This is a genomic window from Serratia sp. X10 (genome assembly GCF_017811775.1).
GTDB lineage: Bacteria > Pseudomonadota > Gammaproteobacteria > Enterobacterales > Enterobacteriaceae > Serratia > Serratia ureilytica.
In genome coordinates this window covers 675776-788044 of sequence record NZ_JAEIOH010000001.1, presented here as the reverse complement: position 1 = coordinate 788044, position 112269 = coordinate 675776, and the positions used below count along the sequence as shown (strand labels likewise).

General features: G+C 60.7%; 107 protein-coding genes and 2 pseudogenes (2 of these 109 only partly in view). 50 read left to right on the top strand and 59 right to left on the bottom strand.

The window, feature by feature from the left end:
• A protein-coding gene (gene mrdA, locus J9788_RS04030) for a penicillin-binding protein 2 (RefSeq protein ID WP_046898398.1) crosses the window boundary here: on the bottom strand, positions 1–1848 show its 5' portion. Its footprint begins 78 nt before the window's first position; only the first 1848 of its 1926 coding nucleotides appear in the window; it begins with the start codon at positions 1846–1848; the stop codon falls past the left edge of the window.
• A gap of 295 nt (positions 1849–2143) precedes the next feature.
• On the opposite strand from mrdA, the gene J9788_RS04025 reads away from it, so the two are divergent.
• Entirely contained in the window at positions 2144–2425 is a 282-nt protein-coding gene (locus J9788_RS04025; RefSeq protein ID WP_046898399.1) for a YjcB family protein, read from the top strand.
• A 37-nt stretch (positions 2426–2462) separates the two neighbouring features.
• On the opposite strand, the gene J9788_RS04020 is transcribed toward J9788_RS04025, so the two are convergent.
• The 3 genes from J9788_RS04020 to J9788_RS04010 all read right to left on the bottom strand — a co-directional run bounded on the left by J9788_RS04020 (position 2463) and on the right by J9788_RS04010 (position 4587).
• Positions 2463–2909 carry a MarR family winged helix-turn-helix transcriptional regulator gene (locus tag J9788_RS04020; RefSeq protein WP_046898400.1) on the bottom strand — a complete coding sequence of 149 codons (447 nt, stop codon included), beginning with the start codon at positions 2907–2909 and terminating at the stop codon, positions 2463–2465.
• Positions 2910–3001: 92 nt separating this feature from the next.
• Complete coding sequence (locus tag J9788_RS04015; RefSeq protein WP_182264500.1) at positions 3002–4018, bottom strand: FUSC family protein; 1017 nt, start codon at positions 4016–4018, stop codon at positions 3002–3004.
• Positions 4015–4587, bottom strand: coding sequence for an isochorismatase family cysteine hydrolase (locus tag J9788_RS04010; protein ID WP_182264501.1), 573 nt, complete (start codon positions 4585–4587; stop codon positions 4015–4017). Before J9788_RS04010 ends, J9788_RS04015 begins: the two co-directional genes overlap by 4 nt.
• Positions 4588–4843: 256 nt before the next feature.
• Between J9788_RS04010 and J9788_RS04005 the strand changes: the two genes are divergently transcribed.
• A complete protein-coding gene (locus tag J9788_RS04005) occupies positions 4844–6043 on the top strand; it encodes a multidrug efflux MFS transporter (RefSeq protein ID WP_094142508.1) in 1200 nt (399 codons plus the stop codon).
• A gap of 172 nt (positions 6044–6215) precedes the next feature.
• Here J9788_RS04005 and J9788_RS04000 read toward each other — a convergent pair whose 3' ends face one another.
• The 4 genes from J9788_RS04000 to J9788_RS03985 form a co-directional block, all read right to left on the bottom strand.
• Positions 6216–6707 carry a nuclear transport factor 2 family protein gene (locus J9788_RS04000; RefSeq protein ID WP_033643018.1) on the bottom strand — a complete coding sequence of 164 codons (492 nt, stop codon included), beginning with the start codon at positions 6705–6707 and terminating at the stop codon, positions 6216–6218.
• A 9-nt stretch (positions 6708–6716) separates the two neighbouring features.
• Positions 6717–7169 carry a MoaF N-terminal domain-containing protein gene (locus J9788_RS03995; protein WP_182264502.1) on the bottom strand — a complete coding sequence of 151 codons (453 nt, stop codon included), beginning with the start codon at positions 7167–7169 and terminating at the stop codon, positions 6717–6719.
• Positions 7170–7479: 310 nt separating this feature from the next.
• Positions 7480–7914, bottom strand: coding sequence for a glyoxalase (locus tag J9788_RS03990; protein ID WP_182264503.1), 435 nt, complete (start codon positions 7912–7914; stop codon positions 7480–7482).
• Positions 7915–7932: 18 nt separating this feature from the next.
• On the bottom strand, positions 7933–8802 hold the full coding sequence (locus tag J9788_RS03985) for a helix-turn-helix domain-containing protein (protein WP_182264504.1): 870 nt from the start codon (positions 8800–8802) through the stop codon (positions 7933–7935).
• Between the two features lie 177 nt (positions 8803–8979).
• Here J9788_RS03985 and J9788_RS03980 point away from each other — a divergent pair, with 177 nt between their 5' ends.
• Positions 8980–9897: a DMT family transporter gene (locus J9788_RS03980; RefSeq protein ID WP_182264505.1), complete on the top strand. Its 918-nt coding sequence runs from the start codon at positions 8980–8982 to the stop codon at positions 9895–9897.
• A gap of 54 nt (positions 9898–9951) precedes the next feature.
• A complete protein-coding gene (locus J9788_RS03975) occupies positions 9952–10848 on the top strand; it encodes a PhzF family phenazine biosynthesis protein (RefSeq protein WP_182264506.1) in 897 nt (298 codons plus the stop codon).
• Between the two features lie 485 nt (positions 10849–11333).
• On the opposite strand, the gene J9788_RS03970 is transcribed toward J9788_RS03975, so the two are convergent.
• The 6 genes and pseudogenes from J9788_RS03970 to J9788_RS03945 form a co-directional block, all read right to left on the bottom strand.
• Positions 11334–11666: a barstar family protein gene (locus tag J9788_RS03970; RefSeq protein WP_182264507.1), complete on the bottom strand. Its 333-nt coding sequence runs from the start codon at positions 11664–11666 to the stop codon at positions 11334–11336.
• Between the two features lie 375 nt (positions 11667–12041).
• Positions 12042–12395 (bottom strand): hypothetical protein, encoded by a 354-nt coding sequence (locus J9788_RS03965; protein ID WP_182264508.1) that lies wholly within the window; start codon positions 12393–12395, stop codon positions 12042–12044.
• Positions 12396–12398: 3 nt separating this feature from the next.
• Positions 12399–13360: pseudogene (locus J9788_RS25200) on the bottom strand (RHS repeat domain-containing protein); the annotation flags it as partial.
• A 134-nt stretch (positions 13361–13494) separates the two neighbouring features.
• A complete protein-coding gene (locus J9788_RS03955; RefSeq protein WP_182264509.1) occupies positions 13495–13818 on the bottom strand; it encodes a hypothetical protein in 324 nt (107 codons plus the stop codon).
• An 11-nt stretch (positions 13819–13829) separates the two neighbouring features.
• Complete coding sequence (locus J9788_RS03950; RefSeq protein WP_182264510.1) at positions 13830–18092, bottom strand: EndoU domain-containing protein; 4263 nt, start codon at positions 18090–18092, stop codon at positions 13830–13832.
• Between the two features lie 31 nt (positions 18093–18123).
• Complete coding sequence (locus J9788_RS03945) at positions 18124–18555, bottom strand: DcrB-related protein (RefSeq protein WP_044031290.1); 432 nt, start codon at positions 18553–18555, stop codon at positions 18124–18126.
• A 232-nt stretch (positions 18556–18787) separates the two neighbouring features.
• Between J9788_RS03945 and J9788_RS03940 the strand changes: the two genes are divergently transcribed.
• Positions 18788–19792, top strand: a complete 1005-nt coding sequence (locus tag J9788_RS03940; protein WP_182264511.1) for an alpha/beta fold hydrolase — start codon at positions 18788–18790, stop codon at positions 19790–19792.
• 69 nt (positions 19793–19861) lie between these two features.
• Positions 19862–20509, top strand: coding sequence for a dihydrofolate reductase family protein (locus tag J9788_RS03935; RefSeq protein ID WP_182264512.1), 648 nt, complete (start codon positions 19862–19864; stop codon positions 20507–20509).
• Positions 20510–20551: 42 nt separating this feature from the next.
• Here the strand turns inward: J9788_RS03935 and J9788_RS03930 are convergent, their stop codons facing one another.
• The gene (locus J9788_RS03930) at positions 20552–22168 is read right to left on the bottom strand and encodes a serralysin family metalloprotease (RefSeq protein ID WP_046898413.1); all 1617 of its coding nucleotides are present in this window, start codon (positions 22166–22168) and stop codon (positions 20552–20554) included.
• A 411-nt stretch (positions 22169–22579) separates the two neighbouring features.
• Here J9788_RS03930 and J9788_RS03925 point away from each other — a divergent pair, with 411 nt between their 5' ends.
• A complete protein-coding gene (locus J9788_RS03925) occupies positions 22580–22933 on the top strand; it encodes a protease inhibitor Inh/omp19 family protein (RefSeq protein ID WP_046898414.1) in 354 nt (117 codons plus the stop codon).
• Positions 22934–22937: 4 nt separating this feature from the next.
• Here the strand turns inward: J9788_RS03925 and J9788_RS03920 are convergent, their stop codons facing one another.
• Complete coding sequence (locus J9788_RS03920) at positions 22938–23459, bottom strand: chromate transporter (protein ID WP_046688471.1); 522 nt, start codon at positions 23457–23459, stop codon at positions 22938–22940.
• On the bottom strand, positions 23456–24022 hold the full coding sequence (locus J9788_RS03915; protein WP_182264513.1) for a chromate transporter: 567 nt from the start codon (positions 24020–24022) through the stop codon (positions 23456–23458). The genes J9788_RS03920 and J9788_RS03915 overlap by 4 nt, the downstream gene beginning before the upstream one ends.
• Before the next feature lie 103 nt (positions 24023–24125).
• Between J9788_RS03915 and J9788_RS03910 the strand changes: the two genes are divergently transcribed.
• A complete protein-coding gene (locus J9788_RS03910; RefSeq protein WP_182264514.1) occupies positions 24126–25037 on the top strand; it encodes a LysR family transcriptional regulator in 912 nt (303 codons plus the stop codon).
• A gap of 290 nt (positions 25038–25327) precedes the next feature.
• Entirely contained in the window at positions 25328–26497 is a 1170-nt protein-coding gene (locus tag J9788_RS03905) for a cupin domain-containing protein (RefSeq protein WP_182264515.1), read from the top strand.
• 36 nt (positions 26498–26533) lie between these two features.
• Here J9788_RS03905 and J9788_RS03900 read toward each other — a convergent pair whose 3' ends face one another.
• From J9788_RS03900 to J9788_RS03855, 11 genes are all read right to left on the bottom strand, one after another.
• Positions 26534–27838: a c-type cytochrome gene (locus tag J9788_RS03900; RefSeq protein WP_182264516.1), complete on the bottom strand. Its 1305-nt coding sequence runs from the start codon at positions 27836–27838 to the stop codon at positions 26534–26536.
• An 11-nt stretch (positions 27839–27849) separates the two neighbouring features.
• Positions 27850–28308 (bottom strand): (2Fe-2S)-binding protein, encoded by a 459-nt coding sequence (locus tag J9788_RS03895; protein WP_033650458.1) that lies wholly within the window; start codon positions 28306–28308, stop codon positions 27850–27852.
• Positions 28308–30530: a molybdopterin cofactor-binding domain-containing protein gene (locus J9788_RS03890; protein WP_182264517.1), complete on the bottom strand. Its 2223-nt coding sequence runs from the start codon at positions 30528–30530 to the stop codon at positions 28308–28310. Before J9788_RS03890 ends, J9788_RS03895 begins: the two co-directional genes overlap by 1 nt.
• Before the next feature lie 201 nt (positions 30531–30731).
• A complete protein-coding gene (locus J9788_RS03885) occupies positions 30732–31556 on the bottom strand; it encodes a M55 family metallopeptidase (RefSeq protein WP_182264518.1) in 825 nt (274 codons plus the stop codon).
• Positions 31557–31572: 16 nt separating this feature from the next.
• Positions 31573–32631, bottom strand: coding sequence for a P1 family peptidase (locus J9788_RS03880; protein WP_182264519.1), 1059 nt, complete (start codon positions 32629–32631; stop codon positions 31573–31575).
• 172 nt (positions 32632–32803) lie between these two features.
• Entirely contained in the window at positions 32804–34903 is a 2100-nt protein-coding gene (locus J9788_RS03875) for a peptidase domain-containing ABC transporter (protein ID WP_182264520.1), read from the bottom strand.
• Positions 34896–36170 carry an HlyD family secretion protein gene (locus J9788_RS03870; RefSeq protein WP_182264521.1) on the bottom strand — a complete coding sequence of 425 codons (1275 nt, stop codon included), beginning with the start codon at positions 36168–36170 and terminating at the stop codon, positions 34896–34898. The genes J9788_RS03875 and J9788_RS03870 overlap by 8 nt, the downstream gene beginning before the upstream one ends.
• Positions 36171–36270: 100 nt before the next feature.
• Positions 36271–37530, bottom strand: a complete 1260-nt coding sequence (locus J9788_RS03865; protein ID WP_241427810.1) for a TcdA/TcdB catalytic glycosyltransferase domain-containing protein — start codon at positions 37528–37530, stop codon at positions 36271–36273.
• A 71-nt stretch (positions 37531–37601) separates the two neighbouring features.
• A complete protein-coding gene (locus tag J9788_RS25020; RefSeq protein WP_046898631.1) occupies positions 37602–37868 on the bottom strand; it encodes a hypothetical protein in 267 nt (88 codons plus the stop codon).
• Positions 37869–37924: 56 nt separating this feature from the next.
• A complete protein-coding gene (locus tag J9788_RS03860; RefSeq protein ID WP_161796309.1) occupies positions 37925–38209 on the bottom strand; it encodes a hypothetical protein in 285 nt (94 codons plus the stop codon).
• Positions 38210–38420: 211 nt separating this feature from the next.
• Positions 38421–39164, bottom strand: coding sequence for a sulfite exporter TauE/SafE family protein (locus tag J9788_RS03855; RefSeq protein ID WP_182264523.1), 744 nt, complete (start codon positions 39162–39164; stop codon positions 38421–38423).
• Between the two features lie 107 nt (positions 39165–39271).
• Here J9788_RS03855 and J9788_RS03850 point away from each other — a divergent pair, with 107 nt between their 5' ends.
• On the top strand, positions 39272–40177 hold the full coding sequence (locus tag J9788_RS03850; RefSeq protein WP_182264524.1) for a LysR family transcriptional regulator: 906 nt from the start codon (positions 39272–39274) through the stop codon (positions 40175–40177).
• Here J9788_RS03850 and J9788_RS03845 read toward each other — a convergent pair.
• On the bottom strand, positions 40161–41021 hold the full coding sequence (locus tag J9788_RS03845; RefSeq protein ID WP_182264525.1) for an alpha/beta hydrolase: 861 nt from the start codon (positions 41019–41021) through the stop codon (positions 40161–40163). The genes J9788_RS03850 and J9788_RS03845 overlap by 17 nt on opposite strands.
• Before the next feature lie 99 nt (positions 41022–41120).
• A pseudogene (locus tag J9788_RS25225) lies at positions 41121–41450 on the bottom strand (cytochrome c); the annotation flags it as partial.
• Between the two features lie 168 nt (positions 41451–41618).
• Between J9788_RS25225 and J9788_RS03835 the strand changes: the two are divergent.
• Positions 41619–42041 (top strand): cupin domain-containing protein, encoded by a 423-nt coding sequence (locus J9788_RS03835; RefSeq protein WP_182264526.1) that lies wholly within the window; start codon positions 41619–41621, stop codon positions 42039–42041.
• Positions 42042–42084: 43 nt separating this feature from the next.
• On the opposite strand, the gene dcp is transcribed toward J9788_RS03835, so the two are convergent.
• The 3 genes from dcp to guaD form a co-directional block, all read right to left on the bottom strand.
• Positions 42085–44286: a peptidyl-dipeptidase Dcp gene (gene dcp, locus J9788_RS03830; protein ID WP_182264527.1), complete on the bottom strand. Its 2202-nt coding sequence runs from the start codon at positions 44284–44286 to the stop codon at positions 42085–42087.
• Positions 44287–44452: 166 nt separating this feature from the next.
• On the bottom strand, positions 44453–44923 hold the full coding sequence (locus J9788_RS03825; protein WP_182264528.1) for a hypothetical protein: 471 nt from the start codon (positions 44921–44923) through the stop codon (positions 44453–44455).
• Between the two features lie 449 nt (positions 44924–45372).
• A complete protein-coding gene (gene guaD, locus J9788_RS03820) occupies positions 45373–46689 on the bottom strand; it encodes a guanine deaminase (protein WP_182264529.1) in 1317 nt (438 codons plus the stop codon).
• Between the two features lie 427 nt (positions 46690–47116).
• Here guaD and fecI point away from each other — a divergent pair, with 427 nt between their 5' ends.
• From fecI to ydfG, 5 genes are all read left to right on the top strand, one after another.
• Positions 47117–47641, top strand: coding sequence for a ferric citrate uptake sigma factor FecI (gene fecI / locus J9788_RS03815; RefSeq protein WP_182264530.1), 525 nt, complete (start codon positions 47117–47119; stop codon positions 47639–47641).
• Positions 47638–48594: a ferric citrate uptake sigma factor regulator FecR gene (gene fecR / locus J9788_RS03810; RefSeq protein WP_046898433.1), complete on the top strand. Its 957-nt coding sequence runs from the start codon at positions 47638–47640 to the stop codon at positions 48592–48594. Before fecI ends, fecR begins: the two co-directional genes overlap by 4 nt.
• 114 nt (positions 48595–48708) lie before the next feature.
• On the top strand, positions 48709–51063 hold the full coding sequence (gene fecA, locus J9788_RS03805) for a TonB-dependent Fe(3+) dicitrate receptor FecA (RefSeq protein WP_182264531.1): 2355 nt from the start codon (positions 48709–48711) through the stop codon (positions 51061–51063).
• A gap of 199 nt (positions 51064–51262) precedes the next feature.
• On the top strand, positions 51263–51784 hold the full coding sequence (locus J9788_RS03800) for a GNAT family N-acetyltransferase (RefSeq protein ID WP_182264532.1): 522 nt from the start codon (positions 51263–51265) through the stop codon (positions 51782–51784).
• A 125-nt stretch (positions 51785–51909) separates the two neighbouring features.
• Positions 51910–52659 (top strand): bifunctional NADP-dependent 3-hydroxy acid dehydrogenase/3-hydroxypropionate dehydrogenase YdfG, encoded by a 750-nt coding sequence (ydfG, locus tag J9788_RS03795; protein WP_046898435.1) that lies wholly within the window; start codon positions 51910–51912, stop codon positions 52657–52659.
• Positions 52660–52695: 36 nt separating this feature from the next.
• Here ydfG and J9788_RS03790 read toward each other — a convergent pair whose 3' ends face one another.
• Positions 52696–53022, bottom strand: coding sequence for a YnfA family protein (locus J9788_RS03790; RefSeq protein ID WP_004938563.1), 327 nt, complete (start codon positions 53020–53022; stop codon positions 52696–52698).
• A 148-nt stretch (positions 53023–53170) separates the two neighbouring features.
• Between J9788_RS03790 and J9788_RS03785 the strand changes: the two genes are divergently transcribed.
• Both J9788_RS03785 and J9788_RS03780 read left to right on the top strand, forming a co-directional pair.
• A complete protein-coding gene (locus tag J9788_RS03785; protein ID WP_033633135.1) occupies positions 53171–53539 on the top strand; it encodes a DUF1283 family protein in 369 nt (122 codons plus the stop codon).
• 89 nt (positions 53540–53628) lie between these two features.
• Entirely contained in the window at positions 53629–53928 is a 300-nt protein-coding gene (locus J9788_RS03780) for a DUF1161 domain-containing protein (protein ID WP_033642988.1), read from the top strand.
• 50 nt (positions 53929–53978) lie between these two features.
• On the opposite strand, the gene J9788_RS03775 is transcribed toward J9788_RS03780, so the two are convergent.
• Positions 53979–55466, bottom strand: a complete 1488-nt coding sequence (locus tag J9788_RS03775; protein WP_182264533.1) for an MDR family MFS transporter — start codon at positions 55464–55466, stop codon at positions 53979–53981.
• A gap of 509 nt (positions 55467–55975) precedes the next feature.
• Between J9788_RS03775 and J9788_RS03770 the strand changes: the two genes are divergently transcribed.
• From J9788_RS03770 to clcB, 5 genes are all read left to right on the top strand, one after another.
• Positions 55976–56692 carry an ABC transporter permease gene (locus J9788_RS03770; RefSeq protein WP_043143261.1) on the top strand — a complete coding sequence of 239 codons (717 nt, stop codon included), beginning with the start codon at positions 55976–55978 and terminating at the stop codon, positions 56690–56692.
• A 64-nt stretch (positions 56693–56756) separates the two neighbouring features.
• Positions 56757–57614, top strand: a complete 858-nt coding sequence (locus J9788_RS03765) for a glycine betaine ABC transporter substrate-binding protein (RefSeq protein ID WP_241427834.1) — start codon at positions 56757–56759, stop codon at positions 57612–57614.
• Positions 57615–57623: 9 nt separating this feature from the next.
• Positions 57624–58274, top strand: coding sequence for an osmoprotectant ABC transporter permease OsmW (osmW, locus tag J9788_RS03760; protein ID WP_015377782.1), 651 nt, complete (start codon positions 57624–57626; stop codon positions 58272–58274).
• Entirely contained in the window at positions 58271–59410 is a 1140-nt protein-coding gene (osmV, locus tag J9788_RS03755; RefSeq protein WP_182264535.1) for an osmoprotectant ABC transporter ATP-binding protein OsmV, read from the top strand. Before osmW ends, osmV begins: the two co-directional genes overlap by 4 nt.
• A 125-nt stretch (positions 59411–59535) precedes the next feature.
• Positions 59536–60837 (top strand): voltage-gated ClC-type chloride channel ClcB, encoded by a 1302-nt coding sequence (clcB, locus tag J9788_RS03750; RefSeq protein ID WP_182264536.1) that lies wholly within the window; start codon positions 59536–59538, stop codon positions 60835–60837.
• On the opposite strand, the gene J9788_RS03745 is transcribed toward clcB, so the two are convergent.
• Positions 60834–61226, bottom strand: a complete 393-nt coding sequence (locus tag J9788_RS03745) for a helix-turn-helix domain-containing protein (RefSeq protein WP_182265102.1) — start codon at positions 61224–61226, stop codon at positions 60834–60836. The genes clcB and J9788_RS03745 overlap by 4 nt on opposite strands.
• Positions 61227–61295: 69 nt before the next feature.
• On the opposite strand from J9788_RS03745, the gene J9788_RS03740 reads away from it, so the two are divergent.
• Positions 61296–61790, top strand: a complete 495-nt coding sequence (locus J9788_RS03740) for a DUF2938 family protein (protein WP_182264537.1) — start codon at positions 61296–61298, stop codon at positions 61788–61790.
• A 5-nt stretch (positions 61791–61795) separates the two neighbouring features.
• On the opposite strand, the gene bioD is transcribed toward J9788_RS03740, so the two are convergent.
• The 3 genes from bioD to J9788_RS03725 form a co-directional block, all read right to left on the bottom strand.
• Positions 61796–62461 carry a dethiobiotin synthase gene (bioD, locus tag J9788_RS03735; protein ID WP_033650480.1) on the bottom strand — a complete coding sequence of 222 codons (666 nt, stop codon included), beginning with the start codon at positions 62459–62461 and terminating at the stop codon, positions 61796–61798.
• Between the two features lie 144 nt (positions 62462–62605).
• On the bottom strand, positions 62606–63823 hold the full coding sequence (locus J9788_RS03730; protein WP_033642978.1) for an ROK family transcriptional regulator: 1218 nt from the start codon (positions 63821–63823) through the stop codon (positions 62606–62608).
• A gap of 159 nt (positions 63824–63982) precedes the next feature.
• Positions 63983–64873 carry a LysR substrate-binding domain-containing protein gene (locus J9788_RS03725; RefSeq protein WP_046898442.1) on the bottom strand — a complete coding sequence of 297 codons (891 nt, stop codon included), beginning with the start codon at positions 64871–64873 and terminating at the stop codon, positions 63983–63985.
• 147 nt (positions 64874–65020) lie between these two features.
• Between J9788_RS03725 and J9788_RS03720 the strand changes: the two genes are divergently transcribed.
• Positions 65021–66289 carry an MFS transporter gene (locus tag J9788_RS03720; protein WP_182265103.1) on the top strand — a complete coding sequence of 423 codons (1269 nt, stop codon included), beginning with the start codon at positions 65021–65023 and terminating at the stop codon, positions 66287–66289.
• 50 nt (positions 66290–66339) lie between these two features.
• Here J9788_RS03720 and J9788_RS03715 read toward each other — a convergent pair whose 3' ends face one another.
• Together J9788_RS03715 and J9788_RS03710 are read right to left on the bottom strand one after the other, a co-directional pair.
• Positions 66340–67626: a glycoside hydrolase family 10 protein gene (locus J9788_RS03715; protein WP_182264538.1), complete on the bottom strand. Its 1287-nt coding sequence runs from the start codon at positions 67624–67626 to the stop codon at positions 66340–66342.
• Between the two features lie 126 nt (positions 67627–67752).
• Positions 67753–69549 (bottom strand): glycoside hydrolase family 3 protein, encoded by a 1797-nt coding sequence (locus tag J9788_RS03710; protein WP_182264539.1) that lies wholly within the window; start codon positions 69547–69549, stop codon positions 67753–67755.
• A 364-nt stretch (positions 69550–69913) separates the two neighbouring features.
• Here J9788_RS03710 and tus point away from each other — a divergent pair, with 364 nt between their 5' ends.
• The gene (tus, locus tag J9788_RS03705) at positions 69914–70852 is read left to right on the top strand and encodes a DNA replication terminus site-binding protein (protein WP_046898446.1); all 939 of its coding nucleotides are present in this window, start codon (positions 69914–69916) and stop codon (positions 70850–70852) included.
• On the opposite strand, the gene J9788_RS03700 is transcribed toward tus, so the two are convergent.
• The 3 genes from J9788_RS03700 to J9788_RS03690 all read right to left on the bottom strand — a co-directional run bounded on the left by J9788_RS03700 (position 70842) and on the right by J9788_RS03690 (position 72882).
• Positions 70842–71210 (bottom strand): VOC family protein, encoded by a 369-nt coding sequence (locus J9788_RS03700; RefSeq protein WP_028128189.1) that lies wholly within the window; start codon positions 71208–71210, stop codon positions 70842–70844. The genes tus and J9788_RS03700 overlap by 11 nt on opposite strands.
• Before the next feature lie 90 nt (positions 71211–71300).
• Positions 71301–71990: a YafY family protein gene (locus tag J9788_RS03695; protein ID WP_182264540.1), complete on the bottom strand. Its 690-nt coding sequence runs from the start codon at positions 71988–71990 to the stop codon at positions 71301–71303.
• Position 71991: 1 nt separating this feature from the next.
• Positions 71992–72882 carry a LysR family transcriptional regulator gene (locus J9788_RS03690; protein ID WP_046898448.1) on the bottom strand — a complete coding sequence of 297 codons (891 nt, stop codon included), beginning with the start codon at positions 72880–72882 and terminating at the stop codon, positions 71992–71994.
• Between the two features lie 102 nt (positions 72883–72984).
• Between J9788_RS03690 and J9788_RS03685 the strand changes: the two genes are divergently transcribed.
• Positions 72985–73650, top strand: a complete 666-nt coding sequence (locus J9788_RS03685) for a peroxiredoxin-like family protein (protein WP_182264541.1) — start codon at positions 72985–72987, stop codon at positions 73648–73650.
• Positions 73651–73699: 49 nt separating this feature from the next.
• Here the strand turns inward: J9788_RS03685 and fumC are convergent, their stop codons facing one another.
• Together fumC and J9788_RS03675 are read right to left on the bottom strand one after the other, a co-directional pair.
• Complete coding sequence (fumC, locus tag J9788_RS03680; RefSeq protein ID WP_089197008.1) at positions 73700–75097, bottom strand: class II fumarate hydratase; 1398 nt, start codon at positions 75095–75097, stop codon at positions 73700–73702.
• Between the two features lie 229 nt (positions 75098–75326).
• Complete coding sequence (locus J9788_RS03675; RefSeq protein WP_227414467.1) at positions 75327–75662, bottom strand: hypothetical protein; 336 nt, start codon at positions 75660–75662, stop codon at positions 75327–75329.
• A gap of 472 nt (positions 75663–76134) precedes the next feature.
• Here J9788_RS03675 and manA point away from each other — a divergent pair, with 472 nt between their 5' ends.
• Both manA and J9788_RS03665 read left to right on the top strand, forming a co-directional pair.
• Positions 76135–77313: a mannose-6-phosphate isomerase gene (gene manA, locus J9788_RS03670; protein WP_046898452.1), complete on the top strand. Its 1179-nt coding sequence runs from the start codon at positions 76135–76137 to the stop codon at positions 77311–77313.
• Positions 77314–77454: 141 nt separating this feature from the next.
• Positions 77455–78987, top strand: coding sequence for a YdgA family protein (locus tag J9788_RS03665; RefSeq protein ID WP_072627185.1), 1533 nt, complete (start codon positions 77455–77457; stop codon positions 78985–78987).
• 44 nt (positions 78988–79031) lie between these two features.
• Here J9788_RS03665 and J9788_RS03660 read toward each other — a convergent pair whose 3' ends face one another.
• A complete protein-coding gene (locus tag J9788_RS03660) occupies positions 79032–80186 on the bottom strand; it encodes a serine hydrolase (RefSeq protein ID WP_182264542.1) in 1155 nt (384 codons plus the stop codon).
• 102 nt (positions 80187–80288) lie between these two features.
• Between J9788_RS03660 and J9788_RS03655 the strand changes: the two genes are divergently transcribed.
• On the top strand, positions 80289–81194 hold the full coding sequence (locus J9788_RS03655; protein ID WP_046898455.1) for a LysR family transcriptional regulator: 906 nt from the start codon (positions 80289–80291) through the stop codon (positions 81192–81194).
• 28 nt (positions 81195–81222) lie between these two features.
• Here the strand turns inward: J9788_RS03655 and blaSRT are convergent, their stop codons facing one another.
• The gene (gene blaSRT / locus J9788_RS03650) at positions 81223–82359 is read right to left on the bottom strand and encodes an SRT/SST family class C beta-lactamase (protein ID WP_182264543.1); all 1137 of its coding nucleotides are present in this window, start codon (positions 82357–82359) and stop codon (positions 81223–81225) included.
• Positions 82360–82565: 206 nt separating this feature from the next.
• On the opposite strand from blaSRT, the gene J9788_RS03645 reads away from it, so the two are divergent.
• Positions 82566–83447, top strand: coding sequence for a LysR family transcriptional regulator (locus J9788_RS03645; protein ID WP_033650493.1), 882 nt, complete (start codon positions 82566–82568; stop codon positions 83445–83447).
• Here the strand turns inward: J9788_RS03645 and J9788_RS03640 are convergent.
• Entirely contained in the window at positions 83444–84475 is a 1032-nt protein-coding gene (locus J9788_RS03640; RefSeq protein ID WP_033650494.1) for a Mal regulon transcriptional regulator MalI, read from the bottom strand. The two genes, J9788_RS03645 and J9788_RS03640, sit on opposite strands and share 4 nt — an antisense overlap.
• 223 nt (positions 84476–84698) lie before the next feature.
• On the opposite strand from J9788_RS03640, the gene malX reads away from it, so the two are divergent.
• Positions 84699–86318: a maltose/glucose-specific PTS transporter subunit IIBC gene (gene malX, locus J9788_RS03635; RefSeq protein WP_182264544.1), complete on the top strand. Its 1620-nt coding sequence runs from the start codon at positions 84699–84701 to the stop codon at positions 86316–86318.
• Positions 86311–87492: a MalY/PatB family protein gene (locus J9788_RS03630; protein WP_182264545.1), complete on the top strand. Its 1182-nt coding sequence runs from the start codon at positions 86311–86313 to the stop codon at positions 87490–87492. The genes malX and J9788_RS03630 overlap by 8 nt, the downstream gene beginning before the upstream one ends.
• Before the next feature lie 32 nt (positions 87493–87524).
• On the opposite strand, the gene J9788_RS03625 is transcribed toward J9788_RS03630, so the two are convergent.
• Together J9788_RS03625 and J9788_RS03620 are read right to left on the bottom strand one after the other, a co-directional pair.
• Complete coding sequence (locus J9788_RS03625; protein ID WP_182264546.1) at positions 87525–87893, bottom strand: NUDIX hydrolase; 369 nt, start codon at positions 87891–87893, stop codon at positions 87525–87527.
• Positions 87890–88486: an NUDIX domain-containing protein gene (locus tag J9788_RS03620; RefSeq protein ID WP_046686980.1), complete on the bottom strand. Its 597-nt coding sequence runs from the start codon at positions 88484–88486 to the stop codon at positions 87890–87892. The genes J9788_RS03625 and J9788_RS03620 overlap by 4 nt, the downstream gene beginning before the upstream one ends.
• A 96-nt stretch (positions 88487–88582) precedes the next feature.
• Between J9788_RS03620 and J9788_RS03615 the strand changes: the two genes are divergently transcribed.
• From J9788_RS03615 to J9788_RS03605, 3 genes are all read left to right on the top strand, one after another.
• Positions 88583–89338: a DeoR/GlpR family DNA-binding transcription regulator gene (locus tag J9788_RS03615; protein WP_046898460.1), complete on the top strand. Its 756-nt coding sequence runs from the start codon at positions 88583–88585 to the stop codon at positions 89336–89338.
• 136 nt (positions 89339–89474) lie between these two features.
• Complete coding sequence (gene add / locus J9788_RS03610) at positions 89475–90473, top strand: adenosine deaminase (RefSeq protein ID WP_016927887.1); 999 nt, start codon at positions 89475–89477, stop codon at positions 90471–90473.
• 117 nt (positions 90474–90590) lie between these two features.
• The gene (locus J9788_RS03605; RefSeq protein ID WP_182264547.1) at positions 90591–91136 is read left to right on the top strand and encodes an AAA family ATPase; all 546 of its coding nucleotides are present in this window, start codon (positions 90591–90593) and stop codon (positions 91134–91136) included.
• A gap of 11 nt (positions 91137–91147) precedes the next feature.
• Here J9788_RS03605 and J9788_RS03600 read toward each other — a convergent pair whose 3' ends face one another.
• Positions 91148–92152, bottom strand: a complete 1005-nt coding sequence (locus J9788_RS03600; RefSeq protein ID WP_004938453.1) for a bile acid:sodium symporter family protein — start codon at positions 92150–92152, stop codon at positions 91148–91150.
• Between the two features lie 73 nt (positions 92153–92225).
• Positions 92226–93266, bottom strand: coding sequence for an oxidoreductase (locus J9788_RS03595; RefSeq protein WP_182264548.1), 1041 nt, complete (start codon positions 93264–93266; stop codon positions 92226–92228).
• 224 nt (positions 93267–93490) lie between these two features.
• Here J9788_RS03595 and J9788_RS03590 point away from each other — a divergent pair, with 224 nt between their 5' ends.
• From J9788_RS03590 to rsxC, 4 genes are all read left to right on the top strand, one after another.
• Entirely contained in the window at positions 93491–93931 is a 441-nt protein-coding gene (locus tag J9788_RS03590; RefSeq protein ID WP_182264549.1) for a DUF2569 domain-containing protein, read from the top strand.
• Positions 93932–94066: 135 nt separating this feature from the next.
• On the top strand, positions 94067–94648 hold the full coding sequence (gene rsxA / locus J9788_RS03585; RefSeq protein WP_004938443.1) for an electron transport complex subunit RsxA: 582 nt from the start codon (positions 94067–94069) through the stop codon (positions 94646–94648).
• Complete coding sequence (gene rsxB / locus J9788_RS03580) at positions 94648–95220, top strand: electron transport complex subunit RsxB (protein WP_004938428.1); 573 nt, start codon at positions 94648–94650, stop codon at positions 95218–95220. The genes rsxA and rsxB overlap by 1 nt, the downstream gene beginning before the upstream one ends.
• Positions 95213–97639 (top strand): electron transport complex subunit RsxC, encoded by a 2427-nt coding sequence (rsxC, locus tag J9788_RS03575; protein WP_209333049.1) that lies wholly within the window; start codon positions 95213–95215, stop codon positions 97637–97639. The genes rsxB and rsxC overlap by 8 nt, the downstream gene beginning before the upstream one ends.
• Before the next feature lie 33 nt (positions 97640–97672).
• Here the strand turns inward: rsxC and J9788_RS03570 are convergent, their stop codons facing one another.
• Positions 97673–98566, bottom strand: a complete 894-nt coding sequence (locus J9788_RS03570) for a helix-turn-helix domain-containing protein (protein ID WP_033642950.1) — start codon at positions 98564–98566, stop codon at positions 97673–97675.
• 365 nt (positions 98567–98931) lie between these two features.
• Between J9788_RS03570 and rsxD the strand changes: the two genes are divergently transcribed.
• The 5 genes from rsxD (at position 98932) to dtpA (ending at position 104111) form a co-directional block, all read left to right on the top strand.
• Positions 98932–100017 (top strand): electron transport complex subunit RsxD, encoded by a 1086-nt coding sequence (gene rsxD / locus J9788_RS03565; RefSeq protein ID WP_033652582.1) that lies wholly within the window; start codon positions 98932–98934, stop codon positions 100015–100017.
• A 9-nt stretch (positions 100018–100026) separates the two neighbouring features.
• Positions 100027–100656, top strand: coding sequence for an electron transport complex subunit RsxG (gene rsxG / locus J9788_RS03560; protein WP_046898465.1), 630 nt, complete (start codon positions 100027–100029; stop codon positions 100654–100656).
• A complete protein-coding gene (locus J9788_RS03555; RefSeq protein WP_033642947.1) occupies positions 100653–101351 on the top strand; it encodes an electron transport complex subunit E in 699 nt (232 codons plus the stop codon). Before rsxG ends, J9788_RS03555 begins: the two co-directional genes overlap by 4 nt.
• The gene (gene nth / locus J9788_RS03550) at positions 101351–101992 is read left to right on the top strand and encodes an endonuclease III (protein WP_019455952.1); all 642 of its coding nucleotides are present in this window, start codon (positions 101351–101353) and stop codon (positions 101990–101992) included. The genes J9788_RS03555 and nth overlap by 1 nt, the downstream gene beginning before the upstream one ends.
• 604 nt (positions 101993–102596) lie before the next feature.
• Positions 102597–104111 (top strand): dipeptide/tripeptide permease DtpA, encoded by a 1515-nt coding sequence (gene dtpA, locus J9788_RS03545; protein ID WP_046898467.1) that lies wholly within the window; start codon positions 102597–102599, stop codon positions 104109–104111.
• Positions 104112–104186: 75 nt separating this feature from the next.
• Here dtpA and J9788_RS03540 read toward each other — a convergent pair whose 3' ends face one another.
• Complete coding sequence (locus J9788_RS03540) at positions 104187–106280, bottom strand: prolyl oligopeptidase family protein (protein WP_182264551.1); 2094 nt, start codon at positions 106278–106280, stop codon at positions 104187–104189.
• A gap of 194 nt (positions 106281–106474) precedes the next feature.
• On the bottom strand, positions 106475–107038 hold the full coding sequence (locus tag J9788_RS03535) for a helix-turn-helix domain-containing protein (RefSeq protein ID WP_182264552.1): 564 nt from the start codon (positions 107036–107038) through the stop codon (positions 106475–106477).
• Between the two features lie 115 nt (positions 107039–107153).
• Between J9788_RS03535 and J9788_RS03530 the strand changes: the two genes are divergently transcribed.
• Positions 107154–108341 carry a benzoate/H(+) symporter BenE family transporter gene (locus J9788_RS03530; RefSeq protein WP_182264553.1) on the top strand — a complete coding sequence of 396 codons (1188 nt, stop codon included), beginning with the start codon at positions 107154–107156 and terminating at the stop codon, positions 108339–108341.
• Between the two features lie 100 nt (positions 108342–108441).
• Positions 108442–108945, top strand: coding sequence for a cupin domain-containing protein (locus J9788_RS03525; RefSeq protein WP_033652588.1), 504 nt, complete (start codon positions 108442–108444; stop codon positions 108943–108945).
• Here J9788_RS03525 and J9788_RS03520 read toward each other — a convergent pair.
• On the bottom strand, positions 108910–109764 hold the full coding sequence (locus J9788_RS03520) for an aminoglycoside phosphotransferase family protein (protein ID WP_046898471.1): 855 nt from the start codon (positions 109762–109764) through the stop codon (positions 108910–108912). The two genes, J9788_RS03525 and J9788_RS03520, sit on opposite strands and share 36 nt — an antisense overlap.
• A 183-nt stretch (positions 109765–109947) precedes the next feature.
• Between J9788_RS03520 and J9788_RS03515 the strand changes: the two genes are divergently transcribed.
• Entirely contained in the window at positions 109948–110328 is a 381-nt protein-coding gene (locus J9788_RS03515; RefSeq protein ID WP_033644265.1) for a RidA family protein, read from the top strand.
• 7 nt (positions 110329–110335) lie between these two features.
• Here the strand turns inward: J9788_RS03515 and J9788_RS03510 are convergent, their stop codons facing one another.
• A complete protein-coding gene (locus J9788_RS03510; RefSeq protein WP_046898472.1) occupies positions 110336–110716 on the bottom strand; it encodes a nuclear transport factor 2 family protein in 381 nt (126 codons plus the stop codon).
• Between the two features lie 276 nt (positions 110717–110992).
• On the opposite strand from J9788_RS03510, the gene J9788_RS03505 reads away from it, so the two are divergent.
• A complete protein-coding gene (locus J9788_RS03505; RefSeq protein WP_004938382.1) occupies positions 110993–111262 on the top strand; it encodes a hypothetical protein in 270 nt (89 codons plus the stop codon).
• Here J9788_RS03505 and J9788_RS03500 read toward each other — a convergent pair.
• Entirely contained in the window at positions 111259–111651 is a 393-nt protein-coding gene (locus J9788_RS03500; RefSeq protein ID WP_072627681.1) for a nuclear transport factor 2 family protein, read from the bottom strand. The genes J9788_RS03505 and J9788_RS03500 overlap by 4 nt on opposite strands.
• Positions 111652–111851: 200 nt before the next feature.
• Between J9788_RS03500 and J9788_RS03495 the strand changes: the two genes are divergently transcribed.
• On the top strand, positions 111852–112269 hold the 5' portion of the coding sequence (locus J9788_RS03495) for an HD domain-containing protein (protein WP_209333048.1). Its footprint extends 278 nt past the window's final position; 418 of the gene's 696 nt are visible here — the first part of the coding sequence; it begins with the start codon at positions 111852–111854; its stop codon lies off the right edge, out of view.

The following is a 112269-nucleotide window of genomic DNA, read 5'->3' as shown; positions in this document are numbered from 1 at the left end:
ATCGAAAATGTGGTCGAGGATCGCGCGCGCGGTCGGCCCCGCCACCACGCCGTCGCCGCCGCCGTTTTCAAGGATCAGCGCCATCGCCACCCGGGGGTTTTTGTAGGGAGCGAACAGCGTATAAAAGATGTGATCGCGCAGCCGCACCGGGATCATTTTGGCGTTGTAAGTCTGGTTTTGCTTCAGGCTGAATACCTGTGAGGTGCCGGATTTAGCGGCAATCTGGTACGGCGCGGTATGGAACAGCTTGTATCCGGTGCCGTTCGGCAGGTTGGCCATGCCATACATGCCGTTGCGCACAATGCCCCAGTAAGGCGAACGGGGATCGCCAATCTGCAGCGCCTGCGTCGGCGGCTGATAACGCGTGACCCGGTTGCCCTGCTGCAGCGAATACAGCAGGTGCGGCGTTTTCACCTTACCGTTGTTGATCAGCGTAGTCAGCGCTTTCACCATCTGAATAGGCGTCGCCACCCAATATCCCTGGCCGATGCCTACCGATACCGTATCCCCCTGATACCAGACTTTTTTGTGCACCTTCAGCTTCCAGTCGCGGCTTGGCAGCACGCCGCGGTACTCTTCGTTCAGATCGATGCCGGTCGACTGGCCGTAACCGAACTGGCTCAGCCAGTGGTGAATGCGATCGATACCCATCTCATAGGCCACCTGATAAAAGAAGGTGTCGGCGGACTCCTCGATCGCTTTGGTGACGTTGAGCATGCCGTGACCGGTTTTCAGCCAGTCGCGGTAGCGGCGTTCGGTGCCGGGCAGCGTCCAGGTCGGCGCGCCGAAAAAGGTGGTGGTGGGCGTGATCACCCCGGCAAACAGCGCCGAAACCGCCATGTAGGGCTTCACCGTCGACGCCGGCGGGTACAAGCCCTGGGTGACGCGGTTGATCAGCGGCAAATCCGGGTTGCGGAGCAGCGCCTTATAGGCCTGATAGCCGATGCCTTTGACGAAGGGATTGGGATCGTAACTGGGGCTGGAGACCATCGCCAGAATGCCGCCGTCGTGCGGATCTTCCACCACCACCGCGGCGCGTTGCCCCTTCAGCACCGATTCGATGTACTGCTGCAGCGGCAGATCCAGCGTCAGATAGATGTTTTTGCCGGCCTGCGGCGGCTGCTCCTTCAGCAAGCGGATCACGCGCCCGTGGTTATCCACCTCCACCTCCTGATAGCCGGTGGTGCCGTGCAGCTCGGACTCGTAATAGGCCTCGATGCCCTGTTTGCCGATGTTGCGATCGGCGGCATAGTTCTCGCTCAACCCGGCCTTGTCCAGGCGCTTGAGATCGCTGTCGTTGATCTTCGACACGTAACCCAGCACGTGCGCCAGCTGCGCGCCGTAAGGATATTCACGCTGCTGATAGGTATCGATAGTCACCCCGTCGAAACGGTATTGATTGACGGCGAAGCGCGCCACCTCGGTGTCGTTCAGCCCGGCTTTCAGCGTTATCGGCTTGTAGCGGCTGTTGTGGTGCATGTCGTCGCGAAACGCGCTGATATCTTCCGGCGTCAGATCGACGATCGGCGTCAACGCCTGCAGCAGCGACGCCATGTCGGTGATTTTGCTGGGCGTGATCTCGATGCGATACAGTGTCACGTTTCGCACCAGCGGAATGCCGTTGCGATCGAAGATCAGCCCGCGGCTCGGGGCGATCGGCAACATCTTGATGTCATTCTGGTTGGAGCGCGTCTGGTAAAAGCCGTGCTGGCGAATTTGCAGCCGGTAGAGGTTGACGACCAGCGCGCCGAAACAGACCACCACCAGCGCCAGCGCCACGGCCGCCCGACGGATAAACAGCATCTCTTCCGCGGAGTGGTCGCGAATTTTTTCTTTTAACAGGGCCATGCGGAGCCGATACCTTTTGCGTCACATTTCCCGCAAAATCAGGGAACTGAAAAGCCGGCAAGCATAGCGTTATCGGGCGCGACGCCCCATGAAAAGGTTGCTAATGAAATGGCATAACTGTTTCAGCATATTGGAATGTTACCGACGGCGATTTTTTCACCGCGCGCCCCATTGAGCCGCCGTTCCTCTCAATGCTACAATGTGATCCATATCACACTATTACCGTTATTCTCCTCCGCATTTTCCTGTCGGCGCCCTGCCGGATGCGGCTTTTTGTTACATAGGATCGAGTTCGATGAGTACCATTGCCACCGGTTTAATCATGATGCGCTGGGAGTTGCTGAGCGCCGTGATGATGTTCTTCGCCAGCCAGTTAAACGTCGTTTGCCGTAAAACCAGCCGCAATGGCATGGCGTTCATGTTCAGCAGCCTGGGCCTGTTTACCGCCTGCTGGTTCGTGATGGGCCTGATGGGCATTCACTTCACCCTCGAAGCCTTCGCCCAATTCTGGTCATCGGCCTGGGATCGCTACGTGGACGTGGTCAGCACCATGCCGGTCGATTGGCCGATGCCGTAATCGCGCCGCAGGGGGGCAACTCAGGCCGCCCCTGCAATCAGTCTTCCGCAGAAGGCGCCGCCGCCAGCCGCGCCATCAACGCCCCCGCTTCGATCAGTTGCGCCTGTTCTTGCTCCGTTAAACAGCTTTCCATCGCCGCCAGCAACCACGCCTCGCGCCGGGTGCGGCTTTGCTGCAGCAAACCCAGCCCGGCGGGGGTCAGCCGCACCCGCACCCGGCGTTTGTCTTCGGCATCCGGCGTGCGCACCAGCAGCCCATCGGCTTCCAGCTCGCGCAACGCGGCCGCCAGATTTGAGGAGCGCATACGCTCCGACTCCGCCAGCAACGACGGCGTCGCCTCGCCGCCGTGGCGATCGATAGCTCCCAGCAGCATCAGCTGGGCCCAGGATTTTTCGTCGCTGCGCGATTCGCGCCGCAGGCGGCGCACCAGCGACATTAACTGCGTACGCAGCAGCGTCACGTCTTCAGGATGATCTTTTTTCATTGGCATCAATAGATAACGATAGATTTGTCCGTACTTTCACACCGAGACCGGGAACGGTCAACCGAAATTGGCGGACGAAATATGCCAGCTCGCTATTGGCGGGTGCCGGCGTTGAGCGGCAACACCGCGTGCACCACCAAAGCGAACAGCAGACCGACGCCACCGCCCAGCAACACATTGACCACCCTTTCTGCGGCGATCGACGGCGCTTTTCCGGCAATCACCAACGCGCAGGCGATGCAGGCGCAACGGGCACCAAACCCCAAGGTATAACGATGAAAAGACACCAAGGTGAGCATCGTCACCACGCTCAGCAGTTCATAACCCACATTGCCATGCGGCATGAGGCTGCCCAGCAAAATACCGACGGGCACCCCCAGCAATGCCCCTGACGCACGCTGGCGGAGTTTGTTGCACGTACCGGCCATATCGCCGCTGATCACGCTGACGGCCGACCAGATCACCCATTGCCCGTAATCAATGTGTTGCCACTCAACGATCGCGGCCGACAGTGCCACGGCACAACTTACGGCGAGCAAAGCCTCGCCGCAGGCCACGCGGGCGCCAAGCTCATCGCTGCGGCGCAGCTGGAGATAATGATGCAGGCTGTCACTCGTCGACAGCCGCGCTAGCCGCCGGTGCTCTGCCAGTGCAAGCATCAACACTGGCAAGGCGGCTGCCCCCAGAAAAGGGAGCAGCGCCCAGCCGCGTTGGGCTAATGGCGCGCCGGCGCCACCTTCAGCGGTTTCACACGCCAGATAAAGAGCCGGAATAAAAATAAAATTCCCCAGGGATCGCAGCTTGCCGCCGAACGCGGAGATCCCAACCGCCGCCGCCGCCGCCAACACGCACGCCAAAACGAAGATCACCGGCGAGTGCATGGCGCACAGCAGCGCCATAAAGAGCAGCAGCAATGCCGCCGCATGCAGCGCCACGCCGAGCGGCGCCAGTTCAAGGCGCTCGCAAACGACAAACAACGATATGGTGACCACCGAAGCCTTCAGCCAGTTGGCATTGCCTGTCGCCAGGCTCAGGGCCAGCAACGGCGCCAACACCCATGCTCCCCGTCGCAGCTGACGCCAGGCGATTTCTTCACGCAGCGGCTTCATAATGCGCTCAACTGTTCCAGCGTGACGATATCGGCAATAGTGGCAAGCGTTTCCATCGAGATCCGGTGCTCTTCCGCCGTGGCCGCCGCGCAAGCCTCTTCCAGTATCAGCACCTGATAATCTCGATCGTGCGCGTCGCGCGCCGTCGCCTGTACCGCCCAGGTGCTGCTGACCCCACAGATCACCAACCGTTCAATGCGGCGGGCGCGCAGCGTCGCATCCAGATTGGTGCCATAAAACGCGCTGACGCGCGGTTTTACGATGGTTAACTCTCCCAAGTCAGACGCTAAATCAGGGTGAAAATCCGTGCCCGGCTGGCCCAGTGCAATAGCGCCAAATTGATGTGCCTGCCCAAACATCCGCGAGCATTTTGGTTGATCGACATAACCGGCCGCGAAACCGACTTTAACCAATATGCGCAGCCAAGCCTTGCGCTGCGCGAGAGACAACGCGCTATTTGCCCGCGCGATGGCATCGCGCTCAATAACCTGCTGTGCCGAGCGCGCAATTTTTCCTTCCGGATGGGAGATATCCACGATGTAGTCCAGAGCGATCAGTGCGGTATTCATAGAAAGCGTCTCCTTGCCGCCGACACGGCGAAATGGATAGAGAGAGAGTGGTGCCGCCGGATTGTTGAGCGGCTTGGTGGAGTAGCTTAAAATAAATACCTATGTTAATATAGCTATTAATTTATAGCAAAATATAACAACGCCGCCGACGGGCTTTACGTTTTCTCACGCATTTCACCCCGCACCAGCCAGTTCGCGGTGTTATTATTATCTTGCTTAACAAATCCCTCCAAATTCAAAGTGGTACGACAAGTCGATGGAAGCGTGGAAAGTCAATCTGATCTCGGTCTGGCTCGGGTGTTTCTTCACCGGGCTGGCGATGAGCCAAATCCTCCCTTTTCTGCCGCTGTACGTCGAACAACTCGGCGTCAGCGATCCTCAATCCCTCAGCCTGTGGTCCGGGCTGGTATTCAGCGGCACCTTTTTGGTCTCGGCGGTGGTGTCGCCGCTGTGGGGCAGCCTGGCCGACCGTAAGGGCCGTAAGCTGATGCTGCTGCGCGCTTCGCTGGGCATGGCGATCGTCATCGCGCTGCAGGGGCTGGCCACCAACGTGTGGCAGCTGTTCGCGCTGCGCGCCCTGATGGGGCTGACGTCCGGCTATATTCCCAACGCCATGGCGCTGGTCGCCTCGCAGGCGCCGCGCGATAAAAGCGGCTGGGCGCTGGGCACGCTCTCGACCGGGCAGATCTCCGGCGTGATCGCCGGGCCGCTGCTGGGCGGGCTGATGGCCGACCATCTGGGGCTGCGGGTGGTGTTTTTCGTCACCGCCGGGCTGATGTTCGTCAGCTTCCTGGTGACGCTGTTCCTGATTAAAGAGCGGCGCATCACGGTGAAAAAAGCGGATCAGCTGAGCGGCAAGGCGGTATTCCGGTCGCTGCCCTATCCGGCGCTGATCGTCACGCTGTTCGTTTGCACCCTGATGATTCAGCTGGCCAACTCCTCCATCAGCCCGATCCTGACGCTGTTCATTCGCGAACTGTCGGGCAACGTCAGCAATATCGCCTTCGTCAGCGGCATGATCGCCGCCGTGCCCGGCATCGCGGCGCTGATCTCCGCGCCGCGCCTCGGGCGGCTCGGCGATCGCATCGGCACCGCGCGCATTCTGATCGCCGCGCTGCTGTTCACCACCGGCCTGTTCGCCGTGATGGCCTGGGTGAATACGCCGCTGCAGCTGGGCATTCTGCGTTTTCTGCTGGGCTTCGCCGATGGCGCGCTGATGCCGGCGGTGCAGGCGCTGCTGCTGAAGTATTCCTCCGATCAGGTGACCGGGCGCATCTTCGGCTATAACCAGTCATTTATGTATCTGGGCAACGTGGTCGGCCCGCTGCTGGGTTCGGGCATTTCGGCGATGATGGGGTTCCGTTGGGTGTTCGCCGTGACGGCGGTATTGGTGCTGTTCAATGCGCTGCAGCTGCGCCATCAGTTCAAAAAAGTGCAGCCTAAACGCGCGGGATAGCGGGGAATGCGAGGGAAGCGCCTCAAGCAGTGGCGGGACAATGACGCCCATCAACCGTGCCGCCACTGCCAAAGGCGGCCGTAGCCTACTCGACGCGATGAACGTTTGGTATTTATGTAAGTAAATAAAGTGTTGCAGGCGTGTAGAGGGCCGCCGCAGCGGCCCTTTTGCATCAGAACATGGTGTTGTCGTTGGCCGATTTTTCCGGCACATCCTGATTGACGTCCCAATGCTCGGTGATTTTCCCCTGATCGTTCACCCGATAAATATCCACGCTGGCGGTGCCGCGATCCTGCGGGTTATTTTGATATTTGACGTGAACGTAGACCAGATCGCCGTTGACCGCGCTGCGGTATATTTTAGCGCTGTACTGCGGGTTGTCTTTGAAGGTCTGGCTGAAGAAATCGAGGAACGGCTTGATGCCGTCGCCGACGAACGGGTTATGCTGCTTGTAGTTTTCCACAATCAGCTTCCGCGCCACGCCGATGTCATGGCGGTTGAAGAAGCCCGCGTACAGATCTTCCACCACCTTCAGCTTTTGCTGAGCATGATGATAACCGCCCTTGCCGGCCGATTTGTAAGACGCCGCCTGATCCGTTGACAGCGCCGGGTAACTCGCCAGCAGGCCGCCGACGATCGCACAGGTGATCAATGCCTTTTTCATAACTGCTCCTTAGTTTCCTGAGTGACCTACAATTTTCAGCTGCCCTTTCAGATGGGTGAAGCTGCCGTCCTTGGCGGCGATGTTGGTGTACACCTCGCCGCGCTCGAAGTCCTCGATATGCGTCACGTTGTCGCCGGACTGTGGCTCATGCCAGTAGACCATGTAGACCTTCGGCCGAATTTCCACCGCGGTGTACTGCACGGTATCGGTGATGCCCTGCGACGCCTCGCCGATGCCGGTGAAGGTCATGGTCTTGTCATCGGTAAAATCCAGCTTGAAGGCGAAATCGCCAAAGGTCACCTGCACCACTTTACCAACCGCAATAAACTGCCCGTGCTTTTCCGTCATCGTCGCCGCCTTACTGTTTGTCAGGGAGGTTTGCGCCGCCTTAGCGGCAGGCAATGCCAGGGGGAAAGTCAGGGCTATCGCCAGCGCGACGCCCGTTCGCTTCACTGTTTTCATCGTTCCTTCTCCTTTCCGTGGTTGAAAACGAGAATCATTATTATTTCTTAACGATTAGCGGAAATATAAGAATAATCTCTATTCCCATCAGGCACCTGACGACGCCAAAAGAGGGTGAAAAATCGCCGTGAAATGGCGTGGCAATAGCGCGTTCTGACCCTTGGTTTTTACGCAATGAACGGGATTACTGTTTTCAGGATGAGAGATAGCTCGGGGATTCGGTAGGTCTATAGCGCAGATAGCTTTAAGCTAATGCGAATTTGTTCTTAAGCCGCCCGCCGCAGGGAAACGGCGGCGAACGGCGCGGCGTTTAACGCAGCCAGGGCGTATAGGTGACGCCAACCAGCAATCCTTCCGGGCTGAGCAACCGGGTAACGCTTTGCCCCCACGGCTCTTCACGGTTGGCGACCAGCAGCCGATAACCGCGATCGATTAGCCCTTGGGTGGCTATCGCCATGTCGGCCACGTCAAATTCGATCCACGCCTGCGGCACCGCGAGATCCGCCGGCCAGCGATCGTCGCCAAAACAGGACTGCGCCGCCTGCGCCAGCGGCCACAGGGCGAAGTGTTTCACCCCGTCCAGCGCGCCCTGCTCGGCCAGCAGATAGCTCTCGTTGCCCGGCATCGGCTTGAGCGGCAGCCCCAGCGCCTCGACATAAAACGCCTTGCTCGCGTCGCTCTCACGCGTGATCGGCCCGAATCCGGCGACGAACAACACGCCCAGGCCCGCAAATTGTTGATCCATGCTTGCACTCCCTTCCGGTTAGCGCCCCTGCCGCACCTGCAGCGGAGCAAATCCATAGGCCGCCTTGAAGCGGTTGCTGAAATGGCTGGCGGAGCTGAAGCCGCACGCCAGCGCGATCTCGGTGATCGGCTGCTGGCTGTGCCGCAACAGCTGTTCCGCCCGTTGCAGCCGCGCGCGCATCACGAACTGATGCGGCGCCAGGCCGGTCGAATGTTTGAACATGCGGGCGAAGTGGTACTCGCTCAACCCGGCCTGCGCCGCCAGATCGGCCAGCAGCAGCGGCCGATCGAGATGGCTTGCGATATATTCCCGCACCCGCCTGGCTACCGCGGGGGCCAGGCCGCCGCGCGCCGTCGGCAGCGTCCACTGCAGCTGGCTGTAGCGTTGGATCAGGTGCGACATCAGCAGATTCGACGCGCTGCTGAGCGCCAGCAGATTGGCGCTGTCCCGCCAGTCGCAGTTAAGCAAAAACTGGCGATACAGCAGCGTAATTTGCGGATCTTCGCCGAAGCTGCGCGGCTCCACGTTGATCGCCGCCGGGCTGCGATCCCAGGTTTGCTCCGCCAGCCGACGCAAATGCCCGTCGGTGCAGTACAGATGCACGAACGACAGATCGCTGCGCACATCCCAGGTAGATGCATACTGGCGCGGCATGATGCAGAACCGATCCGGCCCGCCGCCGTTGCGCCAGCCGCCCGGCACCTGCTGGTAACACTCATAGCCGTCGGCGACGTACAGGCTCAGGGTATGGTGGTCGGCGCTTTCCTGCGTGACGCGATCGTTGCAGTTGGACCAGGCCGCCAGCTCCACGCCGGTGCCCAGCAGCACGCTGCCGTGCAACCGCGCTTTATGCTCACGCAGTGTTTCAAACGCCTGATAGTTGGACATCGCCGGCCCCGTTGTTCGACATGCCGACAGTGTAAAGAGTGGCGCCTCGGCATGCCAGCGGCCGCCCCGCGCTTTTGGCAAAAAAGCGCAAGAATATGCAACTGGGCGCAAGGCGCTGCAAGCGCCGCCGCACGCCAAAGCGGATACTGCGCCATCGGCTTTTTCGGAGTGAATAGAATGAATGCGCTGTTGTACCTCGCCGTGGTGCTGATTTGGGGCACCACCTGGATTGCGATCACCCTGCAACAGGAAGGCCCGGTGGCCATTCCTGTCTCGATAGCTTACCGCTTCGCCATTTCCGCCGCGGTGATGTTCGCCGTGCTGTTGCTAACGCGCCGCCTGCGCCGCATCGCCCCGCGCGATCATCTGTTCTGCGTGCTACAGGGCTGCTGCGTGTTCGGCTTCAACTTCTTCTGCTTTTACCACGCGGCGGCCTATATCAGCAGCGGGCTGGAATCAGTGATCTTCTCGATGGCGGTGCTGTTCAATGCCCTCAACAGCCTGCTGTTTTTCCGCCAGCGCCCCAGCCCCAACCTGCTGCCGGCGGCGCTGCTGGGGTTGACCGGCATCGTGGCGCTGTTCTGGCAAGATCTGGCCGCCACCCGCCTGGCGCCGGAGCTGCTCAAAGGCATCGGTCTGAGCGCGCTCGGCACCTACGGCTTCTCGCTGGGCAATATGATCAGCGCGCGTCATCAACGCCGCGGGCTGGATATCTTTTCCACCAACACCTACGCCATGACTTACGGTGCAATGCTGATGGCGCTGATCGCCCTGGCGCAGGGCGCATCGTTCCAGATCGAATTCAGCAGCCGCTATATCGGCTCCCTGCTGTACCTGGCTGTCTTCGGGTCGGTGATCGCCTTCGCCGCCTACTTCAGCCTGCTCGGCCGCATCGGCGCCGGCGCGGCGGCTTACAGCACTCTGCTGTTCCCGCTGGTGGCGCTGACCATCTCGACGATCTACGAAGGCTACCAGTGGCACTTCAACGCCGTGCTGGGGCTGTGCCTGATTCTGCTGGGCAACCTGGTGATGTTCGCCAAGCCGGGGCTGAGGTGGCGACGGGCAGGTATGCCAAAACAAAATTCAACCCTTTGAAGCCATTGGCGAATATCGTTATCATCAGGTTTTGTTGATAACGGATGATGGCCAATGCTCAGAAGCGATGATGTGACACCCCGCGCCTACAAACAGGTGGACGTTTTCACCGCCACGCCGCTGCTCGGCAATCCCGTGGCGGTGGTGCTGGAAGCCGAAGGGCTGAACGACGCGCAGATGCTGGCATTGGCCCGTTGGACCAACCTTTCGGAAACCACCTTTGTGCTTAAACCGACGCACCCGGCGGCGGATTATAAGGTGCGCATCTTCACTACCGAAAAAGAGCTGCCCTTCGCCGGCCACCCGACGCTGGGCACCGCACACGCCCTGCTGGAAGCCGGATTGGCGCCTAAACGCCCCGGAACGGTGATGCAGGAATGCGGCGTCGGCCTGGTGGCGATCAATATCCTGCCGGAAGGCGCATTGGCGTTCGCCGCGCCCGAAGTCAGTTTTCGCGCGATGGCGGTTGAGGAAACAGAACGGCTGATGGCCGCTTTACAGCCGGCGGTGATTGAAGCCGATACCCTGCCGGTTATTGTCGACATGGGCATCCGCTGGCTGATGATACGCCTGCCGGATGCGCAATCTTGCCTGGCGGTGATGCCGGATCAGGCTATGATCGAACAGTTGCAAACCGCCTGTGATGTGGATGGCGTAGTGATTTATGGCGCCTGTTCTGCGGCCGAACCGGCAGATTACGAAATGCGCGCATTTATGGTGGAATGCGGCGCCTTGATCGAAGATCCGGTAACGGGCAGCGCCAACGCCTGCCTGGCGCGCTTGCTGAAGGCCAACCGCTTCCCCGACGGCGACCGAACCGCGCAGGGCTACCTGGTGCGCCAGGGCACCCAACTGAAGCGAGATGGCCGCGTGAGCGTGTGCTTTATTGACGGCGAGCCCTGGATCGGCGGGCAGTGCCGCACCCTGATTAATGGCACATTGGGTATTTAGTTTGTCGGCGATCGGCGCCAGCGGCAGGTGCGCGTCGATGTCACTCTGCGGGCTGCGCTCGCCCAGCAGGTTATCCGCCACAGCCGCGCGCCCGGTTTACCTTGATTGGGTTCGCGGTGTTGCAGCAGGCTGCATGCTCTACAATAAATACTTTGAATATTAATTTTCTATGATTCTTTATTTTTAAAGAGCTGAAGATTATCTATTCACACTTTAATTTTTTCATATAAATTAGATGTTATCTGAAAGCAGACCATTATAAAATGGTTGCTCATTAGCCACCGATAGACAACACTCAGCACAAAAAACCTTGATTTAGTGAATTCATTGCTTCCAATGAAAGCCCGAAAAAATCAGTGTGCGGTTGCGGCTAAACAGAGCATCGTAATGGTCTGACATGCCAACCAATCTCTAAAAAATGCTCTATTTAAATTATTAAAAAAGCGCCCAATTAATTGAGAGTCGAGCACCTTTTAGTACATTTTTCATTTAACCAAAAGTAATAAAATCAATGCTTCGTCACCAAACGATATAGCCCCTTTATTGATAGCCTCTACCGCCAATAAAAAATTATATCTAATATCGTCAGGCAGAGAATTTATTCCATTGATTTTCACCAGCAAATACTCATCCTTATCTAAGTGTATGCTAGTCATTCCATCATCAGGAAATCTAAGGCTATTTAAACAGTCAACAAAAGCGTTGAAGTTATTCCTATAAAAATCTGGAAAACCAAAAATCCTATTCATTTCATCATGAAATTCATCATCCGTATTTATTTCTGAAAAATCAACAACTACTCGTTTAAACTTCATCATTTCCACCCTGAGAGATCTATTTCTATAAAGGAATCGTAATGATCATGACTGTAGTAAGCTTTCCCTGTCGCTTTATCAACAACAAGCGGTAGTACTGTTCGTACAGGCCGTTGCATCGGCTGATCAGGTTGGTCTGCGCTCGCCCAGCAGGTTATCCGCCAGATCGTACACCAGCCGCGCGCCCGGTTTACCCTGATTGGGTTCGCGGTGTTGCAGCAGGGGGCCTTTGATGCAACTAACAATCTAATGTTTTTACTCTTCCTTTTTTATTTTTAAAGAACCTAATATCTCCTTTTCAAGCTTTGATCTTATATCTCATATTTAATACTGCACACTAAAGAGCCCCAAAGAAAGGATCCTTTCGCAGCTTGTCGGTCACTCTTCTTCGATGCACTCATCACTTATGATCGATAATCCATCAAATTGATTAAACGCATTCTTCAAGAATTTGTACCTGCTGAGTTTTTCTGGATTCTTCCCATTAGTGAAAGACACCTTAATTATCGTGCTAAACTCTTTGTTATCTTCCTCTAACCACTCATTAGAGTGAGGAATATAATTATCAGTAATGGTTAACTTGTCCGCATAAAGGCCAGTATATGCAAAGTAAACTCCAAAATAGGAGCTGTCATACTCCGAACAAGTTATATCCCATTTATCGTCCAGTAATTTGCTCGCTTCTTTTTTTGATATAATACTACCATATTTTAAAAAATATAATTTTTTCATAATTTATCCACCACATTTACCAGGTATTCTAGTTCCCTTTCCTTTAGCCTTAACTTCAGCAGCAGACTCAAAGACCATTGCGTTCACAGGTCTACCTCCTGACATTTTGGATAATTTTTGCAATGTATCATCAATACCTAATTTCTTAGCCATTTCACTACCCATATCAATTGGTCCATTGCGCCCTCCTTTTCCTATTCCCAGCTGCTCTGCTTTTTGATATAGCTCAGGATGTGAAATAGCAACGTCAAAATCACTAACACGGCCAACATCAAATGGTTGACCTGTAGAGAAACTTACCCCCGATACGGAGCTTCCTTGCATATATGAAACTGTGCCGGGATATCCTAATTTACTCATTCCTGCCTGTAATGCTTCACCGAACTGTTTAAATTGGCCGAAACTATTAAAGCCATGTGGAACTCCTTCTACAGATAACCCCAACGGATCCACCCACATCAGCGGGTTCGGCGCATACTGATACAGGTTCAACCCGCCGCGCAGCCCTATCGGATCCTGCGTGGTGAAACGCCCCACCTCGGGTTCGTAGTAGCGGAATAGGTTGTAGTGCAGGCCGCTTTCGTCGTCCTGATATTGCCCGGCGTAGCGCAGCGGCTGCTGATATTGCGCGCCCTGCCGCTTCGCCGCGCCGGCCACCGTCTGGCCCTGCAGCTTGCCGAAGGTGTCGTATTGCCCGGACCAGCACAGGTTGCCCGCTGCGTCGGTCACTTCCAGCGGCGCGCTGTTCAGATCGGTGTGATACCAGTAAATATCCGCCGAGCGGCTGTCGCCCGCCTGCTCCAGCGCCGCCAGCGGGCTCCACGGGCTGGCCGGATCGTAGCTCCAGCTGCGGCGGCTGCCGTCGTCGCGCTGCTCCTGCAGCGGCCCAGCGCGTCATAATGGTACTGCGCCTCGAATTCGCCCTGCGGGCCGCGGAAGTGCGCCTGCACCTGCCAGTTGTCGGCGATCGGCACCGGTGGCAGGTGCGCGAGGATGTCGTTTTGCAGACTTATATAAACCAGTTCATTCTTATTTCTAAAGAACGCCTCGCTGAACCTAATTTTTTAGCGTTAAAGTATATTATTTACCTCTCTCATTCTCACAAGCCACTTTTATTTGAAATTAGATGCTTCCATTTCTCAAGATACCCCTCAAACTCATCTATACTCGAAACAATCATAGACTCCTCGGTGTACTCATTAAAAATCTCCACACCGTTAGGTTTAATAGTTATAGTATGAGAGTTCCCCGTCCCCTCCCAAAATGGCAGAGCCCCAGATCTTACAAGCTTACAGGCCTCAATAAACTCATTGACACCATAGATACTTCTTTGGATATCATCCTTTAAAAAGTCAATCAGTATCCTAAAATCACCATTGGCTTCTATAGATGGATAACCGTCATCACCAATAAAAAATCTCATCCCCACCTCCATTACATTATTGGGAAAGCTGTATTAATATTCCCACCAGAATCCAAATAGCCACCAATTTTCACGCCACTCGGAGATATACCTTCCCATTTTCCATTTGGCATGACCGAGCCATTATTATATGCCCCACGGACTTCGGACATTACTTTCTGCCTGTTCCATGATGTTGGGAAAAATGTAGATTCTGGCCCTTTTTGTACCCATTGCCCACTAGTAGAATCGAATATTTCCACTTTACCTTTATATACGCCATGAGCGTTTGGTGGTGTCGTGACTTGAGTTACTCTAGCTTTTCCTAGATGCCCAATGCTTCCTTCATGATGGAAACCAACAGCACGACCTCGGCGGTTAATCTCACCATGAAAAATATGTTTAGCGTTTACACTCTGACACCCAGCTAATCCCAAAGGATCAACCCACGTCAGTGGGTTCATGACATAAGCATATAAATTCAACCCACCTTCCAGCCCTATCGGATCCTGCGTGGTGAAACGCCCCACCTCGGGTTCGTAGTAGCGGAACAGGTTGTAGTGCAGGCCGCTTTCGTCGTCCTGATATTGCCCGGCGTAGCGCAGCGGTTGCTGATATTGCGCGCCCTGCCGCTTCGCCGCGCCGGCTACCGTCTGGCCCTGCAGCTTGCCGAAGGTGTCGTATTGCCCGGACCAGCACAGGTTGCCCGCTGCGTCGGTCACTTCCAGCGGCGCGCTGTTCAGATCGGTGTGGTACCAGTAAATATCCGCCGAGCGGCTGTCGCCCGCCTGCTCCAGCGCCGCCAGCGGGCTCCACGGGCTGGCCGGATCGTAGCTCCAGCTGCGGCGGCTGCCGTCGTCGCGCTGCTCCTGCAGCAACCGGTATCCCTGCCACAGGAAACGGGTCGTCTGTTCGGTTTTGCCCTTGTAGCGCACCGCCTTGCGGCTGCGGCGGCCCAGCGCGTCGTAATGGTACTGCGCGTCGAACTCACCCTGCGGGCCGCGGCCATGCGCCTGCACCAGCCGGTTGTCGGCGTCGTAGCGGTAGTGCTGTTCGTACAGGCCGTTGCGCCGGCTGATCAGGTTGCCCCAGGCGTCGTAACGGTAAAACAGTTTTTGCCAGTGCGTCAGGCGGTTGTCGGCGATCGGCGCCAGCGGCAGGTGCGCGTCGATGTCGCTCTGCGGGCTGCGTTCGCCCAGCAGGTTATCCGCCAGATCGTACACCAGCCGCGCGCCCGGTTTGCCCTGATTGGGTTCGCGGTGTTGCAGCAGGCGGCCTTCGGCGTCGTAACCGTAGTGCACTTCACCGCGCAGCGCGTCGCTCACCCCGGCCAGCTCGCCGCGGCCGGTGTAGCGATAGGCGCGCCACAGCACGCCGTCTTCCGGCCGGGTCAGTTTATCGTGGCCGAAGGCGCTGCTCTGCCAGCTACGGCGGCCCAGGGCATCGTAACGCCGCTGCTGCTGCAGCGCGCCCTGGCTGCGGCTGGTTTCCCGGTGCAGGCGATCGCGGGTGAATTCGCTCACCACCTGCTGGTTGAATTTGATGGCGCTGGCGTGGCCGGAGCCGTAATACAGCCACTGCAGGCGATCGCCCTGCGGCAGCGTCAGCGCCTGCAGGTTGGCCAGCGCATCCCACTGGTATTGCAGCTCGCCGTTCACGCCCTGTTCGCCGAGCAGCCGCCCGGCGGCGTCATAGCGCATCTGCACGCTGTCCGGCTCGATGCCCAGCGCCGCGCCGCTCGCCGTCGGCAGGCGGTTCAGCTCGCGCAGCCGCCCCATGGCGTCGAAACGGTAATGCCATTCCGCGCTGGCGTTGCCGCGCCAGACCAGTTGCCCGGCCTCGTCGAAGCGGAAGCGCTGTTCGCGCTGCGTCAGCTCGCCTGCGCTGCCCGGCAGGCCGACCTCGCGGTGCTCCTCCAGCAGCCCGGCCGCGCCGTAGCGATAATAGTGGCGGGTGTCGTCCGGGCGCTCTTCGGTCAGCACGCGGCCCACCGCATCGTAGCTGAAGCGGTATTCGCCGCCGTTGCCGTTCTCCAGCCGCGTCAGCCAGCCCTGCGGGCTGTAGTGATAGCGCCGGGTGCGGTTGATGCGATCGGTGATGCTGACCGGCAGCCCCAGGGCGTTGTACTGCCAGCGGGTCAGGCTGCCCAGCGCGTCCTGATGTTCGGCCAGCTGGCCGTGCGCGTTCCAGTTAAAACGCTCTTCGCCGCCGTCCGGGTGGATCAAGGTATGCAGGCGGCCACCGTTATCCCACAGGTAGCGCGTCTGGTGGCCTTCGGCATCGGTTTGCGCCGTCAGTTGCCCCAGCGCATCGTAGGTATAAGCCGTGACGCTGCCGGAACAGTCGGTGTAGCGCGTCAGCTGGCCGCGGGCGTCCCACTCCAGCTTCACTTCCCCGCCCAGCGCGTCGATCACGCCGGCCGGCAGGCTCTCTTCGTCATCCGGATAGCGGTACAGCGTGGCATTGCCCAGCGCATCGACATAGCGCGTCGGGCGCCCCAGCGTGTCCCAGTGCTGCGCTTCGCTGCTGCCGTCCGGGTATGCGACGGCGAACAGCCGGCCGCTGTTGCGCGAATATTGATAGCGCGTCACGCGGCCGAGCGGATCGGTCTCCGACAGCAGGCGGCCGTAAGGATCCCATTCGCTCTGGCGCTGCGCGCCGCCGGGCAGCAGCACGCTGCACAGCTCGCCACGTTGGTAGATAAAGCCGTAGCGGCGCTGGTCGAAATCGGTGTACTGCGCCACGTTGTCGTCGTCATCCAGCCGCCACTCCGCCCGTTTGCCGTCGCCGCGCACCGCGCTGCGGCGCCCGCCGGCGAAGTCATAGCCGAACTCAAGGGATTCTCCGGCGCTGTTGCGGTAGGCCGTCACGCGCGGCACGCCGTCGATCTCTTGCCATTGGTATTCGTTCAGCAGCCCGGCGGCGTCCTGGTGGCTGATCATCAGGCCGTCGCGCCAGCCAAAGCGGCGCGTCACCTCACCGGCGCGGTTGCTCACCGTCGTCAGTTGGCCCTGCTCATCGTAACCGTAGCGCGCCAGCGTCCGTTCGCCTTCGGCGGTTTGCAGCGCCACTTCGCGCAGGCGGCCCTGCGCATAGCGGCACATCAGGCGCTGCCCGGCGCTGTCCACCAGTTCGCTCAGCAGCCCCTCGTCGTCGTAAAACAGCGAGGTGGCGTTGCCGATGGCGTCGGTGATCATGCTGAGCCGGCTCGGCCGATCGCCCGCCAGCGGCGGATAGTGGAAAATCTGTTCGCCGACGTCAAACAGCTGCCAGCTGCCGTCGTCGTTGTGCATCAGCCAGCATTTTTCGGCTTCGCAGTAGGCTTTGTGGCCGCGCGGCACCATAGGGAAAGCGACGAAGTCGCCGGAAGGCGCACGCCACACCAGGCCGTCCTGATACGGCTGCAGGCTGCTCTCCCAAAACAGGTTCCAGCCGCGGCCCAGTACGCCGTCGCCGGGGTTGCCGCTGCGCCAATAGCGCTGCCAGGCGACCGGCAGGCGCGAAGGCAGCACGAAATCGAGATCGTCTTCGCCGTCGAGGAATTTCTGGCCGCTGACGATATCCACCGGCCGGGCGATAATGCCGACCGCGGCGGTGGCGGTCATCAGGGTGCCGGCGCGGCAGGCGATGCGCGCCAGTTTGTTGATGCCGGGCAGTTTGCCCAGCAGTTTGCCGAGCGCCCCCAGCTTGCCGGCGGCGCCGCCCACGCCGCCCACCAGGCCGGCGAACAGCAGCGTCAGATCGGAGACCTTATACAGCCAATCCGGCACTTCGGGCTTGATTGGCAAGGTGGTGACGGTGCCGCCGCCGATAAACACGTTGGGCGAACCTTCCATCACCTGCGCGTCGCAGTTGGTTTTGTCCCCCACGCGCGAGGCGGGCTGGCCGTTGATACTGACCTTGTCGGAGCCCTGCGCCATCTGCATGCTCGGGCCGTCGTCGCTGCAGGCTACCTGGCTGTTGGTGGCGAGCGCGGCGGGTTTACCGTTGATGAAGACGTTGGGAGAGCCGGTGACGATATTGCCTTTGGGGGTCAGGCTACCGGCACCGGCGTCGGCAATGCCGTCACGCGCCGCGGTGGCCGCCTCCCCGGTGAGATACCCCACCGCCAGGCTGGCGCCGATGAGCAACACGCCGACGCCGATACAGGAAGCCGCCAGGCCGGCGACGAACAGCGCCCCCGCTGCCAATGCGCCTGCGGCGGCGATCAGGCCGCCGACAATCGTGCCGGCAATCATGCCGGCCAGGGCATGGGAGTGCCCGATGGTATCGCCGACGCGGGCCGCTTCGGTCATCGTAAGGTCCTTTTACGCAAAGAGTTCATCGTTATGCCGCCCGGTAGCTGCTCAGCACCTGCTGCAGCAGCGCGTCGTCTTGCGGCGTCAGCTTGCGCGCCATCGCCAGGGTGAACACCAGCACCCGGCCTTCCGCCAGCGCAAACACCGCCTGGTTCTGCCAGATGCGTTTGCCGTCGCGCAGGTAGCTGGCGCGTACCCACTCACCGGCGGCCAGCCCATCGCCCAGCGTCGCCGGTTCGCGGCTTTTGAACGCCCAACCTTTCAGCCCCTGCGCCAGCGCATCAAGCTGGCGGGTGACGTAGCTTTCCAGGTTCTCCGCCGGCTGCAGCGCATCGCGGGAAATATTGACTGAGGGGGAAACATCATCGCCGGCCAACAGCACGTTGACGGTGCGATCGGCATAGCCTTCCGGCAAAGCGACGCTGCCTTCGCTGAAAGCGCAGCGGGATAAAGCGGACATGCGAGGATCCTTTTGCATAAATAATGCTTAAGCATCGCATAACTTAGCCTTGAAATAAAACCATCAGATACGGCGAATGTTGCACGGCGTGACCCCGTTCACTGTGAAAAAGACCGTTGTCGGAATCTTGCCGAGAATCAAACCGTAATATTACAGAATTATCTGAAACCACTGGCGCGCCGACGCGCCGATTGTGGCTATACTCGGCTATCGCCCTTTTCAGGAGATCAGGATGCTGAGATTAACCCGTAGCACGCTGCTGTGCGCCACGCTGGCCGCGTTCACCGCCGGCGCCGCCGAAACGCCGAAATTCGGCCCGGAGCTGCAGGGCTTTCACTACCCCTACCCGTTGCAACAGTTCAGCTTCACCTCGCAGGGGCAGCCGTTAAAAATGGGCTATATGGACGTGCCGCCGGAAGGCGCCGCCAACGGCCGCACCGTGCTGCTGCTGCACGGTAAAAACTTCTGCGCCGCCACCTGGCAGGACACCATCAAGGCGCTGAGCAAGGCCGGTTACCGCATCATCGCGCCGGATCAGATCGGCTTTTGCTCCTCCACCAAGCCGGCGCATTACCAGTACAGCTTTCAGCAACTGGCACAGAATACCCACGGGCTGCTGCAGAATCTTAAAATCAGCAAGGCCATCGTCATCGGCCACTCTACCGGCGGCATGCTGGCCACGCGTTACAGCCTGATGTACCCGCAGGCGGTGGAACGGCTGGTGATGGTCAACCCGATCGGGCTGGAGGACTGGAAGGCGAAAGGCGTGCCGTGGCGCAGCGTCGATCGGTGGTTCGAGCGCGAGCTGAACACCACCGCCGAGGGCATCCGCAACTATGAGCAGCGCACCTACTACGGCGGCCGCTGGAAGCCGGAATACGATCGCTGGGTGGATATGCTGGCCGGGCTGAACAACGGGCCGGGCCACAGACTGGTGGCGTGGAACTCGGCGCTGATCTACGACATGATCTTCACCCAGCCGGTGTATTACGAGTTCAAGGATCTGCAAACGCCCACCACGCTGATGATCGGCACCGCCGACACCACCACCATTGGCAGCGATATCGCCCCGCCGGCGGTCAAGGCCGCGATCGGGCATTATGACGTGTTAGGCAAACAGGCGGCGAAACTGATCCCGCACGCCACGCTGATCGAGTTCGCCGGGCTCGGCCATGCCCCGCAGATGGAGGAGCCGGAGCGTTTCCATCAGGCGCTGCTCAAGGCGCTGCAACCCTGAGCGGCCGGTTGGCGCAGCCGGCGCGCGGCGGCTAAACTTTCAGCTGGCACTCAATTGCAGGAGACAGCCATGCGACAGATTATTGCCAGCGCGTTCGTCAGCCTCGACGGCGTGATGCAGGCGCCCGGCGGGCAGGACGAAGACCGCAGCGGCGGCTTTCGCTTCGGCGGTTGGACCGCCCCCTACTGGGATGACGCCGTCGCGGAAACGATGGGCGAACTTTTCTCTGCGCCTTTCGATCTGCTGCTCGGGCGGCGCACCTACGATATCTTCGCCGGCTACTGGCCGCATATCACCGACGAGGCCGACCCGTTTTCCGCCGATATCGCCCGCACGTTCAATCAGGCGGCCAAGTACGTCGCCACCCATCGCGGCGAGACGCTGACGTGGGAGAACAGCCAGTGGCTGGGGCGGGACATCATCGCCCGGCTGCGCGAGCTGAAGCGCACCCAGGGGCCGGTGCTGCTGGTGCAGGGCAGCAGCACGCTGATGCAACAGCTGCTGGCCAACGATCTGGTGGATGAACTGCGCCTGCTCACCTACCCGGTGCTGCTCGGCGCAGGCAAGCGGCTGTTCGATGACAACGCCGCGCCGGCGGCCTTCACGCTGACCCACTCGGTGGTCTCGCCCGGCGGCGTCATTGTGGCCCACTATCGCCGCGCCGGCGAGGTGGCCATCGGCGACTTCACGGTGGAAAGCGCAGCGGCCCAGTCGTAAAAAAAGGGCCGTTCGGCCCTTTTCTCTTTTCCTTCCTCGCCCTCAGGCAAACAGAATATCGCTCTGCTCCACCTGCCCGACCACGTGGATCTTGAAGTCGGCGGCGTAGCTGTTGCTCTGGGTGTTCATCAACAGATCGGTAGTGCCGTTGAAGGCGTCGAAGTTGAGTTGGATCTCGCCTTTCTGGCCGCTGAAGGCGCTGCCGCTGTCGATAAAGCGCAGCTCGCTCAGGCTGTTGTTGAAGCGCAGGCCGGAGAGATCGATCTTGTCGATGCCGTGCTCGAAGTCTTCAATCACGTCGAACGCCGCCACCGTGGACTCTTTGGCGTTGAGATAGACGAAATAGTCGGTGAAGTTGTTGGCGTCTTTGCCGCCCCACAGATGGTCTGCCCCCCGCCCGCCGTACAGGATGTCGGAACCGGCGTTGCCCGCCAACAGGTTGTCCTGATCGTTGCCGATGATCAGATCGCGCCCGCTGCCGCCGATGGCGTTCTCGATGATCGCCCCGCGCGCGATGGCGACGTTCTGCGTGCCGCCGCCGACGCTGGAGAACGCGCCGTCGTTCAGGTTGATCATCTGCTGCTGGCTGTAGCCGGAGAAGTCCAGCGTGTCGTTGCCGCCGGCGTCCCACACCGCGAAGTTGACCGGTTTGCCGTTGTCCGCCGTGGCGGTCAGGAAATCGCGCCCGGTGTTGGAGTTGAAGCCGTACACCGTGTCGCCGGTGCGGGTGTTCATGTTGGCGCCGTACAGCTTCTGGATCGCGGCGATGTCATCCACCATCGGGCCATAGCCGTACACCCCTTTGGTGTCGGCGCCGGTGTAACCGGCGTTGAAATAGCTCATGATCGAGTATTGCAGCGAATCCTGATAATAAGCCGCGTCATTCTGGTAACTTGGGTTGCCTAACGATGCGTCATAAGATCCCGGATGCGCCAGCCCCAGGGCATGCCCTAGTTCGTGGGTGAAGGTCTGGCTGCTGAAGTCGCCGCTAACCGGCGCCTTATGGGTGGCGAAATTTTTGTTGAACCACACCGTGCCTGCAAAGGCGTTATCGCTGCCCGATTTGGAACTCGGCGGGTAATAGGCGTAAGCGTTGATGGCATTCGGGCCGCTGCCGGCGGCGGTGCTGCCGTCGGCGCGCTGCGTGAAGTAGGCGAAGGTGATGTCCGCACGGTGGTTGATATCGCTGGACGCCGCCTCGGTAAAGGTTACGTTCGCCACGTCGGCCCACGCCTGCATCGATTTCAGCGCCTGAGCCTGCGCCGCCTGGGTCAACGGCTGCAGCCCCTTGTCGCCGTCACCGGTCTGGCCGATGCGGTTCAGCGCGCTCTGCGTCAGGAAGGAATAGGTCAGCGCGACTGGCTGGTGATACACCTGGTCGCCGTTGTGCGTCAGACCCGGCCGCGTCAACTGATCGGCGGCGCGATCGAAGCTGAAGTTATCGCGGATTTTACCCAAATTATTAATCGCCGCCCCGCCGCGCTGGTTGCTGTACAGGTTAGCGTTGTCCAGCGTGAACAGCGCGCCGTAGCCCAATCCGTCATAGGGGCTGCCGGGCTGGTGATAGTAAAACTGATAGTTATGATCGTTGGGGGATGTGGCGGCCAGGCTGGTGAACTCATCATCATCTTGCAAAATGTCGTTGTGGCGACTGCTCATTGCATTCTCCTTTTACACACTAGGAATCCACTCGCTTTGTAAGACTATTCATCAGTCGTTCTTATCTAAGCCGAGGCTTAGGATTGACCAGTATAGTGACTCACCCCGGCGGCGCGAGCCCGCCCAGCCGGGCTTCGCCGCGCCGGGCGTTAAGAAGGAGATAACCATAACAATTTGTATTCTCACTATATTAATGAGAAAAATAAGCGCAATAACAGGTTAATCATTCGTCTTTTCGCGCGTTTTAGCGACGGTTAGATCAGAATAATCGAGGATTAAAAAACCTAATCCTTGCCTCATCATCCCGCCGGGAACGTGCTAAGGTGAGAACGGACAGCCGAAAGGAGTGACCCGATGCCAACCCATTTCCTTATGCGCGCCTTGCGCCGCGCCAGCCTGACAGGAGTCGTTATGAGCGTATTGTGCAGCAGTGCCCTGGGCAGTTCACTGCCGTTGCTGGAACCCGCCGCGCTGAAGGGCGACTGGCAGCTCGCCGCCATCGGCGACGGTAAAGCCGTCTGCGAGGTGCAGTTGAGCGACGAAGCGGTAGCCAACACCAACGCTTTCCGCTTCAGCGCCTCCGCCCAGTGCCTGCAGCCGCTGGCGCTGCACGCGCTGCCGGTCGCCTGGCGGCCGACGCCGGACGGCATGACGCTGACCGACGCCGAAGGGAGCATGGTGGCGTTTCTGGCCCTGACCGCGCCGAAGCGCTATGAGCTGATCGACCGCAGCGGCCCTTCACGCTTTGTGCTGATCCCGCGCTAATCCTTCAGGCGAACAGCAAGCCAAGCAGCGCGCCACCGGCCAGCACCCACAGCGGATGGAGGCGCTTGCTCATGCTCAACCCCGTCGCCAGCGCCACGATCGCCGCCAGCCGCCAATTGGGCGCGGAAGCCTCGGCGATCAAAAGGCCGCTGGCCACCACCAGCCCCACGGTCAGCGGCACCAGCCCGGCCTGCACGATGCGGCGCCACGGGCGATCCTTAAAGCGCCGCCAGGCGCCCATCACCAATAGCGTAACGATGGAAGACGGCCCGAACTTGGCGATCGAAGACACCAGCAGCCCCGCCCAGCCGGCCACGTGCCAGCCGACCAGCGGCACGATCATCATGTTCGGCCCCGGCGCGGCCTGCGCCATGGCGAACAGCGCGCTGAACTCCTGGGCGCTCATCCACTGATGCACCTCTACCACCTGCCGCTGCATCTCCGGCAGAATGGTCATGCCGCCGCCGAACGCCAATAAAGAGAGCTCGGTGAAGATCAGCGCCAACGCCATCAACACCCCGCTCATGACGGCCACCGCCACATCAGCAGAATGCTCAGCGGCGCCAGCACCAGCATGGTCGGCAACAGCGGCAGGCGCAGCCAGGCAATGGCGATCAGCGCCAGCGCCACAATCGCCAGCGCCGCCCACTTGCCGCGCAGCGGCAGCAGCATCTTAATCCCGGTCGAGAGCAGCAACCCGGCGGCGGCGGCGGCCAGACCGGCGAACACATGCTGCACATGAGGATCGTTTTGGAAGCGGGCGTACACCACGCCCAGCCCCACCACAATCGCCGTCGGCGCGCTGATGAGGCCCAGCAAGGCGCACAGCGCGCCACGCAGCCCGCGAAATTCCATCCCCACCGCCACCGACAGGTTGATCACATTGCCGCCGGGCAAAAACTGGCACAGGCCGAGCAGCTCGGTGAACTGTTCCGCGTTCAGCCAGCGCCGGCGTTCCACCAACATGCTGCGCGCCATCGGCAGTACGCCGCCGAAGCCGATCAGCCCCAACCACAGAAAGCCCCAAAACAGCGCCGCGTTGCCCGGCGCTGCCGCCGGGTGCGGTTTTAACGTATTGATATCTGACATGACATTGCCGTTCCACATCGCTTGTTTTGATGTCTGGTATCATGCGCGCCGCCGTGCCATGATGTCTAATGCATTCCGGAACAACGAAAGATACCCTTGAGGTATGGCTATGATTGAACTGCGTCGCCTGCGGGCGTTCGTCACCGTGGTGGAAGAAGGCAACATCACCCGCGCCGCCGAGCGGCTGTTTATCCAGCAGCCGCCGCTGACCCGCCTGCTGCAGGGGTTGGAAGACGAATTGGGCGTGAAGTTGTTACAGCGATTGCCGCGCGGCGTGCGCGTCACCGAAGCGGGCGACGTGCTGTTCGAAGAAGCCCGCGCCCTGCTGGCGCGCGCCGAACGCCTGCGCGAAGCGGTGCAGCGCGCCGCCCGTGGCGAGCAGGGCCACATCGCCATCGGTTTCACCAGTTCCGCCGCGCTGCACCCGTTCGTGCCCAACCTGCTGCGCCGCTACCGCGACATCCTGCCGGGCATCACCACTCAACTGGAAGAAGCCGGCAGCGGCGAGCTGATGGAGGCGTTGCTGGAACAGCGCCTCGACGCCGCCTTCGTGCGTTCGCCGGCCAGCGGCATTCCCGGCCTGAGCGTCGAGCCGGTGCTCAGCGAGCCGATGATCGTCGCCCTGCCGCTGGGCCATCGGCTGGCGCAAGAGACGCAGCAACCGCTGCCGTTGGCCGAACTGGCCCACGAGGCGTTTATTCTCTATCGCCGCCCGGCCGGCCAGGGGCTGTACGACGCCATTCTGGCCGCCTGCCACCGCGCCGGCTTCAGCCCGCGCATCGTGCAGGAAGCGCCGCGCTTGCCGGCCACCCTCAGCCTGGTGGGCGCCGGATTAGGGGTGTCCATCGTGCCCGGTTCCATGCGGCGGCAGGGCGGCGACGGCATCGTCTACCGCACTCTCGCCGCAGAGGCGCAGCTCAGCGCCCCGCTTTACCTGGCGCTGCGCCGCAGCCCGGCCTCGCCGATCGTCGAGCGCTTTCGTCAGCTGGTGCTGGAGACCGTGGGGGCGTCATAAAAAGCCCAAACGGCCAATAAAAAATGACGTTCGTTTATTATTTATTTAAGCCTGTGAGCGGTGAAAATTAATTCCAATCCATGACTATTCAACTTACGGTTAATTAATTAAACCCGCTCTCACTTAGTAACAAACGCAAACAAATAAGCGCCTACGCAATACATTCCAGCCACTAGGATTTAAGGGTCACAGCCTGTTCCCGCCGATGACAAAAAATCATTTCAATGGCGCTCGCGCCTTCCCTGTCGCCTGCCTCTGCGGGCGCACGGTTTTATATTGGAGAAAATGCTATGCTATCGCGTCGTGATATATTGAAAGTCTCCGCCGTCAGCGCGGCGGCCGCCGGCATGATCGGCGGCATCGCCAAAAATGCCGCTGCCGACGACCATCGCAATATCGTGCCCCCCAGCAGCTATCAGCCGCCTGCCGATGCGCAGCATCTCTATAAATACAAATTCACCGACAGCAAAAAGCGCAGCCTGCCCAGCGGCTGGGCGCGCGAAGCCACCGTCGAGCAATTCCCGATCTCCGAGGGCGTGGCGGGCGTCGACATGACGCTGGAGCCGGGCGGCGTGCGCGAACTGCACTGGCACGCCATCGCCGCCGAATGGGCGTTTATGCTCGAAGGCCATGCGCGCATCACCATTCTCGATCCAGAAGGCAAATGCGAGGTGGCGGATTTCGGCCCCGGCGACGTCTGGTATTTCCCGAAAGGTTACGGCCATTCCATTCAGGCGCTGGCGGACGGCGCGCATTTTATTCTGGCGTTCGATAATGGGCATTTCTCCGAATTCGGCACCTTCAGCATTACCGATTGGGTGGCGCATATGCCGAAAGAGGCATTGGAAAAAAGCGTCAACATGCCGGCGTCGGTATTTTCCAAGACCAAACAGGGCGAAGCTTATATTGTCGGCGGCGCCGTTCCGCCCGCATTGCCATTGCCTAAAAACGACGGCGGATTAAATAACGCCCCGCTGGCACACCGTTATGAATTAATGAAGCAAAAGCCGTTCTTTGAAAATGACGCGGGCAGCGTCCATTTGGTGTCGTCGAAAGAATTTCCCATTTCCACCACCATGACCGGCATCATCGAGATCGTGAAACCCGGCGCAATCCGGGAATTGCACTGGCACCCCAACGCCAACGAATGGCAATACTATATTGCCGGCAAAGGCCGCATGACGGTGTTCAGTTCGCACGGCCACGCGCAGACGGAAGAGTACGCCCCTTCGGACGTCGGTTACGTGCCGCAGGGCTTCGGCCATTACATCGAGAACATCGGCGATGAGGATTTGAAGGTACTGATCGTGATGGACAACGGCATTTATCAGGATATTTCGTTGTCCGACTGGCTGGCGAAAACCCCGGCCTACCTGCTGGCGGACAACTTCAATAATCAGGTTGAAGACTGGCAGGATCGGCCGAAAGACAAACGGGTGATGTCGCGGCGCAGCCGCTGACGCCGCGGCGAGGGAGAATCTCCCTCGCCGCTTTCTTTACTGCTTGCGCTGCTCCGCCACCTGTTTGGCAGTGACCTTGCCCTGCTTATCACCGAAGTGGCCGACCACAAAGTTGGCAACCGCCGCCACTTCCTCGTCGGAATACGCGCTGCCGAACGCCGGCATCATCTCATGCCGCTCGCCGACGCTGATGCTCGTCCCCTTCAGGATGGCCTGCACCACGCTGCGCCCCTGCGGATCGTTCACCGCCGTGCTGCCGACCAGCGACGCATACTCGCTCTGGCGGCCCGGCCCGTTCCACTGGTGACAGCCGCTGCAGTCGTTGGCGAACACCCGGCGCCCGAGCGAGCTGTCTTGCCCGCCCGGCAGGATCGGCGTGGAAGCCCCCGCGCCCTTCGGCTGCAAGTTCACCGCCGCCGCGCCGTCGCCGGCGATCGGCTCGATATCGCGCAGGTATTTCACCAGCGCCAGATTATCTTCCGGCGTCAGGAACTGCAGGCTGTTTTCCACCGCTTCCGCCATCGGGCCGGCGGCGCTGCTGCGCTCCGGCGCATGACCGGTGGCCAGATATTGCGACAGCTGCTGGTCGCTCCAGCTGCCGATGCCGGTCTGTTTGTCCGGCGTAATGTTGGCGGCGAACCACCCCTGCACCACTTCACCGCTCAGGTGCTTGCTCTGGTTAAGGCCGAACCCCAGATTGCGCGGCGTATGACACTCGCCGCAGTGGCCGAGCGCCGTCGCCAGATAGGCGCCGCGATTCCACTGTTCATCCTTGTTGAGATCCGGCGCGAAGCGCTGCTCCCGGAAGAACGCCAGGTTCCAGAATTTCATGCCCCAACGCTGGTTGAACGGGAACGTCAGATCGTTTTGCGGGTTGGCCTGTTTCACCGGCGGCAGGCTGAACAGATAATCCTTGATCGCCAGCACGTCGTCGCGGCTCAGCCCGGTGTACGAGGTGTACGGCATCGCCGGGTACAGGTTGCCCTGCGGGCCGATGCCCTCACGCACTGCGCGCACGAACTGATCGTCGCTCCAGTTGCCGATGCCGGTTTCCTTGTCGGCGGTGATGTTGGTGCCGTAAATGGTGCCGAACGGCAGTTTAAAGGCGAAGCCGCCCGCATAAGGCGCACCGCCCGGCGCGGTATGGCACGCCACACAGTCGGCGGCGCGCGCCAGGTACTCGCCGCGCGCCAGTTTGTCGGTGATGCCGGCCGGCGCCCCGGCGATCGGCGCCGCAGGCTCCGCGCCGGCAGGTCGCAGCAGCGTGTACAGCGCGTACCCTCCCGCCAACACCACCACGGCGATAATCAGCCATAACAGCCCTTTCAAGGCGTTGCTCATCACGTCTCTCCCTAACCCAACGCCTTGGCGGCCTGGTGGATGGCAGCGCGAATGCGCACATAGGTGGCGCAGCGGCAGACGTTGCCGCCCATCGCCGCGTCAATGTCCGCATCGCTCGGGTTTTTGCTCTGGGCCAGCAGCGCGCTGGCGCTCATGATCTGGCCGGACTGGCAGTAACCGCACTGCACCACGTCCAGGTTGAGCCAGGCTTCCTGCACCGCCTTGCCTTCCGGCGTGGCGCCGACGGCTTCGATGGTGGTGATTTTCTTGCCGGCGGCGGCGGAGACCGGCGTCATGCACGAACGCACCGGCACGCCGTCCAGATGCACGGTGCAAGCGCCGCACATGGCGATGCCGCAGCCGAACTTGGTGCCGGTCAGGCCGGCTTCGTCACGCAGAAACCACAGCAGCGGCATGTGCGGATCGCCCTCGAAGGTCAGCGGCTGCTCGTTTACGGTTAAATGAATCATCAGGTTCTCTCCTTGTCAGACGCCGGATTCGCAGTGGGATTATGCAGCGGCAGGCTCAGCGAAGTGCGCGGCCGCCCGAGCAGCGCCAGCGCGTTGCCGACCGCCGGAGCGATGGTCGGCACCCCCAGTTCGCCCACGCCGGTCGGTTTCTCGGTCGAGGGCACGATGATCACCTCAACCTCCGGCATCTCATTGATGCGCAACGGGCGGTAATTATTGAAGTTGGACTGTTCGACCACGCCGTCTTTCAGCGTAATGTTGCCGTACAGCGCCAGGTTCAGGCCGTAGCCGATGCCGCCTTCGATCTGCGCGCGGATCACGTCGGGGTTCACCGCCACGCCGCAGTCCACCGCGCACCACACCTTGTGCACTTTCGGGATGCCGCCTTCGCCGATCGATACCTCCGCCACCTGCGCCACATAGGTATCGAATGCCTTGGCGACGCCCACGCCGCGCGCGCGTCCGTCCACCACCTTGGCGCCCTGCCAATCAGCAGCTTTGGCCACCGCCCGCAGTACGCCCGCCGCGCGCGGCGCGTCGCCCATCAGCGCCAGCCGCCCTTCCACCGGATCCTGCCCGGTTTCCTGCAGCAGTTGATCGATAAAGCTCTCCACCGCGTGGCCGGTGTGGGTGCTGGCGACCGACCGCAGCGAGGTGGTCGGCACCTTGCCGGGCACGATGTGCGCATCGCAGCGGAAGGCTTCGAAGGTATAAGGCACCTCGCTGGCGCCCTCGACCATCATCTGATCGAGGCCGTTGACCACCAGCGCATCCATCGCGCTGTGGCGCGTCCAGGAGTGGCCGACTACGGTATCGGTCCAGCCCACCACCTTGCCGCCGCGAATGGCGCCGCGCAGGCGATGCAGGATCATCGGGCGATACCAACCGTTGCGGATGTCGTCCTCGCGCGTCCATACCACCTTCACGCCGTGGCCGGGACCGATGCCCTTGGCCGCCGCCGCCATGTCGGCCGCCAGATCCGGCCCCAGCGTCGGGTTGCCCAGATCGATACGCCGGCCGAAGCTGCCGCCCGCCAGAATGGTTTCAATCTGCACCTTCTCCGGCGGCAGCTCGAACAGATCGCACAACTGCTTGTGGTCGAGCGTCTGGATTTGGCAGCCGTAGCGCGCCTTGATGCTTTCGCCGTCCCAGAACAGATAGCCGTCCAGCGGCTCCATCGGCGCGTGAGCGACGTAGGGGGAGGTGTATTCGGCCTCGATCACCTTATCGGCCTTATCGAACACCTCGTCCGGCTTACCGAGACTCTTCGCCACTACGCCGGTTTTCTGCGCCACCTGGCGGAATTCGGCGTAGATTTCCTCGGTGTTGCGTCGCTCCGCCTGCGCATCGTCCCACGTCACCTTCAGCCGCTCTCGCCCCTGGATCGCCGCCCAGGTGTTTTTGGCGTAAACCGCCACGCCGGTGGCGATTTGCTTCACCGCCACCACCCCCGGTACCGTCAGCGCCCGTTCGGCGTCGAAGGTCGCCACCTTGCCGCCGAAGCGCGGCGGTTTCTTGATGGTGACGGTGAGCATGTCCGGCTCGTGGATATCCTGCGAGAACTGCGCGCTGCCGTTGGTTTTCGCCAGTGAATCAACGCGGTGCAGACCGCGCGTTTTGCCGATCAGGGTGAAATTGGCCGGATCCTTCAGCGCCAGGCTGGCGGGATCGGGCGGCGGCAGCGTGGCGGCCAACTCGGCGAACTCGCCGAAACCCGCTTCGCGCCCGCTGGCGGCATGGCGGATCTTGCCCGCCTGCACGGTGATTTCCTGCGCCGAGGTTTTCCAACTCTGCGCGGCGGCCTGCACCAGCAGCGCGCGCGCCATGGCGCCCATGCGCCGCATCTGTTCATAGGCGTTGGCGACCGAACTGGATCCGCCGGTGCCCTGGAAGCCGAACGCCAGGTTCTTGTAGACGGCGGTGTCCACCGGCGCGGCCACGACCCGCACCTGCGCCCAGTCGGCATCGAGCTCTTCGGCGACCAGCGTCGCCATGCCGGTATAGACCCCCTGGCCCACTTCGGTGTGTTTACTGATGACGGTGACGATGCCGTCGGCGCCGATCTGGACGAAGGCGTTGGCGTCAAACGCCGTCGCACCGGCGGCGGCCGGGGCGTTCGAGCGCGCCAGCGCACCGGTGGACGGCAGATAGGCGCCGATCACCAACGCCCCGGCGCCGACGATAAACCGCCGCCGCGAAAGCGGAACTTGGGATATGCTCATTGCTCATGACTCCAAAAAAACCGAAGGCGTCACTGCCTTCGGCGAAACAGCGCTAATTATGGGAATGGCTTGCCGCGCCGGTCAGGTGACATAGCACAACAGAGCAATAATTAGCGTAGCCTATTATCCAGTAGGCTTAATGTTGAAAAGGGATTTTCTATTGGAGAATCGTGCGGTGCGGGCGGGAACCCGCACCGGGGGTCAGCTCTGCGTCGTCGCCAGATAGGAGAAGACGCTGAGCAGGCGGATTTGCGCCGCCATGTTGTCGCTGTCGAAGGCCACTGTGAGCACATCCTGGCGCTCCACGCCGGGCACCAGGCTGAACAGATCCGCCAGCACCGGTTTGGCCGCCATCAGCGTCAGCCGGTAAGGCGGCATAAAACGGCGCTCCACCGGCAGTCTGGCGCCCTGGCGCACCTGTTGCATCGCGCGCTCGCGGATCTCGGCGCGCGCCCGCTGTGGGCTGAGCGATTCGGCGGCGGTTTGCGAGAGGGCGCGTTTCACGCAAACATAGCCGGATTGCGGATAACGTTCAGCGATCCAGCGTTGCAGCTCATCGTCACCGCTCACCAGCCACAGCGGCACGTTCAACTCGGCCGCCGCCGCCGCGTACAGATCGCTTTCGCCTACCGCCTCGCCGTTCAGGCTGACGCGATAAAAGGCCCGGCCGTTGATGGTATGCGCCAGCACGCCGCGCTCGCCGGCGGCGCTGTGATAACCGATAAACATCAGGCCGTCGTAGCGTTGATGCTGCAGCCCTTCCACCATCGACAGCCCGCGCGGTTTGCCCTGCACCAGGCGCGCCCGCGCATCGATGCGTTCTGCGCGCAGGTTCTGCATCATCGCGTGGCTGTCGGCCACCGTCACCTCGGTGGCGCCGCCGGCAAAAGCGCCGTCGATGGCGGCGTTGACCTCCTGCTCCATCAGCTCGCGCGCCGCCGCATAGTCGGCATGGGCCGGGTTGCACTGCTCCGGCCGCATCACGCCGGCGATCCCCTCAATATCTGCTGAGATAAAGACCTTCACATCGGGCTCCCGTAAGTTAATTTGCCGCCGCCAGCCGATCGAGCAGCGGGCCCAGCGCCACGCGCGCATGCTGCTCGAAGCCGCTGACGCCTTCGGCGCTGAGCAACGCATCCAGCACCGCGTATTCGGTGGCGTCCGCCGCCGCCGCGAACAGCGGCTCCAGCCGTTCGTCCGGCAGCGTCGCCCCCAGCAACCGAGTGGAGAACGCCAGCGCGATATCGCCGGAGCCGTGCCCCCAATGGCTGCCCACCCGCCCGAGGCCCGCGCCCGCGCGGCGGGCGATGCGGTTGAGTTGACGGCTGTCCAGCGCCCGATCGCAGGCGATGATGATGATGACCGAACCGGCGTCCACCTGCGGCGGCGGATCCGCCAACAGCTTGCCCAGCGCCTGGCCGACGCGCACGCCGCTCAGCGTCAACGAGTCGAGGGTGCCGAAGTTGGCCAACACCAGCACACCGAGCGTGGTGCCGAGCCCCGGGCAATAGCGCGAGGCGGTGCCGATGCCCCCTTTCAAGCCGAAACTGCTCATGCCGCGCCCGGCGCCGACGCTGCCGCGCGCAAAGCGGGTGGAATGGTTATCCAGCGCGCTGAAGACGTGCTCCTCACGCACCGCCATCGCCTGAATATCGTTGAGGTAGCCGTCGTTGCACTCCAGCACCAGCGGATTGATGGTGGCGCTGCCGCGGCCGATCTGCGGATAGCGCCGGCAGCTGCGCCGCACCATGGCGTTGAACAGCGTGCCGACCGCGAAGGTGTTGCTCAGCAGGATCGGCGTTTGCAGCACCCCCAGTTCGTTCAGCTGCACCAGCCCCAGCGGCTTGGCGAAGCCGTTGAGCACCGCGCTGCCGCATGGCAGCGGCTGGTTGAACAGATCGCCCGGCGGCACGATGGCGGTGACGCCGGTCTGGCATTCGCCGTCGGCCAGCGTGTGATGCCCGACGCTGACGCCCGGCACGTCGCACAGGGTGTCGGTCGGGCCGGCCGGATAACGCGCGCCCGGCAGGCGGCGGTGGCGCCGCCAATAGCTCAGCAGATTATCGAGGCTTTGTTGTTCAAATGCCTGGCTGTCTGTCATGGTTCCCTCATCCGCCGTTAGCCCATCAGAAAACCAGAATATCGCGCAATGCGCCGCGCCGTAAATTGAAAGCGGAAGCGAGCAGCAAAAATAGCCTTGCCCCATCGCCACTTATTGGGTTTTGAAGGAGAAAAACAATGTAAATGGCTTGTGGCGCAGGTGATATCCCCCCTTATCCAAGATGTATAACCCGATCTGCCGACGCAATGGTCGTTTCACGGTGGGCAATGATCAGCTTAGTGATATTGAGTCTCTTAATTGCCTGATTCACGGCAGCTTCGCTCTCCTTATCCAGTGCACTGGTGGCCTCATCCAGGAACAAAATAGCCGGTTTCTTGTAGATTGCCCGGGCTATGAATAGCCGTTGTTTTTGCCCGCCGGACAATCCTTCCCCCAACTCGCCGATCGGGGTTTCATACCCCATCGGCATGCGCATGATCACCTCATGCAGATAGCTGGCACGGGCACAGGCTTCCATCCAGGCATCATCCATCTCGTCCGCGAACCCGCAGATATTTTCCCGGATCGAGCCGGAGAACAGTTTGTCGTCCTGCATCACACAGGCAATCATTTTGTGGTAGTTGTTGATGCCGAGCTGCCGGATATCGACGCCGTTCACCTCAACCCGCCCTGCAGCCGGGGTAAACAGTCCGCACAACACCTTCATCAACGTGGTTTTGCCGGCGCCGGACGGGCCCACGATGGCCACGCTTTCGCCCGGCGCAACGCTGATGTCCAGGCCTTCAAAGATAGCCGGTGACTGGCTGTCGTAACGATAGCTCAGGGCATGGGTCGTCAATCCCAAAGGTTGCAGGCCCGCCGTGTAAGGGTGATCGGGTTTACGCTCCTCCCGCGGATGCAGGGCGATATCGGCAATGCGCTCGTTATGCAGGCTCATCATGCGCAGCTGCAGCAAAAATTCCGTCAGCGACCCGATGCGGTCGGAGAACTGCCCCCGAAAGGCGCCGAACGCCACGAACATGCCGAGGGTCATCTGGTTATCGATCACCAAGCTGGTTCCCAACCACAGAATGACGATCTGGTCACAGGCCGCTATGAAGGTGTTGATCCCGCCAAACAGCATGTCCATTCGGGTGACGCGGATACCCGTGTTGATGGTGTCGATTTCAAGGTTTAGCCAGTGAGCGATGCGGCGTTCTGCCATGCCCTGCATCTTGACGGTAGCGATACCGTACAGCGTTTCCATAAAATACGAGCCGGCCCGAGCCTCTCTAACCAGCGCCTCCTCAGACAGCTGGCGATAATAGCCGTAGGTCAGCAGGCGCATCAACACATAAAGCGCGGTGAAAGTGAGCACTACCCAGGTCAGCCAGCCGCCATACAGCGCCATCATCACCAGCACGCCGATCACCATGATGCTATCCATGATGGCGCCGACGATACTGGTGGTGAAAGTGCTGCGCAGCGTATCCAGTGAACCGAAGCGTGACTGAATGTCACCCAGCTTGCGCCGTTCAAAGTAACCGAGTGGCAGGCGCAGCAGATGGGTGAACAACCCGGACTGCCACTGAACGTTGATAAGCGTCGCCATGACCAATCCTGACCATGCCCGCACCATGCCGATAGCAGCCCGCAACAAGATAAACAACATCAATCCGGCGCAGATAAGCGACAGTAACCCGCGATCTCCGGCAGGAATAGCGTGATCCATCACCAGCTGCGTGCCGATGGGCATCACCAGGTTGATAGTTTCGAATACCAGAGACAGGCAAAAGATTTTGCCGAGCGCCCCCTTGAGGCCATGCACGCTGCCGATCAGCGTGCGAAGATGAATGCGATGGCGGACGCTGTCGGCGGTGAATTCGCTACCAGGCCAGGCCTCAAGCGCTACGCCGGTGAAACTGTGCGACAGTTCCGTCAGGCTGACGGCCCGGCGCCCGCGCGCCGGATCATGCAGCACTGCGCGGTGGCCTTTGACGCTGACCAGCACCACAAAATGGTTGAATTCCCAGTGCAAAATGCAGGGCAGTTTTAGCGCGCCGAGTTCGTCCAGATCCAGCGACAGGGGACGGGTGCTCAACCCCAATTGCTTGGCGATACCGGTCAGTCCAACCAGCGTTGCACCGCGGGTTGACAGGTTGAACTGCCGGCGCAGCGCGATCAGATCGATATTTTTGCCGTAATAACCGCAGATCATCGCCAGACAGGCCAGCCCGCATTCCGACGACTCGGTCTGGTGCACCATCGAAACCCGGTGGCGCAACCGCAGATCCAGTTGGCTGATCCGTTGTTTGAATGTGGTCCTACTCATTGACTGGCCCCGTCGCGCTGTGTTTCATGTCGTAGAACGGTGACAGCATCCATTGATAAATCTTCCTTTTTTCCAGAAACAGGGTGCTTTGCGCTTTCATGCCGTTTTCCAGGCTCAGACGTTTACCGTCATAGGCAATGGCCTGTTTCTCCGGCATGACGATCACTTTGTAGTAAGGCACGGCGGCGGTCAGCGCCGCTTTGGGCGCTCCCTGATAGGTCAGCATTTCCTGCGGCGAGGCCGGGGCTTTGGAGATGACGGCCACCGTACCGGCAAACTGGCCAAATTTCTCCGCCGGAAAAGCGTCATAGCGCACATTGACCTTATCGCCGGCGGCGATGTAGGGGATAGCGTCGTTGGGCACCCACAGCACCAGAGCATAGCGATCGATGTTTTGCGGGATAATCTGCAGCAGACTGTCGCCGACGTTGACCATCTGGCCAACCGTGACGCTCAGCGAGTCAATGCGGCCGCCGGCCAGCGCGCGAACGATAATATCGCCAGTGGCATCGATGTTTTGCCGCTCCTTTTGCAGCTCGTAGCGCTGCAGCTCCATCTGGTAAATCTGGTTGTCGAATTCGGCAGCCTGGGTATGGATCTGGCTTTCCAGCGCGGTGATCTGCAGCGCATTCTGTTCGTTCTGGCCGGACAGGCCCAGCAGGTTGTTCTGCTGCTGGTAATACAGCGCCACCTGGTTGGTAAGCTGGTCCTTATTTATCAGTCCCTTGGTCTGATACTGCCGGTAGTTCTCCATGTTCTCCTTCATGATGCGTATCCCTTCCTGGGCGCGTTTGAGGATGTCGGTGGAGCGGGTGAACGCAGCGGTATATTGTGCCTTCTGTTTCTCCAGCATGGTAAGCGTGGCCTGCTTGCTGCTTTCCAGTCGGTTGATGATTTGCGCAATGCGTGCCAGCTGGTCATCGATATCCCGCTGCTGGTTATCGCTGACCACCCCGCTGCGGGTGCTTTTGCTGACGTCAATCTGGTAAATGGGGGCACCGGCGGCGATCACCTGTCCTTCGGTGACAAATTGCTTGACCACCACCCCCTGTACGGCGGAATAGACGTTGGCGGCACGGGGATAGGTGCTGATCTCACCAGTCACGTTGACCCGCCGGGTATAGGTACCGGCGATCACGAAGGTGAGAAAAACGATGAGAAAAAACAGGCAGAGCCCTGCCGTGAGCCAAAAGGGAATGCCGGGTAACAGCAATGCCCGGCCACGCCATTTCATTTTCTGATTCTCGATCGCTTCCTGGCGAAACATGAGCAGCGTCCCTTAGTGAAGTATAATGACAAAACTCACACGCTATTAGATTGGCAATAATCCATCGAAACTTAAACCACCTTGCATCCAAAGCTATTTTTTATTTTCTCCATGTGGAATAGACGCCATCAGGTGTATCTATGTTGTGTTGAAATAATGCAATTCCAAAATCAGAATTTTGCATGTACTCGGCTATAATATGTGGCTCAACTGAATATTCAATATTGAATACTTTATAAGCCACCCCCAATAAAACCTCGACAATCAATCCCGGACCAGTTAAGACCTGAGTCACACAATAGTCCCTTGTTGTTAACTCGGTTCTCCATGTTAAAAGTCTGGTCAGATAACACTTGGGCTTGTTATCAACGTAACAATCAAATATGCAATTGCTTTTTTCCAAAAAGCGATACCTTTTCTTCATGGTTCTAAGGATGATCCTTATCGCTTTTGATTTTTGATGAGAAGATATGAAATTATTAAAATAAACACCTTTAAATCTTCTGAGTGATCCTAACGCCAATAAATTTTTATGAACGTATGTTTCACCCAATGGCAGTATCATATCCAAAGAAAAACCAGAGAGGTCCTGTTCGACAAGCTGTTTTATTTTTTCAAATCCAACAGCATCTACTCCTAACTCATTTTCATCGCAGCCGATCACTGCTGCAGGCCATAGCTCTTCTGAATTTGTCTTTTTTAAAAAACACACGGTCTTAAATAAGAGAAGCGAGTCGCTCTCGATAATGCCCTCATCTTCTATATGTTTATTTAATCCATGATATATGTTATCAGTGTATGGAAGTGTATCAACATCGACATAAGTTCCACCATATTGGTAGATGATTAAAAGCCTGATTATGTCGCTTGCACTGGCAAGATTACACCTTAATATAATCTCATAATAATAATATCTCATGAAATCATCGAAACCATTGCAAAAAAGCTCCGTTATACATTTTTTTGTAAAACCTCTACTTTCAAACCATGCGTCTTCAATCGCTTTTGGCGGTTTCTGATATGGAATTTCATTTTCGATTAAGAATGCAACAACCAGCTCATCAAAAGAAAAGCCCTCCATTACCTTTGGGTATATATAATTAAAGGCGTGATTTTTTATTTTCAATTCAACCTTAAATTTATTTTTTTCGGCGTTGACGAAATCGTGTATGGCATTATTTAGCAAATGACACAGTGAAGCGTCTTTGTCATACCAAAAGAATATCTGCTTATCTTTATTCGTCTTTTTCCATATATCGACATAATGAGTATTTACTTCACTTAAGTCACCAATCCATATAAAGTGCAGGATATTTGGAACGGATGACTTTTCTATCTTTGATAAATCCATACCCAACATCTGATGACTCATTTAAATCACCACGCAAAATATAGTATAAATAACTTTAATAATTCAATACTGATTATGGCTCAGCTAAATAAATAAACCATGACCATAACAATGACACAAATAGAACAAAATAATAAATCACCGGAAAAATTTTTCAGTGAATCCAAATAGTCATTGCTGTTCTTATTTAGTTTGTTAATGGCATCGTTCTCGTTCTCAGCTTCTACTTCAACATGATGCTTTCTGAACCCCTTCCGCTTCATGTCTTTAATTATTTCTCGTGTAACCACTTCCTTTCTCAGTACCCTTGACTCATCGCTCTTTATAAAAACAACATATTTATTCATCATATACCCCATAAAAGCACAGAATGTTACTTCTGTGCTGGGATTGCAGCTGTTAATTAGCGTTTGGTTCCGGATTCTCTGGTTTCTCTCGGCCCAGTGCCATTGCCGCCATAACCATTTCCTGTAGAGCTGCCATTCCCCCAGAAACCACTGGCGCCGGAACCGCTGCCATAAGGGCTGTTTTTTGACAAGAATGACTGAGGCCCGCGGTCACCGCCGTTATTTCCACCACGATCTGAAGCACCAGAGCCTCCGTTATCAGACGATCTTTTGCCGCTCCCATCTCGATCCTGCCATCCACCTGACACCGCATCGAATTGGCTACTTAAAATTTCCTTCATAAATACTCTCCTATGGGTTTACTGGTTTTACCGTCATTAAAAACAGCTGTAGTGGCAAATGTAAAACACACTAATAACAATCCATAACCATCCTGTATTTCATAAAAAAACCAATAAGAAAAGCGTATTCTAAACATTGCAACTCATCATATTAAAATAAACCCCAGAATAATATATCGAACCTAATTACACGCAGATGCTATCGATTCAATTAATTGAATCGCCAAATAATCTCAACGCCCAAGATTAATAACCCAATAAAGAAGAGGCGGCGGAACAGCTGCGGGCGACAATGACGACGCACCCTCTCCCCCAGCCACATGCCGCCCAACGCCGGCAACAGCGCCAACAACGAACCGCCGAGCAGCGTGGCGGGCAGCGCCTGGTGCCAGGCTAAACCGGCGGCCAGCGCCAGCGTCGAGACGCTGAACGACAGCCCCAGCGCCTGCACCAGATCGTCGCGCGCCAGGCCCAACGCATTCAGGTAAGGCACCGCCGGAATGACGAACACTCCGGTGGCGCCGGTCAGCGCACCGGTCACCAGGCCGCACAGCGGCCCCAACCAGGGTTCCGCCGCAGCGGAAACGCGCCAGTCGAAACGGGTGAAACCCAGCAGCGCATAACCGATCAGACACACGCCCAGCGCCAGCGGCGCCAGGCGGCCGTCGCTGGCAGTGAGTGCCCCCGCGCTCAACAACGTGCCCAGCGTGACGCACAGCATCATCGGCCAGAGCCGGCGGCACAGCGCCCCCAGCCGCGCCCCGCGCAGCAACTGCCACAGGTTGGTGATCAGCGAAGGCAGCAACAGCAACGCGGCGGCCTGACCCGGCGGCATCATCAGGCTGAGCAGCCCCATCGACACGGTCGGCAGCCCCAGACCGATCGCTCCTTTGACCGTGCCGGCCAGTGTAAAAATGCCCGTCAGGGCGATAATCTCGAGTAGCGTCAGCGACATGCGTCTATCCTTATGGCGAATCAACGGCTCGATTGTGGCCGGCGGTATAGCGCGGCACAATGCGGCAATGGCAGAGCCTGCCTGCGGCAAAGACAGAGGGAAAACGCATGCATTTTGACTTTATCGATCTGCGGCTGTTGGCGGCGGTGCTCGAGACCGGCAGCATCACCGCCGGCGCCGAGCGCGTCGGGCTATCGCTGGCCGCCACCAGCGCTCGCATGCGCGGGCTGGAGCAACAGGCCGGCGTAGCGCTGCTGACGCGCAATCCGCGCGGCGTCCAGGCGACGCCCGCCGGTGAGCGCCTGTTGCATCACGCGCGAGTGCTATTGCAGCAGCGTGAGCGGTTGCGCGGCGACCTGGCCGAGTTCGCGCCGGGCCAGCGCAGCCGGCTGCGCATCGTCGCCAATACCGTCGCCGCCGACGCTTTTCTGCCGGAGCTGTTGGCGGATTTTCTGGTGCTGCACCCGCATACCGATATCGTACTGGAGGAGCTGCCCAGCCCGGCCATCGCGCAGGCGATCGCTGAACAGGCGGCGGATATCGGCATCGTGGCGGATCACGCCGATCTGCGCGGGCTAACAAGCTACCCTTTTCGCCAGGATCGCCTGGTGCTGGCGCTGCCGCCGGGGCATGCGCTCAGCGGCCGCCGCACGCTCAGCTTTGCGGACGCCCTGCCTTTTGATTTCATCGGTCTGCCGGAAGAGAGCGCGCTGCAACAGCATCTGGAGCAATTGGCGATACGCAGCGGCGGCCCGATGCGATTGCGGGCGCGCGCGGCTCATTTCGACGCCATCTGCCGCATGGTGCTGCGCGGCGCCGGGCTGGCGGTGGTGCCGGAAGAGAGCGCCCGACGCCATCCGCAAATTCGGCACGGCGCCCTGCCGCTGACGGACGAGTGGGCGACCCGGCGCCTGTCGATCGCGGTGCGTGACCTGGCGCAGCTGCCGCTGCCGGCGCAGCGGCTGGTGGCGTTCCTGCGCCAGGGGGAAGTCGGAATTACAGGTGATCGTTGAACCAGGCGATCTGACGGCCGATGATGCCGGCGAAATGCGGGCCGGCGTACATGTCATAGTGCTTCGCATTCTGCTCGACATGCAGCGCCTTCTTCGCACTACCTACCGCCTCATACAGCGCGATGCCCTGCGCCGGCGGATTCACGGTATCGCCGCCCGCCACCACCACCAGTACCGGGCATGTGACTCGCGCCGCATTGTCACGTGGCTGATAGCGCAGCGTTTCGCGCACGGTCAGGAACGGGATCTTGATGTCCATCGCCGGGTAACGCACCTTGTTCTCCTCGAAGAACGCTTTCGACTCGTCATCGCTTAACACCCGGGTGACGGCGACAAACATCTCTTTGCCGGTGGCCTGCTTCTTCTCCGCCATTTTGTCCAGCGTGGCGATGAACGCCTGTTTTTCATCGGCGGCCATTTTCCCCGTCACGATGGTTTCCCCGTCGGCGAAGGCCAGCTGGCTAACGACGCATTTGATGGCCGGCTCGGCCGCGGCAGCGCCGAACACATGGCAGCCGCCAAACGACGTGCCCCACAGGCCGATGCGCTCGCTGTCGATCTGCGGCTGCGTTTGCACCCACCGGCTCACCGCCAGGATATCCTCAATCTGCAGCGCCGGTACCAGCCGCCCGCGTTCACCCTCGCTGGCGCCGAAGCCGCGATAGTCAAACGTCACCGCCGCAAAACCGGCGTTGACGAAGGCCTCGGCAAAGGCCGGCAACAACAGCTCCTGAATGCCGCAGAAGCCGTGACACAGAATAATCGCCGGAACCTTGGCCGGGTTATCAGGTAAACGAACTGTTACGGCCAGGCCGCTTTCCATTTTATGCGTGGTTAATGCCATGTTAACTTCCTGTTTTTTATAGGTAAGGTAAAAATCAGGCTAACATTAATCCCCGAATGAGCGCCGTCAGTCAATAACCCAATGTAACAATTTACAATGTTAATGATTCCCCGGCTCCGCGCGCAACCGCGCCACCTGCGCCTCCACGTCGCGCCAGGCCGGTTTGTCGCCGGCATAGCGTTGGCGCAGATAATTCACCAGCGCCGTCACCTACCGATCGGAAAAGCTGTCCTTAAAGCCCGGCATAAAGCCCAATTCGGCGTCGGCCGGTTTGGTGATCCCTTGCAGGATCACCTTGATCAGGTTATCGGGGCGCTCGCTGAAGATATTGGTGTTATTGGCCAGATCCGGGCTGACGCCGAACAGCTGCGGCCCGCCGGCGGCGGCGCTGTGGCAGGCCTGGCAAGCGCCCTGAAACAACCGCTCGCCCGTCAAACCGACTGGTGAAAACCTTTTCACCGACTAGAATCAATAAGCACCGCTGCTTATTCGACAACGTCAATATCGCCAACGGATCCGTCTACAGCCAAGCACAGGATGTCACGCCAAGCAGCCACCCGATTTAATTTCATTCAAAATTATTATCATGGTGGAAATATGACATTCAATCAGCCAGGCAGCGCCGTTACCGCCTCTGCCTCTCCCGCACAGGAAAACTCAATCTCTGCTGAAGTTAAATCCGAAACATTGCTGGCGGCCAATGCCAGTTGGGATGGCGCCGCCTACCCCCATTACCCGGCAGGCGCGCCGATGATCAGCGTGTTGAAGATCAGCGTGCCGCCGCACACCGCGTTAGCCTGGCACCGCCACCCGATACCGGCGGTCGGCTATTTGCTTAGCGGCATACTGACGATCGAAAAAAGAGACGGCGGCGCGCGGGAAACGTTCAACCGCGGCGACGTGATCGCGGAAGTGGTGAATAGCGTGCATCGGGGCATTTCTGCCGCAGAGACGGTGGAGTTGCTGGTGTTCTACGCCGGCGGCGTCGATATCCCGCTCAGCATTGTCAGCGAGGCGTAAAAAAACCGGAGCATTGGTCGCTCCGGTTTCATTGCGGCGTCGATTACTCGTCCTTCAGCCCGCGGTTGATCAGCATCGGCTCGATGCTCGGCTCTTTGCCGCGCCAATCGATGTACAGCTTCTCCAGATCCTGGCTGTTGCCGCGCGACAGGATCATGTCGCGGAAGCGCTGGCCGTTTTCGGCGGTCAGGCCACCGTGTTCGGTGAACCACTGGAAGGCGTCGTCCGCCAGCATTTCCGTCCACAGATAGGCATAGTAGCCCGCGGCGTAGCCGTTACCCCAGATGTGCTGGAAGTAGCTGGAACGGTAACGCGGCGGCACGTAGCTGAGATCCACCTTGTCTTTTTGCAGCGACTCGGCCTCGAACTTGTCCACATCCTGCTGCGGCTGATCGGCGGTCAGCATGTGCCAGTGCATATCCAGCAGCGCGGCGGACAGCAGCTCGGTCATGCTGTAGCCCTTGTTGAACTTGTCGGCTTTCTTAATCTTGTCGACCAGTTCCTGCGGCATCGCCTCGCCGGTCTGGTAGTGCTTGGCGAAGTGGCTGAACACTTTCGGATCGCTGACCCAGTGCTCGTTGAACTGCGACGGGAACTCGACGAAGTCGCGCGCGGTGTTGGTGCCCGACAGGCTCGGGTATTCCTGATCGGCGAACATGCCGTGCAGCGCGTGGCCGAACTCGTGGAACATCGTGATCACGTCGTCATACGACAGCAGCGCCGGCTGCCCCGGCGCCGGTTTGGTGAAGTTGGCGACGTTGTAGATCACCGGCTTGGTGCCATTGAGCTTCGACTGATCGACGAAGTTGCTCATCCAGGCGCCGCCGCCCTTGTTGTCGCGTTTGAAGTAGTCGGTGTAGAACAGCGCCAGCGATTTGCCGTCCTTGTCGAACACTTCATACACCTTAACGTCCGGCTGGTAGACCGGAATGTCCTTGCGCTCTTTGAAGCTGATGCCGTACAGCAGGTTGGCGGCGTAGAACACGCCGTTGTTCAGCACGTTGTTCAGCTCGAAGTAAGGTTTGATCTGCGACTCGTCCAGATCGTACTTGGCCTTGCGCACCTGTTCGGCGTAGAACTGCCAGTCCCAGGCCTGCACCTTGAAGTCGCCTTTCTGCTGGTCGATCACCGCCTGAATGTCTTTGGCTTCACGCTCAGCGCGCGCGGTGGCTGCCGGCACGATGTTGCGCATAAAGCTCAGCGCGGCATCCGGCGTCTTGGCCATCTGGTTTTGCAGCTTCCAGGCGGCGTAGTTCGGGTAGCCCAGCAGCTTGGCCTGCTCGGCGCGCACCTTGGCCAGACGGGAAATGCTCTGGCGGGTATCGTTGCCGTCGCCCTTTTCCGCGCGCGTCCAGGAGGCGTCGAACAGCGCTTTGCGGGTGTCGCGATCTTTCAGGCTCTGCAGCAGCGGCTGCTGGGTGGTGTTCTGCAGCACCAACAACCACTGTTTCTCCAGCTTGCGCTCGGCGGCCGCCTGCGCTGCCGCGGCCAGCTCACCTTCGGACAGACCGTCCAGCTTCGCCTGGTCGGTTATCGACAGCGCGCCGTTTTTGCTCGCCGCCAGCAGTTTGTTGGTGAACTGGGTGCTCAGCGTCGCCGCTTCCTGGTTCAGCGCTTTCAGCTTGGCCTTGTCGGCGTCAGACAGGTTGGCGCCCGCCAGTTCGAAGTTCTTATAGGTGACTTCCACCAGCCGACGCGACTCCGGATCCAGCTTCAGCGCATCGCGATCTTGATAGATGGCCTTGATGCGCGCGAACAGCTTGCCGTTGAGCATGATGTCGTCGTTCAGCGCCGCCAGCTTCGGCGAGGTTTCTTCATCCAGCTTCTGCAGCGCATCGCTGGTATTGGCCGAGGTCATGGCGCCGAACACGTTCATCACCCGCGTCAGCAGCGAACCGGCCTGCTCCAGCGCCACGAAGGTATTTTTAAAGTTGGGCTTGGCAGGGTTGTTGGCGATCTTCTCCACCTCTTCCCGCTTTTGCTTGATGCCCGCTTCGATCGCCGGCGCGTAGTCGCTTTCCTTGATCAGGTTGAACGGAGGCGCCTGGAACGGCAGACGGCTTTGATAGAAGAACGGGTTTTGGGTCTTTTGCTTATCGTGCTGATTGGCTTCACCGGTCACGGTAGCCTCCTTCGCCTGGCCGCTGGGCAGCGCGCTATGGTCGGCGTGAGGTTGGGTTTCTGCTGCCTGTGCCTGCGAGCCCAGCGCCATGCCGATCGCCAGCACCAATGTGGATAAACGCATCAAATCGAAACTCCTCCATGTTCACGGAATAAGGTCTCGGGGAATGGCTCCCTCTGAGTCATCACCTAGCTTAGGTGCAGTTGGCAGTTTGAGCAAAAACAAGTGATTAGAATATTCATCCCACGATGATTCGCTCCCTGTGGCGTATAGCGGTGCGTTAACTCGATTAGATATAACCTATAAACGCTTGAATGCGCCGACCGGGCACCGGACGATCGTATGACCTGATTCTTTTCCCCACTGCAGCCTCGAAGGTTGCCGAAGTATATAATCCGCTACGGGTTTCAAGCGAAATCTGCCACAGAAACAACTCCCTCATATTACTGATACGTGTCACATCAAGCCGTGCTAAAACAAAGGGGTCTTTTGAGCTATGTTGATATTTTTCCATCCAAGCCGTGAGCCTTGAGTTACTCGGTGAATGCGTAAGCAAATCATGCCGGTGAGAGATATTATTCTCCTTTGGATAGTCCTCAGATACGCTGGTATGTATAAGAATCTGTACGATATTGTACGCATAACCATTGAGCCTGTTGCTGGGGTGCTTGCGCCAAACAGAAGGTTGCTCTTCAACTTTCCACTCCTTCTCGATCACGCGAGCAAGATAAATCAGCTTGTCGGCAGCTTGCAGATCCAACTTACGTCCGCCAGAGATGAGCCAAGACCTTAGCTCATAAGTGGCGCGAGGATAAACATGCCCCACCGATTGCAAAAACTCACTTGACGACTCTGGCGATATGGTTGGCAGTGGTGATGTCCAACAACTCCGCCAAAGAACAGCATCAAATGCTAGCGGTTCTAGTTTATCGCGAGCACAGATCCTTTCAGCTACAGCGCGCAGATGCTGAGCGCTGCAGACGGCTAACAAGTGATAACGGGGGTCAGATACGAGCATGAGCAATAAAGCCTTTATATAGTGTTTAATTAAAAATACGCGCAGTGTCCTTCCTGATAAATAAATAGTATCCGCTCAACAGTGTTAACCCTGTGCCAATGACTTCACGTCTCTCCCGCCTTTTCCCGCACAATAACCAGATAAAGACAGCGACGTTGGACGCTTCGATACCAGGAATGAATGCGGCTGCGTCAGCGCGGCGCCTCATAAACCACCTTACCATCCACATAGGTGCGATAAATGTTGCGATCATCCCCCAGGGTCATCAGCACAAACCCTTGTTCCATCAGCGTGGCGCTGTTGGCGTGACGCAGCTGCTGCAGCGGCGTCACTGCCGGATCGAGCACCACGAAATCCGCCTCTTTGCCGACGTTGAAGTTGCCGATTTTGTCGTCCAGCGCCAGCGCGCGGGCGCCGCCCAGGGTGGCATGATAGAACGCTTCTACGGCGGAGAGCCGGTAATGCTGCAGCTGACCGACCTTATACGCCTCGCCCAGCGTGCGCAGCATATTGAAGGTGGTGCCGGCCCCCACGTCGGTGCCGATGCCGAGCTTCACCCGTTTGCGCCAGGCCTGCTGCAGGTCAAACAGCCCGCTGCCGAGAAACAGGTTGGAGGTGGGACAAAAGGCGATCGCCGAGCGGGTATCGCACATGCACTCCCACTCCTGCTCCTCCAGATGCAGGCAATGGGCGAACACGCTTTTATCGCCGGTCATGCCGTAGCGGTGGTAAACATCCAGATAGCTGCGGTGCTGCGGGAACAGCGCTTTTACCCAGGCCACTTCCTGCGGGTTCTCGCTCAGGTGCGTCTGCAGCCAGACGTCGGGATATTCTTCACGCAGCCGCTGCACCTGCGCCAGCAGCGCCGGCGTACTGGTGGGCGCAAAGCGCGGCGTAATGGCGTAACCGAGGCGGCCTTTGCCGTGCCAGCGTTCGATCAGTTCGCGCGTCTGGCGGTAACTCTGCTCCGGCGTTTCCAGCAGCGCCTCCGGCGCATGGCGATCCATCATGACCTTGCCGGCGATCAGGCGCATGTTCAGCGCTGCCGCCTGGCTGAACAGCGCATCGACCGACTGTGGATGCACGGTGCCAAACACCAGCGCGGTGGTGGTGCCGTTACTCAGCAACTGCTGCAGAAAGAAAGCCGACATCGCGTCGGTGTGCTGCTCACAGTCGTAACGGCTTTCGGTCGGGAAAGTGTAATTGTTTAACCAGTCCAGCAGTTGATCGCCATAGGCGCCAATCATTTCGGTTTGCGGATAGTGGATATGGGTATCGATAAAACCCGGCACGATCAGCTTGTCGCGATACTCCGTGACCGCGAAGCCCGGCGGCAGCAGCGCCTCGCCCTGCCGCCAGCTGCCGAACCAGACGATCACGCCGTCGTTCAGCAGCAGCAAACCGTCGGGAATATGCCGCAGGCGTTCCTCAAGCTGTTGCGGCGCCTCCACACAGGCTGCGATATCAAAAAAATTGCCACGAATAGCGGTGGTGAATTGCAGTGCCATTATTTTCTTTCTTGTGACGACCGGCCAAGCTCACCCGCGAAATAACCTGCGCCGATGAAACAAGGCTTTTTTGCCCAAACGCAAAGACCGGCTTAAGCATAGCAAGCCGCATGCCAACAGGTGGCGATAAAATACATTTTTAAATAAAAACAATTGATTGGTAATTAACCTAAAAGCATAAGCCGGCGAAAGAGAATAAGACCCACGCTCAGTCTTCGACGGCGGATAAATAGCAACCGTTTGCCTGCCAAAATAACACCGCGCCGCTGCACCTTTAATGGGCAAACGACGCTCTTTACGACCGTCCGCTTTATTTCAACGCCGCGTCCGGGGGCGGAATCCCAGCCTGGAGGCAACGGCTAAACTTGAAACGATAACCATTCTCAATTATCATCCGCGCATCTTTTTGACCAGCAATGCGAAAACCATGTCCGCCACCGCCTCTGCCCCGCACGCCGCGCTGTCGCGCCTTTACGCTACCCACCACGCCTGGTTGCAGGGATGGTTGCGTCGGCGGCTGGGCTGCGCTTTCGACGCGGACGATGTGGCGCAGGACACCTTTATGCGCCTGCTGAAGGGCGACGCCGCGGCGACCCTGCGCGAGCCGAAAGATTTTCTGGTCACCGTCGCCAAGCGGGTGATGGTCGATCTGTTCCGCCGCAGAACGCTGGAGCGCGCCTATCTTGAGATGCTGGCGCTGATCCCGGAAGGCTACGCCCCGTCGCCGGAGCAGCGCCAGAGCCTGCTGGAAAACCTGCAGCAGATCGACGCCATGCTCGACGGCCTGGGGCCGAAGGTAAAACAGGCCTTTCTGTTGTCGCAGCTCGAAGGCCTGGGCTATGCGGACATCGCCGCGCGCCTCGGCGTTTCGGTCAGTTCGGTTAAAAAATACATGGCCAAAGCCACCGAGCATTGCCTGCTGTTCAGCCTCGAAAACGACGTTTATTCATGAGCAACGCCATCACCCCCGAGCAGCGCCAGGCGCTGAAAATGGCCGCACACTGGTATGCCCTGCTGTGCGACGAGCACGTCACCGAACGCCAGCGCCAACAGTGGCAAGCCTGGCACCAGCAGCATGACGATCACCGCTGGGCCTGGCAGCGCGTCGAAGCGTTGCAGAGCCAGCTGCAGGGCGTGCCGGGCAAATTCAGCTATCGCGCGCTCGATCGCGCCGGCCGTCAATCGGCGATCGATCGCCGCACCCTGCTGAAAAGCCTGCTGCTGTTGCTCGGCGTGGGCGGCGGCGGTTTCTTCTACCGGTCGCCGCTCGGCCGGGAGCTGCGCGCCGACTACCGCACCGCCACCGGCGAAATCAAACCCATTGTGTTAAGCGACGGCACCCAGCTGGTGCTGAACACCGCCAGCGCGGTGGACGTGCATTACGACGATCGCCAACGGCTGATCCGCTTGCACGCCGGGGAAATCAGCCTGGTTACCGGACGCGATGCCCGGCCGCTGTGGGTGCAGAGCCCGCAAGGGGCGATGCGCGCGCTCGGCACCCGTTTTTTGGTGCGCGAGAGCGACGGCGAAACGCGCCTGACGGTGCTGGAGCACGCGGTCGAGGCGCAGCTGGCGCAAGACGCGCAACAAAAACGCCGGGTGAACGCCGGCGAACAGATCAGCTTCAGCGCGGCGGCCTTCAGCGACAAGCAACCGGCTACGGCGGAAGACGGCTGGCTGCACGGCGTGCTGAGCGTCAGCCAGTGGCGGCTGGACCGGGTGATCGCCGAACTGGCGCGCTATCGGCGCGGCCACCTGACCTGCGATCCGGCCGTTGCCGGCCTGCGCGTCAGCGGCAGTTTCCCGCTCAACGATACCGATCGCGCCCTCGCCCTGCTCAGCCAGACGCTGCCGGTACGCCTGCAAAGCTTTACCCGCTATTGGTTGCAAATCGTCCCCGCCTGAATTTTTTAAATGAAAATGATAAAAAATCGCATTCTTGATTGTCCCTTTTGCTTTGCTCATCCGACTCCCAGGAAAACACTGCAGCAATAAATAAAAAATGATTCAGGAGAAGGTATGAACAACGCTTGGGGAAAGGTCGCTCCGGCTTCGCTTTGGGGAAAACGGGCCACGCCGCTGGCCGTGGCCATTGGTTTGGTCTTCGCTGCACCGCAGATGGCGAGCGCCGCCAGCGCCGCGGCAACCTATCACATTCCGGCCGGTGAGCTGGACGACGCGCTGAACGCTTTCGCCGCGCGCGCCGGCATCGCGCTCTCGGTGGATGGCGCACTGACCGCCGGTAAACGTTCGCCGGGCCTGAGCGGCAGCTACGGCGCCGATGACGGCCTGAACGCCCTGCTGGCGGGCAGCGGCCTGCAGGCTAAAGCGCTCGGCAACAACGGCTACACGCTGGCCAAACTAGCGCAGCCGCAGAAAAAAGAAGAGGACATCACCGTGGTCGGCGACTGGCTGGCGGAAGGCCGTCAGGCAGACGTGTTCGAACACCCCGGCGCGCGCGACGTAGTGCGCCGCGAAGACTTCGTCAAAACCGGCACCACCACCGTGCGTGAAGCATTGAACCGCGTGCCGGGCGTGGTGGCCCCGGAAAACAACGGCACCGGCAGCCACGATATGGCGCTGAACTTCGGCATACGCGGCCTCAACCCGCGCCTCGCCAGCCGCTCCACCGTGCTGATGGACGGCATTCCGGTGCCCTTCGCCCCTTACGGCCAGCCGCAGCTATCGCTGGCGCCAGTCTCGCTCGGCAATATGGATGCGATTGACGTGGTACGCGGCGGCGGCGCGGTGCGCTATGGGCCGCAGAGCGTCGGCGGCGTCGTCAACTTCGTTACCCGCGCCATCCCGAAAACCTTCGGCCTGGAGGCCGGCATGCAGGGGCAGCTCAGCCCGACCTCGCGCCAGGATCACCCGAAAGGCACCGGCAACCTGATGATCGGCGGCACCGCCGACAACGGCTTCGGCGCGGCGCTGCTTTACTCCGGCACCCGCGGCAGCGACTGGCGCGAGCACAGCGCAACCAAGATAGACGACGTGATGCTGAAAAGCCGCTATGCCCCGAACGAGGTGCACACCTTCAACAGCCTGCTGCAATACTACGAAGGCGAAGCGAACATGCCGGGCGGCCTGAGCCGGGCGGACTACAACGCCAACCCGTTCCAGTCTACGCGCCCGTACGACAAGTTCTGGGGCCGCCGCCAGTTGGCGAACTTCGGCTACCAATATCAGCCTGATCAGCAGCATAAGTTCGACGTGCAGAGCTTCTACACCTACACCCTGCGCAGCGGCTATCTGGATCAGGGCAAGAACCTGACGCTGTCGCCGCGCGAATACTGGGTGCGCGGCGTAGAACCGCGCTACAGCCAAAGTTTCCGCTGGGGAGATTCCGCCCATGAGGTCGGCGTCGGCTACCGTTACGTCAGTGAATCCACCCATGAGCTGCGCTACACCAGCAAGGCCAGCACCGGCAGGCTGCCGTCCACCGCCAGCCCGTACGATCGCGACACCCAGTCCGGCACCGAGGCGCACGCCTTCTATCTCGACGATCGCATCGACATCGGCGACTGGACCATCACGCCGGGCATGCGCTACGAGTACATCAAGTCGTATCAGAACAACTACATCAAGAACAACCGCCTCGACGTCAGCTATAACGCGCCGCTGCCGGCGTTGAACGTGATGTATCACCTGAATGAATACTGGAACCTGTACGCCAACACCGAAGGCTCCTTCGGCACCGTGCAATACAGCCAGATGGGCAAAGCGGTCGACAGCGGCAAGATTGAACCGGAGAAGGCGCGCACCTGGGAACTGGGCACCCGCTACGCCGGCGACGCGCTGACCGGCGAGATCGGGCTGTTCCTGATCAACTTCAACAACCAGTACGATTCCAACCAGGTGACCGACAGCGTGACCGCGCGCGGCAAAACCCGCCACGCCGGGCTGGAAGGCAGCCTGCGTTACGATCTTTCGCAGCTGACGCCGAAACTGGACGACCTGACCGCCTACGCCAGCTACGCCTACGTCAACGCCACCATCCGCGAAGACGGCGGCTATAAGGGCAACCAGGTGCCGTTCTCGCCGAAGCATAAAGGCACCCTGGGGCTGGACTACACGCCAGGCAACTGGGCGTTTAACCTTAACGGCGAGTTCCAATCCAGCCAGTTCGCCGACAACGCCAACACCGTGGCGGAAAGCGCCGACGGCAGCACCGGCCGCATTCCCGGCTACATGCTGTGGGGCGTGCGCGCCGCCTATGATTTCGGCCCGGAAATGGCCGGCCTGAATCTGGGCGTCGGCGTGAAAAACCTGTTCAACCACGAGTATTTCACCCGCGCCTATGACGACAACAACAAAGGTCTGTATATCGGCCAGCCACGCACGATCTATCTGCAAGGTTCGGTGAAGTTCTGATCCGCAGCGGCGGGCGCGGTTAACCGTGTCCGCCGCCTTTCCCGTCAACGTGACAGCGTCACATAAAACCGTTCCTCCGCGTCGCCGCAGCGGCGAAAAATAAGTCGCTTCTGACGCCAATACGCGTAATATCGACGATCCGCCCCGATTTATGTGCGCGGATTTTTTGCCGTTATGGCCTGAAAAGCGAGGAAATAAAATGAATCACAATGACCTTTCTCAGTGCCGCGTTGACACCGACCGTTTGTTGATTGCCCCCTTTACCGCAGCAGACGCCGACGATGTTTACCAGGCGATCACCCCCACGCTGACGCGCTTTATGACCTTTGAGCCGGAAGCGTCGCCGGAAGATTTCGCCAACGTCTGGCAAGGCTGGCTGCCGCTGATGCGCGAAGGCGAAGAAGTGATCTTTGTCGCCCGCCGGCGCGAAGACCGGCAGTTCGTCGGCGTCGGCGGCGCGCACAACCTGCGCAGCCCCACCCCGGAGCTGGGCATCTGGGTGAAAGAGAGCCTGCATGGCCAGGGCTACGGCCGTGAAATCGTGCAGGGCATCGCGCGCTGGGCCAGCGAGCGCTTTCAGCCGCCGCATTTTCTCTACCCGGTGGCTGAGCAGAATACCGCCAGCCGCCGCCTCGTCGAGTCGCTGGGCGGCGTGCTGGCCGGCCGTTGCGAGCGTATCAAGTATGACGCCGTGGTCTACCACCTGCCGCGTCAGCGCTAATCAGCATCGGGCCGCTGGCCCGGTGTGACCTTTTTTCCTTTCCGCCGTGATAACCGCTGCCACTGCCTGCGGGTTTGTGCTAATGATAGAAGCATGTAGGGTAAAAACAGTTGAGGAACAGCAACATGATTATATTTGTTACCGGCGCCACCTCCGGTTTCGGCGAGGCCATTGCGCGCCGTTTTATCCGTGAAGGCCACCAGGTGATCGCCGCCGGGCGCCGCCTTGAGCGTCTCGACGCGCTGCAGGAAGAATTGGGGGAAGCGCTGCACATCGTGCGGCTCGACGTGCGCAACCGCGCCGCCATTCAGCAGGTGATAGAAGCGCTGCCGGCCGAGCTGCGCCAGATCGACGTGCTGGTGAACAACGCCGGGCTGGCGCTGGGGCTGGAGCCGGCGCACAAGGCCAACGCCGATGACTGGGAAACCATGATCGACACCAACGCCAAAGGGCTGGTGAACATGACCCGCGCGCTGCTGCCCGCCATGGTCGAGCGCAACGTCGGCCACGTGATCAACATCGGTTCCACCGCCGCCAACTGGCCTTACGCCGGCGGCAACGTGTACGGCGCCACCAAGGCGTTCGTCAAGCAGTTCAGCCTGGGCCTGCGCGCCGATCTGCACGGCACGCGCATCCGCGTGACCGATATCGAGCCGGGCCTGGTGGGCGGCACCGAATTCTCCAACGTGCGCTTCAAGGGCGATGACGGCAAGGTCAATAAAACCTACGAAGGCGCCGATGCGCTGACGCCGGAAGACATCGCCGAGTCGGTATTCTGGGTCGCCACGTTGCCGGCGCGCGTCAACATCAACACGCTGGAAATGATGCCGGTCAGCCAGTCCTTCGCCGGGCTGAACATCCACCGCGGCGCCTGAGCCCTGTCGGCGGGAGGCAACTCCCGCCGTGTTTCCTCAGGCCGCGCGCCAGCCGGAAACGATAATCAGCATGCCCGCCAGCGCCACCCCGGCGCCGACCCAATCCAGCGCAGACAGCTTCACGCCGTCCACCACTCGCAGCCACAGCAGCGCCGTCGCCACATACACGCCGCCATAGGCCGCGTAGACCCGCCCGCTGGCCGCAGGATGCAGCGTCAACAGCCAGACGAACAGCATCAGGCTCAAGGCCGCCGGCAGCAGCAGCCAGGCGCTGCCCTGCTTCTTGAGCCACAGGTAAGGCAGGAAACAGCCGATAATTTCAGCGAGGGCGGTGGCGAAAAACAACAGCGTAGTTTTTAACATCGGTCGCAGTTTTCTCTCGATAAAGTAAACGAATCGGCGCTTGGCTGGTGAATTCCAGGAGCGCGGTGGTATATTTGTCACCACGCCTGCGGGCGAGGTAACGCCAGTGCCGCCTTCATCAGGCGCACTCACTCATAAGGATGAAACCATGAAAACATTTTCGACCCAACGACTGCTGCGCGGGATGCTGCCGGTCGCCATGCTGGCCGTAATGGGCGCCTGGCAGGCGCCGGCGCTGGCCGCCACCTGCACTCAGGGCAGCACCTGCGTCACCGTCGATGGCAAAGGCAGCGGCGCGATGAGCACCGAAGAAGCGCGCCAGAGCAAAGAGCAGTGGAATGATACCAAATCCCTGCGCCACAAGGTTAACACCCGCGTCGAGAAAGAATTCGACAAGATCGATCGCGCGGCGGATGACGAAGATCGCTGCAACGACAGCAACAACGTCAACGCCTACTGGGAGCCGGACACCCGTAAATGTCTGGATCGCCAGACCGGGCGTCGGATTAATCCTTAATCCGCCTGCGGCGGGCGGGCAAGCGTGAAACCCGGCCGCCGTTGCTGCTATCCTGTTACAGGAAGTCCATTGTCTAAAAGGATGACGTGATGAAAAAAACGCTGATATTAACCGCTGTGTTGCTGGCCGGCGCGCCGATAGCGGCCCTGGCCTCCTGCGAAAGCGTGAAAGCGGACATTTCGCAAAAAATCGTCAATAACGGCGTACCGGAGTCCGGCTTCAAACTGGAGATCGTGCCAAACGATCAGGCCGATCAAGCGGGCGGCCAGGTGGTCGGCCACTGCGAAAACGACACCCAGAAGATCGTCTACACCCGCCTGAACAACGGCGACGATCGCGGTGATGCGGCGCAGACCGGCACCAGCCAGGATACCTCCAACACGCAGTAAGCCGCCCCGGCTACCAGGGCGCTCTGCAGCAGCGCCCGCTCCTTCTTTCCTTACGCCTGTTCCGCCTCTTCCTCTTCGCCCTGCGGCCGACAACGCGCCGGGATCAGCATCGCCGCCGCCAGCGCCAGCAACGACACCAGCGCCGAAACCAGAAACACCCAATGCAGCGAAGCCGCCACTTGCTGGGTCAGCTGCACCAACGCCTCGCTCCCCATGCTCTGGCGCACCGCCGGTTCCATCAGCCGCTGCACCGGATCGTCAATCTGCGGCAACCGCCACTGCAGGTTGAGATTCAGCGTCGCGCCCAAAATCGCGGTGCCGATGGCCGAGCCCACCATGCGGGTAAACACCGTACAGGCGGTGGCGATGCCGCGAATGTTGTAATGCGCCGCGTTCTGCACCGAAACCAGAAACGTGGTATTGCACAGCCCCATGCCGGCGCCGACCATAAACGCCGCCACCCGGCCCCACAGCAAGCCGCCCTCCGGCTGCAGCAGCAGCAAGATCAGGCCGCCCGCCACCAACAACAGCGCGCCCAGCAGCGCCGTGGCGCGGTACGAGGTCATCAGCATCAAGCGGCCGCTCAGCGTGCTGGCCAGCGGCCACCCGATCGACATCAGGGCCAGCGTGGTGCCCGCCTCCAGCGGCGAGCCCCCCATCACGCCCTGAATGAAGGTGGGCAGAAAGGCGCTGATGCCCATCATCGCCGCGCCGATCACCAACCCGCCGATGTTGCCGGCGACGATCACCCGGCTTTGCCACAGCGCCAGCGGGAACAAGGGTTCGACCGCACGCCGTTCCTGGCGGACAAGCAGCGCCAGCGCCGCCGCCGCCAGCGCAAACAGCGGCACCACCCACCAGCCCAGGCTTTCCATCTGCAACAGCGCCAACAGCAGCGCCGACACGAACAGCGTCAGCCAGGCGGTGCCGGCCAGATCCAGCGCGTGCTGGCGTAATGGCTGATGCGCCGGCAGATAGCGCCAGAGGAAGAACATCGCCAACAGGCCGATCGGCAGGTTGACCCAGAACACCAACGCCCACGGCAAATGCTGCACGATAAATGCCCCCAACAGCGGGCCGATGATCGCCGACACGCCCCACACGCTCGACAGGTATCCCATCACCTTCGGCCGTTCGGTGGCGCTGTAAATATCGCCGATGATGGTGGAGGCGATCGGCATGATGGCGCCGGCGCCCAGCCCCTGCAGCAGACGAAAGCCGATCAGCCAATACATGTCGGGGGCGAAACCGCACAGTACCGAACCCAACAGGAACAGCGTGGCGCCGAAGAAGAACACCCGTTTGCGGCCGTAGAGATCCGCCAGCCGCCCGTAGATGGGAATGGTGATCGCCTGCGACAGCAAATAGACCGCGAACACCCAGCCCAGCAGCGAGAAACCGCCAAGATCGCCGATGATGGTCGGCATGGCGGTGGCGACGATGGTGGCTTCGATCGCCGACATGAACATCGCCAGCATGCAGGCGATCAGAATCAGCGGGCGGTGAGCGATGGGGGCGGGTGAAACGTTATTTGTCATGGCGTTATGCAGGTTTCCTGGCGTTTTTGTTTTCCCTGAGTATATCAGCAAGCGCCTGCACCGAGTCTATCCGCCCTCACATCCCGTCTTCGCCGACGGCGGATCGCACCATTTGGACTTGTTGTTACGGCGTAACGTTATGCGACGGATTTTTTTCACTTTCCCCCCATCCCAGCGCTGACGCGGGCTGAGACGCCGATCGGCGCAAACTCAATCACCTGATTTTGTTCATAAAACTTGGCACGGTCAACGACAGGGTGCTATACCTTCCCTAGCCGGGGTCATTGGGCTTCGTGCTTTCTCGGGTTTAAATATCAGTATCTTATGCTGATTAACTCACGTATTGAGCCTACGTTCAGCACGCTGTGCCGAACGCACCCTTCGCTCAATGTCGCTAACCTCATGCGAAACGCCCGTTTTGTACCGCCACGCCCGCCGGGCCGTGGGTAACAATCAGAGCGGAATGCGCCGTCTCGTCGGCCGCTCCGCGCAACGGAGGACGCAACATCATGCACAAGTCAGCGCCATACCGGCGCCTGCTCCTCGGGAGCCTGTTGTTTATCGCCGTCATCGCACTGCTGGTTTACGGCATCGGTTGGGACACCCTCAAGTCGCGCCGGGAAGATTTGATCTACCTCGGCCAGCAACACATGTTCCTGGTGGCTTGCTCCATGCTGCTGTCGCTGCTGGTCGGCATTCCCAGCGGTATCTTGCTGAGCCGCCCTTTCGCCCGCCGCTGGGCTGAGCACGTGATGCAGATCTTTAACGTCGGCAACACCCTGCCGCCGCTGGCAGTGTTGGCGCTGGCGATGGTGATCATCGGCATCGGCGACCGGCCGGCTGTGGTGGCGCTGTTCCTCGCCTCGCTGCTGCCTATCGTGCGCAATACCTATGCCGGCCTGCGTTCGGTGCCGCCGGCGCTGGTCGAGGCCGCCAACGGTATTGGCATGACCGCCGGGCAGCGGCTGCGCCAGGTCGAACTCCCTAACGCCCTGCCGGTGATCTTCGCCGGGGTGCGCATCGCGATGGCGATTAACGTCGGCACCGCGCCGCTGGCGTTTTTAATCGGCGCCAGCAGCTACGGCGAGCTGATCTTCCCCGGCATCTACCTGAACGACTTCCCGACGCTGATCCTCGGCGCCGCCGCCACCGCGCTGATCGCCCTGCTGCTCGATCTGGCGCTGGCCGGTCTCGGCCGCCGGCTCAGCCCGCACACCGCATCCTGATGGGAGAAACGCGATGACTCGATGGTTACAACGCCTCCGCCACGCGCTGCTGTTCTCCTTGCTGATGAGCGGCGCGGCCGCCTGGGCTGCCCCGCTGACGCTGGCGAGCAAGAACTTTACCGAACAGCGCATTCTGTCGGCGATCACCGTGCAATACCTGCGGGCCAAAGGTTTTCAGGTCGAACCCAAGACCAACCTGGCCACGGTAATCACCCGCAACGCGATGATCAACAAGCAGATCGACATGACCTGGGAATACACCGGCACCTCGCTGATCATCTTTAACCACATCAATAAGCGCATGTCGCCGCAGGAAACCTACGACACGGTGAAAAAGCTCGACGCCAAACTCGGGCTGGTGTGGCTGCAGCCGGCGGACATGAACAACACCTACGCCTTCGCCATGCAGCGGCAGCGCGCGGAAAAAGAGCAGATCCGCACGATGTCGCAGCTGGTGGCCAAAGTGGAACAGGTGCGTAAAACGGACCCTAAACACAACTGGCTGCTGGGGCTGGATCTGGAGTTCGCCGGCCGCTCGGACGGTCTGAAACCGATGCAGGCGCTGTATAACATGCCGCTCGATCGCCCGCAAATCCGCCAAATGGACCCCGGCCTGGTGTACAACGCCATCCGCGACGGCTTCGTCGACGCCGGGCTGGTGTACACCACCGACGGCCGGGTGAAAGGCTTCGATCTGCAGGTGCTGGAAGATGACAAAGGCTATTTCCCGAGCTACGCGGTCACGCCGGTGGTGCGCGCCGACGTATTGCAAAACACGCCGGGGCTGGAAGAAGCGCTGAACACGCTGTCGAAACAGTTCAATAACCAGGTGATCACCGAGCTTAACGCCAGGGTGGATATCGACTATCAGACGCCGCAACAGGTCGCCGACGCGTTTCTCAAGCAGCGCGGCCTGATTTAAGGAGGCATGATGAATACCTTACTCTACGCCTGGCAAAACTGGGCCTATATCGCCGGGTTGACGCTGGAACACCTGCTGCTGGTCGGCGTCGCCGTGGGTCTGGCGATCCTGATCGGCGTGCCGCTTGGCGTGCTGATCGTCCGCCACAAATGGCTGGCGACGCCGGTGCTGAGCCTGGCCACGCTGGTGCTGACCGTGCCCTCCATCGCCCTGTTCGGGCTGATGATCCCGCTGTTTTCATTGATTGGCCACGGCATCGGCTACGTGCCGGCGATCACCGCGGTGTTCCTCTACTCGCTGCTGCCGATCGTGCGCAATACCCACACCGCGCTCGACAATCTGCCCGGCGGGCTGCGCGAAGCCGGCCGCGGCATCGGCATGACGTTCTGGCAACGCCTGCGCTGGGTGGAGATCCCGGTGGCACTGCCGGTGATTTTCGGCGGCATCCGCACCGCCGTGGTAATGAATATCGGCGTGATGGCGATCGCCGCGGTGATCGGCGCCGGCGGCCTCGGCCTGCTGCTGCTCAACGGCATCAGCAGCAGCGACATTCGCCAGTTGATTACCGGCGCCGTGATGATCAGCCTGCTGGCGATCGTCCTCGATTGGTTATTGCACCGCTTGCAAATTGCGCTCACGCCCAAGGGGATCCGCTCATGATTAAATTGGAAAATCTGACCAAACAGTTCATGCAAAAGAACGGCACGCCGTTCAACGCCGTCGACAACATCAATCTGGACGTGCCGGAAGGTGAAATCTGCGTGCTGCTCGGCCCTTCCGGCTGCGGCAAAACCACCACGCTGAAGATGATCAACCGCCTGATCGAACCCACCGGCGGCACCATTCTGATCAACGGCGAAGACACCAGCGCGCTGGATACCGTCAGCCTGCGCCGTAAAATCGGCTACGTCATCCAACAGATCGGCCTGTTCCCCAACATGACCATCGAGGAGAACATCACCGTGGTGCCGCGCATGCTGGGCTGGGACAAAAAACGCTGCCACGCCCGCGCCGAGGAGCTGATGAGCATGGTGGCGCTGGATCCCAAGCGCTTTTTGCACCGCTACCCGAAAGAGATGTCGGGCGGGCAGCAACAGCGCATCGGCGTGATCCGCGCGCTGGCGGCCGATCCGCCTGTGCTGCTGATGGATGAACCCTTCGGCGCGGTGGATCCGATCAACCGCGAAACCATCCAGAACGAGTTTCTCGACATGCAGCGCCAGCTGAAAAAGACCGTGATGCTGGTCAGCCACGACATCGACGAAGCGCTGAAGCTCGGCGATCGCATTGCGGTGTTCCGCCAGGGCAAAATCGTGCAGAACGCCAGCGCCGATGAGCTGCTGGCGCGGCCGGCGAACGAGTTCGTCGCCTCCTTTGTCGGCCAGGATCGCACGCTGAAGCGCCTGCTGCTGGTGCAGGCCGGCGACGTGGCAGGCCAACAAGAGACGGTGACGGTGCGCCGGGAAACGCCGCTGGTGGAGGCGTTCGGGCTGATGGACGATATCGACGCCCGTTCGGTGACGGTGGTGGACGCCGACGGCAAGCCGCTGGGCTACGTCAAACGCCGTGAGGCGCGCGGCGCGTCGGGGGTATGCGCCGACAGCCTGCACCGCTTCCGCGTCACCGCCCGCGCGGAGGAGAACCTGCGCGTGGTGCTGTCGAAGCTGTACGAGCACAACACCTCCTGGATGCCGATCGTCGATGAAGACGGCCGCTACAGCGGCGAAATCTCGCAGGATTATATCGCCGACTACCTCAGCTCCGGCCGCACGCGCCGGGTGTTGACGCCGCAATAACCCACGCCGGGGCGCTCGCCGCCCCGCCCATGCCGCAGTTTGCTAAAGATTCACTGGTCATCGGCCGGAGCGCCAAGCACAATGCGCTGATGACCCTTTGATTTTTCTCACGACGCCGCCCACGCATGAAAAGATTGGTCCACCTGCACCACTATCGCGCCCTGCTGCGCAGCCTGCTTATCGCCGTGTTTATCGGCGTCGCCGCCGCCCTGGCGGTGTGGCTGTTCCACCGTTCGATGATTGGCCTCGAGTGGCTGCTGCTCGGCAATGCCGACGGCAGCCTGGTGGCCGCCGCCGCCGCGCTGCCCGGCTGGCGACGCGCGCTGACGCCCGCGCTGGGCGGTCTGGCGGCGGGCCTGCTGCTGTATATTCACCAGCGCTACCGCCACCAGCGCCCGGCGGCGCCCACCGACTATATGGAAGCGATTGAGACCGGCAACGGCAAGCTGGATACCGGCGCCAGCCTGGTGAAGTGTCTGGCGTCGCTGCTGGTGGTGTCGAGCGGCAGCGCCATCGGCCGCGAAGGCGCGATGATCCTGCTGGCGGCGCTGGTGGGATCGCTCTTCGCCCAGCGCTTTACGCACGAGAAAGAATGGAAACTGTGGGTGGCCTGCGCCGCCGCCGCCGGGATGGCCAGCGCCTACCATGCGCCGTTGGCGGGCAGCCTGTTTATCGCCGAGATCCTGTTCGGCACCCTGATGCTGGCCTCGCTCGGCCCGGTGGTGATCGCCGCAGTGAGCGCCCTGCTGATGACCAACCTGCTCAACGGCGGCCAGGCGCCGCTCTACCTGGTGACGCCGCTCGCCGCTCCCTTGCCGACGCAATACCTGCTGATGGCGCTGGTCGGCGTGGTGGCCGGCGCCGGCGGGCCGTTGTTTTTGTGGTTGATGACCGCCACCGGCCGCGCCTTCCGATCGCTGCGCCTGAAGCCGCCGTTGCAGCTGGCGTTGGGCGGCCTGATCGTCGGGCTGCTTTCGCTGCTGTTTCCGCAGGTGTGGGGCAATGGCTACAGCGTGGTGCAGGCGCTGCTGATCGCGCCGCCGGGGGTGTTGCTGCTGGGCGCGATCCTGGTGTGTAAACTGTTGGCGATCCTCGCCAGCAGCGGCTCGGGCGCGCCCGGCGGGGTCTTCACCCCGACGCTGTTCGTCGGCGCCGCGCTCGGATCGATAATCGGTCAGCTGTTCGGCCTGTGGCCGGGCATGGATGCGGCGGTGCCGCTGCTGCTGGCGCTGACCGGCATGGCCACCCTGCTGGCCGCCACCACCCATGCGCCGATCATGGCGGCGCTGATGGTGTTTGAAATGACCGGCGAATACGCGCTGCTGCCCGGCATTCTGCTCGCCTGCGTGATCGCCACCACCGTGTCGCGCGGCCTGCGGCCGGTATCGGTCTACCACACCGCGCCGCCGCCCAAACGCGAGGCTTAGAACTCACCCTGCTGCAATATTTCCCTGAACTGCGGGCACTGCAGGTGCTCGGGCTCAGGGCAATCGACCATGTGCCGCAGCCCGTCGCGCACCTGCATCAGGCGCTGGATATGGCGATCCAACTCATCCGCCCGCGCCGCCAGCAACACGCGATCGAGCGCGATTTTGCCCCGTTCGTCAAACAAGGCGCTCATCTCATCCAACGTAAAACCGGCCAGGCGCGCGAGGGCGATCAACCGCAGTTGATCGAGCACCCCGGCGGCGTATTGACGGCGCAAACCGTGGCGGCCTATCGGGGCGATCAGCCCCTTTTTCTCGTAATGCCGCAGCGCGGAAGGCGCGACTCCGCTCAGGCGCGCCACCGCGCCGATATCCAGCTCTTTTGCCATTGACTTGAAGCCGACTTTAAGTTGCACACTGTGCGCACCTTATCACGTCACTGAACCAAGGACACCCGTATGACCCCCGATTTGTTATCGCGCATTCTGTTAACCGGCGCCGGCGCCACCCTCTGCATGGATTTGTGGGCGTTGCTGCTGAAGCGGCGCTTCGGCATCCCTTCCCTCGATTACGCGCTGGTGGGCCGCTGGTTTCTCGGCATGTTCGACGGCCGCTGGTTGCACGCCACCATCGTCACGGCGCCGCCGCGCCAGGGTGAGAGAAAAATCGGCTGGATACTGCACTACGCCATCGGCTTGGCGTTCGCCTTTATCCCACTCGCTTTGGCGGGCATTGAGTGGTATGCGGCGCCGGAACCGCGCATCGCGCTGTTGAGCGGCTGGCTGAGCCTGACGGCGCCGTTTCTGGTGATGCAGCCCGCGCTGGGCTTTGGCGTGGCGGCGGCGAAAACCGCCAATCCGCGCAGAGCGCGTCTCCTCAGCCTGCTCACCCACACCGTGTATGGGCTGGGCCTGCTGATCGCCGCCCGGTTGTTGGCGACGTTCTGCGCCTGAATGGGCTACAGCAACGTGGAAATATCGAGGTAGTGCGCCAGTTCGCGCTGCTCCGCGCGCGGCAGGTACGGAATTTCACCCAGCAGCGGCGCAGAAATGCGCTGCTGCAGCGCCGTGATGGTTTCGGCATAGTGCGCCAACCCCGGATTGATGCGGTTGGCCACCCAGCCCAGCAGCGGCAGGCCGTCGTTGATGATCGACTGCGCGGTCAGCAGCGCGTGGCTGACGCAGCCCAGCTTGATGCCCACCACCAACACCACCGGCAGCTGCTCCTGCACCACCCATTCGGCGTACGGCCGCAGATCGTTCATCAGCACGCGCCAGCCGCCGCTGCCCTCCACCACCACCGTATCGGCTTTGGCGGACAGATCGCGCAGGCCGCTGCTCATCAGGCCGTAGTTGATGTCCTCGGTGGCATGCGCATGAAACACCTCATCCAGACAGGTGATGGGATTGATCTCCTCATAGGACAGCGGCAAGGTGGAAGATGCCTGCAACACCAAAGCGTCTTTATTGCGGATGCCCTCGCTGGTTTCCTGGCAGCGCGCGGCGATCGGCTTGTAGCCCGCGACCGAGCGGCCATCGGCGGCCAGCGCCTGCATCAACCCGCGGGAAACCACGGTTTTACCGACGTCGGTATCCGTGCCTGTCACAAATAAACGCTTCAACATGAATAAAATGCCCCAGAATGCCCCGTTAACAATGTATCGCCGCACCGGCGGCGAAGAAGTCTTGCGGAAAAATTCTAGGGGATGCCGCCACGTAGGGGCTTGAGGTAGCTCAATCTTTTGCGGGATTAATAAGAAGTTCTGATGTTAGCCTTGCAGCAGCTGCACCAGCAATGAACCGTTATACAGCGCCTCTTTCACCAGCGCCGCGCCGGGCATGGTGCCCTGATTGAAGAACTGCGTGGATTCAACCTTGACCTGCTCGCTGTAGGCCGGCAGCGCCTGCTGGCGAATGCAGGAGGCGATAGCCGGGTGCAGGATCTCCGCCGCGCGGTTGAGCGGCGAACCCACCAGGATCTTCTCCGGATTGAACAGGTTAACCATGATAGCCAGAATGCGCCCCACGCTGTGGCCGACGCCGAGGATGATGTCCCGCGCCAGTTGATCGCCCGCCAGCGCGGCGTCGCACAGCGATTCAACGGTCAGCGGCGCGCCGTGCAGGCTGGAGCTCATCGAGCCGCTCAGCCGCTGCTGGGCGATCTCCAGCATGTTCTCGATGCTGGCCACGGTCTCGAGGCAGCCGTGGTTGCCGCAGTAGCAGCGTTTGCCGTAAGGATCGACCTGGGTGTGGCCGATCTCCACCACGCTGTGGCTGCCGGCATGCAGCACGTGGCCGCCGGTGATCACGCCGGCGCCGACGTTGTGGTCGATCACCACCTGAATCACGTTCTGGCTGCCTCGCGAGGCGCCGTACAACGCCTCGGCCATGGTCCAGGCGCTGATGTCGTGTTGCAAATAGACGGGCAGACCGGTCCGGGTTTCCAGCGCCGGGCCGAGCGGCATCTCCAGCACGTCGTAAAACGGCATGCGGTGCACCACGCCCGACTGCACGTCGATAATGCCCGGCAGCGTAATAGCGATCGCCGTCAACCGTTCCAGCTTGCTTTGGTGGCGAATAAAGAATTGATCGACTTCGGTCAGGATGCGTTTCAGCAGCGGTTCGGGATCTTCGGCCGCCAGCGGCAGCAGCTCTTCCACCACCAGTTTGCTGCTCAGATCGCGCAGCGCCAGCGTGATGCTGCCGCGGCTGATGCGGGCGGACAGGTAGTGCCAGGCCTCGGTGTCCAGCACCAGCCCTACCGCCGGGCGCCCCCGGCTGCCGATTTCCTGGTACTCGGTTTCCTTGACCAGATGGGCTTCCAGCAGTTCGCGCACGATCTTGGTGATGCTGGCGGGCGCCAGCTGTGCGCGTTTTGACAGTTCGATGCGCGAAATCGGGCCCAGTTGATCGATTAGCCGATAAACCGCCCCCGCATTGGTCTGTTTGATTTGATCAATATGCCCAGGCTGCCCAACCGCAATCACAAACCGGCTCCTACTATTTTTCGCGCTTCTAAATAAAGACTAGGGGTTATGGTGGGGCTTTTGTCATACAGCGTCAACTATTTGATTCGTTATGTGATTTGCTGCACAAATTCCTCGCAATTTCAGCGCGGATTGATTTTTATTTGCCCAACCTCAACGTCATTTCAGCATTAATGCCATCAGCGCCTGCGCCGCGGCGGTCAGCGGCCGTCGGCGGTGATGCACCAGCCACACTTCGGTCGTGGCGTCCGGCTCCGCCAGCGGCAAATAGCGCACGCCGTCCACCCGCACCCGGGCGAAAGACGCCGGCAGAATCGAGACCCCCAACCCGGCGGAGACCAGACCGATGATGGTCATCGCTTCTCCCACTTCCTGAGTGATATACGGGGTGATACCGGCCTTGCCGAGCAGCAGCAGAATTTCGTCATACAGCGCCGTGCCCACTTCGCGCGAGAAGAACACGAACGGCTCCTGCGCCAGGTGTTGAAAACGCAGCGCGCCGCCGGGCGTTTCCGCCAGCGGATGCCCCTCCGGCACCACCGCCACCAGCGGTTCGCGCAGCAACAGCTGATAGTGCAGCGCTTCCGGCAGCCGCGTGTTGCGCATCACCCCGAGATCCAGCTCACCGTTCAGCAGCGGTTCGATCTGCTGTTTGGTGTTGATTTCGCGCATCTTGATGTGCACCTGCGGAGAATGCTGACGGAAAGCGCGCAGGCTGCGCGCCACCACGCCGATAAAGGGCGCGGAAGAGGTAAAGCCGATGGTCATTTCCCCCAGTTCGCCGCGATCCAGGCGCGCCGCCTTTTCCGCCGCGCGGCCGACCTGATCGAGCACCTGATAGGCTTCTTTGAGGAACATCTCCCCTGCCTGCGTCAAGCTGACGTTGCGGTTGTTGCGCGCCAACAGCCGCGCGCCGACCATCTCCTCCAGCGCCTGGATTTGCTGGCTGAGCGGCGGCTGGGAGATACGCAGCCGCTCGGCGGCGCGGCCAAAATGCAGCTCTTCCGCCACGGCGATAAAGTAACGCAGGTGTCTCAACTCGATATTCATATTTAAAAAGTCTTAATTGTAATTATTAATATATTAGACAAAAAAATCGCCGCTCCCTATCATTTTGTTATCTGCAAAGTGTCTGTTTATCTCCCCGAAGTTCGGTAAGGAAACGCTGTGACAACCCCTGTGCGTTCTGCGGCCGTGATGCCGTCGACGCTGGCCGCCAACGATGACGCGGCCGCTGCGCCAACAGTAAAACGCTCCACCCTCAACAACAAACTCCCCTACATCGAACGCGGTACGCCGCAGTTTATGCGCGTAACGCTGGCGCTGTTTTCCGCCGGGCTGGCGACCTTCGCGTTGCTTTATTGCGTGCAGCCGATCCTGCCGGTGCTGTCGCAAGATTTCGGCGTCTCGCCGGCCGAAAGCAGCCTGTCGCTCTCGGTCTCTACCGGCCTGCTGGCGATCGGCCTGATGTTCACCGGGCCGCTGTCCGACGCCATCGGCCGCAAGTCGGTGATGGTGGTGGCGCTGTTGCTGGCGGCAGTCTGCACGCTGATTTGCGCCTTTATGACCAGCTGGCACGGCATTTTGCTGATGCGCGCGCTGATCGGCCTGTCGCTGAGCGGCGTGGCGGCGGTCGGCATGACCTATCTCAGCGAAGAGATCCATCCCAGCTTCGTCGCCTTCTCGATGGGGTTGTACATCAGCGGCAATTCGATCGGCGGCATGAGCGGCCGCCTGGTGACCGGGGTGTTGACCGACTTCATCTCCTGGCGCGTCTCGCTCGGGGTCATCGGTCTGTTCGCCCTCGCCGCCGCCTTCATGTTCTGGCGCATCCTGCCCGCTTCGCGGCATTTTCGCGCCAGCTCGCTGCGCCCCCGCACGCTGCTGATCAACTTCAAACTGCATTGGCACGATAAGGGGCTGCCGCTGCTGTTCGCGGAAGGCTTTCTGCTGATGGGCAGCTTCGTCACCCTGTTCAACTACATCGGTTATCGCCTGCTGGCGGATCCTTATCATCTGAGCCAGGCGATCGTCGGCCTGCTGTCGGTGGTCTACCTCACCGGTTCCTACAGCTCGCCCAAGGCCGGGGCGCTCACCTCGCGCTTCGGGCGCGGCCCGGTGCTGCTGGCGTCGATCGTGATTATGCTGATCGGGATTCTGATTACCGCGTTGCCGCAGGTGCCGGCGATCTTTATCGGCATGATGCTGTTCACCGCCGGTTTCTTCGCCGCCCACTCGGTGGCCAGCAGCTGGATTGGCCGCCGTGCGCGCCGCGCCAAAGGCCAGGCGTCGTCGCTGTATCTGTTCTGTTATTACGTCGGCTCGAGCGTAGCCGGGACCCTCGGCGGCGTGTTCTGGCACAGTTTCGGCTGGAATGGCGTGGCGGCGTTCATCAGCCTGATGCTGTTGCTGGCGCTGCTGGTGGTGCATTACCTGAAGCGCCTGCCGGAAGCGGCGCGCCTGTGAATAAAAAAGCCGCGGTGGATTACCGCGGCTCGCTATGCCAATGCCGGTGATTATTGACCGGTTTTCCAGCGGGTGCGCAGGTACTCCACGGCCTTATCCGTTTGCGGCTCGGTCAGATAACGTTGCCGGAACAGGATGGTTCCCCCCATCCCCGGCAAGCTCTCGTTGAGATCCAACTGCCTTTTCAGCTCGGGAACGCCGCCGTCGACGGTCCATGCCGGTTCGCTCGCCGATGGCGTGCCCACTTTATACAGCGCCACCCCGGCATAAAGCCGAACCGGCGTGTCTTTCACCACCTCGGCCCACCAGTTGGCCAGCACGTCGTAGCGGACTATTTCACGATCGAAAGGCCAGTACAGCTGCGGTGCGATGTAGTCGAGCAGCCCCAGTTTGACCCACTGGCGCGTATCGGCATAGGCCGCATCGTACGATGGCGCGCCGGCCTGAGTCGCCGAACCGGCGGGATCGTCCGCTTTGTTTCGCCAGACGCCCGCCGGGCTAACGCCAAACGCGACAGCGGGCTTTAGCGCCCTGACGGTGGCTGAAACCTGTTTTATCAATTGCAGCGTATTGTCTCTTCGCCAACTGGCCTTGTCTGCAAACCCTTTGCCGTATTCGCGATACGTCTTTTCATCATCCAGCGGCGATTGCGGCGTCTCATAATAGAAATAATCGTCAAATTGAATGCCGTCGACGTCATAGTTTTTGACGACTTCGGCCACCACGCCGGTGATCCAGTTGCGCACATCGGGTAAGCCAGGATCGAGCGCAAAGCGGTCGTTGGCCGTACGTATCCAGTCGGGATGCAGCGCATAGACGCTGGCCGGCGGGGACTGCAGCGTTTGATTAAGGGCATCAATCGTTTTCTGCCGGGTATTCATGGAAACCCGATAAGGATTCAGCCAGGCGTGCACTTTGATGCCGCGCCGGTGCGCTTCTTTCAGCATAAAGGCCAGCGGATCGTAACCCGGATCCTGGCCCACGGTGCCGGTCAATACCTCCGACCAGGGCAAGATGTCAGAACGCCACAGGGCCGTTCCGTCCGGTTTAACCTGAAAATACACCGTGTTAATCCCGGTTTTCACCATGTCGTCCAGTGCGCCCGTCAGCGCCTGCTGCTGCAGGCGAATTCGCTCTGGCGCGGTATCCGCTTTCAGGGAGGCCGCCGGCGGCCAGTCCAGCCCCATGACGGTGGCCAGCCAGATGCCCCGCATCGGTGTGACCGGCGGTGCAGGCTGCGGAGGCTTTTCCGGCTCAGGGGGTTTGGCGCATCCGCTCACGCCCAGCATGGCGGCCATCAACAGCCATCCGCCTAGTTTTGTTGCGCCTGTCGGCATAAATGTTCTCCTTCCGTGAGTGACGGTTATCCCATGTCGTATCGTGCAGAGCAAGAAACCGCCTGCTTTATCAACGCTATCCCGCGACCGGCGTCGCCCTTTCTGACGACGCCGGTGCTTGCCCCATTACCAGCTCAGCCCCGTCCCGCGAGGGAACGCCACCTTGCCCGTATTGGTTTCCTCATCGTAGTCATGCCAGGTGTTGACCGGCAGTTTGCCCTGCGGTTTGATTTTCCCCGTCAGCACGTGCGCCAAAGCGATCATCGACGGGCCACGCCACACGCCGCTGTCATACCCGTAGTAAGAATAGGTGGCGACAGCCGCATCCACGTTTGCGGCATAGTTCACGATATCGTAAGGCGCGCGCAATGAGAGGTGAACGCGTTTTTTCCCCTGCTCGGCGGCGTATTTCAACCAGCCCGGGTAAGAGCTGCTGTCATTACCCGATCCGGTGGCGGCGGTAACGACGCCATCCTGCTCGGCAGGTGTAAAGCGGGTCGAAAGCGTGCCGAGCAGGAACACGTCGCAATCGGCAATATGCGCCCTGATTTGGGCATCGCTCAGTTCCGTTTCCTTCGCGGCAACGACGTTCTGGTAGCCCTCCTGCGCCATCACGTTAGCGATGCCTTTGGCCTGCTCACCCCACGGGGTCAGGATAAAATAGCGCAGCGCCTTGTCTTTCAACGGCAGCAGGCTGTGGCGGTTAATGACCACGGTAATGGAGCGATCGGCGATGCGTTTTTCCAGCTTATGCGCTGAGGACGAAACGCTGCTGGAACAAGGGGCCTCGCGATGCCCCATCAGGTGATGGCGTAATTTGAGGCGCAAAATGCGCTCGACCGAAGCATCGATATCGGCCTCGCTGAGATGCCCTGTTTTCACCCGATCCGCAAGGTAACGAATCAGGTCCGGCAGCAGGTTAGCCTGAGAGGGTGAAGCGATGCTGACAGGCATCAGGGCGATATCCACCCCGGCGGCAAAGACGTTTTCAGCCGCCCCTTGCTGGCTGAAATGCTCGGCAATCGCGCCCATATCCAGCGCATCTGAAATCGTTACGCCGGCATAACCCAGCTCATCGCGCAGGATGCGGGTCTGAATTTCATGCGACATGGTGGCCGGCACCGTGATTTTTTCGCCGCTGCGGGTGTCGATCTGGCGGTTATCCAGCGCGGGGTACTGAATATGCGCAGTCATCACCATATCCGGCGCCGCGCAGCGATCAATGGCCTGTTTGTAAGGGGCGATATCGATGGCAAAGGCCTCTTCCCGCGTGCGATCGACGCGGGGCAAACCGGTATGCGAGTCGGTAGAGGTGCTGCCATGGCCAGGGAAGTGTTTGTAAGCGGTGATAAGCCCTTGCTGCTTCATACCCGCCACCATTTTCTCGGCCAGGCGGGCAACGGCGTTATTATCATCGCTAAAGGCGCGAACGTTAATCACCGGGTTGAACGGGTTGGTGTTGACGTCCACAACCGGTGCAAAGTTGGTATTGATATGCAACGCGCGCATATCCTGGGCCATCAGCTTACCCTGCTCAACGGCGAGCTGTTTATCGGCGCCGCCCTCAATCGCCGCGGCGAGCGCCATATTGCCGGGGAATGAGGCATAGTCGCCGCGCGGCAGCCGGAAAACGTTACCGCCCTCGTTATCCGTGCCAATGAACAGGCGGATGCCGGCGTGGGTTTTCATCGCGGCATACCAGGCCGTTAACGTATTGATCTGCTGCTTATCTTTCAGATTATTGGCAAACAGGATCACCCCACCCACATGGTTATCGGTGATCAGCTTGCCAATGGCTTCATCGGGAACGGTCATATCCTGATTGCTGCTACCGTTCCGATCCCAGTAGCGAAAATCCAGCATGATTTTTTGCCCGATCTTCTCTTCCAGCGTCATGTTTTTGACTTTCTGTTTAATATCCACAGTAAACCTCCTGTTAAAGCACCCGTTAATGACAGAAGAAAAGATAACCCCAAGGGCTCATAGCGTCCTGCCATTCTGTTTGTTCCAGCGTTTGGACAACGGCAAACGGGAAATGGATTAAACAGAAGACAAACGAACAGCAAAAAATCCGTCAATGAATCAAAACCATAAGAAGACCAGGTTTATTTTCGACAGTCACACTTGCCCGCATGCGTGGCAGACGAGAGAGAATTCTTCCTGCAACCCGCCCTATTTCCGCCTGGTAAGCCGGGCGGGCAGTTAAGCCGAATATTGCCCCATTGCCGATGTTGCCCCCAGTCCGCTACTCTCCTATAGTATGTTGTAACTAAAATAGGGGCATATGATGAGCAAATACGATGTGATTGGCCGGATGAACGCCTGCTTTACCGAACTGGAGCAAGCCCTCGGCGCATTGCAGCAGCAGATAACCCCGCTGCGGCTGCTGGCGGCGCGGGTGTTCAGCCTGCCGGAGGTAGAAAAAGGCCAGGAACATCAGGCCATTTCGCATATCGCGGTCGAGCAGCATGTGGGGCAAGCGGCGCGCGATCTGGCGCTGGAACACTATCAGCGGCTCTTCATCCACCATAACCGTGAAAATGTCAGCAGCAAGGCCGCCGTGCGCCTGCCCGGCGTCATCTGTCTGGCGGTGGAGCAACCGGAATATCAGGCGCTGCAAACGCAGCTGGCGCTGATCAACCGCCTGAAGGGCGAGCTGGAACAGATTATCACCGTCGATTCCGGCCTGGCGCCGGAGCAGCGTTTCGAATTCGTGCACACCCATTTGCACGGGCTGATTACCCTCAGCGCCTACCGCACCCTCACCGCCCTGACCAATCCCGACTCGGTGCGCTTCGGCTGGGCCAACAAGCACATCATCAAAAACGTCAAACGGGACGACATCCTGGCGCAGTTGGAGAAAAGCCTGAAAACCGGCCGCGCGGTGCCGCCGCACAGCCGTGAACAGTGGGCCGCTCTGGTCAGCCGCGAGATAGACGATGTCAGCCGCCTGCCGCAGCATGCGACGTTGAAAATCAAGCGGCCGGTAAAAGTGCAGCCGATCGCCCGCGTGTGGTATCAGCAGCAGCAAAAACAGGTGCAGCATCCCTGCCCGCTGCCGCTGATCGCCCTGTGTCAGGTTGAAAGCGGCGCTGCGGTGCCGAAGATCGGCGAACTGCTCAACTACGACGCCGACGCGGTGAAGCATCGCTACAAACCCGACGCCAGGCCGCTGCGGCTGCTGGTGCCGCGCCTGCACCTGTATACCGACGGCGCTACTCGCTGAGAGCATATACCCGCAGGCGATGGCCGTCCGGGTCCCGTGCTACGAAGGTGTAGCCGAATTCCATCTCGGTTGGCGTTTGCTCGATAGGCAGCCCGAGCTCGCGCCACTGGTTATAGCGCGCCTCCACTTCTTGCGGATCCTGGCATAAAAAGCCCAGTTCACCGCCGCCGCCGGTCAGCGTGGCAGCGGGTTTTACCCCCTGTTTGGCCCACATCCCGAGCTTGAAGCCGTTGTTGAGCACGAACAGGGCAAAGCCGGGAGAAAGCTCTACCGGCGCCTGCCCCAGCAGGCGTTGATAAAAGGCGGCGCTGTTGAGCGGGTTATCGACGTAAAGCAGGGTCATGCTGGGAAGGGTCATCGGTCTGTCCTCTGGGTGATGGGAACCGGTTGGTTCCCGATAGGCACAGACTAAAGGAGGCGACTGACAGTTTATGGCAGCAGCGTGTCGTTATTGTTCCGCAATGCCTTCGCTCAACCGCCACTCTTTCAACAGTCGCCGCCGGCCATGCGGATAACGCTGTTCCAGCGGCGTGGCGGCCTGAATGCGATCGAGGCGAAAATGACGAAAGGCCTGGCGCAACTCACACCAGGCAACCAGCATCTGGAACCGATCGAAAAAACCCAGCGCAAAGGGCCACAGCAGGCGTTCGCTGCGCTGCCCCGCCAGGTCGAGATAGTCGATATGCAGCTTGCGCTCGCGGCGGATGCTGTCACGGATTAACACCCGCATCTCATCCGCCACCGGCGGCGACTGAGCCGGTGCGATAAGCAGCGTGTTGGCCTCCAGCTCCTCCCGCAGCGCCGTCGGCAGTACGTCGGCGATCTTGGCGAGCGCCTGGCCCGCGGCGCTCGCCAACTGGCTGTCGCCGCGGCGGCTGACCCAGCGCATGCCCAGCACCAGCGCTTCAATTTCCGCTTGCGAGAACATCAGCGGCGGCAGCATAAAACCGGGGCGCAGCACATAGCCGAGCCCCGCTTCGCCGACGATCTCCGCTCCCTGCTGCTGCAGCGTGGCGATATCGCGGTACAGCGTGCGCATGCTGATGCCCAGCGTCTGCGCCAACGCATGGCCCGCCACCGGATAGCGGTGGCTGCGCAGCAGCTGCATCAGATCGAGTAAACGTTGTGCGCGCGACATATCATCGCTCCCTGCATAACGCGGTTTGGACAAAGTCGGCAAAGGCCCGCGCCTTGGCCGAGACGAAATGGCCGCCGGGGAACACCGCCCACAGCGCCAGCGGCGGCAGTTGCCAGTCCGCTAATGCCGCGACCGCGGCTCCGCTTTGCAGCTCGCTGCGGAACATGCCTTCGCTGGCGACGGTGGCGCCAAAGCCCGCCAGCACCAGCTCGCGTACGCACTCCGCCGCGTTGACCCGCATGCGCCCCGGCAACCGTAGCGCGCGCTGTTCCCCTTCGCGGCTGAAACGCCACTGCTCGCCGCCGCCCCGGCGATGGTAAATCACCATCTCGTGCTGCAACAGATCTTCCGGTCGCTGCGGCATACCGGCAGCGGCAAAATAACCGGGCGTGCCGATCACGCATTGCTTGACCTCACCCAGCTTGCGGGCGGTAAAGCCGGAATCCTCCAGCTCGCCGACGCACAGGGCTATATCGATCCCCTCTTCAATCAGCGAAAGGTTGCCGTCATCCAACAGCAGATCGACGTTCAAACGCGGATTGGCGCGCATGAACGCCGTCAGATCGGGCAAGGGAACGATACGGGCGAACACCGCCGCCGAAGCCACCCGCAGCCGGCCGCTCAGCGTTTCGCCGGCGTTCTGCACCAGCGCTTCGGTCTCCGCCAGCTCGTTCAGGATGCGCCGGGTGCGTTGATACAGCTGCCGCCCCGCATCCGTCGGCTGCAGGCCATGGGTCGAACGCAACATCAGGCGCGTACCGAGCTGCTGTTCCAGACGCGCCACCGCTTTCGAGACCGCCGGTTGCCCCACGTGCAGCCGCCGCGCCGCCGCGGTGAAGGAGCCGCTCTCGTAAACGCAGGCATAGGTTTCGTAATCGGCAAATTTGCCCATGACATTCCTTGATGGAATAACGGTTAGCATTTATTGCAGTCTACACGCGCCATTCTGGAATGGGCAAGATGAGCGCACCTCTCATTCCCGTCAGGAGTACGCATGACACTGCAAGACACACTCGATGCCTTCAAAGCGGCATTCGAAGCCGACCAACTGCCGTTCAAACTCGCGGCGCAAGATCACGCGCTGATGCGTGAGGCAATCCAGGCGCAGATCGCGTCGGGCATTGCCGAACGCGCCCTGACGATCGGCGACGCCGCGCCCGCCTTTACCCTGCCGGACAGCGAAAACCGGCCATGTTCTTCCTCGGCGCTGTTGGCAAAGGGACCGCTGGTCGTCAGTTTCTATCGCGGGATCTGGTGCCCCTACTGCACGCTCGATCTGCAGGCGCTGCAGGCCACACTTCCCGCCATTACGCAACGCGGCGCGCAGCTGTTGGCAGTTTCGCCGCAAAACGCGGCGCATAACCGCCAGGCCGCGCGCGATCACGCTCTCACCTTTCCGCTGCTCAGTGATGCAGGCAATCGTCTGGCGGCCCAGTTCGGCCTGCGCTACCGCCTGCCGGACGCGCTGATCGCCCTCTATCAACAACGGCTCGGCCTCGATCTGACGCAGTTTAACCAGGATGACAGCTGGACGCTGCCGCTGCCGGCGCGATTCGTCATCGCCCGCGATGGCCGTATTGTCTACGCCGAAGCGCACGCCGATTACACCCGGCGGCCGGAGCCGCAGGCGCTGTTGTCGGTGCTGGAAGGATTGGCCTGATAAAGACGGGGCGCAAACGCGCCCCGTTAAGAGATGGTGATGAATGCGGTTACTTCTGCATGCTGCCGACCATCGCCTCCGGGCGCACCCATTCATCGAACTGCGCTTCGGTCAGATAGCCGAGCTTCAGCGCTGCGGCTTTCAACGTCAGCCCTTCCTTGTGCGCTTTCTTGGCGATTTCCGCCGCTTTGTCATAACCGATATGGGTGTTGAGCGCCGTCACCAGCATCAGCGATTCATTCAGCAACTGGGTAATGCGATCGCGGTTCGGTTCGATGCCCACCGCGCAGTGCTCGTTGAAGCCCTGCATACCGTCGGCCAGCAGGCGGATCGACTGCAGGTAGTTGTGGATCACCATCGGGCGGAACACGTTCAGCTCGAAGTTGCCGGAAGCGCCGCCGATGTTCACCGCCACGTCGTTGCCGAGCACCTGCGCACACAGCATGGTCATCGCTTCGCACTGGGTCGGGTTGACCTTGCCTGGCATGATGGAACTGCCCGGCTCGTTCTCCGGGATAGAAATCTCGCCGATGCCGCAGCGCGGGCCGGACGCCAGCCAGCGCACGTCGTTGGCGATCTTCATCAGCGAAGCCGCCAGCCCTTTAAGCGCGCCGTGCCCCTGCACCAACGCATCGCAGGTCGCCAACGCTTCGAACTTGTTCGGCGCGGTGACGAACGGCTGATGGGTCAACTCCGCCAGCGCTTTAGCGACGCGTACGGCGTACTCCGGATGGGTGTTCAGGCCGGTGCCGACCGCCGTGCCGCCCAGCGCCAGCTCGGCGATGTGCGGGATGCTGTCTTCGATGTGTTTCAGATTGTGCGCCAGCATCGCCGCCCAGCCGGAGATTTCCTGGCCCAGGGTCAGCGGCGTGGCGTCCTGCAGGTGTGTGCGGCCGATTTTGACGATGTCGCGGTAGGCTTCGGCCTTGTCGCTCAGCGTCTTGTGCAGCACTTTCAGCTCGGGGATCAGGTGCTCGCGCAGCGCAATCACCGCCGCCACGTGCATCGCGGTGGGAAACACGTCGTTGGAGCTCTGACTTTTATTGACGTCGTCGTTCGGATGCACCTTGCGCTCTTCACCGCGCACGCCGCCCAGCAGCTCGCTGGCGCGGTTGGCCAACACTTCGTTCATGTTCATGTTGGTCTGAGTGCCGGAGCCGGTTTGCCAGATGGACAGCGGGAACTGGTCGGCATGGCTGCCCGCCAGCACTTCGTCGGCAGCGTTGATGATGGCGGCGCCCCGCTCGGCCGGCAGCAGCCCCAGGTCCACGTTCACCTGCGCGGCGGCGCGCTTGGTCAACGCCAGCGCATGGATCAGCGCAGTCGGCATCTTTTCGGAGGAAATGCGGAAATGCGCCAATGAGCGCTGGGTCTGCGCGCCCCACAGCTTGTCGGCCGGTACTTCGATGGGGCCCATGGAGTCTTTTTCAATACGAACGCCTGCCATCATTGTCTCCTTAGCATAATTCCTAAAATTGTAGGGTTAGGCCGACGCGCTACCCCCCGTCGGCACGCATTCCCAGTATAGTGACATAATAACTATTCGCATTAAGAGAGTTATCTCACAGCACGATTCATCTCTTTTACCCATTCATGACGCGGTTATTTGCCGTCGGTTAACCCGCGCCGAAATAAAGGCGAAGAAAGAACCGGGATAATAAACGCGGAGATGAAAATTAACGCGCGTGACGTGAATTAAAATTATTGATGCGCTGCGCCTGTAAGTGATTGAGTTCATCGATCCGCTGCTGTTGTAAATGATTGTTCTCATCGTAGGCATCCTGCCGTTCATTATGGCGATACGCCCCGGTCGCCACCGCGCCGGCAGTGAGCGCCAGCGGATGCGCCACGGGTGCAGTCACGGCGGGAAGCGTGACCGGTGCGGGCGCAACGACGATCGGCGCCGGCGTTATCACCACGGCGCGCGGGGCCACGTAGGGATAGGTGACGATCACCGCCCCTGGGCCGCCCCGGTGCAAAGCCCCAACAACAGCCACCATTTTTTCATGCAACAGACCTCTCATTTCGTTAAATCGACTCGTTAACGGCTACGGTAAAGCGGTCTGTCGTTCAGGTTTAAGCTCGGCGTGTGACCGCCCGACTTGGCGCAAAAATAATAATAAGAGAATGGCTCAGAAGGTAAAAAATAAATTCCGCCGACATAGTTTGACATGCCGATAAATAAATAATTACGTAGAAAGCCTGCGCTGTCGGCAATAATTTCTTTCCCTCCAATCTACGATCGATTGGCGGATTTGCCGGGCTCTCTTGAGGCCGGTGCGCCATTTGAGACGCCGATCGTTATCACGCTATACTCTGGCCGCGTGACCGGACGCAACCTTATCCGGCGTTGTTTTGATCGCGCCCATGACAGTTCCTGCCGACGCGGGCGTATGATGGTTGTCGGCACAGATGAAGCGAATCTTATAAAATCAGTAAGTTATTGCCATTAGTGCGGCAATGACGCAAAGGACGTTTATCGACATGCAAAAAATGACCAACGCGGTACAGAATTACGCCTGGGGCAGCCACGATGCGCTGACCCGTCTTTACGGCATCGCCAACCCGGATAATCAGCCGATGGCCGAACTGTGGATGGGCGCGCATCCCAAGAGCCCTTCCCGCGTGCCCGGCGCCGATGGCGCACTGCGTTCGCTGCGCTTTCTTATCGATGAAGACCAGCCAAAGCAGCTGGGCGCTGACGTCGCCAGCCGCTTTGGCGAGTTGCCGTTCCTGTTTAAGGTGCTCTGCGCCGATCAACCGCTGTCGATCCAGGTCCACCCGAGCAAAGCGGCGGCCGAGATCGGCTTCGCGAAAGAGAACGCCGCCGGCATCCCGCTGAGCGCCGCCGAACGCAACTATAAAGATCCCAATCACAAGCCCGAGCTGGTCTTCGCCCTGACGCCGTTCCTGGCGATGAACGGCTTTCGCGAACTGGCCGATATCGTCTCCCTGCTGCAACCGATCGCCGGCGCGCACCACGATATCGCCACCTTCCTGCAGCAGCCGGACACCGCCCATCTGTCTACCCTGTTCGCCAGCCTGTTGACGATGAGCGGCGAGCAAAAGTCGCTGGCGCTCGGCGTGCTGAAAGCCGCGCTCAACAACCAGCAGGGTGAACCCTGGGATACCGTGCGCTTCATCGCCGGTTTCTATCCGGACGACAGCGGTCTGTTCTCACCGCTGCTGCTGAACGTGGTGCAGCTCGCGCCGGGCGAGGCGATGTTCCTGTATGCAGAAACGCCGCACGCCTACCTGAAAGGCGTGGCGCTTGAGGTGATGGCCAACTCGGATAACGTGCTGCGCGCCGGCCTGACGCCGAAATTTATCGACGTGCCCGAGCTGCTGGCCAACCTGCAGTTCCGCCCGCAGCCGGCGTCCGGCCTGCTGACCCAACCGGAGCGGCGCGGCAACGAGCTGTTCTTCCCGATCCCGGTGGAAGATTTCGCCTTCTCGCTGCACGATTTGACCGCCGCGCCGCAGGCGCTCGCGCAACGGAGCGCGGCTATCGTGTTCTGCGTCAGTGGCGAAGCGACGCTGGAAAAATCCGGGCAGCGCCTGACGCTCAAACCGGGTGAATCCTGCTTTATCGGCGCCTTCGAATCGCCGGTCAACGTCAGCGGCAGCGGCCGTATCGCCCGGGTTTATAACCAACTGGCCTAACCGTTGATAAATTTCAGCAAATTGCTTGCTGAAAGCGAGAGCTGCCCCCACAATTAAACGCCTGCGGGCGTTTTTTGTCGGCCCATATTTGCCCCCTCCCTCGCAACGGAGGGTTATAAGAAAAAAGGATGAAACAGAGCTATGAAAAAATCGTTAGTCGCTGTCAGCGTCATTGTCGTTCTTGGCGCAGCATGGACCGGGGCATCCTGGTACACCGGGAAACAGATCGAGCAGCACATGGGCGAAGTCGTCGACAACGCCAACGGCCAACTGAAAGCCTACCTGCCGAAAGCCGGCGTCAAGCTGAGCTATGAAAATTACCAGCGCGGCCTGTTCAGCAGTAAAGTGCGTTATGTGCTGCGTTCCGACGGCACGGATACCAGCGAAAACGCGGCGCTGAAAGCCGGTGAAGAAGTGGCGTTCCTGGAAACCATCGATCACGGTCCGTTCCCGTTCGCGCAGCTGAAAAAATTCAACCTGCTGCCGAGCATGGCGTCGGTGCATACCGAGCTGGAAAACACCCCGGCGGTGAAAGGCCTGTTTGAAACCACCAAAGGCAAATCGCTGTTTACCGCCGATTCGCGCATCTCCTACAGCGGCGATACCGCGTCCACCATCGACTTTATCCCACTGGACTACCAGAAGGATAAATCTTCGCTGAAATTCAGCGGCGCCACCATTGACGCCGACGTGTCCCGCGATCTGAAAAAAATCGCGCTGGACGCCAATAGCGACACTATCGTGTTCGCCAGCCCGAACGAATTCGGCCAAAACGAGCAGATCACCTTCCAGGGCTTCAACCTGAAAGGCAACAGTAACGAAAGCAAGTTCGGCGTGAAGCTCGGCGATCAGACGATGACCCTGAAACAGTTCAAACTGACGATCGACGGTAAAGACACCGTGGCGTTGGACGGTTTCAATCTGGTGAGCAAGTTCGGCGAGCAAGGCAGCAGCAATATCGGCGGCCAGATCGATTACACCATGGACGCGCTCAAGGTGCAGGGCAACGACTTCGGCGCCGGTAAACTGACGCTGAAAATCGACAACGTCGACGGCAAGGCGCTGAAAGACTTCTCCGACAGCTACAACCGCCAAACCATGGCGCTGCTGCAGCAGGGCGAGAACCTGGATCCGGACGTCTACGAACAGCAGACCTCCGAGATGCTGCAAAAGAACCTGCCGCTGCTGCTGAAAGGCAACCCAAGCCTCAGCATCGCCCCGCTGAGCTGGAAAAACAGCAAGGGTGAGAGCATCTTCACGCTGGATCTGGCGATGACCGATCCGAGCAAGGCCGCCTCCCCGGCACAGTCGCCGGATCAAGTGATTGCTCAGGCGGTTAAAAAGCTGGATCTCAGCCTGACCATTCCGGAAGCGATGGCTACCGAAGTGACCGCGAAGACCGCCTTGTTGCAGGGTTACAATGAGGAAGACGCGCAGAAACTGGCGCAGCAGCAAGTGCAGGGCCTGGCGGCCATGGGTCAGATGTTCAAGCTGACCACCCAGAAAGACGGCGTGATCGCGAGCAAGTTCCACTACGCTGACAATCAGGTTGACCTGAACGGCAACAAAATGTCGCTGCAGGAGTTCATCGGCCAGTTCGCCATGCTGGGCGCCCCGGCGGAAGACGCTGAACCGGCGCAGGAAGCGGAACCCGCTCCGGCACCGGCGCAGTAATCGCCTGAAAACCTAACAAGGGCCCCCTGCGGGGCCCTTTTTATTTACGCCGCATAAACCGCATCGCGGATCTGCTGCGGGTAGCGGCCGCACATGCCCTCAAATGCGGTATTGGTCAAGACGACTACGCTCAGCTGCGCCTCTGGATCAAAGAACCAGCTGTGGCCGTAAACGCCGCCCCAGGTCAGGGTACCGACATGCTGCGGCGTCTGCGCAGCGTCTGGATCCACCAGCAGCGCGCCGCCAAAGCCGAAGCCCCAGCCCGGCCCTTGCGTTTGCGCCTCGGCGCCGACGTGCGGGTGACGCAGCAACGCCACCGTATCCGGTTGCAAAATGCCCTGCCCACCGCTGCGCAGCGCCTCCACCAGCTTCAGCACATCGTCGGCATCGCCGACCATGCCCGCGCCGCCGGAGGGATAGGCTCCGACGTTAAGCGCGCGCGCCGGCGAGAACGTCACTTCTCCCCCCGCCATGCCTTCCGGCAAGGCGATCCGCACGCCTTCCGGCATGCGCCGCGGCCCCTGCGGCGTATTGTAATAAGGCGTCGCCAGGTTAGCGGCATGGGTCGCATGGAACGCGGTATTGCCGAGCCCCAGCGGCCGCGCCACCCATTCGACAAACAGCTGCGGCAGCGACATGCCCGTCACTCGCTCCAGCACCGCGCCGAGCACGTCGATCGCCAGCGAATAGTTGAAGCGCGCGCCCGGTTCCGACAGCAACGGCGCCTGTGCCAACAGCCGCAGGTTTTGCTCCAGCGTCAGCGTCGACAGCTCCACGCCGTCCTGAATGCCCAACCGATGATACACCCCCGCCGGTGGCTGATTCAGACGATAGTCCAACCCGGCGGTATGGCTCAGCAAATGACGAATGCGGATCGCCGGGCACCGGCCGTCGGCCAGCGCCGGGGTAAACCACGGCAGCCAGTCGCTGACCGCATCGTCGAGGCTCAGCTTGCCTCGTTCAATCAGGCGCAGCGCCGCCAGCGTGGTATAGGGTTTGGAAACCGACGACAGCCGAAACTGCGTTTCTCGCCGCATCGGTTGCCGCGCTTCGCGATCGGCATAACCGGCCGCACCGGCGTAGCAAATTTCACCCCGCTGCGCCACCAGCACCACGCTGCCGACGATGCGCCCTTCGGCCATCGCCTGTTGATCGATCGCCGCGATCCGTTCTGTTAACGCCCGTTGTTCTGCCGACATGATTTTTATCTCGCTGAGGGAAAGTAAAATCAGTCTAAAACGTTCGTCATAAATTAAAATAAGGCATAATTTAATGAATCATTAAGCACAGGTTATTGATAGATGAGTTCACTCCTGCAGCTGCTGCCCTATTTCGAAGCCGTCGCGCGGCTGGGCAACTTCACCCGCGCGGCCAACCAACTGGGCGTCACGCCGCCGGCGGTGTCGCAAAACATTCAGGCGCTGGAGAATCAGCTGGGGGTGCGCTTATTCCACCGCACCAGCCGCTCGGTGCGTCTCAGCGACGAGGGCCGACTGTTTTACCAGAAGGTCTCGCCGGCGATGAACCAGATCGACGTAGCGGCGGACGACGTGCGCGCCCTGGGCGCGCAGCCGGCGGGCCTGCTGCGCATCACGCTGCCGCAACTGGCCGCTTCGCTGCTGGTGATGCCGCACCTGGCGGCGTTTCAGCGGCGCTATCCCGAAGTGCAGCTGGAGCTGTTTACCGAAGACCGCTTTTCCGATCTGGTGCTGGGCAGCTTCGATGCCGGCATTCGCATGCACGCCATGCTGCAAAAGGACATGATCGCCGTGCCGATCGACAACGGCCAGCGCCGGGTGCTGGTCGCCTCACCCGATTATCTGACGCGTTGCGGCGCGCCGGCCACGCCGGACGATCTGCTCGCACACCATTGCCTGCGCTACCGTTTTCCCGGCAGCGGCAAATTGGAGCCCTGGTATTTCAGTCGGCACGGCGATGAGCGGGCGTTGGACGTCAGCGGCAGTTTGATCTTTAACGAAGACAGGCTGATCAAGGATGCGGCGTTGGCGGGCCTGGGGATCGCGCAACGTTTTCAGGGCACGGTGGTGCAGGAACTGGCGCAGGGCGATCTGGTGGAAGTGCTGCCGGAGTATGCCAGCGAGGCATCGGGATTTTTCATCTACTTTCCCGCCGGCAGGCATCTGCCGCTCAAGCTGCGCGCCTTTATCGATTTCATGCGCGAGCGGCGAGAGCAACAGCACCGGTAACAGGGGCGCCCCGACGGCGCCCCCACGATCAGCGCTTATCCAGCGCTTGCACGATGCGGTAAGCCGCCTCGACCCGATCGTCGTTCGGGAACCATTTGTTGGCCAGCATCACCACGGCGATATTTTTCGCCGGGATAAACACCGCGTAGGTGGAGAAACCGCCAGTCGAACCGGTTTTGTTATACCAACCGGCGCGCAGCTCCGGCTGCGGCGGCGTGATGGCGGTGGCCGGCGTGCCGTTCATGATCATCCCGGCGTTGTTGCCCTCGATCAGCCGCGACAGTTTCACCGGGTACGTGTAGTTCTCCCACATCAGATCCTGCGTGAACGCGCCCGCTTTGTAATAGCCGACGTGCGTGGCGGCCAGCGCCTCGCGCCACGGCTGCGCGACCTTCGCCTGCTGCAGGTTGGCGTCCAGGTAACGAATCAGATCGCGGGCGTTGGATTTGATGCCGTAAGATTCAGCGTCCAGCGGGCCGGGATTAACGCGCACCGGCTTATCGTCCTTGTTGTAACCCTGGGCATAGTTGACCATCTGCGCCGCCGGCACCTGAATGTAGGTGTGGCTCATACCCAACGCCGGCAGCATGCCCTGCTCCATGGCCTGGATAAACGGCCGATCGAGGCTCTTGGCGGCGATCATGCCCAACATGCCGATGCCGAGGTTGGAATAGACGCGGTAGCTGCCCGCCGGGTGTTTAGGCTGCCAGGCCCGGTAGTAAGCCATCAGTTGGGCGTTGTCGGTCACGTCGTCCGGCACGAACAGCGGCAGGCCGGATGTGTGGGTCGCCAGATTCAGCAGGCTGACGCCGTCGAAGGCGCTGCCGCGCAGCTCAGGCAGATAATGGCTGGCCGGATCGCTGAACGACAGCTTGCCCTGCTGCTGCGCATAGACCGCCAGCGTCGCGGTGAAGGTTTTGCTCAGCGACCCCACCTCGAACAGCGTCTGCTCGGTGATCGGTTTGCCGGTCTGCTTCGAGGCGACGCCATACGGGTAAATCTGCTGTTTGCCATCGACCGATACGGCGATCGCCATGCCCGGCACGCCGTATTTTTTCATCAGTGGCTGAATAACGGCGTCGATATCCTGCTGCTGCGCGGCGTGCGCGGTCGGCAAGATCAGTGCGGCGATCAGCGCGGCCGCCAGGCGGTTCATTTTCGTCATGATAGAGGCTCTTCGGTTGCAGGGCATCGGCCGCGGCCAAAAGTTTTTATTGGCGTTGCTCACGGCGCACTCCCTGATGGATGATGTCATTCCTTTACGGGCTCCGCCAATCTTGCGGTAGCCGCGCCAAATATCGGTTTTTGCCGCCGGGTTGACAAGCGATAATAATTTCAGCCAGCATAAAGAAAAACTTATGGCTATTAACAATGCGCAACCGACTTCCCCTCAACGCCCTGCGGGCGTTCGAATCCTCCGCCCGCCACCTGAACTTCACCCGCGCCGGTCTGGAGCTGCGCGTCACTCAGGCCGCCGTCAGCCAGCAGGTGCGCATGCTGGAAGAACAGCTGGGCATTCAGCTGTTCCGCCGCCTGCCGCGCGGGTTGGATCTGACCGAAGAGGGCCAGGCGCTGCTGCCGGTGTTGAGCGACGCTTTCGATCGCATCGAGGCGGTGTTGCAGCAGTTCGAAGGCGGGCATTTCCACGAAGTGCTGACGGTGGCGGTGGTCGGCACCTTCGCCGTCGGCTGGCTGATGCCGCGGCTGGCGGCGTTCCGCGCGGCACATCCGTTCATCGATCTGCGGGTGCTGACCCACAACAACCTGGTCAATCTGTCGGCCGACGGCATGGATTTCGCCATCCGTTTCGGCGAAGGTTTATGGCCCGCCACCCGCAATATCAAGCTGTTCGACGCGCCGCTGACGGTGCTCTGCTCGCCGGCGGTCGCCGCGCGCTTGCATACGCCGCAGGATCTGCAACACGAACTGCTGATGCGCACTTACCGCCAGGATGAATGGGAACGCTGGTTCACGGCTGCGCAGGTGACGCCGTGGCGAATCAACGGCCCGGTGTTCGACTCATCGAGGCTGATGGTGGAAGGCGCGCTCCAGTGCGACGGCGTGGCGCTGGCGCCGGTCAGCATGTTCCGCCGCGAACTGGCCGCCGGCGCGCTGCAGCGGCCGTTCGCCGCCGAGGCCGCGCTCGGCGCCTACTGGCTGACCCATTTGAAATCGCGGGATCTGACGCCGGCGATGAAGGCTTTTATCGGCTGGATTTGCCGCGAAGCGGAAGAGGAACAGCGGCGGGACTAAGCGGAGCCGCGCCGGATCAGCGTCGGCGGCAAAATGACGTTCTGCGCGGGCAGATCGGCGTCATTGATGCGCTGCAGCAGGCGCGCGGCGGCGCTGCGCCCCACTTCCCGCGCCGAGCTGGAGACAAAGGTCAGCGGCGGTTCGGTCAGCTCGGCCTCCGGCACGTCGCCGAAACCGATCAGCGCCACCTGCCGGCCGTAGTAGGCGTCGACCCCGTCCGAACCGATGCTGCGGCCGCTGCGCGTCAGGCCAAAATAGGCGCCAAGCGCCACCGAAGCCTTGTGGCAAACGACAGCGGTGATATTCGGGTAGTGGCGCAGCAGCTGTTCCGCCGCTTCCGCCGCCTCACGCTGCCGGCAATCGCACTCGACGATCCATTCGCTGCGAAACGGCAGGCCGTACTGCAACAGCGTGGCGCAAAATCCGCCCAACCTTTCGGCGCGCGTCAACGAGTCGCTCTGGCCACCGAGATAAGCAATCTGGCTGTGCCCGCGTTTGATCAAAAATTCGGTAGCCAGCTTGGCGGCCTGCATATTGTCCGGCCGCACCACGTCCACGCCCTCGAGACCGCTGGAGCGCGCCACGCACACCAGCGGCACGCCCTGCTCGGCCGCCTTTTCCTTCAGCCCGGCCGCCGCGCGAATGCCGCCCGCCAGCACGATGCCGTCGACGCCCTGCGCCAGCAGCGCGTCAAACGCCCGCTGCAGCCCCTGACCATCGCGCCCGCTCTGGGTTAAAAACAGCAGTTTGTCATGCGCCTCCAGCGCTTCGCTCAGCCCGGCGGTCATTTCGGCATAAAAAGGTTCGCAAATGTCGCGCAGGATCAGGCCTATCACCCCGGATTCACCGCCGCGCAGCGTCGCCGCCTGGCGATTGCGCACGTAACCCAGCTGCTCTATCGCCTGATTGACCTTCTCGACGGTGGTCGGCGAAATCCGCCCCTTGCCGCTCAATACCAAGGAAACCGTGGTGACCGAAACGCCCGCCTGTTGCGCCACATCGGTAATGGTGATCTTTTTGATGCTCATAGTCTCTGCGAACCCGTTCCTGGGCAACCCGCGCCGTAGCGATCAAGGGTATACCGAATCCGTCAATGCAGTAAAACGTTTTACTGCCCGCCGCATTGTCGCCAAAAACCGGGCGACAGATTTGTGATTGGCGGCGCATTTTTGCTAGGTAAAACGTTTTATCTTCTTTTTACCTAATCAGCAGTCCCCTTTTTGCTCGTCTTTTCGCCAGGAGAAGTCGGTTATGTCAGCAGCCAATAAACCCAAAATCACCCTCTGGGAGTTCTTCCAGAGCCTGGGCAAAACATTCATGTTGCCCGTCGCCTTGCTCTCTTTCTGCGGCATCATGCTGGGGATCGGCAGCTCGCTGAGCAGCCGCGACGTGATCACCCTGATGCCGTTTATCGGCCATCCGATCTTCCAGCTGATCTTCACCTGGATGAGCAAGATAGGCTCCTTCGCCTTCAGCTTCCTGCCGGTGATGTTCGCCATCGCCATTCCGCTGGGCATGGCGCGCGACAACAAGGGCGTCGCCGCCTTCTCCGGCTTCGTCGGCTTCGCCGTGCTGAATCTGGCCACCAACTTCTACCTGACCGCCGCCGGCGTGCTGCCCACCAGCGATCCGCTGGTGCTGAAGGCCAACAACATCCAAAACATTCTCGGCATTCAGTCGATCGACACCGGCATCCTCGGCGCAGTGATCGTCGGCATCATCGTGTATCTGCTGCATGAACGTTTCCATACCATCCGGCTGCCGGATGCGCTGGCCTTCTTCGGCGGCACCCGCTTTGTGCCGATCGTGACCACCGTGGTGCTGGGCCTGTGCGGCCTGGTGATCCCGCTGGTCTGGCCGTGGTTCGCCGCCGGCATTAACGGCCTGGGCCGCGTCATCAACGGCGCCGGCATCTTCGGGCCGATGATTTTCGGCACCGGCGAACGCCTGCTGCTGCCGTTCGGCCTGCATCACATTCTGGTGGCGCTGATCCGCTTTACCGAGGCGGGCGGCACGATGGAGGTGTGCGGCCACAGCGTCAGCGGCGCCCTGACCATCTTCCAGGCGCAGCTCTCCTGCCCGACCACCACCGGTTTCGCCGAAAGCGCCACCCGCTTCCTGTCGCAGGGTAAAATGCCGGCGTTCCTCGGCGGCCTGCCGGGCGCGGCGCTGGCGATGTACCACTGCGCCAAACCGGAGAACCGCCATAAAATCAAAGGGCTGTTGATCTCCGGCGTGGTGGCCTGCGTGGTTGGCGGCACCACCGAGCCGATCGAGTTTCTGTTTCTGTTCGTCGCGCCGTTCCTTTATCTGATCCATGCGCTGCTCACCGGGTTGGGCTTTACCGTCATGGCGCTGCTGGGCGTGACCATCGGCAACACCGACGGCAACATTATCGACTTCGTGGTGTTCGGCATTCTGCACGGCACCGCCACCAAGTGGTATCTGGTGCCGGTGGTGGCCGCCGTCTGGTTCGTCGGCTATTACGCCATTTTCCGCTTCGCCATCCAGCGCTTTAACATCAAAACGCCGGGCCGTGAGAGCGACGGCGCCGTCACCCCAAACGCGCCGAGCGGCGCGGCGGGCAAATCCGGCTACAATGTGCCGGCGATTTTGGCGGCGCTCGGCGGCCCGGACAACATCATTACGCTGGACAACTGCATCACCCGCCTGCGCCTGTCGGTCAACGACATGAACCAGGTGGACGACGCGGCGCTGAAGGCCAACCGCGCCATCGGCGTGGTGCATCTCAACGATCATAATCTGCAGGTAGTGATCGGCCCGCAGGTGCAATCGGTGAAGGATGAATTAGACTCACTGATAGCCACGGCGCGCCCTGCCGCGGCGCTGCAGGGAGCCACCCATGTTTGATTTCTCCACCCCGATCGACCGCCACGGCACCTGGTGCACCCAGTGGGATTACATCGCCGATCGCTTCGGCAGCGCAGACCTGCTGCCGTTCACCATCTCCGATATGGATTTCGCCACCGCGCCGTGCATTCTCGAGGCGCTGCAACAGCGCCTGCAGCATGGCGTGCTGGGCTACAGCCGTTGGCAGCATGAGGATTTTCTCGGCGCGCTGCGCCACTGGTATCAACAACGTTTCAACACCGCTATCGACACCGCAACGGCGGTGTACGGCCCTTCCGTTATCTACATGGCGGCGCAGCTGATCCGCCAATGGTCCGTGCCGGGCGACTACGTGGTGACCCATACCCCGGCCTACGACGCCTTCTATAAGGTGATCCTCGCCAACCAGCGCCAGCTGCTGGCCTGCCCGCTGCACAAGGCCGCAGATGACTGGCGCTGCGACATGGCGCACCTCGAAGCGCTGCTGGCGCGGCCGCAGACCAAGATCCTGCTGCTGTGCAGCCCGCATAATCCCACCGGTAAAGTGTGGCGCCGCGAAGAGCTGCAGCAGATGGCCGAACTGTGCGAACGCCACGACGTGAGGGTGATCAGCGATGAGATCCACATGGACATGGTCTGGGGTGAACACCGCCATACGCCCTGGAGCCAGGTGGCGACCGGCGCCTGGGCCTTGCTGACCTCCGGCTCCAAGAGTTTTAACATTCCGGCGCTGACCGGCGCCTACGGTTTTATCAGCGACGACGCCAGCCGCGAAGCCTATTTCCAGCAGCTCAAATCCCGTGACGGCCTCTCCTCGCCGGCGGTGCTGGCGGTGGCGGCTCACGTAGCCGCCTATCGGCGCGGTGAACCCTGGCTGGATGCCCTGCGCGACTATCTGCAGGATAACCTGACCTACGTCGCCGAACGGCTGGCGGAGGCGTTTCCCGCGCTGGGCTGGCGCCCGCCGCAGGCCACCTATCTGGCCTGGATCGATCTGCGGCCGCTGGCCGTGGACGATCGGGCGCTGCAGCAGGTGCTGATCGAGCGTGAAAAGGTGGCGATCATGCCGGGCTTTACCTACGGCGAAGAAGGCCGCGGGTTCCTGCGCCTCAACGTCGGCTGCCCGCGCAGCAAGCTGGAAGCCGGCATGGACAAGCTGATCGCCGGGTTGAAGTTTGTGCTGGACGAGCAATAACGCGAGGGGGCGAGCCTCTGCCCGCCCCTCGGTTACACCTGAACAGACGGGATTTCCTCCAGATGACGATAGACCGTCAATCCCCATTCGTTAGCCAACCGCACGTCGTTATCGGCCCCCACAGACGCCCCTTCGATGCGATACACCGCCTGACACTGCGCAATCAGTCGGTGAGCCACCGGGTAAAGAAACGCCTCGCTGACCGCATCGCCAACCTGAGTGGAACCGGCCGCGGCCGCCAAAGGCAGCGCCAGCCACTCGCCGATCACCGGCACGTGCCCCCGCTGGTAAACCGCCAGCGCCGCCTGTTCGAGGCGCGCCAGATTGGCGGCGATACGCTGCGGATCGCCATCGGTGCCGCTGCGATAAGGGCCGGCGATCAAGATTTGTTGTGCTTTCATCGTTGTTCCTCCAACGTCCGATTTAATGCGACAAACTGCAGCAGCATGATGGTTTTGGCGTCAACGATCGTACCCTGACGAACCGCCTGCAGGGCCTGCGCCAGCGGCAGCTCGATCACCTCCAAATCTTCCCCCTCCGCCGCCAGCCCGCCGCCCTCGTTGAGGCGATCGCTCGCCTGATATTCACCGACGAAAAAGTGCAGCTTTTCGGTGACCGAGCCAGGGCTCATGTACGCCTCAAACACTTTCTCCACGTTCTGCACGAAGTAGCCGGTTTCCTCTTCAACTTCGGCGCGGATGCGCGCCTCCGGCGACGCGTCGTCCAATAGCCCGGCGGCGGCCTCAATCAGCATGCCGTCATGACCGTTGACGAACACTGGAAAGCGGAACTGGCGCGTCAGGATCACCGTCTGCGCCTGCCGATTGAACAGTAAAATGGTGGCGCCGTCGCCGCGGTCGTAAGTCTCACGGCTCTGCCGCTGCCAAACGCCGTCGCGCCGCAAAAAATCAAAGGTGGTTTTTTTCAGCAGGTACCAGTCATCGGACAACACCCGGGTTTCGACAATGCGAACCCTGTCTTTGGTGGCTATCATCGGTTTACTCCGCCAGAGGAAGGAAATTGATACTATCGTGCAGTTTCGTGTATGATCAAGATATTTCGTGCATAGCAAATTTGAGAGGAAATGGCCATGTTGACCAGCCAGCGCAAGAAGATCATTTTGGAAAAACTGGCCCAGGATGGTCAGGTCTTGGCCAAACAGCTCAGCGAGCTGTTCGGGCTGTCGGAAGATACAGTCCGGCGCGATCTGCGTGAACTGGACGCCGACGGGTTGCTGCAACGGGTGCATGGCGGCGCCCTGCCGGTTTCTTCCGCCATCGCCAGCTTCGCCGAACGCAATCGCTTGGAATCCGGCGCCAAACGCGCGATCGCCAAAGCGGCGGCGGCGCTGATCGCCCCCGGCCAGGTGGTGATCATCGACGGCGGCACCACCTCCGCAGAGCTGGTCAGGCAACTGCCGGCCAACCTCAATGCCACCATCGTCACCCACAGCCCCAGCGTCGCCGTGGGGTTAGTCGATCACCCTACCGTCGAGGTGATCCTGATCGGCGGCCGACTGTATAAGCATTCAATCGTCAGCGTCGGCGCCGCCGCCGTAGAAGCGATGTCACATATCCGCGCCGATATTTATTTCATGGGCGTGACCGGCGTGCACCCCACCGCAGGGCTGAGCACCGGCGATCTGGAAGAAGCCTACATCAAGCGAGCGCTGGCGGCCCGTGCGGCGGAAACCGTGGTGCTGGCTTCCGCCGCCAAGCTTAATGCCGCCTCGCAGTATGCGATCGGTGATATTACGCTGGCGCACACCATCATCGTTGAACGCGCCACCGACGACGCATTGATCGCGCCGTTGCAGCAGGCGGGCGTCAGCGTGTTGAAAGCCTGATTCACGACGATAATGCGATATATCGCGCATTATTTGTGATTCACATCACTTTTTTATGCAACGAGATGGCAAGTTTCATTCATTTGTTTTTATACTGTTCTGCACTTTACCTACGATAAATTAGCGAGTGCCCAGCATGATCGATCCCCGCCTACCGCTTACCGACATTCACCGCCATCTCGACGGCAACATCCGCGCGCAGACCATTCTCGACCTCGGCCGTCAGTTCAATCTCGCCCTGCCGGCCAACGATTTGGAGAGCCTGCGCCCGCACGTGCAGATCACCCATGCCGAACCGGATCTGGTCAGCTTCCTGCAGAAACTGGACTGGGGCGTGGCGGTGCTGGGCGATCTGGACGCCTGCCGCCGGGTGGCATACGAAAACGTCGAGGACGCCGCCAACGCCGGCCTGCACTATGCCGAGCTGCGTTTCTCCCCTTACTACATGGCGATGAAGCATCAACTGCCCGTCGCCGGCGTGGTGGAAGCGGTGATCGACGGGATCCGTTCGGGCTGCCGCGATCGTGACATCGACATTCGCCTGATCGGCATCATGAGCCGCACCTTCGGTGAAGCCGCCTGTCTGCAGGAACTGGAAGGATTACTGGCGCACCGCGACGGTATTACCGCGCTGGATTTGGCGGGCGATGAGCTGGGCTTCCCCGGCAGCCTGTTCCTCAGCCACTTCAACCGCGCCCGCGACGCCGGCCTGCGCATCACCGTGCACGCGGGCGAAGCCGCCGGCCCGGAAAGCATCTGGCAGGCGATCCGCGAGCTGGGCGCCGAACGTATCGGCCACGGGGTGAAAGCGGTCGAAGATCCGGCGCTGATGGACTTCCTGGCGGAACACGGCATCGGCATCGAATCCTGCCTGACCTCCAACATCCAGACCAGCACCGTGCCGTCGCTGGCGCAGCATCCGCTGGCCACCTTCCTGCGCCACGGCGTGCTGGCGTCGATCAACACCGACGATCCGGCGGTTCAGGGCATCGAGATCGAGCATGAATACCGCGTCGCCGCGCCGCAGGCCGGGCTGACGCCGGAAGAAATCCGCACCGCGCAGGAAAACGGCCTGAAGCTGGCCTTCCTCAGCGAGCAGGAAAAACAGGCGCTGCGCGCCAAAGTTCAGGGCTAAATCCTCCCAGGCGCCAAACGGCGCCTTCTTCTCATCCCTCTCCCCGCCGTCTTCTTCCGACTGCTCGTCTTTATCGCTGTGTTACCCCATGACTCTGCTGCAAGAGAGGAATTTCGCATGTCTGACAAAACACGCCGCATCGTGCTGACCGGCGGCCCGGGTTCGGGTAAAAGCACGCTCATCGACGTTCTTCATCGCCGCGGCTTTCCGCACTCGCAGGAAGCCGGCCGGGCGATTATTCAGGATCAGATGAGTATCGGCGGCCATGCGCTGCCGTGGGGCGATCGCCAGGCCTTCGCCGAGCGGATGCTCGATTGGGAACTGCGCTCATGGGGCGAAGCGACGGGCGCAACATGCTGGTTCTTCGATCGCGGCCTGCCGGATATCGCCGGTTACCTGACGCTGTGCGGATTATCGATCCCCGCGCATTTGACGGCGGCGATCGGCGCCTTTCGCTATGCCGAAAGGGTGTTCATCGCCCCGCCGTGGCAAGCGATCTATGCGCAGGACAGCGAAAGAAAACAATCTTTCGCCGAAGCCGAGCTGACCTACCGGGCGATGGTGGCCGTCTATCGCCGCTATGGCTATCAGCTGCAAGAACTGCCGCGCGCCTCACCGGACGAGCGTGCCGACTTTCTGCTCGACGCGCTGGGCCACCGTTAGCGGCCTGCGGCCTATTTGGCCGCCAGCGCCTCCGCCTCGGCCCGCTGTTTCGCGGTTTTACGCGCATAGCGCTGCGCCAGCACCGCGCACACCATCAGCTGAACCTGGTGGAAAATCATCAGCGGCAGCACCATCGCGCCCACCGCCGCAGCCGGGAACAGCACGTTGGCCATCGGGATGCCGTTCGCCAGGCTCTTTTTCGAACCGCAGAAGACGATGGTGATTTCATCGGCGGTGTTAAAGCCCAGCCAGCGCGCTGCATAGGTGTTGATCACCAGCACCACCGTCAGCAGCACCAGCGACATCACCAGGATGGTCAGCAGCGACCAGCCGTCGATACGGTGCCAAATCCCTTCCACCACCGCCGCGCTGAACGCGGTATACACCACCAGCAGGATCGACGAACGGTCGGTCAGGTTAATCAGTTTGCGATGGCGGTCGATCCACTTGCCGATCAATGGCCGCGCCAGGTGGCCGATCACGAACGGCACCATCAATTGCAGAATGATCGAACCGATGGCGTGCAGCACGTCGGTATTGCCGCCCTGGGTATGCATCAACGCGCCCACCAGCAGCGGCGACAGGAACACGCCAAGAATGCTCGACGCCGAGGCGCTGCAGATCGCTGCCGCCACGTTGCCGCCCGCCGCCGAGGTAAAGGCGATGGCCGACTGCACCGTGGCCGGCAGCGCGCACAGATAGAGGAAGCCGAGATAGACCGTCGGCGTCATGATGCCCGGCACCAACAGGTTCATCGCCAGCCCGAGCAGCGGGAACAGCGCAAAGGTGCTGAGGAACACCAGCAGATGCAGCTTCCAGTGACTCATGCCGGCGACGATTGCCTCACGCGACAGCTTGGCGCCGTGCATAAAGAACAGCAGCGCGATGGCGGCGGTGGTCAGGTGTTCAAAGAAGGTTTTCCAGATGCCTTCGCAGGGGAACAGCGAGGCGACGATCACCACCAAAATCAGAACCAGCAAAAATTTATCAATGCGCAAACGCTGCAACCAGGACATGAAACGAATTTCCTTGCACGTAGAGTCATAAAAAGGCCCGACGTTGCGCCGGGCCACAGAAAAGTGGGCGGGATCAGACCACCGGCAGCGCCTGCTGCAGCCGGGCCGATTCCAGCCCCAGTTCGATCAATGCCATCACCGCGATCGCGTCGGCGGCCGGCACCGGGTTTTCGCCTATGCCGGCAATCGCGTCGCGCACCGCCGCGTAATAAGCCGGGTAGTTGCCGGGAATAGTGAGCAGCGGCTGTTCCGCCAGCAGGTCACCGCGTGACAGCGTCACCACACCCTCGCGCATGTCATAGCCCCAGTCGGCCTGCGGCAAGCGTTCGCCGGCCTTCAGCCGGTCTTCCTGCGGATCAAGGCCGTATTTGACATAGCTGCCGCGGGTGCCGTGCACCACGTAACGCGGGCTCTCCGCCGCCGCCAGCATGCTGGCGTGCAGCACCACACGGCGATCGCCATAGCTCAACAGCGCGTGGAAATAGTCCACCGCCTGCGCCCCCGGCCGCAGCTCACCCAGATCGACAAACAGCCGCTCGGGTTTGCCGAAGAGTTGCAGCGCCTGATCGAGCAGATGCGGCCCCAAATCGAACCAGATGCCGCTGCCGACGCCGCCCTGTTCGCGCCAGCGCTGACGCACCTGTGGCCGAAAACGATCGAAGTGCGACTCGAAGTACACCACCTCGCCCAACGAACCGTCGTTCAGCAGCGCTTTGAGGGTCAGGAAATCGCTGTCCCAGCGACGGTTGTGGAACACCGACAACAGCAAACCGCTCTGCTGCGCCTGCTGCTGCAGCGCCTGGGCTTGTGACAATGTCACGGTAAACGGTTTGTCCACTACCACGTGCTTGCCGGCGGCCAGCGCCTGTTGCGCTAGCGGGAAATGGGTATCGTTGGGGGTAGGAATCACGATCAGATCGAGGGCCGGATCGGCGAACAGCGCCTGCGCATCGCCCACCACCGTCATCGACGGCCAGTCCGCGCGCACTTTACCGGCATCGCTGCTGGAAACGGCGGCCAGTTCCAGGCCCGGCGTACCGGCGATCAACGGCGCATGAAAGGTTTTGCCGGCGTAGCCGTAACCGACCAGCCCGACACGAATTTTCTCAGCCATGGGATTTCCTCTTGCAGGCTCACGACAGACCCTTTCGATTTGACACCATGCGGCCGGCTGGAACAAGAAGTAAATGAGATGTTAATTCGAAGCGGGGTCGGAGTAGCCAAACGTGCGGCCCGGCCCCGCGACGCCGGGCTATCCGGTTGATAGGGATGACGAAGCCGGTATTACCCGCTAAGCTATGCCGCCTGTGATCCCCGATTCAATCAGGAAGCCGTTTTATGTCTCAAGCTGAATACTCTCGTATCGGCGGTTGGTTGCTGGCCCCGCTGGCCTATCTGATCGTCACCCTGCTCAGCGCCAGCCTGATGCTGCTCCTGTACGCCATGGCGATCTTCATGCCCGAGTCGCGCGACTATCTGTTGACCAACGCCCAGGCGTTTACCCTGCAATGGTACTTTTCGGCGCTGACCACGCTCTTGATGTGGGGCTTCACCCTGTGGCTGGTGTTTCTGTTTTGCCAGCGGTCGCAGCGCTTCCCTAAACTGTTCTTGTTATGGCTGCTGATCACGGTGATCCTGGCGGTGAAAGCCTTCGCCTTCGCGCCGGTGCCGGATGAAGTGGCGGTGCGCAGCCTCGGCTGGCCGCTGCTGATGGCGGCGCTGCTGGTGCCTTACATCAAGCGTTCGCAGCGGGTCAAAGGGACCTTTACCGAACGTTAAAGCCGATTGCAGCACGTTTTATTGGGTGACTTGTGTAAATTTTCACCAAAAAAGGCAATACCCCTGCGATTCATATGTTGTCGTCCGGCCGCCGATTCCCGATAATAGGCGGCTTTTATTTTTTTAGGCATCGCAATGACCGAATACCTGCTCCTGTTTGTCGGCACCGTACTGGTGAACAACTTCGTTCTGGTGAAGTTTCTTGGCCTGTGCCCGTTCCTCGGCGTTTCCAAGAAGCTGGAAAGCGCCATCGGCATGGGAATGGCCACCACCTTCGTCATGACGCTGGCCTCCGTCAGCGCCTGGGTGATCAACACCTTTATTCTGGTTCCGCTGGACCTGGTGTACCTGCGCACGCTCTCCTTCATTTTGGTGATCGCCGTGGTGGTGCAGTTCACCGAGATGGTGGTGCGCAAGACCAGCCCGGCGCTCTATCGCCTGCTGGGCATCTTCCTGCCGCTGATCACCACCAACTGCGCGGTGCTGGGCGTGGCGTTGCTTAACGTCAACCTCGGTTATAACTTCCTGCAGTCCGCCGTTTACGGTTTCAGCGCCGCCGCCGGTTTCTCGCTGGTGATGGTGCTGTTCGCCGCCATTCGCGAACGTCTGGCGGTGGCCGACGTGCCGGCGCCGTTCCGCGGCTCCTCGATCGCACTGATCACCGCCGGGCTGATGTCGTTGGCCTTTATGGGCTTTACCGGGCTGGTGAAATTCTAATGACTGCGTTGTGGATAGCTATCGCGGCCTTGAGCGCGCTCGGGCTGCTGTTCGGACTGGTGCTGGGCTACGCCGCGCGCCGTTTTGAAGTGGAAGAGGATCCGGTCGCCGAGCAGGTCGACGCGATCCTGCCGCAGAGCCAGTGCGGCCAGTGCGGCTACCCCGGCTGCCGCCCCTATGCCGAAGCGGTGGCCAACGGCGAGATGATCAATAAATGCGCACCGGGCGGCGAACAGGTGATGCTGAAACTGGCGGAGCTGCTCAACGTGGAGCCGCAGCCGCTGGGCAGCGAAGCCGCCGCCGAGCCGGAGCGTAAAGTGGCCTATATCGACGAGGCCAACTGCATCGGCTGCACCAAGTGCATTCAGGCTTGCCCGGTTGACGCCATCGTCGGCGCCACCCGCGCCATGCATACCGTCATTACCGACCTCTGTACCGGCTGCGATCTGTGCGTCGCCCCTTGCCCTACCGACTGTATTGAAATGAGACCGGTCGCCACCACCACCGCCAACTGGAAGTGGGACATGAAGACGATCCCGGTGCAAGTGATCCACGTGGAGCAACATGCTTAATCTGTTCGCCGCCTTTAAAAAAGACCGGATCTGGGATTTCGACGGCGGGATCCATCCACCGGAAATGAAGACTCAGTCGAGCGGCGCGCCGCTGCGTGTCGCCCCTCTGCCCAAAACCTTTATCATTCCGCTGCAGCAGCATCTGGGGCCGGAAGGCGAACTGTGCGTCAACGCCGGCGATCGAGTGTTGAAAGGGCAGCCGCTGACCGTCGGCCGCGGGCGCACCGTGCCGGTGCACGCCCCGACCTCGGGCACCGTTAGCGCCATCACGCCGCACATCACCGCTCACCCTTCCGGGCTGTCGGAGCTGTGCGTGATTATCGAGGCAGACGGCGAAGACCGCTGGTGCGAGCGCGATCCGGTGGCGGATTACCGCCAATCGCCCGCCGCGGAGCTGATTCAACGAATTCATCAGGCCGGCATCGCCGGTCTGGGCGGCGCCGGTTTCCCGACCGCCAGTAAACTGCAAGGCGGCATGAGCGGCGTGGAAACGCTGATCCTCAACGCCGCCGAGTGCGAGCCTTACATCACCGCCGACGATCGCCTGATGCAGGAACATGCCGATCAGATCGTTGAAGGCACGCAGATCCTGCAACACATTCTGCAGCCCAAGGTCACGCTGATCGGCATTGAAGACAACAAGCCGGAGGCGATCGCGGCGCTGAAACAGGCGTTGCGCGGCCAGTCCGGCATTGCCCTGCGCGTCATCCCCACCAAATACCCGTCCGGCGGCGCCAAGCAGCTGACCAAGATTTTGACCGGCAAAGAAGTGCCACACGGCAAGCACTCTTCCGCTATCGGCGTGCTGATGCAAAACGTCGGCACCGCCTTCGCCATCAAGCGGGCGATCGTCGACGGCGAACCGTTGATTGAGCGCGTGGTGACCCTGACCGGCGAGGCGGTCGAGCGCCCTGGCAACCTGTGGGCGCGCATCGGCACGCCGGTGCAGCACCTGCTTGACTTCGTCGGTTTCCGTCCGCAGGCGCAGCAGATGGTGGTGATGGGCGGCCCGCTGATGGGCTTTACCCTGCCCGCGCTGAACGTGCCGATCGTCAAGATCAGTAACTGCATTCTGGCGCCGACGGTCGATGAAATGACGCCGCAAGAGCCGGAGCAATCCTGCATCCGCTGCGGCCTGTGCGTGGACGCTTGCCCTGCCGGGCTGCTGCCGCAACAGCTGTACTGGTTCAGCCGCGGGCAGGAGCACGACAAGGCGCGCAACCATAACCTGTTCGACTGCATCGAATGCGGCGCCTGTGCGTTCGTCTGCCCCAGCAACATCCCGTTGGTGCAGTACTACCGGCAGGAAAAGGCCGAGATCAAGGCCATCGATCTGGAAGCGGCACGCACCGCCGAGGCCAAAGCGCGTTACGAGGCCAAGCTGGCGCGTCTGGAGCGCGAGAAACTGGCGCGCGAAGAGCGGCACAAAAAGGCCGCCGTTAAACTGACCGACGACGATCAGGGGGCGGTACAGGCCGCACTGGCGCGCGTACGCAGCAAGAATGCCGAAGCGGCGGTTACGCCGGTCGATGGCCAGCAGCCTGACAACAGCGAGATGATCGCCGCCCGCGAAGCGCGTAAAGCGCAGGCGCGTGAACGGCGCGCCCAGTTGGCGGCCGAAGCGGAACAAGCCTCGCCGGCAACCTCCGGCGACGACGCGCGTAAGGCCGCCGTGGCCGCGGCGCTGGCCCGCGTGAAGGCGCGCAAAGAGGCACCGGCCGCAGACATCACCGCCCCTGCCGCGACAGTGGACGATCCACGTAAAGCGGCGGTCGCCGCCGCCCTGGCGCGCGTGAAGGCCAAGAAAGCGGCGCAGCAGGCAGGCGCTCCGGCTGAGGCAGAACCGGCTCCGGCTGCCGCCGAGGACGATCCGCGCAAGGCGGCGGTCGCGGCGGCTATCGCCCGCGCCAAAGCCAAGAAAGCGGCGCAGCAGGCGGACGCTCCTGCCGAGACAGAACCGGCTCCGGCTGCCGCCGAAGAAGATCCGCGCAAGGCGGCGGTCGCGGCGGCTATCGCCCGCGCCAAAGCCAAAAAAGCGGCGCAGCAGGCGGACGCTCCTGCCGAGACAGAACCGGCTCCGGCTGCCACCGAAGAAGATCCGCGCAAGGCGGCGGTCGCGGCAGCTATCGCCCGCGCCAAAGCCAAGAAAGCGGCGCAGCAGGCGGACGCTCCTGCCGAGACAGAACCGGCTCCGGCTGCCACCGAAGACGATCCGCGCAAGGCGGCGGTCGCGGCGGCTATCGCCCGCGCCAAAGCCAAGAAAGCGGCGCAGCAGGCGGACGCTCCTGCCGAGACAGAACCGGCTCCGGCTGCCACCGAAGACGATCCGCGCAAGGCGGCGGTCGCGGCGGCTATCGCCCGCGCCAAAGCCAAAAAAGCCGCCAGAGAATCGCTGGCGGCGGAAACGGAAGACAAATGATGACGGCGGCGCCTGGCCTACGCCGGGCGCCGTTTAATCGATAGAGATCAGATAGGTGTAGTCCACCTCAATCTGACGCAGTTTGGACTCCGGGTTCCACTCTTTGGTTTGAATGATCTCCATTTCCATACTGCCGCGCACCTTATCCTTCAGCCCCGGCATCACATGCGACACCAAATAACCGAAAAACTGCAGACACTCCTTCGCCGTGCCCTTATGGTTGATGGAGATAAACTCGCGGCTCGGCAGATGGATGGTGTCTATCTGATGATTGGAAAGAATGTCCTTTTTATGTTCAGGATCGACCGCCATCACCAGCGTGGACGACAGCTCGTCGCCTTCCCCGGCCTGCGGGCAATAGATGCTGTAAATTCGCCGGCAGTCGACGTGCAACCCCTTGAAGAAGTCATTGAAAATCTCGTCCTTCATCGCCATGCAGGACGCGTACTCCAACTCTTGTTCGGAGGCGAAATCCAGCCGGCGCGAGAAGCCGACCAACTGCATCTCGGGCAGCGTCAGCCGCTTCACTTCCGGATAATATCCCGCGCCGTAGCTGGCTTCGAAGTTAAAGCGCGGCATCAGGTTTTTCACGTCCCAGTGCTCCATTGAGCGGTAGCGATTGGGCGTGGTGCCGAAGCGCTGCTTGAACATGCGAGTAAAGGTCTGCTGCGAGTCGAAGCCCAGCTCATCGGAGATGTCGATGATGGAGCGACGGGTGATGCGCAGCGCCACCGCGGCGCGCGTCAGGATGCGCGAACGGATATAGGTGGCGAGTTGAATGCCGGTAATACGCTTGAATTTACGCTGCAGATGCCACTTGGAGTAGCCCGAAATACGCGCGACTTCATCCAGGTTTGGCCGTTTCTCCAGATGTATCTCCACCCACTCAATTAGCTCTTCAATAAAAAAAATGTCTTCATTTGTCATTATTATGGATTCACTGACTCAATAATGTTCGCGATAGTAACCTACACGTATTATGTGAAAGTTGTTATTTTGTGCGGAAATCTGGACAAAAATGATATTTCATTCATACGGTTACCCCATTTCTCAGGGGCGATAGCGGCACAAGTTCCACAGACAATTCCTCACGTTAGCCCATTTTCCGGCCAAAAAAAAATCAAATCGCGCCACGCCGATCTCAACGGGTGCGAAAAGCCGAATACCCCTATCATTAAGGCGTATTACCCTCGCATCGAATCAGGTAGAATGCTCGGCTATTATTTTTGCCGCGCCCGCAATTCGGCGCATCGAAACTGCCGCAGGCGCGGCGCAGAAGGTATCGTTACTCTATGAAGTTCAGGCCGGTATCACCCACAGCCGCCAAAGGCTTACACATCGCCAGCTCGCCGTTCACCCACAACCAGCAAAGCACCAGCCGCATTATGCTGTGGGTAATGTTGGCCTGCATTCCCGGCATCGCAGCACAGATTTGGTTCTTCGGTTACGGGGTGCTGATTCAGGTGGCGCTGGCGGCGATCGTCGCGCTGGCCGCAGAAGGCGCGATCCTCAGGCTGCGCAAGCTGCCGGTGCGCAGCCGGCTGGCGGACAACTCCGCCCTGCTGACCGCGCTGCTGCTCGGCATCAGCCTGCCGCCGCTGGCCCCGTGGTGGATGATCGTCATCGGCACCTTCTTCGCCATCGTCATCGCCAAACAGCTGTACGGCGGCCTTGGGCAGAACCCGTTCAACCCGGCGATGGTCGGTTACGTGGTGCTGCTGATCTCCTTCCCGGTGCAGATGACCAGCTGGTTGCCGCCGGATGAGCTGCGCGCCACCGCGCTATCGTTCCACGACACGCTGCTGGCCATTTTCAGCGGCCATACCGCTCAGGGCGCGACGCTGCACGAATTGCAGATGGGCGTTGACGGCATCAGCCAGGCGACGCCGCTCGACGGCTTCAAAACCGGTTTGCGCAGCGGCCACAGCGTTGAACAGGTGTTGCAGCAGCCGCTGTTCGGCGGCGCGCTGGCGGGCATCGGCTGGCAGTGGGTCAACCTCGGCTTTCTGGCCGGCGGCCTGTTTATGCTGGCGCGCCGCCTGATCCACTGGCAGATCCCCTTCAGCATGTTGGCCGCCATCGCCTTCTGCTCCGGTCTGGCCTGGTGGCTCGATCCGGCGCATCAGGCTTCGCCGCTGATCCACCTGTTCTCCGGCGCCAGCATGCTGGGCGCGTTCTTTATCGCCACCGACCCGGTCAGCGCCTCCACCACGCCGAAGGGCCGTTTAATCTACGGCGCGCTGATCGGCGTGCTGGTCTGGCTGATCCGCGTTTATGGCGGCTACCCTGACGGCGTGGCCTTCGCCGTGCTGCTCGCCAACATCACCGTCCCGTTAATCGACCACTACACGCAGCCGCGCGTGTACGGCCATCGCTAAGGAGCCGCCATGCTGAATTCCATGAGAAAGCACGGCACCACGCTGGCGGTGTTTGCGGCGGTCACCACCGGCCTCACCGCAGTGGTCTACGCCCTGACGAAAACCACCATCGCGCATCAGGCGGCGCTGCAGCAAAAAGCCCTGCTCGATCAGGTGGTGCCGCCGGAAAATTACGACAACGTCATGCAGAACGAATGTTTCCTGGTTAGCGATCCGGCGCTGGGCGACGGCGCGCCACACCGTTTATACCTGGCGCGCAAAAACGGGCAACCGACCGCCGCCGCGCTGGAAGCCACCGCGCCGGACGGTTACTCCGGCGCCATCAAGCTGCTGGTCGGCGCCGATTTCAACGGCACGGTACTCGGCACCCGAGTGATTGAACACCATGAAACCCCGGGGCTGGGCGACAAGATCGAACTGCGCATTTCCGACTGGATTTCCTTCTTCAGCGGCAAGAAAATCGACGGCCCGGACGACAAACGCTGGGCGGTGAAGAAAGACGGCGGCATGTTCGACCAATTCACCGGCGCCACCATCACCCCGCGTGCGGTGGTCAATGCGGTGCGCCGCACGGCGTTGTATATGGAAACGCTGCCGCCTAAACTTGAAAGCTTACCTGCGTGTGGAGCCAGCGAATGAGTGAAGCCAAAGAATTGATCGTCCAGGGGTTGTGGAAGAACAACTCCGCCCTGGTGCAGCTGCTGGGCATGTGCCCGCTGCTGGCGGTGACCTCCACCGTCACCAACGCGCTGGGCCTGGGGCTGGCCACCACGCTGGTGCTGACGCTCACCAACGCCTCCATCTCCGCGGTGCGCCGCTGGGTGCCAAGCGAAGTGCGTATTCCGATCTACGTCATGATCATCGCCGCGGTGGTGAGCATCGTGCAGATGCTGATCAACGCCTATGCCTTCGGTCTGTATCAGTCGCTCGGCATTTTTATTCCGTTGATCGTGACCAACTGCATCGTCGTGGGCCGCGCCGAAGCGGTGGCCGCCAAGAAACCGGTCGGCCTCTCGGCGCTGGACGGCATGGCCATCGGCCTCGGCGCCACCGGCGTCATGGTGACGCTGGGTTCAATGCGCGAACTGCTGGGCAATGGCACGCTGTTTGACGGCGCCGATCAACTGCTGGGCGGCTGGGCCAAATCGCTGCGCATCGAAGTGGTGCACTTCGACAGCCCGTTCCTGCTGGCCATGCTGCCGCCAGGCGCCTTTATCGGCCTGGGCCTGCTGTTGGCGGTCAAGTATCTGATAGACGAAAGAATGAAGGCGCGCAAAGCCCGCGCCGTGGCGGCGGAACCGCTGCTTGAACAAGGACGTGCTGAGAAGGCCTGATGAACAAGCAGAAGAGACTGGAAATTCTGACCCGGCTGCGCGACAACAATCCGCACCCGACCACCGAACTGGTGTACACCACGCCGTTTGAGCTGCTGATCGCGGTATTGCTGTCTGCGCAGGCCACCGACGTGAGCGTCAACAAGGCGACCGCCAAACTCTATCCGGTCGCCAACACCCCCGCCGCCATGCTGGCGCTGGGGGTTGATGGCGTCAAGGAGTACATCAAGACCATCGGTCTGTTCAACAGCAAGGCCGAAAACGTGATCAAGACCTGCCGCATGCTGCTGGAGCTGCACGGCGGCGAAGTGCCGGAAGATCGCGCCGCGCTGGAGGCGCTGCCGGGCGTCGGCCGCAAAACCGCCAACGTGGTGCTCAACACCGCCTTCGGCTGGGCGACCATCGCCGTGGACACCCATATCTTCCGGGTGTGCAACCGCACCCACTTTGCGCCGGGCAAGAACGTCGATCAGGTGGAGGAGAAGCTGTTGAAGGTGGTGCCCGCCGAATTCAAGGTTGATTGCCATCACTGGCTGATCCTGCACGGACGCTACACCTGCATCGCGCGCAAACCGCGCTGCGGCTCCTGCATCATCGAAGACCTGTGCGAATATAAAGAAAAGGTTTATCCGGAATCCTGAGTCCGTTGGGTGCGGCAAACCGCACCCGCCGCCTCCTCTTCCCTCGCCAACGCCGCTTTTTTATCGAAAATGTGATATCGCGCAGCAGTAACCCCGGCGTTATCGCGGTTTTCAGTAAGAAACCCATCGCAGCGTTATTTTCAAGCAAAAAATTAGTCGAAAATTGCGGTGAACGTCACGCTTTCAGGATCACAAGGCGTTCACAAATGCCAGTCCCGTTTTCCTGAATTTCTATAATTTTACAAATCGCGCCATATACACAACATTCCAACGGATTAATAACCTCACGTACACTGATGCGCTAAAAAATAGCAATTCAGCAGAATATATCCCTGTTTAAAATTCGTATAGCTTTTAGTCAAAACAAAAAATCGATAAACCATTAAAAGCCGAAAGTTAATACTGCATAACATTTGCAACATCGCGGCATAATCCTGCCGGCGTTAAATGTAACCGAATATGACAAACTGCTTGCCACGTTGACAAAGATAGTGAACATTAACCGCCGTCCCCATCCTATAACAACGCAAAAGGATGCCGTTCCGCATCAACTTTTGTACTTTCCCGTCCCCTAAAGACGGGCTGCGAAAAAACAGAGGTACCCGTGTCAACAGCAAACAACCAACACCAGGAGAGCGTGAGCCTTAACGCGTTCAAACAACCGAAAGCATTCTATCTGATCTTCTCGATCGAACTGTGGGAGCGCTTCGGCTATTACGGCCTGCAAGGCATCATGGCGGTTTATCTGGTCAAGATGCTCGGTCTGAGCGAAGCCGACTCCATCACCCTGTTCTCTTCTTTCAGCGCCCTGGTATACGGCTTCGTCGCCATTGGCGGCTGGCTGGGCGACAAGGTGCTGGGCGCCAAACGCGTGATCGTGCTCGGCGCGCTGGTGCTGGCCGCCGGTTACGCCATGGTGGCCTACTCCGGCCACAACATCTTCTGGGTCTACCTGGGCATGGCGACCATTGCCGTGGGCAGCGGCCTGTTCAAGGCTAACCCGTCCTCCCTGCTCTCCACCTGCTATGAGAAAGACGACCCGCGTATCGACGGCGCCTTCACCATGTACTACATGTCGGTGAACATCGGTTCCTTCTTCTCCATGCTGGCTACCCCGTGGCTGGCGGCGAAGTACGGCTGGAGCGTGGCGTTCTCCCTGAGCGTGGTCGGCATGCTGATCACCCTGGTCAACTTTATGATGTGCCACAAGTGGGTGAAGAAAAACGGCTCCAGGCCTGACTTCAAGCCGCTGCATCTGCCGAAACTGCTGATGGTGCTGGTCGGCATCGTGGCGTTGGTCGCCGTGTCCAGCTGGCTGCTGCACAACCAGGTGATCGCGCGCTGGGCGCTGGCCTTCATCTCCGCCGGGATCGTGATCGTGTTCGCTAAGGAAGCCTTCGCCCTGCATGGCGCCGCACGCCGTAAAATGATCGTCGCCTTCCTGCTGATGCTGGAAGCGGTGGTGTTCTTCGTGCTGTACAGCCAGATGCCGACGTCGCTGAACTTCTTCGCCATCCACAACGTGGAGCACAGCATCTTCGGCGTCGCCTTCGAGCCGGAGCAGTACCAGGCGCTGAACCCGTTCTGGATCATGCTCGCCAGCCCGATTCTGGCCGCGTTGTATAACAAGATGGGCGATCGCCTGCCGATGCCGCACAAGTTCGCTTTCGGCATGATCCTGTGCTCCTGCGCCTTCCTGGTGCTGCCATGGGGCGCCAGCTTCGCCAACGAACAGGGCATCGTGTCGGTCAACTGGCTGATCCTGAGCTACGCGCTGCAGAGCATCGGCGAGCTGATGATTTCCGGTCTGGGCCTGGCGATGGTGGCGCAGCTGGTGCCGCAGCGTCTGATGGGCTTCATCATGGGCTCCTGGTTCCTGACCACCGCCGCCGCGGCGCTGATCGCCGGTAAAGTCGCCGGTCTGACCGCCGTCCCGAGCGACATCAACGACGCGCACGCTTCGCTGGCCATCTACAGCCATGTGTTTATGCAAATCGGCATCGCCACCGCCGTCATCGCCATCCTGATGATGCTGACCGCGCCGAAACTGTATCGCATGACGCTGGACACCAGCGAAGACCTGAATCAGAAAGCGCAGGAAGCCACGGCGGCCCACTGAGTGCCTACGGATTGAGCGTAAGTAGAAACGCCGGGGTTAACCCCCGGCGTTTTTTTATGCCCGCAAGAAACGTGTTTACGCTGGCTTGCGCTTGCCGCTCAGGTTGGCCCACATGAATTCGCTCACCAGCGCGCTGTGGAACGCCGCCTGTTGCTTGTCGGCGGCGGCGCTGTGCCCACCCTCGGTATTTTCGTAGAAGTAAGCCTGCTGATACCCCATCGCCTGCATGCGCGCCGCCATTTTGCGCGCGTGGGCCGGGTTGACCCGATCGTCGCTGGTGGCGGTATAGAACAGCACCGGCGGGTAGGCCGTTTTCGCCTGAATATTGTGGTACGGCGAGAAGGTTTTGATATAGGCCCACTGCTCCGGCTTGCTCGGATCGCCGTATTCCGCGATCCACGACGCGCCGGCGGAGAGTTGGGTATAGCGCTGCATGTCCAACAGCGGCACTTCGCAGACGATGCAGCCGAACAGCTGCGGATACAGCGTCAGCATATTGCCTACCAGCAGGCCGCCATTGCTGCCGCCGCGCGCGCCGAGATGCGGCGCGGAAGTCACCTTGCGCGCGAACAGGTCTTCGGCCACGGCGGCGAAATCCTCATAGGCGCGATGACGATGCTGCTTGAGCGCCGCCTGATGCCAGGCCGGACCATATTCACCGCCGCCCCGAATGTTGGCCACCACGTATACCCCGCCGCGCTCCAGCCAGGCCGGCGCCTTGCCGCCCAGATAGCCCGGCAGCAGCGGTACTTCAAACCCGCCGTAGCCGTACAGCAGCGTCGGCGTGCTGCCGTCCAGCTTGAGATCTTTGGCGGCGATCTGGAAATACGGCACGCGGGTGCCGTCCTTGGAGCGCGCAAAATGCTGGCTGACCTGATAGCCGGCGGCGTCAAAGTCCTGCGGCGCCTGTTTCAGCAGCGTCGCTTCCTCGCCGTCGAGGTTGCCCATATACAGCGAGGTCGGCTGCAGGAACCCGCTGACCGTCAGGAAATAGGCGTTGCTCTCGTCGTCGATGCCGCCGGCGGAAAGGGTGCTGATGGCGCCGGGGTTGCCCAGCGGACGACGCTGCCAGCTGCCGCCCTGCGGCGTCAGCACTTCCAGTCGGTTGACCACGTTATCCATGATGCTGAGGATCAAGTGATCGCGAGTGCCGCTGTAGCCGCTCAGCGCCTGCTCCGCCGTCGGGGTAAACAGCGGCTGCAGCTCGCGCTTACCCGCCAGATAGTCGTCGAAATTGGCCGCCAACAGCGAGCCGGACGGATAGCGCTTGCCGCCCACGTCCCAATCGCTGCTCGGCTTGATCAGCAGCCATTCCCGATGCGTATCCAACTCGGCGTCGGCGGGGATGTCGATTTTTTTCTGCCGGCCGTCCTGAGTCAGCAAGAAATAGTCGCGGCGGTAGAAGTCCAGGCTGCGGCCGACGAAATCGCGCTCAAAGCCCGGCGTGCGGTCGTGATAGGCGAAGACCGCCATGTCCTCGGGCTGCGCTTCGTACAGCGTTTCGGCGGCGCTCAGCGGCGTGCCGCGCCGCCAGCGTTTGGCGATGCGCGCGTAGCCGGACTGGGTCATCGAGCCGGGGCCGAAATCGGTGGCGATGAACAGCGTGTCCCGATCGACCCAGGAAACCCGGCTTTTCGCCACCGGCACGTTGAAACCGTCTTTGACGAAACGTTTGGCAACCAAATCGAATTCGCGGATTTCGGTGGCGTCACCGCCGTCCGGCGACAGCTGCATCAGGCAATAACGGTATTCCGGCGCCAGCGGTTGCGAGCCCTGATAAACCCAATCCTTGCCCTCCGCTTTACCCAACGCATCGATATCCAGCACCGTCTCCCAGGCCGGTTTGGCCTTGCGGTACTCGTCCAGCGTGGCGCGCCGCAGCAGGCCACGCGGGTTGGCCTGATCCTGCCAGAAGTTGTAATAGTATTCGCCGCGTTTGCTCACCCACGGGATCTGGGTGTCTTTATTGAGGATATCCAGGACTTCGCGCTCAATGCGCTGAAAGTCTTCGCCCTGACCGAAACGTGCCACGGTGCGCTGATTTTCCTGCTGCACCCATTGCAGCGCTTTTTTACCCTGCAGCTCTTCCAGCCACAGGAATTCATCGCCGGCGGCCGCGCCGCCCTCCGCCGCCATCGCCAGGCGGATACTGTTGGGTAATGAAGTCATCGCGAATACGGCTCCTGCGGTTTGCGCACTGAGTTTAATGAACTGACGTCGATTGGTGACCGGCAAAATCAAGCTCCTTTTGAGTCGGCTGCAACGCCGCCCCGTCATGGGCGACAACCTGTGAAATAAGAGTCATTTTCAACAAGGTAGGCGTTTGGCGGCGCGGAGTCAAAGCCCGCGGCCGCCGCGTTGAGTCAGGATTGAGGATAGTGGATCAGATCGTGAATGCGCACCGTGTGTGAACTGGCGTTGCGGTAGGCGTGTGGCCGATCGGCCTGAAAGCGCATCGCTTCGCCGGCAGCCAGGCTGTGCCACTCGCCGTCTATCGCCAATTCTAATCGGCCGCTGATCACGATCACATGCTCAATCACGCCCGGCTCATGGGGCGACGATTCGCTGAGCGCGCCCGGCGCGAGATCGATGACGAACATGTCGAAACCCAGCTGACGATCGTAGGGAAACAGCGGCACCACGCGCATATCGGCGTTGTCCTGATCGTACACTGGCAGCTCGCCGTAGCGGTGCAGCGTCGCCTGCTGCTGCGCGGGCGACGCCTCAAGAAAAGCGGAGAACGCCACGTTGAAACCGGTGGCGATCTTCCACAGCGTCGCCACCGTCGGGCTGGATTCGCCGCGTTCGATCTGCCCGAGCATCGCCTTGCTGACGCCGGTGTATTCCGCCGCCTGCGTCAGGCTCCAGCCGCGCTGCGCGCGCAACGTGCGAAGGGTGTGCGCCAAATGGCCGGCAAGTTCCTGCATCCTGTTCTCCTCTGCATATCGCGCTCGATTATACCCGCTTGTGCGCTATAGCGCACGGTGCTATGCTGATTTCTTACCGTGCGTTATAACGCACAGCTATCGATTGGAGCTGCTCATGCGCCCTGCCGTCACCCTGCGTCACCTGACTCTGCCTGCCGTCATGGCCGGCTTTGTCGCCGTTCTGGTCGGCTACACCAGCTCTGCCGCCATCATTTTCCAGGCCGCCGCCGCCGCAGGCGCCACACCGGCGCAGATCGGCGGCTGGCTGAGCACGCTTGGGATCGCGATGGGCGTCACCTCGCTGGGGCTTTCGCTGTACTATCGCACCCCGATCCTCACCGCGTGGTCGACGCCAGGCGCGGCGCTGCTGGTCACCAGCCTGCCCGGCACGCCGATCAATGAGGCGATCGGGGTGTTCGTCTTCGCGTCGGGTCTGATCCTGCTCTGCGGCATCACCGGACTGTTCGCCCGCCTGATGGATTATATTCCGCAGGCGATTTCTGCCGCGATGTTGGCGGGGATCCTGCTGCGTTTCGGGCTGGACGCCTTCGCTTCGCTGCAGCTCAATTTCCTCCTCAGCGCCGGTATGGGGCTGGCCTATCTGCTCAGCCGCCGTTACCTGCCGCGCTACGCCATCGTACTGACGCTGGCGATTGGGCTGGCGATCGCCGCGCTACAGGGCGATATCCATCTGGCGCAACAGGCACCGGCGGTGGCCGTGCCGGAATTTATCGCGCCGCATTTCAGCTGGCCGACGCTGCTCGGCATCGGCGTGCCCTTCTTCGTGGTCACCATGGCTTCACAGAACGCCCCCGGGATCGCTACGCTGCAGGCGGCGGGCTACCGTGTCCCCACCTCACCGCTGATCGCCTGGACGGCGCTGGCCGCGCTGCTGCTGGCGCCATTCGGCGGTTTCTCGGTGTGCATCGCCGCCATTACTGCCGCGATTTGCATGGGGCCGGACGTGCATCCCGATCCACAGCGGCGCTATATGGGCGCGGTGGCCGCCGGCGGCTTCTATTTGCTGGCCGGGTTGTTCGGCGGCGCCATCGGCCTGCTGTTCAGCGCGTTGCCGGTCGCCTTGATCCACACCATCGCCGGGCTGGCGCTGCTCGGTACCATCGGCGGCAGCCTGCAACGCGCGCTGCACGATGAAAAACAGCGCGACGCGGCGCTGATCGCCTTCCTCATCACCGCCTCCGGCGTCACGTTGCTCGGCATCGGTTCGGCATTCTGGGGCATTGTCGGCGGCGCCATCGCGCATCTGCTGCTGTCGCTGCCGCGGCGAACCACCGTGACGTAACGGGCGGTCTACATTGACAAGCGGCGCCGTGGCGCCTTCACTTTCTCTGTCGTCTGAATGTCAATTCACATAATAAGTGACGCCGTCACCAAGGAAACTTATGACCGAGAAAGCCGCGCTGTTGGCCCAGCGCTTGATACGCAATGTCGAACAGGTAGAGATGAAGCATGACCGGCGGCCGCCGCTGTATGACAGCGTCGGCGCTCGTCTCGGCACCGGCACCGCCGCCGATAAGCTGGGCGCCTCCTTCGATTGTGTGGCGCCGGGCATGCGTTCCTGCCCCTACCATTTTCACTACGCTCAGGAGGAAATGTTCATCATTCTGGAAGGCAGCGGTACGCTGCGGGTGGCCGGAGAAATGCTGCCGATCGTCAGTGGAGATGTCATTTTCATTCCGCCTGGCCCGGAATACCCGCACCAGATCATCAACACCTCCGACGCGCCGCTGAAGTATCTGTCCGTCAGCACGCGCGAACAGCCGGAAGTGGTGATGTATCCGGACTCAGGCAAATACCAGGCGATGGCGCGCGGCAATGACGGCGAGCAGGTGCGTTACCTGCAGCGCCCTTCAGCCTCGCTCGATTACTGGCAGGATGAACCCTGAATCGCCGTCCGGCAACGTGAGATCCAGCGCGCGCGCCGCCAGTTCCGCGACGCGAAAATCGATGTCCGCCGCCTGGCCGTCTTCCATGAACCAGGCGGCGGAAAGCCCCGACCAGGCCAGGATCCATTGCAGCAGACGCCGGCGATCCAGCCCGGCCAACCGGCACACCTGTTCCACGCGGCGATGAAAAATGGCCGGATCGGTGGCGACGCCGTAGTTGGGATTGCAGAAGATGTTGGCGTAATCGAAGCCCCGTTCACCGTACAAACGCTTGGGATCGATCGCCAGCCAACCGCGTGCGCCAAAGTCCAGCACATTGTCATGATGGATATCCCCATGCAACACGCTTTCTTCTCGCGGGCTGCTCAACAGCTCCGCCGCCGCCGTGGCGCTGAGACGCAGCATGCCGCCGTGCGCCTGGGCCGCCGGCCACAGCGAGCTGAACCACTCCTGCAACGGGATAAGCTCAGGCAACGGTGCCGCCCGCGGCGCATGCAAGGCGGCGATCGCCCGGCACAGGATCTGCGTGGCTTGTTCATCGTCGCCGTCACGCACCAGCTGCGCCAACGACCCTTCGCCCTGCGCGCGCTCCAGCAAAATGCCGTCGTCGTGCCACGCCAGCACCTGCGCGGCGCCTTCTCCACGCCACCAGCACATCAGCTGCCCGCCGAAGCGCTCCTCCTGCTCGCGGGCGATCTTCAGCATGGCCGCCGCGCCCCGGTAACGCACCGGCATCAATAGACTGCTGTGGGTTTCGAAGGCTTTGCCGTCCTGCTCCAATTGCCAGCGCTGCAGGTAGGGAGTAAAAAGCGGGTTCATCGTCTCATGCGTCCTTGTGGCCGATCTGCGCCGCACTGTCACATTCGCGTGAGAGACGGCGTATAACATAAAGGGGGGATGATTCTCTCAGATATCATCGGTGTGCGGCGCTTTGCCGCGTTTTCTCCAGTATCCTAACCAAGTTTGTCGATTTTATTAACCGGTCTTGCGCGGGGTTTGACCATGACATCATTAAAACGCATTAATTATCCGCAATTGCCTACGCCGGGTGGCCCTTATGTGCACGCCGTGCGCCACGGCGATCGCCTGTACGTATCGGGCTTGACGGCCTTCGCCACCGACGCGCAGGGCTTGAGCGCGCCGCAGCAAACGCAGGAGATCCTCGAGCAATTGGCGACCATCGCCGCCAGCGAAGGCGTCAATCTCAAGGCATTGATTAAAATCAGCGTGTTTCTGACCGACATCGCCGATCTGGCGAGCGTGCGCCCGGTGCTGTTTGACTATTTCGACGGCGCGCTGCCGGCCTGTTCATTGATGGCGGTCAGCGCGTTGTTCTCACCTGCGGTGTGCGTGGAAATTGAGGCGGTGATGGCGTTGCAATAATGTGCGGCTAGAGCGCGCCTTCGTCCGGCACGCAGGGGCCGATCTTGAACCAGGCTTTGGCGATCTGCCCCTGTTCCACTTCGTAAATGGCGATGACATCCATTTTGCCGCGCCCCTGCGGGAAGTTGCGCGTCACCACCTCCTGATCGACCACCATATTCCCCACCGCCATGCGCTTTATCCGTTCGCCGTACAGGCTCGGCTCGCGAAAGCGCGCCAGATGCCGTTCGCGGATCGCCGCCTTGCCGCTGGCCAGCAGCGTGTCGGGGTGTTCGTAATACTGCGCGTCATCCGCCCAGCAGGCCATAAAGGCCTCGATATCGCGGGCGTTATAGGCGTCAAGCTGTTGTTGAACCACATCCTGCGGGCGTGCCGTCTTATCGTTCATCATGTTCTCCTGCCGAAGTTAACCGCCGCATACGTCGAACCCATCACGTTAACCGCCCAGTGCTACGGCTTGATGACACAGCGCCAATTGAATAAAAACACGAAAATAGCGAATAAATAACCTATCACGCCCGATAAGCAATACAAGCGTCCGCGCATAAATTTTCAGCGTACTCCGGGGAACGCTGAAAACCGCCTGACGGCGTGCGTTAATCTTTGCGGCAGTTGGCAGGATTCTGCTAATTTAGCGTGAACAGCCTGATGATAACGAAACGCTATGCAGCAAAAACCGGTGTTGGACGAAGCCAGACAGTTAAAACGACTCAACGCAGCCACGCGGCGCCAATCCCATATGTACAAATGGATCGCGCTGATTGCTGCGCTGGATGCGCTGTTGGTGTTTTGGTATGACCGGGATATGCGCAACGTCACCTTCTCGGGAGCGGTTGCGCTGGTGTGCGGCTATTTGTGGATCCGCGATCGCAACAAGGCTCGGGGTTACCGGCGCGAGTTTGACCGCAAATTCGGCAAGCGCAGCGGCGATTAAGGCTGCATCGCTTCCAGCACTTTAGCGCTGTCGACAATCTGCACGAACTTCACGATCTTGCCGGCGCGCACCGTATAAATATGCGCAAAGGAGGCGCTGAAGGATTTGCCGGTGGCCCGGTAAGTGCCGTGATAAAAACCTTGGGCAATCACGTTGTCGCCGGCGTCGTAAAAGTGATCGACATCGGCGCGGTAACCTTGCCATTCGCTGCCCAAACGCTGATGCACGTTCTTGATGATATTCTCCGGGCCGATATAAGTACCGGCGTAAGGGAAGCCGGCGGCTTCGGTCCACTCGGCATCGGGGGCCAGCGCCGCCAACAGATTACGGCCGTTTTCTTCGGAACTGCCTTCGTAAGTCGCGCGCACTATCTCAAGAGGGGTTGGCATGTCTCTTCTCCCATGGCTGATAAGGATATTCCGACCATCTCCGCGGACACAGGCTCTCACCAGGCGGAGACGGCGGAATGCGGCTATTCTAGGTTGCTTGTTTCGCTGCAAAAACCGCAGTTATGACAATAGTAGGTTGCACTTTAGTAAACAATAGTCGTCTTCTGTCACTCTCTCGACCTACGACGCGGCTATGCTGATTGCCCGATTTCCCCCAACAGGAGCTGAACGTGTCTTTACCCTCGCTGACGCAAGAGCTGTTACAGCCGTTTTCCCCCTACCAGACGCTGGCGCAAACGCTGCTGCCGCTCACCCTCGACTCGGACGATGGCTCGCACGATGTGGCGCACCTGCACCGAGTCTGGAAGAACTGCCGCCGCATCAGCAAGCTGGAAGGCGGCGACCGGCGCATTCTCTGCGCGGCGGTGCTGCTGCATGACGCCGTGGCGGTGGAAAAGAATTCGCCGCAGCGTCACCTGGCTTCGCGCATGGCGGCGCAGCAAGCCACGCTGACGCTGACCCGGCTCGAATGGTCGCCGGCGGACATCGCGGCGGTGGCCCACGCTATCGAAGCACACAGTTTTTCCGCCGGCATCCCCCCGCAAACGCTGGAAGCGA

What these genes read in the sequence shown, in the direction of transcription:
- J9788_RS04025 (WP_046898399.1), top strand. Translation starts at nt 2,144, where the DNA reads ATGAGTACCATTGCCACCGGTTTAATCATGATGCGCTGGGAGTTGCTG.
- J9788_RS04020 (WP_046898400.1), bottom strand. Translation starts at nt 2,909, where the DNA reads ATGAAAAAAGATCATCCTGAAGACGTGACGCTGCTGCGTACGCAGTTA.
- J9788_RS04015 (WP_182264500.1), bottom strand. Translation starts at nt 4,018, where the DNA reads ATGAAGCCGCTGCGTGAAGAAATCGCCTGGCGTCAGCTGCGACGGGGA.
- J9788_RS04010 (WP_182264501.1), bottom strand. Translation starts at nt 4,587, where the DNA reads ATGAATACCGCACTGATCGCTCTGGACTACATCGTGGATATCTCCCAT.
- J9788_RS04005 (WP_094142508.1), top strand. Translation starts at nt 4,844, where the DNA reads ATGGAAGCGTGGAAAGTCAATCTGATCTCGGTCTGGCTCGGGTGTTTC.
- J9788_RS04000 (WP_033643018.1), bottom strand. Translation starts at nt 6,707, where the DNA reads ATGAAAAAGGCATTGATCACCTGTGCGATCGTCGGCGGCCTGCTGGCG.
- J9788_RS03995 (WP_182264502.1), bottom strand. Translation starts at nt 7,169, where the DNA reads ATGAAAACAGTGAAGCGAACGGGCGTCGCGCTGGCGATAGCCCTGACT.
- J9788_RS03990 (WP_182264503.1), bottom strand. Translation starts at nt 7,914, where the DNA reads ATGGATCAACAATTTGCGGGCCTGGGCGTGTTGTTCGTCGCCGGATTC.
- J9788_RS03985 (WP_182264504.1), bottom strand. Translation starts at nt 8,802, where the DNA reads ATGTCCAACTATCAGGCGTTTGAAACACTGCGTGAGCATAAAGCGCGG.
- J9788_RS03980 (WP_182264505.1), top strand. Translation starts at nt 8,980, where the DNA reads ATGAATGCGCTGTTGTACCTCGCCGTGGTGCTGATTTGGGGCACCACC.
- J9788_RS03975 (WP_182264506.1), top strand. Translation starts at nt 9,952, where the DNA reads ATGCTCAGAAGCGATGATGTGACACCCCGCGCCTACAAACAGGTGGAC.
- J9788_RS03970 (WP_182264507.1), bottom strand. Translation starts at nt 11,666, where the DNA reads ATGATGAAGTTTAAACGAGTAGTTGTTGATTTTTCAGAAATAAATACG.
- J9788_RS03965 (WP_182264508.1), bottom strand. Translation starts at nt 12,395, where the DNA reads ATGAAAAAATTATATTTTTTAAAATATGGTAGTATTATATCAAAAAAA.
- J9788_RS03955 (WP_182264509.1), bottom strand. Translation starts at nt 13,818, where the DNA reads ATGAGATTTTTTATTGGTGATGACGGTTATCCATCTATAGAAGCCAAT.
- J9788_RS03950 (WP_182264510.1), bottom strand. Translation starts at nt 18,092, where the DNA reads ATGACCGAAGCGGCCCGCGTCGGCGATACCATCGGGCACTCCCATGCC.
- J9788_RS03945 (WP_044031290.1), bottom strand. Translation starts at nt 18,555, where the DNA reads ATGTCCGCTTTATCCCGCTGCGCTTTCAGCGAAGGCAGCGTCGCTTTG.
- J9788_RS03940 (WP_182264511.1), top strand. Translation starts at nt 18,788, where the DNA reads ATGCTGAGATTAACCCGTAGCACGCTGCTGTGCGCCACGCTGGCCGCG.
- J9788_RS03935 (WP_182264512.1), top strand. Translation starts at nt 19,862, where the DNA reads ATGCGACAGATTATTGCCAGCGCGTTCGTCAGCCTCGACGGCGTGATG.
- J9788_RS03930 (WP_046898413.1), bottom strand. Translation starts at nt 22,168, where the DNA reads ATGAGCAGTCGCCACAACGACATTTTGCAAGATGATGATGAGTTCACC.
- J9788_RS03925 (WP_046898414.1), top strand. Translation starts at nt 22,580, where the DNA reads ATGAGCGTATTGTGCAGCAGTGCCCTGGGCAGTTCACTGCCGTTGCTG.
- J9788_RS03920 (WP_046688471.1), bottom strand. Translation starts at nt 23,459, where the DNA reads ATGAGCGGGGTGTTGATGGCGTTGGCGCTGATCTTCACCGAGCTCTCT.
- J9788_RS03915 (WP_182264513.1), bottom strand. Translation starts at nt 24,022, where the DNA reads ATGTCAGATATCAATACGTTAAAACCGCACCCGGCGGCAGCGCCGGGC.
- J9788_RS03910 (WP_182264514.1), top strand. Translation starts at nt 24,126, where the DNA reads ATGGCTATGATTGAACTGCGTCGCCTGCGGGCGTTCGTCACCGTGGTG.
- J9788_RS03905 (WP_182264515.1), top strand. Translation starts at nt 25,328, where the DNA reads ATGCTATCGCGTCGTGATATATTGAAAGTCTCCGCCGTCAGCGCGGCG.
- J9788_RS03900 (WP_182264516.1), bottom strand. Translation starts at nt 27,838, where the DNA reads ATGAGCAACGCCTTGAAAGGGCTGTTATGGCTGATTATCGCCGTGGTG.
- J9788_RS03895 (WP_033650458.1), bottom strand. Translation starts at nt 28,308, where the DNA reads ATGATTCATTTAACCGTAAACGAGCAGCCGCTGACCTTCGAGGGCGAT.
- J9788_RS03890 (WP_182264517.1), bottom strand. Translation starts at nt 30,530, where the DNA reads ATGAGCATATCCCAAGTTCCGCTTTCGCGGCGGCGGTTTATCGTCGGC.
- J9788_RS03880 (WP_182264519.1), bottom strand. Translation starts at nt 32,631, where the DNA reads ATGACAGACAGCCAGGCATTTGAACAACAAAGCCTCGATAATCTGCTG.
- J9788_RS03875 (WP_182264520.1), bottom strand. Translation starts at nt 34,903, where the DNA reads ATGAGTAGGACCACATTCAAACAACGGATCAGCCAACTGGATCTGCGG.
- J9788_RS03870 (WP_182264521.1), bottom strand. Translation starts at nt 36,170, where the DNA reads ATGTTTCGCCAGGAAGCGATCGAGAATCAGAAAATGAAATGGCGTGGC.
- J9788_RS03865 (WP_241427810.1), bottom strand. Translation starts at nt 37,530, where the DNA reads ATGTTGGGTATGGATTTATCAAAGATAGAAAAGTCATCCGTTCCAAAT.
- J9788_RS25020 (WP_046898631.1), bottom strand. Translation starts at nt 37,868, where the DNA reads ATGAATAAATATGTTGTTTTTATAAAGAGCGATGAGTCAAGGGTACTG.
- J9788_RS03860 (WP_161796309.1), bottom strand. Translation starts at nt 38,209, where the DNA reads ATGAAGGAAATTTTAAGTAGCCAATTCGATGCGGTGTCAGGTGGATGG.
- J9788_RS03855 (WP_182264523.1), bottom strand. Translation starts at nt 39,164, where the DNA reads ATGTCGCTGACGCTACTCGAGATTATCGCCCTGACGGGCATTTTTACA.
- J9788_RS03850 (WP_182264524.1), top strand. Translation starts at nt 39,272, where the DNA reads ATGCATTTTGACTTTATCGATCTGCGGCTGTTGGCGGCGGTGCTCGAG.
- J9788_RS03845 (WP_182264525.1), bottom strand. Translation starts at nt 41,021, where the DNA reads ATGGCATTAACCACGCATAAAATGGAAAGCGGCCTGGCCGTAACAGTT.
- J9788_RS03835 (WP_182264526.1), top strand. Translation starts at nt 41,619, where the DNA reads ATGACATTCAATCAGCCAGGCAGCGCCGTTACCGCCTCTGCCTCTCCC.
- dcp (WP_182264527.1), bottom strand. Translation starts at nt 44,286, where the DNA reads ATGCGTTTATCCACATTGGTGCTGGCGATCGGCATGGCGCTGGGCTCG.
- guaD (WP_182264529.1), bottom strand. Translation starts at nt 46,689, where the DNA reads ATGGCACTGCAATTCACCACCGCTATTCGTGGCAATTTTTTTGATATC.
- fecI (WP_182264530.1), top strand. Translation starts at nt 47,117, where the DNA reads ATGTCCGCCACCGCCTCTGCCCCGCACGCCGCGCTGTCGCGCCTTTAC.
- fecR (WP_046898433.1), top strand. Translation starts at nt 47,638, where the DNA reads ATGAGCAACGCCATCACCCCCGAGCAGCGCCAGGCGCTGAAAATGGCC.
- fecA (WP_182264531.1), top strand. Translation starts at nt 48,709, where the DNA reads ATGAACAACGCTTGGGGAAAGGTCGCTCCGGCTTCGCTTTGGGGAAAA.
- J9788_RS03800 (WP_182264532.1), top strand. Translation starts at nt 51,263, where the DNA reads ATGAATCACAATGACCTTTCTCAGTGCCGCGTTGACACCGACCGTTTG.
- ydfG (WP_046898435.1), top strand. Translation starts at nt 51,910, where the DNA reads ATGATTATATTTGTTACCGGCGCCACCTCCGGTTTCGGCGAGGCCATT.
- J9788_RS03790 (WP_004938563.1), bottom strand. Translation starts at nt 53,022, where the DNA reads ATGTTAAAAACTACGCTGTTGTTTTTCGCCACCGCCCTCGCTGAAATT.
- J9788_RS03785 (WP_033633135.1), top strand. Translation starts at nt 53,171, where the DNA reads ATGAAAACATTTTCGACCCAACGACTGCTGCGCGGGATGCTGCCGGTC.
- J9788_RS03780 (WP_033642988.1), top strand. Translation starts at nt 53,629, where the DNA reads ATGAAAAAAACGCTGATATTAACCGCTGTGTTGCTGGCCGGCGCGCCG.
- J9788_RS03775 (WP_182264533.1), bottom strand. Translation starts at nt 55,466, where the DNA reads ATGACAAATAACGTTTCACCCGCCCCCATCGCTCACCGCCCGCTGATT.
- J9788_RS03770 (WP_043143261.1), top strand. Translation starts at nt 55,976, where the DNA reads ATGCACAAGTCAGCGCCATACCGGCGCCTGCTCCTCGGGAGCCTGTTG.
- J9788_RS03765 (WP_241427834.1), top strand. Translation starts at nt 56,757, where the DNA reads ATGAGCGGCGCGGCCGCCTGGGCTGCCCCGCTGACGCTGGCGAGCAAG.
- osmW (WP_015377782.1), top strand. Translation starts at nt 57,624, where the DNA reads ATGAATACCTTACTCTACGCCTGGCAAAACTGGGCCTATATCGCCGGG.
- osmV (WP_182264535.1), top strand. Translation starts at nt 58,271, where the DNA reads ATGATTAAATTGGAAAATCTGACCAAACAGTTCATGCAAAAGAACGGC.
- clcB (WP_182264536.1), top strand. Translation starts at nt 59,536, where the DNA reads ATGAAAAGATTGGTCCACCTGCACCACTATCGCGCCCTGCTGCGCAGC.
- J9788_RS03745 (WP_182265102.1), bottom strand. Translation starts at nt 61,226, where the DNA reads ATGGCAAAAGAGCTGGATATCGGCGCGGTGGCGCGCCTGAGCGGAGTC.
- J9788_RS03740 (WP_182264537.1), top strand. Translation starts at nt 61,296, where the DNA reads ATGACCCCCGATTTGTTATCGCGCATTCTGTTAACCGGCGCCGGCGCC.
- bioD (WP_033650480.1), bottom strand. Translation starts at nt 62,461, where the DNA reads ATGTTGAAGCGTTTATTTGTGACAGGCACGGATACCGACGTCGGTAAA.
- J9788_RS03725 (WP_046898442.1), bottom strand. Translation starts at nt 64,873, where the DNA reads ATGAATATCGAGTTGAGACACCTGCGTTACTTTATCGCCGTGGCGGAA.
- J9788_RS03720 (WP_182265103.1), top strand. Translation starts at nt 65,021, where the DNA reads ATGCCGTCGACGCTGGCCGCCAACGATGACGCGGCCGCTGCGCCAACA.
- J9788_RS03715 (WP_182264538.1), bottom strand. Translation starts at nt 67,626, where the DNA reads ATGCCGACAGGCGCAACAAAACTAGGCGGATGGCTGTTGATGGCCGCC.
- tus (WP_046898446.1), top strand. Translation starts at nt 69,914, where the DNA reads ATGAGCAAATACGATGTGATTGGCCGGATGAACGCCTGCTTTACCGAA.
- J9788_RS03700 (WP_028128189.1), bottom strand. Translation starts at nt 71,210, where the DNA reads ATGACCCTTCCCAGCATGACCCTGCTTTACGTCGATAACCCGCTCAAC.
- J9788_RS03695 (WP_182264540.1), bottom strand. Translation starts at nt 71,990, where the DNA reads ATGTCGCGCGCACAACGTTTACTCGATCTGATGCAGCTGCTGCGCAGC.
- J9788_RS03690 (WP_046898448.1), bottom strand. Translation starts at nt 72,882, where the DNA reads ATGGGCAAATTTGCCGATTACGAAACCTATGCCTGCGTTTACGAGAGC.
- J9788_RS03685 (WP_182264541.1), top strand. Translation starts at nt 72,985, where the DNA reads ATGACACTGCAAGACACACTCGATGCCTTCAAAGCGGCATTCGAAGCC.
- fumC (WP_089197008.1), bottom strand. Translation starts at nt 75,097, where the DNA reads ATGGCAGGCGTTCGTATTGAAAAAGACTCCATGGGCCCCATCGAAGTA.
- manA (WP_046898452.1), top strand. Translation starts at nt 76,135, where the DNA reads ATGCAAAAAATGACCAACGCGGTACAGAATTACGCCTGGGGCAGCCAC.
- J9788_RS03665 (WP_072627185.1), top strand. Translation starts at nt 77,455, where the DNA reads ATGAAAAAATCGTTAGTCGCTGTCAGCGTCATTGTCGTTCTTGGCGCA.
- J9788_RS03660 (WP_182264542.1), bottom strand. Translation starts at nt 80,186, where the DNA reads ATGTCGGCAGAACAACGGGCGTTAACAGAACGGATCGCGGCGATCGAT.
- J9788_RS03655 (WP_046898455.1), top strand. Translation starts at nt 80,289, where the DNA reads ATGAGTTCACTCCTGCAGCTGCTGCCCTATTTCGAAGCCGTCGCGCGG.
- blaSRT (WP_182264543.1), bottom strand. Translation starts at nt 82,359, where the DNA reads ATGACGAAAATGAACCGCCTGGCGGCCGCGCTGATCGCCGCACTGATC.
- J9788_RS03645 (WP_033650493.1), top strand. Translation starts at nt 82,566, where the DNA reads ATGCGCAACCGACTTCCCCTCAACGCCCTGCGGGCGTTCGAATCCTCC.
- J9788_RS03640 (WP_033650494.1), bottom strand. Translation starts at nt 84,475, where the DNA reads ATGAGCATCAAAAAGATCACCATTACCGATGTGGCGCAACAGGCGGGC.
- malX (WP_182264544.1), top strand. Translation starts at nt 84,699, where the DNA reads ATGTCAGCAGCCAATAAACCCAAAATCACCCTCTGGGAGTTCTTCCAG.
- J9788_RS03630 (WP_182264545.1), top strand. Translation starts at nt 86,311, where the DNA reads ATGTTTGATTTCTCCACCCCGATCGACCGCCACGGCACCTGGTGCACC.
- J9788_RS03625 (WP_182264546.1), bottom strand. Translation starts at nt 87,893, where the DNA reads ATGAAAGCACAACAAATCTTGATCGCCGGCCCTTATCGCAGCGGCACC.
- J9788_RS03620 (WP_046686980.1), bottom strand. Translation starts at nt 88,486, where the DNA reads ATGATAGCCACCAAAGACAGGGTTCGCATTGTCGAAACCCGGGTGTTG.
- J9788_RS03615 (WP_046898460.1), top strand. Translation starts at nt 88,583, where the DNA reads ATGTTGACCAGCCAGCGCAAGAAGATCATTTTGGAAAAACTGGCCCAG.
- add (WP_016927887.1), top strand. Translation starts at nt 89,475, where the DNA reads ATGATCGATCCCCGCCTACCGCTTACCGACATTCACCGCCATCTCGAC.
- J9788_RS03605 (WP_182264547.1), top strand. Translation starts at nt 90,591, where the DNA reads ATGTCTGACAAAACACGCCGCATCGTGCTGACCGGCGGCCCGGGTTCG.
- J9788_RS03600 (WP_004938453.1), bottom strand. Translation starts at nt 92,152, where the DNA reads ATGTCCTGGTTGCAGCGTTTGCGCATTGATAAATTTTTGCTGGTTCTG.
- J9788_RS03595 (WP_182264548.1), bottom strand. Translation starts at nt 93,266, where the DNA reads ATGGCTGAGAAAATTCGTGTCGGGCTGGTCGGTTACGGCTACGCCGGC.
- J9788_RS03590 (WP_182264549.1), top strand. Translation starts at nt 93,491, where the DNA reads ATGTCTCAAGCTGAATACTCTCGTATCGGCGGTTGGTTGCTGGCCCCG.
- rsxA (WP_004938443.1), top strand. Translation starts at nt 94,067, where the DNA reads ATGACCGAATACCTGCTCCTGTTTGTCGGCACCGTACTGGTGAACAAC.
- rsxB (WP_004938428.1), top strand. Translation starts at nt 94,648, where the DNA reads ATGACTGCGTTGTGGATAGCTATCGCGGCCTTGAGCGCGCTCGGGCTG.
- rsxC (WP_209333049.1), top strand. Translation starts at nt 95,213, where the DNA reads ATGCTTAATCTGTTCGCCGCCTTTAAAAAAGACCGGATCTGGGATTTC.
- J9788_RS03570 (WP_033642950.1), bottom strand. Translation starts at nt 98,566, where the DNA reads ATGACAAATGAAGACATTTTTTTTATTGAAGAGCTAATTGAGTGGGTG.
- rsxD (WP_033652582.1), top strand. Translation starts at nt 98,932, where the DNA reads ATGAAGTTCAGGCCGGTATCACCCACAGCCGCCAAAGGCTTACACATC.
- rsxG (WP_046898465.1), top strand. Translation starts at nt 100,027, where the DNA reads ATGCTGAATTCCATGAGAAAGCACGGCACCACGCTGGCGGTGTTTGCG.
- J9788_RS03555 (WP_033642947.1), top strand. Translation starts at nt 100,653, where the DNA reads ATGAGTGAAGCCAAAGAATTGATCGTCCAGGGGTTGTGGAAGAACAAC.
- nth (WP_019455952.1), top strand. Translation starts at nt 101,351, where the DNA reads ATGAACAAGCAGAAGAGACTGGAAATTCTGACCCGGCTGCGCGACAAC.
- J9788_RS03540 (WP_182264551.1), bottom strand. Translation starts at nt 106,280, where the DNA reads ATGACTTCATTACCCAACAGTATCCGCCTGGCGATGGCGGCGGAGGGC.
- J9788_RS03535 (WP_182264552.1), bottom strand. Translation starts at nt 107,038, where the DNA reads ATGCAGGAACTTGCCGGCCATTTGGCGCACACCCTTCGCACGTTGCGC.
- J9788_RS03530 (WP_182264553.1), top strand. Translation starts at nt 107,154, where the DNA reads ATGCGCCCTGCCGTCACCCTGCGTCACCTGACTCTGCCTGCCGTCATG.
- J9788_RS03525 (WP_033652588.1), top strand. Translation starts at nt 108,442, where the DNA reads ATGACCGAGAAAGCCGCGCTGTTGGCCCAGCGCTTGATACGCAATGTC.
- J9788_RS03520 (WP_046898471.1), bottom strand. Translation starts at nt 109,764, where the DNA reads ATGAACCCGCTTTTTACTCCCTACCTGCAGCGCTGGCAATTGGAGCAG.
- J9788_RS03515 (WP_033644265.1), top strand. Translation starts at nt 109,948, where the DNA reads ATGACATCATTAAAACGCATTAATTATCCGCAATTGCCTACGCCGGGT.
- J9788_RS03510 (WP_046898472.1), bottom strand. Translation starts at nt 110,716, where the DNA reads ATGAACGATAAGACGGCACGCCCGCAGGATGTGGTTCAACAACAGCTT.
- J9788_RS03505 (WP_004938382.1), top strand. Translation starts at nt 110,993, where the DNA reads ATGCAGCAAAAACCGGTGTTGGACGAAGCCAGACAGTTAAAACGACTC.
- J9788_RS03500 (WP_072627681.1), bottom strand. Translation starts at nt 111,651, where the DNA reads ATGCCAACCCCTCTTGAGATAGTGCGCGCGACTTACGAAGGCAGTTCC.